Source organism: Klebsiella sp. 64 (assembly GCF_018223915.1).
Lineage (GTDB): Bacteria > Pseudomonadota > Gammaproteobacteria > Enterobacterales > Enterobacteriaceae > Klebsiella > Klebsiella pneumoniae.
The window spans coordinates 1-114,000 of sequence record NZ_JAGRQZ010000040.1 but is presented as its reverse complement, the minus strand read 5'-3'; the positions used below and the strand labels follow the sequence as shown (position 1 = coordinate 114,000).

The 114,000-nt window shown below is 57.2% G+C and carries 112 protein-coding genes, 3 tRNA genes and 1 pseudogene (1 of these 116 only partly in view); 47 read left to right on the top strand and 69 right to left on the bottom strand.

Annotated elements, in window-relative coordinates; all coding sequences use genetic code 11:
- Both treB and treC read left to right on the top strand, forming a co-directional pair.
- Positions 1-564, top strand: the final stretch of a protein-coding gene (treB, locus tag KHQ23_RS24185) for a PTS trehalose transporter subunit IIBC (RefSeq protein WP_004186710.1). It extends 855 nt beyond the left edge of the window; the window shows 564 of its 1,419 coding nt (coding positions 856-1,419); the start codon falls outside the window, past its left edge; its stop codon occupies positions 562-564.
- Between the two features lie 51 nt (positions 565-615).
- A complete protein-coding gene (treC, locus tag KHQ23_RS24180) occupies positions 616-2,271 on the top strand; it encodes an alpha,alpha-phosphotrehalase (RefSeq protein ID WP_015959313.1) in 1,656 nt (551 codons plus the stop codon).
- A gap of 55 nt (positions 2,272-2,326) precedes the next feature.
- Here the strand turns inward: treC and celB are convergent, their stop codons facing one another.
- The 3 genes from celB to KHQ23_RS24165 form a co-directional block, all read right to left on the bottom strand.
- A complete protein-coding gene (celB, locus tag KHQ23_RS24175) occupies positions 2,327-3,679 on the bottom strand; it encodes a PTS cellobiose transporter subunit IIC (protein WP_004177661.1) in 1,353 nt (450 codons plus the stop codon).
- A gap of 26 nt (positions 3,680-3,705) precedes the next feature.
- Positions 3,706-5,013: a 6-phospho-beta-glucosidase gene (locus KHQ23_RS24170; protein WP_015959312.1), complete on the bottom strand. Its 1,308-nt coding sequence runs from the start codon at positions 5,011-5,013 to the stop codon at positions 3,706-3,708.
- A 90-nt stretch (positions 5,014-5,103) separates the two neighbouring features.
- The gene (locus KHQ23_RS24165) at positions 5,104-5,412 is read right to left on the bottom strand and encodes a PTS sugar transporter subunit IIB (RefSeq protein WP_012737232.1); all 309 of its coding nucleotides are present in this window, start codon (positions 5,410-5,412) and stop codon (positions 5,104-5,106) included.
- 84 nt (positions 5,413-5,496) lie between these two features.
- Here KHQ23_RS24165 and KHQ23_RS24160 point away from each other — a divergent pair, with 84 nt between their 5' ends.
- From KHQ23_RS24160 to nrdG, 4 genes are all read left to right on the top strand, one after another.
- Positions 5,497-5,670 carry a hypothetical protein gene (locus KHQ23_RS24160; RefSeq protein WP_032103426.1) on the top strand — a complete coding sequence of 58 codons (174 nt, stop codon included), beginning with the start codon at positions 5,497-5,499 and terminating at the stop codon, positions 5,668-5,670.
- Between the two features lie 2 nt (positions 5,671-5,672).
- The gene (locus tag KHQ23_RS24155) at positions 5,673-6,416 is read left to right on the top strand and encodes a MurR/RpiR family transcriptional regulator (protein WP_002886905.1); all 744 of its coding nucleotides are present in this window, start codon (positions 5,673-5,675) and stop codon (positions 6,414-6,416) included.
- A gap of 356 nt (positions 6,417-6,772) precedes the next feature.
- Positions 6,773-8,911, top strand: a complete 2,139-nt coding sequence (nrdD, locus tag KHQ23_RS24150) for an anaerobic ribonucleoside-triphosphate reductase (protein ID WP_004186701.1) — start codon at positions 6,773-6,775, stop codon at positions 8,909-8,911.
- Between the two features lie 328 nt (positions 8,912-9,239).
- Positions 9,240-9,704, top strand: coding sequence for an anaerobic ribonucleoside-triphosphate reductase-activating protein (gene nrdG / locus KHQ23_RS24145; RefSeq protein WP_004222151.1), 465 nt, complete (start codon positions 9,240-9,242; stop codon positions 9,702-9,704).
- A gap of 3 nt (positions 9,705-9,707) precedes the next feature.
- Here the strand turns inward: nrdG and KHQ23_RS24140 are convergent, their stop codons facing one another.
- The 12 genes from KHQ23_RS24140 to KHQ23_RS24085 form a co-directional block, all read right to left on the bottom strand.
- A complete protein-coding gene (locus KHQ23_RS24140) occupies positions 9,708-9,992 on the bottom strand; it encodes a type II toxin-antitoxin system RelE/ParE family toxin (protein WP_004178374.1) in 285 nt (94 codons plus the stop codon).
- A complete protein-coding gene (locus KHQ23_RS24135; RefSeq protein WP_002886901.1) occupies positions 9,982-10,224 on the bottom strand; it encodes a type II toxin-antitoxin system RelB/DinJ family antitoxin in 243 nt (80 codons plus the stop codon). Before KHQ23_RS24135 ends, KHQ23_RS24140 begins: the two co-directional genes overlap by 11 nt.
- A 77-nt stretch (positions 10,225-10,301) precedes the next feature.
- Entirely contained in the window at positions 10,302-12,212 is a 1,911-nt protein-coding gene (locus tag KHQ23_RS24130) for a transcription antiterminator (RefSeq protein ID WP_015959311.1), read from the bottom strand.
- Between the two features lie 22 nt (positions 12,213-12,234).
- Positions 12,235-13,389 (bottom strand): lactonase family protein, encoded by a 1,155-nt coding sequence (locus tag KHQ23_RS24125; protein ID WP_211776887.1) that lies wholly within the window; start codon positions 13,387-13,389, stop codon positions 12,235-12,237.
- Between the two features lie 66 nt (positions 13,390-13,455).
- Positions 13,456-14,196 carry a KDGP aldolase family protein gene (locus KHQ23_RS24120; protein ID WP_015959310.1) on the bottom strand — a complete coding sequence of 247 codons (741 nt, stop codon included), beginning with the start codon at positions 14,194-14,196 and terminating at the stop codon, positions 13,456-13,458.
- Positions 14,193-15,311 carry a DgaE family pyridoxal phosphate-dependent ammonia lyase gene (locus KHQ23_RS24115; RefSeq protein ID WP_015959309.1) on the bottom strand — a complete coding sequence of 373 codons (1,119 nt, stop codon included), beginning with the start codon at positions 15,309-15,311 and terminating at the stop codon, positions 14,193-14,195. Before KHQ23_RS24115 ends, KHQ23_RS24120 begins: the two co-directional genes overlap by 4 nt.
- Positions 15,295-16,428 (bottom strand): amidohydrolase/deacetylase family metallohydrolase, encoded by a 1,134-nt coding sequence (locus KHQ23_RS24110; RefSeq protein ID WP_015959308.1) that lies wholly within the window; start codon positions 16,426-16,428, stop codon positions 15,295-15,297. The genes KHQ23_RS24115 and KHQ23_RS24110 overlap by 17 nt, the downstream gene beginning before the upstream one ends.
- A 105-nt stretch (positions 16,429-16,533) precedes the next feature.
- Positions 16,534-17,178, bottom strand: a complete 645-nt coding sequence (locus tag KHQ23_RS24105) for a DUF4310 family protein (protein ID WP_004152267.1) — start codon at positions 17,176-17,178, stop codon at positions 16,534-16,536.
- Positions 17,179-17,191: 13 nt separating this feature from the next.
- A complete protein-coding gene (locus KHQ23_RS24100; RefSeq protein ID WP_002886897.1) occupies positions 17,192-17,968 on the bottom strand; it encodes a DUF4311 domain-containing protein in 777 nt (258 codons plus the stop codon).
- A gap of 21 nt (positions 17,969-17,989) precedes the next feature.
- Positions 17,990-18,289 carry a DUF4312 family protein gene (locus tag KHQ23_RS24095; protein ID WP_002886896.1) on the bottom strand — a complete coding sequence of 100 codons (300 nt, stop codon included), beginning with the start codon at positions 18,287-18,289 and terminating at the stop codon, positions 17,990-17,992.
- Positions 18,290-18,291: 2 nt separating this feature from the next.
- A complete protein-coding gene (locus KHQ23_RS24090) occupies positions 18,292-18,654 on the bottom strand; it encodes an SFCGS family glycine-rich protein (protein WP_015959307.1) in 363 nt (120 codons plus the stop codon).
- A 10-nt stretch (positions 18,655-18,664) separates the two neighbouring features.
- The gene (locus KHQ23_RS24085; protein ID WP_002886894.1) at positions 18,665-19,003 is read right to left on the bottom strand and encodes a PRD domain-containing protein; all 339 of its coding nucleotides are present in this window, start codon (positions 19,001-19,003) and stop codon (positions 18,665-18,667) included.
- 103 nt (positions 19,004-19,106) lie between these two features.
- Between KHQ23_RS24085 and KHQ23_RS24080 the strand changes: the two genes are divergently transcribed.
- Positions 19,107-19,238 (top strand): hypothetical protein, encoded by a 132-nt coding sequence (locus KHQ23_RS24080; RefSeq protein ID WP_032435474.1) that lies wholly within the window; start codon positions 19,107-19,109, stop codon positions 19,236-19,238.
- Positions 19,239-19,292: 54 nt separating this feature from the next.
- Here the strand turns inward: KHQ23_RS24080 and cybC are convergent, their stop codons facing one another.
- Together cybC and pmbA are read right to left on the bottom strand one after the other, a co-directional pair.
- Positions 19,293-19,679, bottom strand: coding sequence for a cytochrome b562 (gene cybC / locus KHQ23_RS24075; protein WP_002886893.1), 387 nt, complete (start codon positions 19,677-19,679; stop codon positions 19,293-19,295).
- A gap of 36 nt (positions 19,680-19,715) precedes the next feature.
- On the bottom strand, positions 19,716-21,068 hold the full coding sequence (pmbA, locus tag KHQ23_RS24070; RefSeq protein ID WP_004152265.1) for a metalloprotease PmbA: 1,353 nt from the start codon (positions 21,066-21,068) through the stop codon (positions 19,716-19,718).
- A gap of 95 nt (positions 21,069-21,163) precedes the next feature.
- Here pmbA and yjgA point away from each other — a divergent pair, with 95 nt between their 5' ends.
- A complete protein-coding gene (yjgA, locus tag KHQ23_RS24065; RefSeq protein WP_004177664.1) occupies positions 21,164-21,715 on the top strand; it encodes a ribosome biogenesis factor YjgA in 552 nt (183 codons plus the stop codon).
- A gap of 329 nt (positions 21,716-22,044) precedes the next feature.
- Here the strand turns inward: yjgA and KHQ23_RS24060 are convergent.
- Positions 22,045-22,160: pseudogene (locus KHQ23_RS24060) on the bottom strand (hypothetical protein).
- Between the two features lie 184 nt (positions 22,161-22,344).
- Here KHQ23_RS24060 and KHQ23_RS24055 point away from each other — a divergent pair.
- The gene (locus tag KHQ23_RS24055) at positions 22,345-23,553 is read left to right on the top strand and encodes an aldose 1-epimerase family protein (RefSeq protein WP_032435472.1); all 1,209 of its coding nucleotides are present in this window, start codon (positions 22,345-22,347) and stop codon (positions 23,551-23,553) included.
- A gap of 43 nt (positions 23,554-23,596) precedes the next feature.
- Here KHQ23_RS24055 and KHQ23_RS24050 read toward each other — a convergent pair whose 3' ends face one another.
- Complete coding sequence (locus tag KHQ23_RS24050; RefSeq protein WP_015959305.1) at positions 23,597-24,124, bottom strand: GNAT family N-acetyltransferase; 528 nt, start codon at positions 24,122-24,124, stop codon at positions 23,597-23,599.
- A gap of 68 nt (positions 24,125-24,192) precedes the next feature.
- Positions 24,193-25,566 carry a UDP-N-acetylmuramate:L-alanyl-gamma-D-glutamyl-meso-diaminopimelate ligase gene (mpl, locus tag KHQ23_RS24045; RefSeq protein ID WP_002886886.1) on the bottom strand — a complete coding sequence of 458 codons (1,374 nt, stop codon included), beginning with the start codon at positions 25,564-25,566 and terminating at the stop codon, positions 24,193-24,195.
- Between the two features lie 175 nt (positions 25,567-25,741).
- Between mpl and fbp the strand changes: the two genes are divergently transcribed.
- Entirely contained in the window at positions 25,742-26,740 is a 999-nt protein-coding gene (gene fbp / locus KHQ23_RS24040) for a class 1 fructose-bisphosphatase (protein ID WP_002886827.1), read from the top strand.
- A 42-nt stretch (positions 26,741-26,782) separates the two neighbouring features.
- On the opposite strand, the gene yjfF is transcribed toward fbp, so the two are convergent.
- From yjfF to ytfQ, 4 genes are all read right to left on the bottom strand, one after another.
- On the bottom strand, positions 26,783-27,781 hold the full coding sequence (gene yjfF, locus KHQ23_RS24035) for a galactofuranose ABC transporter, permease protein YjfF (RefSeq protein ID WP_004178367.1): 999 nt from the start codon (positions 27,779-27,781) through the stop codon (positions 26,783-26,785).
- A complete protein-coding gene (ytfT, locus tag KHQ23_RS24030) occupies positions 27,768-28,793 on the bottom strand; it encodes a galactofuranose ABC transporter, ATP-binding protein YtfT (protein ID WP_004152011.1) in 1,026 nt (341 codons plus the stop codon). Before ytfT ends, yjfF begins: the two co-directional genes overlap by 14 nt.
- Positions 28,794-28,803: 10 nt before the next feature.
- Complete coding sequence (ytfR, locus tag KHQ23_RS24025; RefSeq protein ID WP_002886772.1) at positions 28,804-30,306, bottom strand: galactofuranose ABC transporter, ATP-binding protein YtfR; 1,503 nt, start codon at positions 30,304-30,306, stop codon at positions 28,804-28,806.
- Positions 30,307-30,429: 123 nt separating this feature from the next.
- Positions 30,430-31,386, bottom strand: coding sequence for a galactofuranose ABC transporter, galactofuranose-binding protein YtfQ (ytfQ, locus tag KHQ23_RS24020; RefSeq protein WP_002886769.1), 957 nt, complete (start codon positions 31,384-31,386; stop codon positions 30,430-30,432).
- Positions 31,387-31,789: 403 nt separating this feature from the next.
- Between ytfQ and ppa the strand changes: the two genes are divergently transcribed.
- The 3 genes from ppa to KHQ23_RS24005 all read left to right on the top strand — a co-directional run bounded on the left by ppa (position 31,790) and on the right by KHQ23_RS24005 (position 34,904).
- Positions 31,790-32,320 carry an inorganic diphosphatase gene (ppa, locus tag KHQ23_RS24015; protein ID WP_002886766.1) on the top strand — a complete coding sequence of 177 codons (531 nt, stop codon included), beginning with the start codon at positions 31,790-31,792 and terminating at the stop codon, positions 32,318-32,320.
- Between the two features lie 74 nt (positions 32,321-32,394).
- On the top strand, positions 32,395-33,582 hold the full coding sequence (locus tag KHQ23_RS24010; protein WP_023343017.1) for a hypothetical protein: 1,188 nt from the start codon (positions 32,395-32,397) through the stop codon (positions 33,580-33,582).
- A 155-nt stretch (positions 33,583-33,737) separates the two neighbouring features.
- A complete protein-coding gene (locus KHQ23_RS24005) occupies positions 33,738-34,904 on the top strand; it encodes a hypothetical protein (RefSeq protein ID WP_015959299.1) in 1,167 nt (388 codons plus the stop codon).
- A 37-nt stretch (positions 34,905-34,941) separates the two neighbouring features.
- On the opposite strand, the gene KHQ23_RS24000 is transcribed toward KHQ23_RS24005, so the two are convergent.
- The 3 genes from KHQ23_RS24000 to tamA are packed head-to-tail and all read right to left on the bottom strand — an operon-like array spanning position 34,942 to position 40,795.
- On the bottom strand, positions 34,942-35,286 hold the full coding sequence (locus KHQ23_RS24000; RefSeq protein ID WP_002886724.1) for a gamma-glutamylcyclotransferase: 345 nt from the start codon (positions 35,284-35,286) through the stop codon (positions 34,942-34,944).
- 2 nt (positions 35,287-35,288) lie between these two features.
- A complete protein-coding gene (tamB, locus tag KHQ23_RS23995) occupies positions 35,289-39,065 on the bottom strand; it encodes an autotransporter assembly complex protein TamB (RefSeq protein ID WP_032435471.1) in 3,777 nt (1,258 codons plus the stop codon).
- The gene (gene tamA, locus KHQ23_RS23990) at positions 39,062-40,795 is read right to left on the bottom strand and encodes an autotransporter assembly complex protein TamA (RefSeq protein ID WP_002886722.1); all 1,734 of its coding nucleotides are present in this window, start codon (positions 40,793-40,795) and stop codon (positions 39,062-39,064) included. The genes tamB and tamA overlap by 4 nt, the downstream gene beginning before the upstream one ends.
- A gap of 208 nt (positions 40,796-41,003) precedes the next feature.
- Between tamA and msrA the strand changes: the two genes are divergently transcribed.
- From msrA to araC, 5 genes are all read left to right on the top strand, one after another.
- The gene (gene msrA, locus KHQ23_RS23985; protein ID WP_002886721.1) at positions 41,004-41,642 is read left to right on the top strand and encodes a peptide-methionine (S)-S-oxide reductase MsrA; all 639 of its coding nucleotides are present in this window, start codon (positions 41,004-41,006) and stop codon (positions 41,640-41,642) included.
- A 180-nt stretch (positions 41,643-41,822) separates the two neighbouring features.
- Complete coding sequence (locus tag KHQ23_RS23980; protein ID WP_002886718.1) at positions 41,823-43,160, top strand: hemolysin family protein; 1,338 nt, start codon at positions 41,823-41,825, stop codon at positions 43,158-43,160.
- A 201-nt stretch (positions 43,161-43,361) separates the two neighbouring features.
- A complete protein-coding gene (locus tag KHQ23_RS23975; protein ID WP_004210660.1) occupies positions 43,362-44,594 on the top strand; it encodes an oligosaccharide MFS transporter in 1,233 nt (410 codons plus the stop codon).
- 17 nt (positions 44,595-44,611) lie between these two features.
- Positions 44,612-46,621 (top strand): beta-galactosidase, encoded by a 2,010-nt coding sequence (locus KHQ23_RS23970; protein ID WP_004210661.1) that lies wholly within the window; start codon positions 44,612-44,614, stop codon positions 46,619-46,621.
- A 30-nt stretch (positions 46,622-46,651) separates the two neighbouring features.
- Entirely contained in the window at positions 46,652-47,524 is an 873-nt protein-coding gene (gene araC, locus KHQ23_RS23965; protein WP_004178353.1) for an arabinose operon transcriptional regulator AraC, read from the top strand.
- Between the two features lie 61 nt (positions 47,525-47,585).
- Here the strand turns inward: araC and KHQ23_RS23960 are convergent, their stop codons facing one another.
- Positions 47,586-47,792 carry a DUF1107 domain-containing protein gene (locus tag KHQ23_RS23960; protein WP_002886707.1) on the bottom strand — a complete coding sequence of 69 codons (207 nt, stop codon included), beginning with the start codon at positions 47,790-47,792 and terminating at the stop codon, positions 47,586-47,588.
- A 323-nt stretch (positions 47,793-48,115) separates the two neighbouring features.
- Between KHQ23_RS23960 and KHQ23_RS23955 the strand changes: the two genes are divergently transcribed.
- The gene (locus KHQ23_RS23955) at positions 48,116-48,673 is read left to right on the top strand and encodes a YtfJ family protein (RefSeq protein ID WP_002886706.1); all 558 of its coding nucleotides are present in this window, start codon (positions 48,116-48,118) and stop codon (positions 48,671-48,673) included.
- Here the strand turns inward: KHQ23_RS23955 and cysQ are convergent.
- Positions 48,663-49,406 carry a 3'(2'),5'-bisphosphate nucleotidase CysQ gene (cysQ, locus tag KHQ23_RS23950; RefSeq protein ID WP_004177677.1) on the bottom strand — a complete coding sequence of 248 codons (744 nt, stop codon included), beginning with the start codon at positions 49,404-49,406 and terminating at the stop codon, positions 48,663-48,665. The two genes, KHQ23_RS23955 and cysQ, sit on opposite strands and share 11 nt — an antisense overlap.
- 191 nt (positions 49,407-49,597) lie before the next feature.
- Here cysQ and cpdB point away from each other — a divergent pair, with 191 nt between their 5' ends.
- Complete coding sequence (cpdB, locus tag KHQ23_RS23945; protein WP_073553725.1) at positions 49,598-51,541, top strand: 2',3'-cyclic-nucleotide 2'-phosphodiesterase; 1,944 nt, start codon at positions 49,598-49,600, stop codon at positions 51,539-51,541.
- A 54-nt stretch (positions 51,542-51,595) separates the two neighbouring features.
- On the opposite strand, the gene KHQ23_RS23940 is transcribed toward cpdB, so the two are convergent.
- Positions 51,596-51,967 carry a helix-turn-helix domain-containing protein gene (locus KHQ23_RS23940; protein ID WP_004152015.1) on the bottom strand — a complete coding sequence of 124 codons (372 nt, stop codon included), beginning with the start codon at positions 51,965-51,967 and terminating at the stop codon, positions 51,596-51,598.
- Positions 51,968-52,056: 89 nt separating this feature from the next.
- Between KHQ23_RS23940 and KHQ23_RS23935 the strand changes: the two genes are divergently transcribed.
- From KHQ23_RS23935 to ytfE, 4 genes are all read left to right on the top strand, one after another.
- Positions 52,057-52,905, top strand: coding sequence for an SDR family oxidoreductase (locus tag KHQ23_RS23935; RefSeq protein ID WP_002886702.1), 849 nt, complete (start codon positions 52,057-52,059; stop codon positions 52,903-52,905).
- 77 nt (positions 52,906-52,982) lie between these two features.
- Entirely contained in the window at positions 52,983-53,807 is an 825-nt protein-coding gene (locus tag KHQ23_RS23930) for an AraC family transcriptional regulator (RefSeq protein ID WP_002886699.1), read from the top strand.
- Between the two features lie 75 nt (positions 53,808-53,882).
- Positions 53,883-54,854: a DMT family transporter gene (locus KHQ23_RS23925; RefSeq protein ID WP_002886691.1), complete on the top strand. Its 972-nt coding sequence runs from the start codon at positions 53,883-53,885 to the stop codon at positions 54,852-54,854.
- A gap of 82 nt (positions 54,855-54,936) precedes the next feature.
- Positions 54,937-55,599, top strand: coding sequence for an iron-sulfur cluster repair protein YtfE (gene ytfE / locus KHQ23_RS23920; protein WP_004152016.1), 663 nt, complete (start codon positions 54,937-54,939; stop codon positions 55,597-55,599).
- Between the two features lie 104 nt (positions 55,600-55,703).
- On the opposite strand, the gene cycA is transcribed toward ytfE, so the two are convergent.
- Both cycA and fklB read right to left on the bottom strand, forming a co-directional pair.
- On the bottom strand, positions 55,704-57,107 hold the full coding sequence (cycA, locus tag KHQ23_RS23915; RefSeq protein ID WP_002886688.1) for a D-serine/D-alanine/glycine transporter: 1,404 nt from the start codon (positions 57,105-57,107) through the stop codon (positions 55,704-55,706).
- Between the two features lie 304 nt (positions 57,108-57,411).
- On the bottom strand, positions 57,412-58,032 hold the full coding sequence (gene fklB, locus KHQ23_RS23910; RefSeq protein WP_002886687.1) for an FKBP-type peptidyl-prolyl cis-trans isomerase: 621 nt from the start codon (positions 58,030-58,032) through the stop codon (positions 57,412-57,414).
- 218 nt (positions 58,033-58,250) lie between these two features.
- Here fklB and KHQ23_RS23905 point away from each other — a divergent pair, with 218 nt between their 5' ends.
- Positions 58,251-58,925, top strand: coding sequence for a LysM-like peptidoglycan-binding domain-containing protein (locus KHQ23_RS23905; protein WP_004177687.1), 675 nt, complete (start codon positions 58,251-58,253; stop codon positions 58,923-58,925).
- 108 nt (positions 58,926-59,033) lie between these two features.
- Here the strand turns inward: KHQ23_RS23905 and rplI are convergent, their stop codons facing one another.
- Genes rplI through rpsF form a run of 4 tightly spaced genes read right to left on the bottom strand, consistent with a single transcriptional unit; the run spans position 59,034 to position 60,472 of the window.
- The gene (gene rplI, locus KHQ23_RS23900) at positions 59,034-59,483 is read right to left on the bottom strand and encodes a 50S ribosomal protein L9 (protein WP_002886682.1); all 450 of its coding nucleotides are present in this window, start codon (positions 59,481-59,483) and stop codon (positions 59,034-59,036) included.
- A 41-nt stretch (positions 59,484-59,524) separates the two neighbouring features.
- Positions 59,525-59,752: a 30S ribosomal protein S18 gene (gene rpsR / locus KHQ23_RS23895; protein WP_000135199.1), complete on the bottom strand. Its 228-nt coding sequence runs from the start codon at positions 59,750-59,752 to the stop codon at positions 59,525-59,527.
- A 4-nt stretch (positions 59,753-59,756) separates the two neighbouring features.
- Positions 59,757-60,071: a primosomal replication protein N gene (gene priB, locus KHQ23_RS23890; protein ID WP_002885722.1), complete on the bottom strand. Its 315-nt coding sequence runs from the start codon at positions 60,069-60,071 to the stop codon at positions 59,757-59,759.
- A 5-nt stretch (positions 60,072-60,076) separates the two neighbouring features.
- On the bottom strand, positions 60,077-60,472 hold the full coding sequence (gene rpsF, locus KHQ23_RS23885; protein WP_002885691.1) for a 30S ribosomal protein S6: 396 nt from the start codon (positions 60,470-60,472) through the stop codon (positions 60,077-60,079).
- Between the two features lie 340 nt (positions 60,473-60,812).
- Between rpsF and KHQ23_RS23880 the strand changes: the two genes are divergently transcribed.
- Both KHQ23_RS23880 and KHQ23_RS23875 read left to right on the top strand, forming a co-directional pair.
- Positions 60,813-61,088: a DUF1471 domain-containing protein gene (locus tag KHQ23_RS23880; protein WP_002885689.1), complete on the top strand. Its 276-nt coding sequence runs from the start codon at positions 60,813-60,815 to the stop codon at positions 61,086-61,088.
- 149 nt (positions 61,089-61,237) lie between these two features.
- Positions 61,238-62,431, top strand: coding sequence for an MFS transporter (locus tag KHQ23_RS23875; RefSeq protein ID WP_004177693.1), 1,194 nt, complete (start codon positions 61,238-61,240; stop codon positions 62,429-62,431).
- Between the two features lie 63 nt (positions 62,432-62,494).
- Here KHQ23_RS23875 and KHQ23_RS23870 read toward each other — a convergent pair whose 3' ends face one another.
- The 6 genes from KHQ23_RS23870 to ulaA are packed head-to-tail and all read right to left on the bottom strand — an operon-like array spanning position 62,495 to position 66,904.
- Positions 62,495-63,181 (bottom strand): L-ribulose-5-phosphate 4-epimerase, encoded by a 687-nt coding sequence (locus KHQ23_RS23870; protein ID WP_015959293.1) that lies wholly within the window; start codon positions 63,179-63,181, stop codon positions 62,495-62,497.
- On the bottom strand, positions 63,181-64,035 hold the full coding sequence (locus KHQ23_RS23865) for an L-ribulose-5-phosphate 3-epimerase (protein WP_004210671.1): 855 nt from the start codon (positions 64,033-64,035) through the stop codon (positions 63,181-63,183). Before KHQ23_RS23865 ends, KHQ23_RS23870 begins: the two co-directional genes overlap by 1 nt.
- Positions 64,036-64,044: 9 nt before the next feature.
- Complete coding sequence (gene ulaD, locus KHQ23_RS23860) at positions 64,045-64,695, bottom strand: 3-keto-L-gulonate-6-phosphate decarboxylase UlaD (protein WP_002885684.1); 651 nt, start codon at positions 64,693-64,695, stop codon at positions 64,045-64,047.
- Between the two features lie 13 nt (positions 64,696-64,708).
- Complete coding sequence (gene ulaC, locus KHQ23_RS23855; protein ID WP_002885683.1) at positions 64,709-65,176, bottom strand: PTS ascorbate transporter subunit IIA; 468 nt, start codon at positions 65,174-65,176, stop codon at positions 64,709-64,711.
- Between the two features lie 9 nt (positions 65,177-65,185).
- A complete protein-coding gene (gene ulaB / locus KHQ23_RS23850; protein ID WP_002885682.1) occupies positions 65,186-65,491 on the bottom strand; it encodes a PTS ascorbate transporter subunit IIB in 306 nt (101 codons plus the stop codon).
- 12 nt (positions 65,492-65,503) lie between these two features.
- On the bottom strand, positions 65,504-66,904 hold the full coding sequence (gene ulaA / locus KHQ23_RS23845) for a PTS ascorbate transporter subunit IIC (RefSeq protein ID WP_002885681.1): 1,401 nt from the start codon (positions 66,902-66,904) through the stop codon (positions 65,504-65,506).
- Positions 66,905-67,266: 362 nt separating this feature from the next.
- Between ulaA and ulaG the strand changes: the two genes are divergently transcribed.
- Both ulaG and ulaR read left to right on the top strand, forming a co-directional pair.
- Positions 67,267-68,331 (top strand): L-ascorbate 6-phosphate lactonase, encoded by a 1,065-nt coding sequence (gene ulaG, locus KHQ23_RS23840; protein ID WP_004222078.1) that lies wholly within the window; start codon positions 67,267-67,269, stop codon positions 68,329-68,331.
- A gap of 107 nt (positions 68,332-68,438) precedes the next feature.
- Positions 68,439-69,194 carry an HTH-type transcriptional regulator UlaR gene (gene ulaR, locus KHQ23_RS23835; RefSeq protein WP_004177697.1) on the top strand — a complete coding sequence of 252 codons (756 nt, stop codon included), beginning with the start codon at positions 68,439-68,441 and terminating at the stop codon, positions 69,192-69,194.
- On the opposite strand, the gene yjfP is transcribed toward ulaR, so the two are convergent.
- Positions 69,191-69,907, bottom strand: coding sequence for an esterase (gene yjfP / locus KHQ23_RS23830; RefSeq protein ID WP_004178343.1), 717 nt, complete (start codon positions 69,905-69,907; stop codon positions 69,191-69,193). The two genes, ulaR and yjfP, sit on opposite strands and share 4 nt — an antisense overlap.
- A gap of 209 nt (positions 69,908-70,116) precedes the next feature.
- Here yjfP and bsmA point away from each other — a divergent pair, with 209 nt between their 5' ends.
- Positions 70,117-70,425 (top strand): biofilm peroxide resistance protein BsmA, encoded by a 309-nt coding sequence (bsmA, locus tag KHQ23_RS23825; protein WP_002885674.1) that lies wholly within the window; start codon positions 70,117-70,119, stop codon positions 70,423-70,425.
- 137 nt (positions 70,426-70,562) lie between these two features.
- Positions 70,563-70,838 (top strand): DUF1471 family protease activator YjfN, encoded by a 276-nt coding sequence (gene yjfN / locus KHQ23_RS23820; protein WP_002885673.1) that lies wholly within the window; start codon positions 70,563-70,565, stop codon positions 70,836-70,838.
- Here yjfN and KHQ23_RS23815 read toward each other — a convergent pair.
- The 6 genes from KHQ23_RS23815 to KHQ23_RS23790 all read right to left on the bottom strand — a co-directional run bounded on the left by KHQ23_RS23815 (position 70,829) and on the right by KHQ23_RS23790 (position 78,047).
- The gene (locus KHQ23_RS23815) at positions 70,829-72,466 is read right to left on the bottom strand and encodes an isovaleryl-CoA dehydrogenase (RefSeq protein WP_032435467.1); all 1,638 of its coding nucleotides are present in this window, start codon (positions 72,464-72,466) and stop codon (positions 70,829-70,831) included. The genes yjfN and KHQ23_RS23815 overlap by 10 nt on opposite strands.
- Before the next feature lie 124 nt (positions 72,467-72,590).
- The gene (gene rlmB / locus KHQ23_RS23810) at positions 72,591-73,322 is read right to left on the bottom strand and encodes a 23S rRNA (guanosine(2251)-2'-O)-methyltransferase RlmB (RefSeq protein ID WP_002885669.1); all 732 of its coding nucleotides are present in this window, start codon (positions 73,320-73,322) and stop codon (positions 72,591-72,593) included.
- Between the two features lie 81 nt (positions 73,323-73,403).
- Positions 73,404-75,836: a ribonuclease R gene (rnr, locus tag KHQ23_RS23805; protein ID WP_002885668.1), complete on the bottom strand. Its 2,433-nt coding sequence runs from the start codon at positions 75,834-75,836 to the stop codon at positions 73,404-73,406.
- A gap of 36 nt (positions 75,837-75,872) precedes the next feature.
- Complete coding sequence (gene nsrR / locus KHQ23_RS23800; RefSeq protein ID WP_002885667.1) at positions 75,873-76,298, bottom strand: nitric oxide-sensing transcriptional repressor NsrR; 426 nt, start codon at positions 76,296-76,298, stop codon at positions 75,873-75,875.
- Positions 76,299-76,448: 150 nt separating this feature from the next.
- Positions 76,449-77,747, bottom strand: coding sequence for an adenylosuccinate synthase (locus tag KHQ23_RS23795; protein ID WP_002885665.1), 1,299 nt, complete (start codon positions 77,745-77,747; stop codon positions 76,449-76,451).
- Between the two features lie 102 nt (positions 77,748-77,849).
- Complete coding sequence (locus KHQ23_RS23790) at positions 77,850-78,047, bottom strand: DUF2065 domain-containing protein (RefSeq protein ID WP_002885664.1); 198 nt, start codon at positions 78,045-78,047, stop codon at positions 77,850-77,852.
- Positions 78,048-78,269: 222 nt separating this feature from the next.
- Here KHQ23_RS23790 and KHQ23_RS23785 point away from each other — a divergent pair, with 222 nt between their 5' ends.
- Positions 78,270-78,560, top strand: coding sequence for a hypothetical protein (locus KHQ23_RS23785; RefSeq protein WP_002885663.1), 291 nt, complete (start codon positions 78,270-78,272; stop codon positions 78,558-78,560).
- 82 nt (positions 78,561-78,642) lie between these two features.
- Here KHQ23_RS23785 and hflC read toward each other — a convergent pair whose 3' ends face one another.
- From hflC to nnr, 9 genes are all read right to left on the bottom strand, one after another.
- The gene (hflC, locus tag KHQ23_RS23780; RefSeq protein ID WP_002885662.1) at positions 78,643-79,647 is read right to left on the bottom strand and encodes a protease modulator HflC; all 1,005 of its coding nucleotides are present in this window, start codon (positions 79,645-79,647) and stop codon (positions 78,643-78,645) included.
- A 2-nt stretch (positions 79,648-79,649) separates the two neighbouring features.
- Entirely contained in the window at positions 79,650-80,912 is a 1,263-nt protein-coding gene (gene hflK / locus KHQ23_RS23775) for an FtsH protease activity modulator HflK (RefSeq protein WP_004146726.1), read from the bottom strand.
- 65 nt (positions 80,913-80,977) lie between these two features.
- Positions 80,978-82,258: a ribosome rescue GTPase HflX gene (hflX, locus tag KHQ23_RS23770; RefSeq protein WP_004146725.1), complete on the bottom strand. Its 1,281-nt coding sequence runs from the start codon at positions 82,256-82,258 to the stop codon at positions 80,978-80,980.
- Positions 82,259-82,333: 75 nt separating this feature from the next.
- The gene (gene hfq, locus KHQ23_RS23765; RefSeq protein WP_002885659.1) at positions 82,334-82,642 is read right to left on the bottom strand and encodes an RNA chaperone Hfq; all 309 of its coding nucleotides are present in this window, start codon (positions 82,640-82,642) and stop codon (positions 82,334-82,336) included.
- 92 nt (positions 82,643-82,734) lie between these two features.
- Entirely contained in the window at positions 82,735-83,685 is a 951-nt protein-coding gene (gene miaA, locus KHQ23_RS23760) for a tRNA (adenosine(37)-N6)-dimethylallyltransferase MiaA (protein WP_002885652.1), read from the bottom strand.
- The gene (gene mutL, locus KHQ23_RS23755; RefSeq protein ID WP_004222064.1) at positions 83,678-85,537 is read right to left on the bottom strand and encodes a DNA mismatch repair endonuclease MutL; all 1,860 of its coding nucleotides are present in this window, start codon (positions 85,535-85,537) and stop codon (positions 83,678-83,680) included. Before mutL ends, miaA begins: the two co-directional genes overlap by 8 nt.
- Before the next feature lie 10 nt (positions 85,538-85,547).
- On the bottom strand, positions 85,548-86,900 hold the full coding sequence (gene amiB, locus KHQ23_RS23750; protein ID WP_004178335.1) for an N-acetylmuramoyl-L-alanine amidase AmiB: 1,353 nt from the start codon (positions 86,898-86,900) through the stop codon (positions 85,548-85,550).
- A 16-nt stretch (positions 86,901-86,916) separates the two neighbouring features.
- On the bottom strand, positions 86,917-87,378 hold the full coding sequence (gene tsaE / locus KHQ23_RS23745; protein ID WP_002885589.1) for a tRNA (adenosine(37)-N6)-threonylcarbamoyltransferase complex ATPase subunit type 1 TsaE: 462 nt from the start codon (positions 87,376-87,378) through the stop codon (positions 86,917-86,919).
- A complete protein-coding gene (gene nnr / locus KHQ23_RS23740) occupies positions 87,371-88,882 on the bottom strand; it encodes a bifunctional ADP-dependent NAD(P)H-hydrate dehydratase/NAD(P)H-hydrate epimerase (protein ID WP_073553726.1) in 1,512 nt (503 codons plus the stop codon). Before nnr ends, tsaE begins: the two co-directional genes overlap by 8 nt.
- Positions 88,883-88,895: 13 nt before the next feature.
- Here nnr and queG point away from each other — a divergent pair, with 13 nt between their 5' ends.
- Entirely contained in the window at positions 88,896-90,035 is a 1,140-nt protein-coding gene (gene queG / locus KHQ23_RS23735) for a tRNA epoxyqueuosine(34) reductase QueG (RefSeq protein ID WP_032435463.1), read from the top strand.
- Positions 90,036-90,305: 270 nt separating this feature from the next.
- Here queG and KHQ23_RS23730 read toward each other — a convergent pair.
- The 3 genes from KHQ23_RS23730 to KHQ23_RS23720 all read right to left on the bottom strand — a co-directional run bounded on the left by KHQ23_RS23730 (position 90,306) and on the right by KHQ23_RS23720 (position 90,673).
- Positions 90,306-90,381 (bottom strand) — tRNA-Gly (locus KHQ23_RS23730).
- 72 nt (positions 90,382-90,453) lie between these two features.
- Positions 90,454-90,529: transfer RNA gene (locus KHQ23_RS23725), tRNA-Gly, on the bottom strand.
- 68 nt (positions 90,530-90,597) lie between these two features.
- A tRNA-Gly gene (locus KHQ23_RS23720) sits at positions 90,598-90,673 on the bottom strand.
- Positions 90,674-90,967: 294 nt separating this feature from the next.
- Between KHQ23_RS23720 and KHQ23_RS23715 the strand changes: the two genes are divergently transcribed.
- On the top strand, positions 90,968-91,699 hold the full coding sequence (locus tag KHQ23_RS23715) for a transporter substrate-binding domain-containing protein (protein ID WP_004177719.1): 732 nt from the start codon (positions 90,968-90,970) through the stop codon (positions 91,697-91,699).
- Positions 91,700-91,742: 43 nt separating this feature from the next.
- On the opposite strand, the gene orn is transcribed toward KHQ23_RS23715, so the two are convergent.
- The gene (orn, locus tag KHQ23_RS23710) at positions 91,743-92,288 is read right to left on the bottom strand and encodes an oligoribonuclease (protein ID WP_002885538.1); all 546 of its coding nucleotides are present in this window, start codon (positions 92,286-92,288) and stop codon (positions 91,743-91,745) included.
- A gap of 94 nt (positions 92,289-92,382) precedes the next feature.
- On the opposite strand from orn, the gene rsgA reads away from it, so the two are divergent.
- From rsgA to mscM, 3 genes are all read left to right on the top strand, one after another.
- Positions 92,383-93,444: a small ribosomal subunit biogenesis GTPase RsgA gene (rsgA, locus tag KHQ23_RS23705; protein ID WP_002885537.1), complete on the top strand. Its 1,062-nt coding sequence runs from the start codon at positions 92,383-92,385 to the stop codon at positions 93,442-93,444.
- A 160-nt stretch (positions 93,445-93,604) separates the two neighbouring features.
- Entirely contained in the window at positions 93,605-94,567 is a 963-nt protein-coding gene (gene asd, locus KHQ23_RS23700) for an archaetidylserine decarboxylase (protein ID WP_002885536.1), read from the top strand.
- A gap of 23 nt (positions 94,568-94,590) precedes the next feature.
- Positions 94,591-97,920 carry a miniconductance mechanosensitive channel MscM gene (gene mscM, locus KHQ23_RS23695; RefSeq protein ID WP_211776888.1) on the top strand — a complete coding sequence of 1,110 codons (3,330 nt, stop codon included), beginning with the start codon at positions 94,591-94,593 and terminating at the stop codon, positions 97,918-97,920.
- 37 nt (positions 97,921-97,957) lie between these two features.
- Here mscM and yjeM read toward each other — a convergent pair whose 3' ends face one another.
- Positions 97,958-99,460, bottom strand: a complete 1,503-nt coding sequence (yjeM, locus tag KHQ23_RS23690; protein ID WP_073553700.1) for a glutamate/gamma-aminobutyrate family transporter YjeM — start codon at positions 99,458-99,460, stop codon at positions 97,958-97,960.
- 182 nt (positions 99,461-99,642) lie between these two features.
- Complete coding sequence (gene epmA / locus KHQ23_RS23685; RefSeq protein ID WP_004146714.1) at positions 99,643-100,620, bottom strand: elongation factor P--(R)-beta-lysine ligase; 978 nt, start codon at positions 100,618-100,620, stop codon at positions 99,643-99,645.
- A 275-nt stretch (positions 100,621-100,895) separates the two neighbouring features.
- Between epmA and frdA the strand changes: the two genes are divergently transcribed.
- The 5 genes from frdA (at position 100,896) to KHQ23_RS23660 (ending at position 104,836) form a co-directional block, all read left to right on the top strand.
- Positions 100,896-102,686: a fumarate reductase (quinol) flavoprotein subunit gene (gene frdA / locus KHQ23_RS23680; protein WP_004177727.1), complete on the top strand. Its 1,791-nt coding sequence runs from the start codon at positions 100,896-100,898 to the stop codon at positions 102,684-102,686.
- On the top strand, positions 102,679-103,413 hold the full coding sequence (gene frdB / locus KHQ23_RS23675) for a fumarate reductase iron-sulfur protein (protein WP_004177729.1): 735 nt from the start codon (positions 102,679-102,681) through the stop codon (positions 103,411-103,413). The genes frdA and frdB overlap by 8 nt, the downstream gene beginning before the upstream one ends.
- A gap of 10 nt (positions 103,414-103,423) precedes the next feature.
- Positions 103,424-103,819, top strand: a complete 396-nt coding sequence (frdC, locus tag KHQ23_RS23670; protein WP_002885530.1) for a fumarate reductase subunit FrdC — start codon at positions 103,424-103,426, stop codon at positions 103,817-103,819.
- A 10-nt stretch (positions 103,820-103,829) separates the two neighbouring features.
- Positions 103,830-104,189: a fumarate reductase subunit FrdD gene (gene frdD, locus KHQ23_RS23665; protein ID WP_032435457.1), complete on the top strand. Its 360-nt coding sequence runs from the start codon at positions 103,830-103,832 to the stop codon at positions 104,187-104,189.
- A 113-nt stretch (positions 104,190-104,302) separates the two neighbouring features.
- Positions 104,303-104,836, top strand: a complete 534-nt coding sequence (locus KHQ23_RS23660; protein WP_032435456.1) for a lipocalin family protein — start codon at positions 104,303-104,305, stop codon at positions 104,834-104,836.
- On the opposite strand, the gene sugE is transcribed toward KHQ23_RS23660, so the two are convergent.
- From sugE to efp, 4 genes are all read right to left on the bottom strand, one after another.
- Positions 104,833-105,150, bottom strand: a complete 318-nt coding sequence (sugE, locus tag KHQ23_RS23655) for a quaternary ammonium compound efflux SMR transporter SugE (RefSeq protein ID WP_002885521.1) — start codon at positions 105,148-105,150, stop codon at positions 104,833-104,835. The two genes, KHQ23_RS23660 and sugE, sit on opposite strands and share 4 nt — an antisense overlap.
- Positions 105,151-105,293: 143 nt before the next feature.
- Positions 105,294-105,440: a lipoprotein toxin entericidin B gene (gene ecnB, locus KHQ23_RS23650; protein WP_002885518.1), complete on the bottom strand. Its 147-nt coding sequence runs from the start codon at positions 105,438-105,440 to the stop codon at positions 105,294-105,296.
- 159 nt (positions 105,441-105,599) lie between these two features.
- Positions 105,600-105,731: an entericidin A/B family lipoprotein gene (locus KHQ23_RS23645; protein WP_002885511.1), complete on the bottom strand. Its 132-nt coding sequence runs from the start codon at positions 105,729-105,731 to the stop codon at positions 105,600-105,602.
- A 73-nt stretch (positions 105,732-105,804) separates the two neighbouring features.
- On the bottom strand, positions 105,805-106,371 hold the full coding sequence (efp, locus tag KHQ23_RS23640) for an elongation factor P (RefSeq protein ID WP_002885506.1): 567 nt from the start codon (positions 106,369-106,371) through the stop codon (positions 105,805-105,807).
- A 41-nt stretch (positions 106,372-106,412) separates the two neighbouring features.
- On the opposite strand from efp, the gene epmB reads away from it, so the two are divergent.
- Positions 106,413-107,441 (top strand): EF-P beta-lysylation protein EpmB, encoded by a 1,029-nt coding sequence (gene epmB, locus KHQ23_RS23635; protein ID WP_032434373.1) that lies wholly within the window; start codon positions 106,413-106,415, stop codon positions 107,439-107,441.
- A gap of 121 nt (positions 107,442-107,562) precedes the next feature.
- Here epmB and KHQ23_RS23630 read toward each other — a convergent pair whose 3' ends face one another.
- Complete coding sequence (locus KHQ23_RS23630; RefSeq protein ID WP_032434375.1) at positions 107,563-108,207, bottom strand: winged helix-turn-helix domain-containing protein; 645 nt, start codon at positions 108,205-108,207, stop codon at positions 107,563-107,565.
- A gap of 480 nt (positions 108,208-108,687) precedes the next feature.
- Here KHQ23_RS23630 and KHQ23_RS23625 point away from each other — a divergent pair, with 480 nt between their 5' ends.
- Genes KHQ23_RS23625 through KHQ23_RS23610 form a run of 4 tightly spaced genes read left to right on the top strand, consistent with a single transcriptional unit; the run spans position 108,688 to position 113,615 of the window.
- A complete protein-coding gene (locus KHQ23_RS23625) occupies positions 108,688-109,251 on the top strand; it encodes a fimbrial protein (protein ID WP_004177738.1) in 564 nt (187 codons plus the stop codon).
- Between the two features lie 58 nt (positions 109,252-109,309).
- Positions 109,310-109,996, top strand: a complete 687-nt coding sequence (locus KHQ23_RS23620) for a molecular chaperone (protein WP_211776889.1) — start codon at positions 109,310-109,312, stop codon at positions 109,994-109,996.
- Between the two features lie 35 nt (positions 109,997-110,031).
- On the top strand, positions 110,032-112,575 hold the full coding sequence (locus tag KHQ23_RS23615; RefSeq protein ID WP_077273830.1) for a fimbria/pilus outer membrane usher protein: 2,544 nt from the start codon (positions 110,032-110,034) through the stop codon (positions 112,573-112,575).
- A gap of 23 nt (positions 112,576-112,598) precedes the next feature.
- Positions 112,599-113,615: a fimbrial protein gene (locus KHQ23_RS23610; protein ID WP_004177744.1), complete on the top strand. Its 1,017-nt coding sequence runs from the start codon at positions 112,599-112,601 to the stop codon at positions 113,613-113,615.
- Positions 113,616-114,000: the final 385 nt, after the last annotated feature.

Genomic DNA, 114,000 nt, shown 5'->3' with positions numbered 1-114,000 from the left:
GACGGCGTGGCCTTCGCGGTACGCCATCTGTTAACCGGCAGCTTCGCGCCGATCGGCGCCGCGCTGTTCGGCTTCCTCTACGCGCCGCTGGTGATTACCGGTGTCCACCAGACCACCCTCGCTATCGATATGCAGATGATCCAGAGCATGGGCGGTACCCCGGTGTGGCCGCTGATTGCGCTGTCGAATATTGCCCAGGCGTCGGCGGTGGTCGGCATCATCATCGCCAGCCGCAAGCAGAATGAACGTGAAATCTCGGTACCGGCGGCGATCTCCGCCTATCTCGGGGTCACCGAGCCAGCGATGTACGGTATCAACCTGAAATACCGCTTCCCGATGCTGTGCGCAATGATTGGCTCTGGCCTCGCCGGCCTGCTGTGCGGCCTGAACGGCGTGCTGGCGAACGGCATCGGCGTCGGCGGCCTGCCGGGGATCCTCTCCATCCAGCCTACCTACTGGCAGGTGTACGCCATGGCGATGGCTATCGCGGTGGTGGTGCCGATTATCCTCACCAGCGTGGTGTATCAGCGCAAGTACCGTCAGGGCACCTTGCAGATTGTCTAACTTCTTCTTTCGGGGCGCCTTTGGCGCCCCTCGTTGCAGCAGGAAAGTACTATGAATCATCTCCCCCACTGGTGGCAAAACGGCGTTATTTATCAAATCTATCCGAAGAGTTTTCAGGATACCACCGGCAGCGGTACCGGCGACCTGCGCGGCGTCACCGCCCGCCTCGACTATCTGCAAAAGCTTGGGGTCGACGCCATCTGGCTGACGCCGTTCTACGTCTCACCGCAGATAGATAACGGCTACGACGTGGCGAACTACACCGCCATCGACCCCTCCTACGGCACGATGGCCGACTTTGACGCCCTGGTGACGGAGGCGAAGGCCCGCGGCATCCGCATCGTGCTGGATATGGTGCTGAACCACACGTCGACCGAACATGAATGGTTCCGTCAGTCGCTGAATAAGGAGAGTCCCTACCGCCAGTTCTATATCTGGCGCGATGGCGAACCGGACGCCCTGCCGAACAACTGGCGCTCCAAATTTGGCGGTAACGCCTGGCAGTGGCACGCCGACAGCGGGCAGTATTATCTGCACCTGTTCGCCATTGAGCAGGCGGATCTCAACTGGGAGAATCCGGCGGTGCGCGCCGAGCTGAAAAAGGTCTGCGAATTCTGGGCTGACCGCGGCGTCGACGGTCTGCGCCTCGACGTGGTCAACCTGATCTCAAAAGACCAGACCTTTCCCTGCGATCTGGACGGAGATGGCCGCCGCTTCTATACCGACGGCCCGCGGGTGCATGAGTTCCTGCAGGAGATGAGCCGCGATGTCTTCACCCCGCGTAACCTGATGACCGTCGGCGAGATGTCCTCCACCTCGCTGGAGCACTGCCAGCAGTACGCCGCGCTGGACGGCCGCGAGCTGTCGATGACCTTTAACTTCCACCATTTAAAAGTCGATTATCCCGGCGGAGAGAAATGGACCCTCGCCCGCCCGGACTATGTGGCGCTGAAGGCGCTGTTCCGCCACTGGCAGCGGGGAATGCACAATCGGGCGTGGAACGCGCTGTTCTGGTGTAACCACGATCAGCCGCGCATCGTGTCGCGCTTTGGCGACGAAGGCGAGTACCGGGTGACGGCGGCGAAGATGCTGGCGATGGTGCTGCACGGCATGCAGGGCACGCCCTATATCTACCAGGGCGAAGAGATCGGCATGACCAATCCGCACTTCAGCAGCATCAGCGATTACCGTGACGTCGAAAGCCATAATATGTTTATCGAACGTGCGGCGCAGGGGCAAAGCCCGGACGAACTGCTGGCGATCCTCGCCAGCAAGTCGCGCGACAACAGCCGCACGCCGATGCCGTGGCACGCCGGCGAGAACGGTGGCTTCAGCGACGGTGAGCCGTGGATCGGCCTTGGCGATAATTACCAGGAGATCAACGTCGAGGCGGCGCTGGCGGACCCCGATTCGGTGTTTTATGCCTATCAGCAGCTGATTACGCTGCGTAAAACCCTGCCGCTACTGACCTGGGGCGATTACGAGGATCTGCTGCCGGAGCATCCGTCGCTGTGGTGCTATCGTCGTCAGTGGCAGGGGCAAACGCTGGTAGTCGCCGCTAACCTGAGCCGCGAGCTGCAGGCCTGGCAGCCCGCTGAGGCCCCGGGCGAGTGGAAGATGATCATCAGCAACTATGCCGAGACCACCCCGCGCCCGACCGGGCTGACGCTGCGGCCGTTCGAAGCGATATGGTGGCTGCAGGGATAACGCTTTTCCCCGGTGGCGCAACGCTCACCGGGGCTACGATTCGTCAGGCTGGAAGTTATGCGCGGTCGGCATCAGCAATCGCAGCGCTCGCTTGTGGTTGCGCCGAGGCGTGCTCTTCTTTTGCCTTTAGCCGATCCCAGGCGCGGAAGAACGGATAGTAGACCACCAGCGAAATCGCTAAATTCACCACCTGCAGCACCGTGCCGGAGATATGCCCTCCGGTCGCCAGATAGCCGCTGATGAAGATCGGCGTGGTGAACGGCAGCGCGATTCCGGCGGGCGGCGCCACCAGCCCGGTCGCCATCGCGGTATAGGACACGATCACCAGCAGCACCGGCGTTAAAATAAACGGCAGGAAAAAGTACGGGTTCATCACCAGCGGGATGCCAAACACCATCGGCTCGCTGATGTTAAACAATGCCCCGGGCGCGGCAATTTTCCCCAGCTGCTTCATCTGCTGGCTACGGCTACGCAGCAACATAAAAATCACCAGCCCCAGCAGCGCGCCGGTACCCCCGGGGGCAATCCACAGATCGTAAAACTGCTGAGTAATGATATGCGGGATCGGCTGACCGTTCTGGAAGGCCGTCAGGTTCTCGGACATATTCGACAGCCATACCGGCTGGATAAACACCAGTACGATCGCGTCGCCGTGCAGGCCCAGGGTCCACAAAATACCAATCAAAATGACTGAAATAATCATGCCCGGCAGCGTACCGCCGACGTGGTGCATCGGAATACCAATCAGGGTGGCGATCATACTGTTGATATCGCCGAACGGCGAGGCCTCGACCGCCAGGCGCAGCGCCAGCACCACCGCCAGCACGCAGAAGCCGGGGATCAGGGCAAGGAATGATTTCGCCACTGCCGGCGGCACGCCGTCCGGCATGCGGATAACGAGATTGCGGCTGGCGACCAAACGATAAATCTCCGTCGACAGCAGCGAAATGACAATGGCGACAAACAGCCCCTGGCTGCCGACCATGCTCACCGGGATCACCCCTTTAATCACCTCCGCCGCGCCGTGTACCGGCGTAAACAGCGTGTTCTGCGGGATCGTCATCATGAAGGCCACCAGCGACATCGCCCCAGCGCTCAGCGGATCGAGAGTGCGATACTTCTCCGCCAGCCGGTAGGCGATGCCGAAGCTGGAAATCAGCGCCATAATGTCGTAGGTCGCTTTCACCGGGTACAGCATTTTATCGCGCCAGACCTCGCCAAACAGGCCGCTCATCATGTCGGCATAGCCGGGGATCGGCAGGTAGGCGAAAATCAGGAAGAATGAGCCAATCAACATAAACGGCATATTGAGAATGATGCCGTCGCGCACCGACAGGACGTGCTTTTGCCCGGCGATTCTCAGCGCCGCCGGCATGACGTAACGTTCAATCCAGCTTGTATTCGACATGGTGTGCTCCCGAGGGGAAATAGCGGTCAGTTAAATTGCGTCAGCCATTGACGGTTGATGGTTAATACTTCATCCAGCAGCGCCTGGGTATCGGTGACGTTACCGACCAGCGGGTTGGTCACCAGCGCCAGCAGTGCGCTTTCGCGACAGCCGTGTACCGCGGCTTCAATCGTCAACCGCTCGAAGGCTTTCACCTGCTGGGTCAGGCCGTTCATCGCCGGCGGCAGCGGGCCGAACGCCAGCGGCCGCGCCCCTTGCGCATCAATAATGCTGTTGGTTTCCACCACCGCATCATCATCCAGGCCATGAATCGCGCCGTTGTTGCGGGTATTCACCACCATCTCCGCGCCCAGGTTGTTGTAGATCGCGTTGATAAGCTCGACGGCCACCTCCGAGTAGTAGGCGCCGCCGCGAAAGCTCAGTTGCTCCGGTTTTTCTTCCAGCTGCGGGTCGGCGTACAGCGCAAACAGCTCCTGCTCGACTTTCATCACCTGTTCGGCGCGGGTGCCCTTGGTTTTCGCCGCGGCGATCTCTTCCGCCAGCATCGCCGGCGTCAGCCAAAAATAGCGATGATAGGGGCACGGAATCGCCTTCAGCGCGCGCAGGAATTCCGCCGGCCACGGCAGCTCTTTAATGTTGTTCATCGACAGCGCCTTACCGTCGCACAGCATGTCGATCACCTTGCCGGTGACATCCTCGCGCCCCTGTAGCACCTTATGCACCCAAACCATATGGTTGAGCCCGGCAAAGCGCAGTTTTACTTCGGACTCCTGGGCGCCCAGCATCCCGACGATCATGTGCTGCATGTTGATCGGCACGTTGCACAGGCCGATGATCTTCGCCTTGCTGTAGCGGCTGACCGCCTCGGTGACGATCCCCGCCGGATTAGTAAAGTTGAGAATGAACGCTTCCGGCGCCAGCTGTTCCACTTTGCGCGCCACCTCAAGGATCACCGGGATCGTCCGCAGCGCCTTGGCAAAACCGCCGACGCCGGTGGTCTCCTGGCCCAGCAGGTGGTACTTGAGACCCAGCCGCTCATCGGCGGCGCGCGCCGCCAGCTGTCCGACCCGCAGTTGGGTCAGCACAAAGCTGGCGCCGCGGATGGCCTCATCGAGCGTAAAGTGGACGCTGACCGCCACCTGCTCCAGCCCTTTATGTTTCAGCATCCGCCGGGTCAGCGCGGCGATGATCTCCACCTTTTCCCGGCCGGATTCGACATCTACCAGCGCCAGCTCTGTAACCGGAAGCTGCTCGTAACGAACGATAATCCCTTCAATAAGCTCCGGCGTGTAGCTGCTGCCGCCGCCGATAACGGCAATTTTCAGTGCTTGCATAGTGTCCTCTTTTCGGATTTTCGGCATACAGAGCGCCGCGCGCGATCGCCAGGACCGCACGTGATGATGATGAAAAACGGGATGAGAAAATTAGTGTTCGAGCAGGGCTAGCGCTTTATCCAACACCGCAGCGCCGCGCATCATGCCGTAGTCAGCCATATCGATCACCGCCACCGCCTTGCCCTGGGGCGCGGCCAGCGCGGTTAGCCGTCCGGCTTCATATTTAACCTGCGGCCCGAGCAGGATGACGTCGGCGTTCGGCAGTTCGCGTTCAAATTCCGCCACCGCCACCGCATAGATTTCCAGCGCCAGCGCACGCTGCTGGGCTTCTGCTTTCATTTTGTTCACCAGCATGCTGGTCGACATGCCTGCGGCACAACAGAGTACGATTCGTGGCATTGCGCTTCCCCTTTACGTGTTATCGCTTCAGCCCTCAGGGCCTGGACGACTATATTGTTAATATTGTGTGATAGTGAAGGCTATATGAAAATAATTTTCACCGATGTGATCGAGGCTCAATTTTTGCGCATTTTTATCGCCAGGGTGTCACCCTTTACTGCTCTGACCATAGGAAATATGCGGCGTGAGTGCTATAAAGAGAGACAGTCGATAATTGAAAAATATTTTCAAATACGGGTTTTGCCAAAGGGAACATGAGGATGGATATCGTAGGTCAGCTGCAGGAAGGAATGCGCCGCTTTAGTGCCCAGGAGTCGCGCGTCGCCACCTTTATTCTACAAAATCTAAGCTTTACCGCCAGCGCCTCTATTGACGAGCTGGCAGCCAGCGCGGGGGTCAGCCCTGCCACCATTACCCGCTTCGCCCGCTCGGTGGGCTGCGATGATATTCGTGATCTGCGTAAACAGCTGGCGCAGGCCAGCGAACGGCGCGCCAGCTGGCTTACGCCGGACAGCGCCGCCCTGCCCGTCGCCTGGCGCGACAAACTTAGCAGCCTTGGCGTTACCCTAACTCGTCAGCTCGGCCATACCGCGGAAGCGGCGGTGGAAAAGTGTAAATCGCGCCTGCTGAGCGCCCGTGCGGTACACTGCTTCGCCCTTGGCGCCCAGGACGTGACGCTGGCCGCGCTGCTCCAGCATCAGCTACTGCCCTCCGGCATCGCGATTAATCTCTGCCAGGATGCGGCGCTGATGCGGCTGACCGCCAGCACCCTCAATGACGATCATCTGCTGCTGGTGCTGGCCACTGCCGAGGCCAACCCTGTGTTGCAAAGCGCCACTTTGCAGGCGCGTACGCAGGGAGTGACCATTATTGCTCTGACGCCGGAACAGCACGCCCTTGGCGATATGGCCAGCGCCATCCTGCCGCTGCCCGCTGACCCGCAGCAGGCTCGCTATGCCCTGCTACTGCTGGTCGATCTGCTTAACGATACGTTGATTGCCTGAATATTTGCCCGTTTCATGCCTGAACGGGCTCGATTTTTGATTATATTTTAAGCGCCTAAATTTACATTTATCGCCAGCGCCCATCATCCGTACTCTCACCTTTTTACCTTGTTCTGGGTCAATAAAATCGCAAACATCTTTGATGCAAATCACTACATATAGAACTTAAAATGCGCCTCGGCCCAACATATTGTATTAATCGTCTATTATGTCACCATATCTTGTCGATGTCTGGCGGTGATGAGATGTGGATAAAACGGGCCGGATCCGAAGGTAAACAGCACGAGCCGTAGCGTGCAGCGCCTTCGGGATAACCTCCGCCTCTGTGGATAACCTGTTCTATATATGGAGTGATCATGACACCGCATGTGATGAAACGTGATGGCTGTAAAGTGCCGTTCAACTCAGAGCGCATTCAGGAAGCAATTCTGCGTGCAGCTAAAGCAGCGGGAGTCGATGACGCAGACTATTGCGCCACCGTCGCAGAAGTCGTTAGCCAACAAATGCAGGGCCGCGCCCAGGTCGACATCAACGAGATCCAGACCGCGGTGGAAAACCAGCTGATGTCCGGCCCCTATAAGCAGCTGGCGCGCGCCTACATTGAGTATCGCCATGACCGCGATAGCCAGCGTGAGAAGCGCGGCCGTCTCAATCAGGAGATCCGCGGCCTCGTCGAGCAGACCAACTCCGCGCTGCTCAACGAAAACGCCAACAAGGACAGTAAAGTCATCCCGACCCAGCGCGACCTGCTGGCCGGGATCGTCGCCAAGCACTACGCCCGGCAGCACCTGCTGCCCCACGATGTGGTGATGGCTCACGAACGCGGCATGATCCACTATCATGACCTCGATTACTCGCCCTTCTTCCCGATGTTCAACTGCATGCTGATCGACCTGAAAGGCATGCTGACCCAGGGCTTTAAGATGGGCAACGCGGAGATCGAGCCGCCGAAGTCTATCTCTACCGCCACCGCGGTGACGGCGCAGATCATCGCCCAGGTCGCCAGCCATATTTACGGCGGCACCACCATCAACCGCATCGATGAAGTGCTGGCGCCGTTCGTCAGCGAAAGCTTCAAAAAGCATCGCAAAATCGCCGAAGAGTGGCAGATCCCGGATGCCGAAGGCTATGCCCGCGCCCGTACCGAAAAAGAGTGCTACGACGCCTTCCAGTCGCTGGAGTATGAGGTCAACACACTGCATACCGCCAACGGCCAGACGCCGTTCGTCACCTTCGGGTTCGGCCTTGGCACCAGCTGGGAATCGCGGCTGATCCAGCAGTCGATTCTGCGCAACCGCATTGCCGGCCTCGGTAAAAATCGCAAAACCGCGGTGTTCCCGAAACTGGTGTTCGCGATCCGCGACGGCCTGAACCATAAGTTCGGCGACCCGAACTACGACATCAAACAGCTGGCGCTGGAGTGCGCCAGCAAGCGCATGTACCCGGATATCCTCAACTACGATCAGGTGGTGAAAGTCACCGGGTCGTTTAAAACGCCGATGGGCTGCCGCAGCTTCCTCGGGGTATGGGAAAACGAGAACGGCGAGCAGGTGCATGATGGACGCAATAACCTCGGCGTGATCAGTCTCAACCTGCCGCGCATCGCCCTGGAAGCGAAAGGCGATGAAGCCGCCTTCTGGGCGCTGCTGGACGAGCGCCTGCAGCTGGCGCGCAAAGCGCTGATGACCCGTATCGCCCGCCTGGAAGGAGTGAAGGCTCGCGTGGCGCCGATCCTGTATATGGAAGGCGCCTGCGGCGTGCGGCTGAAAGCCGACGACGACGTCTCCGAGATCTTCAAAAACGGCCGAGCATCCATTTCTCTGGGCTATATCGGTATCCATGAAACCATCAATGCGCTGTACGGCAACCAGCATATGTACGACAGCGAGGCGCTGCGTGAGAAAGGCGTAGCCATCGTCCAGCGCCTGCGCGACGCCGTCGATTTGTGGAAGGAAGAAACCGGCTACGGCTTTAGCCTGTACAGCACGCCGAGCGAAAACCTGTGCGATCGCTTCTGCCGTCTCGACACCGCCGAGTTTGGCGTGGTGGAAGGGGTAACCGACAAAGGTTACTACACCAACAGCTTCCACCTCGACGTGGAGAAGAAGGTCAACCCGTACGATAAGATCGATTTCGAAGCGCCGTACCCGCCGCTGGCCAATGGGGGGTTCATTTGCTACGGCGAGTACCCGAATATCCAGCATAACCTCAAGGCGCTGGAAGACGTGTGGGATTACAGCTATCAGCACGTGCCGTACTACGGGACCAATACGCCGATCGATGAGTGCTACGAGTGCGGTTTTACCGGCGAGTTCGAGTGCACCAGCAAGGGCTTTACCTGCCCGAAATGCGGTAACCACGACGCCGCCCGCGTTTCCGTTACCCGCCGGGTGTGCGGTTATCTCGGCAGCCCGGACGCGCGGCCGTTCAACGCCGGCAAGCAGGAAGAAGTGAAGCGCCGCGTGAAGCACCTGGGCAATGGGCAGATTGGTTAATTCCAGCTGGTTTAGCCCCTCACCCTCTCCCCAACGGGGAGAAGGGACCGGCCCCGTAGCCGTTTGGCCACTAAGGAGCCGTTCCCGGATCGCGGCGCAAAGCGCCTTATCCGGGCTACAACCGCGTATGCGGCTTTTCGTAGCCCGGGCGAGCGCAGCGACGCCGGGAGCCGTTCCCTTTACATATGCACAGCACCTCCGTTTTCGCAAAGCAATTAGCGTCAGAGCAAGGCGGCAAACGAGGGAATCCCCGGGAGCGTACATTCAGTACGTGACCGGGGTGAGCGAGCGCAGCCAACGCGGCTATGGCGTTAATTGAGAAGCGAAAATGAATTATCACCAGTACTACCCCGTCGACATCGTCAACGGCCCCGGCACCCGCTGCACCCTGTTTGTCTCCGGCTGCGTCCACGAGTGCCCCGGCTGCTACAACAAAAGCACCTGGCGGGTGAACTCCGGTATGCCGTTTACCGCTGAGATGGCCGACCGTATCATCGCCGACCTCAACGACACCCGCATCAAACGCCAGGGGCTTTCGCTCTCCGGCGGCGATCCGCTGCATCCGCAGAACATCGCGGATATTTTAAAGCTGGTTCAGCGCGTACGCGCCGAATGCCCCGGCAAAGATATCTGGGTCTGGACGGGCTATAAGATTGACGAACTGAACGCCGAGCAGATGGAAGTCGTGAACCTGATTAACGTGCTGGTTGACGGTAAGTTTGTGCAGGATTTGAAAGATCCGGCGCTTATCTGGCGCGGCAGCAGCAACCAGGTCGTACATCATTTGCGATAGCGTTTAGAGCCGTTTATTCGCCTGATGATAAACGGCCGCTTTCTCTCTTTTGCCAATGGCAATAACGTAAACCACCACCACACTATCTCGTACTTGATACACCAACCGATAACCTGACGCCTTAAGCTTGATTTTGTAGCAATCCGGTAAATCGCTCAGCCTGGTCGACTCAATTCGCGGATTCTGCACAATCTGCTGGAGCTTATTTTTGAACTGTTTTTTGACCGTCTCGCCAGGCTTCTGCCATTCGCGCCAGGCTCGTGGATCAAACTCCAGTTCATAGGTCATCCAGACTCACCTTAACCCCCGGCCGTGGGTTTTCCAGCCGTTCGCGAACGGTGCGTAATAACGCCGCTTCGCCATCACTGATGGTCATACTTTTCACCGGCATGCGGCCATTTTCCGCAATGTATTGAAACAGCAGGCGTACCGCCTCCGTTGGTGTCATATCGAGTTTCTCCAGCACGGCATAAGCCTCTTTTTTGAGTTTATCGTCCAGTCGAACATTGAGCGTGGCCATTATGCCTCCAGAAAAGGGAATTTTGTAATGCAGTATAGCATTACATTTGAATTACACTCGAATCTGGAAAACGCCTCTCAAAACCGGCTGACGCACTCCATCGCCACCGTTTTAAACTCATCGAAGCTGCGGGTCGCGGCGAGGCGACTCATGGCGCGCTCGCGCAGGAAAGTCACGAAAATATCGTAGATCGCCATCGCCTCTTCATACTCGCGTTTGCTGATAGCGAGCAGGAAAATGAGATGGGCGGTTTCGTCGCCCCAGGCGATGCCCTGCGGGACGATAACGGTATAAACCACCGTCTTTTTCGCCAGCAGCCCCAGGGAGTGCGGCAGCGCAATGCCATCCCCCAGCATGGTGCTGACGATCGCTTCACGTTCCACCACCGAAGCATGAAACTCCGCATCGACAAAGCCTTCCTCCAGCAGCTGCTGGCACAGCTCGGCGAACAGCGTTTGCTGATCCATCGGCTTATCGACCACCCGGAAGTGGGCGGCATCGAAGTACTTATTCAGCATCCACGGACGGGTACGGTCCACCAGCACCAGCTTGCCGATTTGATCCAGCTGATAGTCGGTGGGGAACGGCGCGATGGTCACCACCGGCTTGTCTTTTTCGCCGATCCGCACCGTTGAGATAACGAAATCCGCCTCGATCGCGTCCCGCTGTTCGTACTCGCGCTGGGAGATGGTAGCGGCGATCTCCAGCTGCGGATATTTGCGCTGCAGGATCGCCTCGATCATCCGTACCATCGCATTGCTGGTATCGCACACCAGCAGCACCTGCGGCTGACGCTGGTAGCCGATGTTGTAGTGGCGCTCCAGCCCAACGCCGATATGCAGTACCAGAAAGCCGATTTCGTTTTCGCTGATGGTGTACGGAGTATATTTCCCCCAGCTGGAGACCGCGGCCAGGGTCATATCCCAGGCCATCGGGTAGTGCTGTTTGATGTTATCCAGCAGCGGATTGGGGATCATGATCTGGTAGCGCACCCGGGTGATCATGGTTTTAATGTGGGTCAGCAGATCGGCATGCAGCTGGGCGTCGTCCAGCAGGTTGTAATTATACTGGCTGTTGATGTAGCGCAGGATGTAATTGACCTGCGCTTCATCATCGTCGGCGCTGATAGTTTCCGGATCGACATCCTGCACCTGACGGGCCGCGATATGCACGCATAGCCACTCTTCTTCGGCGGGCGATAAAGGTTTCCCGGCCAGCCGCTGCAGCTCGCCCGTCAGCTCGCGCGCGGCGTCGCGGACGTTCTGCGCCACATCTTCAGCGCTGAAATCGGCCAGCGGGTAGCCTTCGCTGACGCGGCGCACCACCACCGCGCCATACAGGCAGACAAAGCGCTCGCCGGCGTCGGTGAGGCGAATATGATGCCGCGTGAGCGTCTCCTGCAGCACCGGCTCCAGCAGCGCTGGCACCTCCGCCGCAAAGGCCTCGGCGCCGATCGGCGGCGCGATATCGCCTTGCTGGGTCAGCTCCCACAGCAGGTCGGTCAGGCAGGCGCGAATTGACACCTCGCTGCCGAACAGCTTCATACCGTGGCGCGGGCGGGTTTCAAGAGTCAGCTGATAGCGCTGGAAGCGCTCGCGCACCTCAACCATGTCATTTTGCAGCGTGGCGCGGCTGACGAACCACTCATCCGCCAGATCTTCCAGCTTGATAGAGAACGCCGAGGTCAGGAAACGCACCAGCAGAAACGTGATGCGATCCTGGGCGGTACGCGGCACGTGCTGCGCCTTCGGCGCGGTCTCCTCCAGCGCCTGGAAACTCGTCGGATTATCTATCTTCAGCTGATAACCGCTGCCGCGGTTAAGGATAAACTGCGCGCCATATTGCGCCAGCAGCGTATTCAGGGCGGTAATATCGGCGCGCACGGTACGGGTGGAAACCGACAGGCGTTGCGCCAGCTCATCCTGCGGCAGCGTTTCATTTCGCAGCAGGGTGAAGAGTTGCGCTAAGCGTTGGTTGGGAAATCGCATGTCAGTTCCTTGTAATTACGGCTCAGGGTTGGGCGGATATCACCATCTGCGATGGGCTACCGACCGGCGTATAGTCGGAGGCAAAGGTTAATTTGCCATCCTTCGGCGCCACGCTGAAGCGGGTAATATTATCGCTACGCTGGTTCATGACGTACAGCCACTGCCCCTGATTATCCAGCGTCAGGGTGCGGGGATAATCGCCACGCGTCCAGATATCTTCCTGGTGACTCAGGCTGCCGTCGGCCAGCACCGTGAAGTGGGCAATGCTGTTATGCAGGCGGTTGGCGACGTATAGCTGTTTGCCATCGTTGCTCAACACAAGTCCGGCGGCAAAGCTGGTGCCTTTATACCCTTCCGGCAGCGCGGAGACAGTTTTGCCTTCACGCAGCAGGCCGCTTTGCTTATCCAGATGATAGAAGGTCAGCGTCGAGGCTTCCTCATTAATCAGCCACAGGCCGTCGCCCTGTGGCGTAAAGACGAAGTGGCGCGGGCCGGCTCCCGGCGACGAGGCGGCGATAAACGGCGGATCGTTCGGCGTTAGCTTGCCGCTGGCGCTATCCAGCCGATACTGATAGATCCGATCCAGCCCCAGATCGGTAGAGTAAACGTATTTCCCGCTGGGATCGGCGGCGATCATATGGGCATGCGGGCCGTTGTGATCGCTGATGGCGAAGCTGCCCTCGACGGCCGCCGCCGGGCGTTCGGCGCCTGCCGGGCCTTCATCCTGATGCCTGTCCACCGCCTCAGCCAGGCTACCATCTTCTTGCACCGGTAGCACGGCGATACTGCCGCTGACATAGTTAGCCACCAGCAGATGCTTACCGTCCGGCGTCAGGGAGAGATACACCGGCCCGGCGCCGCCGGAGGCGACCTGGTTGAGCGCGGTCAGCTCGCCGTTCTTTTCAATGCGCCACGCCTGCACCACGCCTTTTTCGACTTCACTGGCGGCATACAGCGTTTTGCCATCGCGCGACACGGTTAACTGCGCGACGTTCGGCAACGAGCTCACCAGCGTCTTCTCGCGCAGGGCGCCGGTTTTGGCATCGACGGTAAAGCGATACAGACCTTCGCCATTGGGGTTATAGGTGCCTACCCAGGCATAGTGGGTTTGCGCGGCGCCCGCGGCGGCGGCAAACAGGGACAGTGAAGCGACAAGCAGATGACGAGCGACAGGCATAGCAACTCCTTGATGGTTCAGTGGGATAAGCTGCCCCTCACCCTTTGAGGGTGAGGGACAAGGGCACTACTTCACTAACTGTTTGGTCATCTCCAGCAGCTGGCGCACATCGGCCGGGCGGGTGTTACCGCTGGCTTTATCGATAATCGAGCTGTAAATATGCGGGATGATTTTGCTTACCCCGGCATCGAGGGCGATTTTCAGGATCTCGCTGTAGTTTTCCAGATCGATACCGCCGGTCGGCTCGAGCCAGAAATCGTGCGCGGCGCAGGCTTTGGCGACGGCTTCAAACTCGGCGCGGTGCTTCAGGCCGCCCATCGGGAAGTATTTGATGGAGCTGCCGCCCATGTCTTTCAGCAGCGCGATGGCGGTTTCCAGCGGCACAATGCCATCCGCCGCGCCGCTGCTCAGCGGGCCGGTGGAGATCTTAACCATTCCCGGCGTACCGGTGGGAGAGACCAGGCCGTTGACCACCGTCTCGTTCTGCCCGAGCAGCGCGCGGCTGGTAGCCACGCCGGTGAAGACCTGGTTGACGTGCTGCGGCTGCACCTGACGAGAAATCTCGCTCACCATCGCCGACTGGTTTGGATCGCCTGCCCCCAGCCCGACGGAGAGCGCATTATCGATCAGCTTCGCGTAGTCGCGCATATCGACCACCGCGCTGGCGACGTCCGGATAGTTTTTGGAGAGCACGCCGACCAGGACGTGACCTTCCGCCGCGTCGTAAATTTCACGGGCGTTGTCTTTGCTGCCCGCCAGGACGTTCAGGCACACGCGGTCACGGTAAAAGTTTGGGGTCAGTTTCATGCTTGTTTCTCCTTATTCAGAACTTCTGCGATGCGGCGAGCGACCACCTCCAGCTGCTGGGCGTTTACGCTGCGGACATCGGCTTCGATAATGCCTTCATTCGCTTTATAGCCGCGGAAGTAGATGGCGTATTCGCCCTGCTTCAGCGCGTTAACCAGATCGCCGGTCTTCACACCGGTGGTCGCTTCATCAAATTTGATTTCGGCGCGGGCGATATCGCGACCCGCGCTATCCCACACCACCCGGGCGGTCACGCCGTTAAGCGTGTTGAGCTGTTCGATAAACGGCGTCATCTTCGCCACCATCTGCTGACCGCTCTCTTTGCTCGCCGTCAGGTAGTGTTCAATGGCGCAGGTCAGGCCGAGAATGCCCTCTTTACCCACTTTCATCGCCCGGCCAATCCCCATCGACTGGCGTTTAACCCACTCGACGTACTGCGTTTTGCCGATCACCAGCCCGCTGGTCGGCCCTTCAATCGCTTTCGCGCCGCTGTAGATAACCAGGTCGGCGCCCATGCGGTAGTAGCACTGCAGATCTTCTTCCGCCGCCGCATCGACGATCAGCGGTACGTTATGCTGGCGCGCCACTTCCGCGGCCTGCGCCACGTTGAGCATGCTTTTCTGCACGCAGTGGTGGGATTTGATGTACAGAATCGCCGCGGTGCGCGGAGTGATCGCCGCCGCCAGCTGTTGGGCAGAACATTCGTTGGCGTAGCCCGCTTCCACCAGCTTACCGCCGCCCAGCGCCACCATGGTGCCAACCGGCGCGCCGAAGTTGACGTTGTGGCCCTTCGGCAACACGATTTCGTTATTTTCAATCGGCGTAACGTGCAGGTTCTCCAGCAGCCAGTCGCTGTCTTTCACCAGCACCGCCGCTACCGACTGGGCAATCCCCGCCGATGCGCAGGAGACCACGGTCGCCCCTTCCACATCCAACAGTTTGGCGATGTACTCGCCGGTTTTATTCACCAGGTCTTTCATTTCAAAGTACTGGTTCATACCGGCCATCGCGGCTTCAACCACTTCCGGGCGCGGTGTGGAAACGCCCAGCGCCGTCATGCGGCCAGAAGTATTAATCACCTGTTTTAAATGGTATTTCTCAAAAATCGAAGGCATGTTCCGCGCTCCCTTGTTCGGTCAGATAGCCTTTGCCCGCGCGGATCGCGGCCAGCGGCACCAGAATGTTGTCAGCCTGCAGGCTCTCTTTTTCGGCATCCACCAGCAGCGTGGGCCGGTGCTCCAGGCGAAATAGCGTTAAATCGGCGTCGAAGCCCACTTCCAGCCGCCCTTTACGCGACAGGCGCAGCCCTTCGGCGGCGCTGACGGTCACGCAGTCAATCACCTGCGGCAGCGTCATGCCGATGGCGAGGAATTTCGACATCACCAGCGCCAGCGAGCGCACCGGGCCGTCGATCCGGTTGCGGCAGTAAATATCGGAGCTAATGGTGTGCGGCAGAATGCCCAGCGCAATCGCCCGCCGCGCCACCTCAAAGCTGAAGCTGGCGGTGCCATGGCCGACATCGAGACGCACGCCGCGCTGCAGAGCGCGAGTAATAGAGCTACGCAGCTCGCCGGCAGGATTCAGAATGCGGTTCGGCTTGCCGTTATAGCAGTGGGTAATGATGTCGCCGCTGCTCAGCAGATCGGCGATTTCATCGAGGTTCGGCGGGTTATTGCCGATGTGCACCATCAGCGGCAGATCGTCGTTTTCCTGCTGAATGGCCTTGGCGCGCGCCAGCGGCGTAATGCCGTTTTCGCCAACGACGCTGCTGCTCATCCGCGCCTTCAGGCCGACGATAAAGTCGGGATGACGCTGCACCGCCTGCTTCACCGCGGCGGCGTCGATATTGGCCATATTGGCCAGCTCATTCTGCGCAATCAGCCCGACGCGGGAGATGTTGAGCAGCGCATAAACTTCCGTCGCCGCTTTACGGGTCAGTTGATAGAAGTCATCGACGTCGTCGGCGCCGGTGCTGCCGGCATCGATCACGGTGGTGACGCCGGTGGCGATGCCGACGCTATCCGGCTCATCGTGATAAATCGGTGAATTCGGGTAGCAGTGAACGTGAGAGTCAATCCAGCCAGCGCTGACGTAAGCCTTGCCGTTCATCTCAATGGTTTTACGGGAGGGCGCGCTAATCTCGCCCAGCGCCGCGATTTTCCCGTCCTGAATGGCGATATCAGTCAGGGTATCGTCGACGAGGCGCGCGCGGCGCAGGAGTAAATCAAACATAGCTATCTCCTGATGAAAAGAGTGTACGGATGGCGGCGTACCGCCTTATCCGGCCTACAAACCGCGCTGGCTTGTAGGCCCGATAAGCGCAGCGCCATCGGGCGCTTAGCTAATCGCCACCGGGAAGATGGAACCGAGGATCATCGCCCCGAGGATGGCGCCGCCGGTGATCGGTTTCTGCCAGATGTAGAACAGCAGTGCGCCAACCAGCGAGCCAATCCCGATAGGAATCGAGGCGGTCATTGCGCTGAGGATGATCAAGGGACCGAGGAAGCGGCCGGAGGCGTTACCGGCCCCCATCATCACGTCGGCGCCGTAGGTGGAATCGCTCTGGTTGATGGTGAACTTACGCGCCAGAATGATGATGTAGCCCACCGCCAGGCCGAGGACCAGGCCGGTGACCAGCGACGCGGCGAAGTTCGCCACCGGGAAGACAAAGCCCGCGCCGAGCAGCAGCGCCGGCACGCCAAGACCGATACCGGTCTGTATCGCGCCGCCGATATCGAGGATCCCTACCAGCGACCCTTCGATGATGCGGGCGAACAGGAAGCTGGCGCCAAACGCCGCCACCGCGCCGTAAACGCCGGTATCAATCCCCGACTTCAGCATCGCCACGAAGGCCACTTCGTTAAAGGCGCCGATGCCGTACAGGTAGTACATGTGGGTCCCGGCGAAGACGCCGGAGGAGAGCAGGCCAACAAAGATCGGGAACGACCAGTCGGCATACCAAAAACCTTTATTCTGTTCCATTATCCGGCTCCCGTTACTTGCCGCTGAGTGAGTTGTGGATCATGTCCAGCCAGTTCGGCACGGTCAGATGGAAGGATTCGATCATCTTCATGTCGAAGCCGCGGAAGAAGCCGCTGAGGACAAACAGCGCGACGATGGCCACCATCATCACTTTAGTCACCCGGTTCCAGCCGCTCTCTTCGACGCCTTTACCGATCAGGATCCCCAGCACCAGACCCGGTACGGCGTTACCCATTATCAGCTGCGCGGCGCCGCCGAAAATCGTCGCCCAGAAGCCTGATTTTTTACCGGCATCGATCGCCGCCAGCCAGAAGATCACCGGCATCACGGTGTTCACCAGCAGGTTTGCCGCCGGCACCAGTACCTTAACGGCGGTCACCTGCAGCGCTTCCGGTACGGACGAGGCGGTCAGGTTGAGGAAGGCGACGACGATCATGCCGATGATGCCGCAGGAGATGGCCATTTTTTTCGGATCGTGCAGCGTTTCGCCGACGTTACGATTTTTCAGCATCAGCGCCGCCGCGCCCCAGTTGGGGATAATGCGGTGGTCAACATCCTGGGTGAAGGAGCCTGCTGCAACGGAAGAGGCCCAGGCGTTAAAGAAGAAGCCAAGGCCAAAGGAGAAGTGGGAGGCCGGATCGCCCTCACAGGAATTCAGCTCGCCCAGGGTTCGAAACGCCCCCATCCCCTGCGTGGTGGGGGCATGAAACATGCGTGCCGCTCCGGCGCCCACGCCGACGCCGACCAGGCCGCCGATGATAAGCGATTTTATTAAAATTATCAGGAACATAGTCAGACCTTTTGCTAACAATCAGGTTTGCGTGACGAAATCCACTTTATCGAGATCGATGGCGGTCACGTTGACGGTGACGTCCAGCTCCACGCTGTAGGTCCGTCGTTCACGGCGCAAAAAGAAGAACAGAAACGCCTCTTTTCGTACCGCTTCGCGCGCATGAACAACCGTCACGTCCTGTGGCTCAATACGCAGTAGGATGCGCGAGGATGATTTCATCACCGCAGCCTGCACATGGTTCAGGGCATCGGCGAAGGCCCGTGATTTGCTTTCGCCTTTGCCGGCAACCCTCACCGTGGTGGTGAATTGCTCTTTCATACTTATGCGCCGTATTTCTTTTTCCAGGCTTCTACCAGCCGCTCGCCCAGCTCTTCTTTATCCATAAAGCCGAAGCCCAGCACGTTGCAGCCTTCGTTGATAGCGGTGACGCCCTCATCAATAGAGCGCATGCCATATTTTGCTTTGTAGCCGTATTTGGTCTGGGCGGTGATGGCGCCAGCGCCGCCGCTGCCGCAGAAGGAGATGCCGAAGGTGGCGTTTTCCGCTTTCATTATGTCGCCAAGCTTCATGTCGGCCGCAACGCCAGGGACGACCACAGCACGTGCGCCCGCTTTTTCAGCGCCTGCGGCGACTTTTTGGCCTTTACCCAGACGGTCGCCAATGATTACAGTGATTTGTTCCATGTTTTGCTCCTTACAGGTTATCTTTCGCGACTTCGAAGTGGACGGAGAGCAGCCAGGCCTCTTCATCAGGCAGGTTGCCGAACTGTGCGACCACTTCGCGGGCCAGCATCATTGAATCTTCAGAAATTTCTTCGAACAGACTGGCATCCACTTCCGGTAGCGGTTCGCCGCTGATTGACCGGTGGGCCATGGCCCGCACGTGGGAAGTCAGCATTTGCTCCTGAACGTCGTTAGGGACGATGTCGTGACGGCTTAACAGGGCGAAAACCTGCTGTAACATCTTGTCAGCCAGGCGTTCGGTCTGCGCCGCCTGCTCCCCTACGTCGTTTATTACCGCTCCGTTATTCACTTGTGTTACCCCGCTGATGTCTCTGGAAATCAAGGTAGCGCCGGGGGTCAGGAGTTTGTAGCGAGTTGTTTTCCACTTCGAAGTGGAAAGGGAGAAGGCTTAGGTGATCGACTCCACATATTCACAGGGAAAAGGTAAAAACGACGGCTATGGCGTGAGATGTATCACAACAATGAGCATGGACAAGGCGCCCGCGGCAGCGGAAAGGCCGGAAAAAGAGAGTGGAAAAATGTGATATCGGTAGGCTTTCAGGTGGGAGGCATCGGCTGATGCCTCCCGAAAAGAACGGTTAGCGGTACTTCTTATGATAGGTGTTGCGGGTGGTTTTAAACTCCTCCGCGGCGGCCTGCGCCTCTTTCACCTTGCCTTCGTTCGCCAGCTTCAGCGCACCGTCGATCTGGCCGATCAGAATATCCAGACCGTGACGGTAATCTTTCATCTCAGCGCTGTCGGCCGCTTTGCCTTCCAGCTTCGGCGGGGTCTCTTTCTGAGCATCGACCGCGGCGGTACGCATCTTATTCAGCGCCGCTTTCAGCTCGCCGGCGTCGGAGGTCTTCTGTACCACTTGCAGGTTTTCTGCCAGAGTGTCCATGTCTTCGCCCAGGTCGGCGAAGGCCGACGCTGAACCGAGCGCAAAAGCAGAGACAGCCAGCATCGCTAACAGTTTTTTACGCATTGCTCACTTCCTTTTTATTATTTAAGCAAACAGGTGTTATTGCCCGGCGATTTTCATCTCCGGCAGCAGCACAGAACCGCACTGAATGTTGCTGCGCGTTTCAATATCATCGCCAATGGTCACGATATTACGCCACATTTCTTTCAGATTTCCTGCAATGGTGATCTCACTGACAGGATATTGAATTTCGCCGTTTTCTACCCAGAAGCCGGATGCGCCGCGTGAGTAGTCGCCGGTGACGCCACTGACACCCTGCCCCATCAGTTCGGTAACCACAAGACCGGTGCCCATCTCTTTAAGCATCTTTGCAAAACTCAGGCCGCGGCCGTTAATGCGCCAGTTGTGGATGCCCCCGGCGTGGCCGGTGCTTTTCATCCCCAGCTTGCGCGCTGAGTAATTGGTCAGCAGCCACTGGGTCAGCACGCCATCTTTGACGATATCGCGACGTTCGGTGCGCACGCCTTCGCTGTCGAACGGCGTGGAGGCCAGCCCTTTCAGCAGGTGCGGATGCTCTTCAATGGTCAGCCACTCCGGCAAAATTTGTTTGCCCAGCGAATCGAGCAGGAAGGTCGATTTACGGTAGACCGCGCCGCCGGCAATCGCTCCGACCAGGTGGCCAAACAACCCGGTCGCCACTTCGTTGGCGAAAATGACCGGCGCCTTCATGGTCGACAGCTTACGCGGCGCCAGGCGCGACAGGGTGCGGCGGGCGCACTCTTCCCCGACCCATTCCGGGGACTGCAGATCCTCGATTGCCCGGCCAATGGTGTAGGCGTAGTCGCGCTCCATATCGCCGTCATCTTCCGCAATGACGCAGCTGGAGAGGGAGTGGCGAGTCGAGCAGTAACTTTGCAGCATGCCGTGACTGTTACCGAACACTTTGATGCCGTAGTGGCTGTTAAAGCTGCCGCCTTCGGTGTTGGTGATGCGTTTATCGGCCTTCAGGGCCGCTTGCTCCGCGCGGGCGGCCAGTTCGATGGCGTCGTCCGGGGAGACCTCCGCCGGGTGGAACAGGTCCAGATCCGGGGCGTCAAAGGCCAGCAGATCTTTATCGGCTACGCCGGCAAACGGGTCCGGGGAGGTATAGCGAGCGATATCCAGCGCCGCCTGCACGGTGCGGGCGATAGCGTCCGGGCTAAGATCGGTGGAGGAGGCACTGCCCTTGCGGTTCTGATGGTAAACCGTGATGCCTAATGCCCCATCGCTGTTGAATTCTACATTCTCCACTTCGCCATAGCGGGTGCTGACGCCGATGCCCGTGGTTTTGCTGACGGAAACTTCCGCACCATCAGATTTACCTGCCGCCAGTTCCAGTGCCGTGGTAACGGCTTCTTCCAGCGTCTTACGCTGCTGTGCAACTTGAGAGATGACTTTCATTGCTAATGCCATAATGTAAGAAGGAGTTAACTGAAGTCTAACAGAGAACCGTTTTTCAGTGCGCGCCTTAACTGGTAACATTAGCCTCTTTTTTTAAGGAGCCTGAGATGACAAAGCAGCCCGAAGACTGGCTCGACGACGTGCCCGGTGATGACGTTGAAGATGAAGATGATGAAATCATCTGGGTCAGTAAGAGTGAAATTAAGCGCGACGCGGAAGAACTGAAGCGTCTTGGCGCGGAACTCGTTGACCTGGGGAAAAACGCGCTGGATAAAATTCCGCTGGATACCGACCTGCGCGACGCCATCGAACTCGCCCAGCGAATCAAAAAAGAGGGTCGCCGCCGCCAGCTGCAGCTTATCGGCAAGATGCTGCGCAACCGCGATGTCGATCCGATTCGTCAGGCGCTGGACAAGCTGAAAAACCGTCACAACCAGCAGGTTGCGCTGTTCCACAAGCTGGAGCAGATCCGCGATCGACTGATTGACGACGGGGATGACGCCGTCGCTGAAGTGCTGAACCTGTGGCCAGATGCTGACCGTCAGCAGCTGCGTTCGCTGATCCGCAATGCGAAGAAAGAGAAAGAAGGCAACAAGCCGCCGAAATCGGCGCGCCTGATCTTCCAGTATCTGCGTGAACTGGCGGAAAACGAAGGCTAAGTCCCCCTGTTTTTGCCCGCAATAGTCTCCCGGATGGCGGCGCGCTGCGCCTTATCCGGGCTACGGTTCCCTATATCAAACGGTTACTCAACACCGTAGGCCCGCGCAAGCGCAGCGCCGCCGGGCAAGCTGTACCAGACTCCGTTCCCGTCATTGTGCCGGATGGCGGCTACGCCTTATCCGGCCTACGGAGCCCGGTATATCAAACGGTTATCCAACACCGTAGGCCCGCGCAAGCGCAGCGCCGCCGGGCAAGCTGTACCAGCCTCCGTTCCCGTCGTTATGCCGGATGGCGGCTACGCCTTATCCGGCCTACCTTCACCCCAGCTCTAAGGCTTGCGCCAGCAGGGGGATTCCCGTCGCATCACCTGAGTCCCCTCATCCACACGACGATACGTTTGTTTATTGCCTTACTGCCAAGCTGAATCGTTAAAGCTGAAAACAATATAGATCACATATCCTGGTAATAAATACGTATTACTTAGCAAAATAATACGACTTTCATCTCATTTAACATCATAAAAACGGCCACTTTCTCACCAGGTGAGGCGCTTCACATTTTACTCACCCCCATGCCGGTAGATTTCACACGTCAATGACACAATCGATTCAGCAAAAAGGGAATAAAAATGAAAAAGACATTGGTTCTGACGACGATCGCCCTGCTGGTTTCCGGCTCGGCCGCGGCAAAAACATGGGTGCTGACGAACGCTGAAGAGGGTATGGATAAAGGAAACTGGCAGATCAACAGCGATCAGCTGAAGGTGAAAGATCATGCGTTCAGCATTGAGCAAAAAGTCCTGCACGGCGGTAAGCAGGAAGGCAGCAAAATCCTCACCATTCATAGTAAAGACGGCCTGACCATCACCCTGAGCCCGACACGCGGCATGAACTTGCTGCGTATTGAGGGTTTCGGCAGCCGGATGGGCTGGGATTCGCCGGTTAAAGAGGTCGTCAACCCGGCGTTTATCAATCTGGAAAGCCGCAATGGCCTCGGCTGGCTGGAAGGATTCAACGAGATGATGGTCCGCTGCGGCTATGAATGGACCGGCCATCCGGTGACCGCGGACGGGCAAATTTATACCCTACACGGCAAGGCGGGCAACACGCCGGCCTCTCTGGTGGAGGTGGAGGTGGCCGACAGCGCGCCGTATGAAATCCGCATCCGCGGGCTGGTGAAAGAGAGCACCTTTAAAAAAGCCGATCTGCAGACCCTGACCGAACTGCGCTACGTGCCGGGTAGCAACAGCTTCAGCTTACATGACGTCTTAACCAACCATGCCGACTATCCGCATGATTATCAGATCATCTACCACAGCAACTTCGGCACCCCGATCCTCGAAGAAGGCGCGCGTTTCCTCGCCCCGATCTCCAGCATCAGCCCGTTCAATGATTACGCGAAGAGCGGGTTAAAAACCTGGCAAACCTATCAGGGACCGACTAAAGATTTTGACGAGATGGTATTTAATATTCAGCCCCTGGCCGATGAAAATCACCAGACCCTGGCCGCCGTGGTCAACAAAGCGGGCGATAAAGGGGCCTCTATTCAGTTTGATACCCGTCAGCTGCCGGTCCTGACGCTGTGGAAAAACACCGATACCGTCAAGCAGGGCTACGTCACCGGTATCGAACCGGGGACCAGCTACGCCTATCCGGTCACCATTGAACGCAAACAAAAACGCGTGAAGCAGCTGCAGCCGGGCGCCAGCGCGCAGTTTGATCTAACCTACACCCTGCTGCACGACAGCGCCCAGGTAGCCGCCGTTGAGCAGAAAATCGCTAAGATTCAGGGCGATAACAAAGTCGCGGAGAACGAGACGCCGATCGCCAAAGAGTAACAGCGCCGCCAGTCGAATGCCCGGAGCGGTACGCCGAGCCGGGCTACTCCCGCCCCATCACCTCGTGCCCGAGATCCCGGGCAAACTGCTGATACTGCCGCTCACCGAGCGGCTGCGGGTAGCTCAGCACCAGCAGCTCATGATCCGCAATGCCCTGATGATAGCTCGGGTGATGATGCGCCCAGGGATTAGCATGGAACCCCATCGACTGATAAAAGCGCAGCCGTTTATGGGCGATGGCCGTGGTTAGCGGATCGATTTCCAGAATGGTCAGCGGGGCGCGCGTCAGGATCTGCGCCAGCAGCTGTTTACCATAGCCGCGGGAGCGCAGCGTGTCGTCGATCGCCAGATGTTCGATATAACCGTAGCCGGCAAACTGCCAGCAGCCGCTGAGGCCGACAAAGACGCCTTCATCGAACCATGCTTCCAGCGCGTAGCGCGGGTGGCTCAGCGCCTGACGTTTGGCCTCGCTTTCGCGCTGCTCGTGACACGGAAAGGCGCGCGCGTAAAGCGCGTCCAGCATGGCGAAATGGGGCGAGTCGGTAGAACGTACGCTTTCGCAGGTCAGCATCACACAATTCCTGGTAGCTAAAATAAAACTGCCCTCACGCGGAGGGCAGTTACCGGAGGCGTACGCGCTTATTCAGCCGCGGCCGCTTTTTGCGCCAGCTTATCCAGCAGCTTCTGATGAATACCGCCGAAGCCGCCGTTGCTCATCACCAGGATATGGTCGCCCGGGTGGGCGGTTTTGACCACCATCTCCGCCAGGGTATCGACGTCGGCGCTCCAGTGGGCCGGCTGGACGCAGGCTTCCGCCACTTCCGCCACCTGCCACGGAATATGCTGCGGCTGCAGGAGGAACACTTCATCGGCGCGGCCGAGAGACGGCGCCAGATCGTCCTTGCAGACGCCCATTTTCATGGTGTTAGAGCGCGGCTCCAGCACGGCGAGAATGCGCGCGGTACCGCCTACTTTACCGCGCAGCGCCTGCAGCGTGGCGAGGATTGCCGTCGGATGATGGGCGAAATCGTCATACACGGTGACGCCGTTGGCTTCGCCCCGCAGCTCCAGGCGACGGCGGGCGTTGATAAAGCTGCCCAGCGCGTTCGCGGCATCCGCCGGCAGCACGCCGACGTGACGCGCCGCGGCAATCGCCATCAGGCCGTTATGCATATTATGCTCGCCGACCAGCGCCCACTTCACTTCGCCGACCTTTTCGCCGTCGAGTAAGACTTCCCACTGCGAGGCGTCGGCGTTCAGTTTTTTCGCCTGCCAGTGGCCCTGCTCGCCCACCAGCTCCTGCTCGCTCCAGCAGCCCATCGCCATCACCTGCTTCAGGTTGATGTCGTTCTCCGGCAGGATAATTTTGCCTTTGCCCGGCACGATGCGCACCAGATGGTGGAACTGTTTCTGAATCGCCTTCAGGTCATCAAAGATGTCCGCGTGGTCGAACTCAAGGTTGTTGAGGATCAGCGTCCGCGGGCAGTAGTGAACAAACTTGGAGCGCTTGTCGAAGAAGGCGCAGTCATATTCGTCGGCTTCAATGACGAAGAACGGGCTGTCGCCCAGGCGCGCGGAGACGTCGAAATTGCCCGGAACGCCGCCAATCACGAACCCCGGTTTATAGCCGCAGGCTTCAAGGATCCAGGTCGCCATGCCGGCAGTGGTGGTTTTGCCGTGGGTCCCGGCGACGGCCAGCACCCAGCGATCGCGCAGCACGAAGTCGTGCAGCCACTGCGGGCCGGACATATAGGGAATATTATTTTCCAGCACCGCTTCAACGCACGGGTTGCCGCGAGTCATGGCGTTACCGATGATCACCAGGTCCGGCCGGGGCTCCAGCTGGCTGGGGTCATAGCCCTGAATTAAATCAATCCCCTGGTTTTCCAGCAGGGTGCTCATCGGCGGATAGACGTTAGCATCCGACCCCGTTACCTCATGACCGAGGGAGCGCGCCAGCATGGCCAGCCCCCCCATAAACGTGCCACAGATTCCTAAAATATGAATGCGCATTCGTCATTTCCTTTTCTTATCCGGGGCACATTTTACCCATATCCCGGGCCCTGGCGAAATGCATTTCAGGCGAATCTGTATTTTGCTGGCGCGATTCACCTGTGCGCACTTTTTTGATTCTTTGTTAAGATTGTTGCGTTCGTTTTACTCAACATAAAAATGCAGGGAACGAGTTATGAAAACGTTAGGTGAGTTTATTGTTGAAAAGCAGCACGAGTTCTCCCACGCCACCGGTGAGCTGACTGCTTTGTTGTCAGCAATAAAGTTGGGCGCCAAGATCATCCACCGCGATATCAACAAGGCCGGTCTGGTCGATATCCTGGGTGCCAGCGGTGCTGAAAACGTTCAGGGCGAGGTTCAGCAAAAACTCGATCTGTTCGCTAATGAAAAATTAAAAGCCGCACTGCGAGCACGCGATATTGTTGCCGGGATCGCCTCTGAAGAAGAAGATGAGATTGTCGTCTTCGAAGGGTGTGAACACGCCAAATACGTGGTGCTGATGGACCCTCTGGATGGCTCCTCTAACATCGACGTTAACGTCTCTGTCGGTACGATCTTCTCTATCTACCGTCGCGTGACGCCTGTCGGCACGCCGGTGACAGAAGAAGACTTCCTGCAGCCGGGCAACAAGCAGGTGGCCGCGGGCTATGTGGTCTACGGATCGTCGACGATGCTGGTGTATACCACCGGCTGCGGCGTTCACGCCTTCACCTACGACCCGTCCCTTGGCGTCTTCTGTCTATGCCAGGAGCGCATGCGCTTCCCGGAGAAGGGCAATACCTACTCCATCAACGAAGGCAACTACATCAAATTCCCGCAGGGCGTGAAGAAGTACATTAAGTACTGTCAGGAAGAGGACAAAGCGACTCAGCGTCCTTATACCTCACGCTATATCGGCTCGCTGGTGGCGGACTTCCACCGCAACCTGCTGAAAGGCGGCATCTATCTCTATCCGAGCACCGCCAGCCACCCGGAAGGCAAGCTGCGCCTGCTGTATGAATGCAACCCGATGGCCTTCCTCGCCGAACAGGCGGGCGGTAAGGCCAGCGACGGTAAAGAGCGTATTCTGGATATTATCCCGGAAAGCCTGCATCAGCGTCGCTCCTTCTTCGTCGGCAACAACCACATGGTAGAAGACGTCGAGAACTTTATTAAAGCGTTCCCGGACGCCTAAGCGCCCTGCCCGCTCCTCCCGCGCCTGCGGGAGGAGCATTTCTTAGCGACTCCCCGCCCCGCTCACCCGCGTCACCGCCGCATTTTGCCGATTTTCCCACAGCACGGTCAGACCACGCTGCAGCGCGATAAAGATAAACAGCAAAATGCCGATGGCGATTTTCGTCCACCATGAGCTGAGGGTGCCGTCGAAGTTGATGTAGGTCTGAATCAGCCCCTGGATCGCCACCCCGAACAGCGTTCCCAGCACGGTACCGACGCCACCGCTGAGCAGCGTACCGCCGATCACCACCGAGGCAATCGCATCCAGCTCGACGCCGACGCCCGCCAGCGCATAGCCCGCCTGGGTATAAATGGAAAAGACAATCCCGGCCAGCGTCGCCAGTCCGGTGGAGAGCATATAGATACGGATCGTGGCGCTGCGAGTCGAGATCCCCATCAGATTCGCCGACATGGCGTTGCCGCCGATGGCATACACCTGGTTGCCAAAGCGGGTGCGATGGGCGACAAAAATACCGGCCACCACCACCAGCAGCATCAGCAGTCCCATGGCGCTGAGACGACCGCCGCCGGGAATGGTCCATGCCAGCCCGGACAGGGTGTCGTACACTGGGTGGTTAATCGGAATCGACTCCTCTGACACCAGATAGCTCACGCCGCGCAGGAAGAACATGCCGGCGAGGGTGATGATAAAGGCCGGGATCTTCAGGGCGTCAATCAGCAGCCCCATAAACGCGCCGAAGGCGCAGCCCATCACCAGCACCAGCGGAAAGGCCACCAGCGGCGAGATTCCCCAAAAGCCAATTGCTTTGGCGAGGAAGACGCCGGTAAAGGCGATCACCGACCCCACCGACAGATCGATCCCGCCGGAGAGGATCACAAAGGTCATGCCCACGGCGATGATCCCGAGGAAGGCGTTATCCGTCAGGATATTGCAGATCACCCGCGTTGAGGCAAAACCGGGGAACTGGGTCAGGCAGTAGAGGTAGCCCAGCACAAACACCGCAAGGGTGATCATCAATGGTAAATTACGTTTTATCATGGCCGCGTACCCCTTTCAGTAAACCGATAAAGCGCGGCGACTGGACAATCAGTACGCACAGCACCACCACCGCTTTCACCACCTGGTTGAGCTCCGGCGGGAAGCCGGAGAGCAAAATCCCGGTGTTCATTCCCTGGATAATCAGCGCCCCCACCACCGAGAGCAGCAGGTTAAAGCGCCCGCCCATCAGCGAGGCGCCGCCGATGACCACCGCCAGAATGGCGTCCAGCTCAAGCCATAGCCCGGCGTTATTGGCATCCGCGCCGCGAATGTCCGCCGCCACGATGATCCCGGCGATCGCCGCGCAGACGCCGCTCAGGACATAGGCCAGCATCACCACGATGCGGGTATTGACGCCGGCGTTTTTCGCCGCGCGGATGTTGATCCCTACCGCCTCAATAAACATGCCCAGCGCCGTTTTACGGGTAAACAGCCAGAACAGCAGCAGCGTAGCGGCGGCGACGATCACCGGCGTCGGAAACAGCAGAAACGATCCGCTGCCGAGCCACGCCAGGGCCGGGGAATCAAAGGTGACGATCTGCCCGGCGGTGATCAACTGCGCCACTCCGCGCCCGGCCACCATCAGGATCAGCGTCGCCACAAAGGGCTGGATCTTAAGGACCGCCACGAGGATGCCGTTCCACAATCCGGCCAGCGCGCCCGCGGCCAGCGCGGCCAACAGCACCACCGGCAGGCTGTGCCCGGCGACGGTCATCGAGGCGGCCGTCGCGCCGGCAATCGCCATCACCGCCCCTACCGACAGGTCGATGCCGCCGGTGGCGATCACCAGCGTCATGCCAATCGCCAGCAGCGCCACCGGCGCGGCGCGGTTGAGAATATCGATCGGGCTGCCAAACAGGCGGCCATCCTGGAGCACCACCTGATAAAAATGGGGCGCCACCAGGCTGTCTACCAGCAGAACCAGCAGCAGGGCAATAATCTGCGGGGTGCCCTTCGGCCAGGTGAAGCGTCGCTTCTCCGGGCCGGTTTGCGAAAGAGATCGAGGCATCATGGGTTACTCCTTATGCCGCAATAGCGTTCATGATCGCCGGAACAGAGAGCTCGGCGAGCGGGATCTCCGCCACCTGTCGGCGATCGCGCAGGATAATGACCCGATCGGCGTAACCCACCAGCTCCTCCAGTTCAGAAGAGATAACCAGCAGCGCCAGGCCATCGGCGCAGAGGGTTTCAATCAGGCGAATAATTTCCGCATGGGCGCCGACGTCGATGCCGCGGGTCGGCTCATCGAGGATCAGGAACTGCGGTTTGGTCAGCAGCCAGCGGGAGAGCAGCACCTTCTGCTGGTTGCCGCCGGAGAGAAACTCGATCGGCTGCTCGGCGCTCGGAGTACGGATCCCCAACTGGCGAATAAAGCGCTCGGCGATCTCATTCTGCTCCCGGCGGGGGATCGGCCGCAGCCAGCCGCGCTGCGCCTGCAGGGCGAGAACGATATTTTCCCGCACCGAGGCAGCGGCGATAATGCCGTCGGTTTTGCGATCCTCCGGACAGAAGCCGATCCCGAGGCAGGACGCCTGATGCGGGGAGCGCAAGGTCTGCGGTTTGCCTTTGATCCACGCCTTCCCGCTGTCCGCCGTTTTAATGCCGAAGATCACCTCGGCGGTTTCCGTGCGTCCGGAACCCAGCAGGCCGGCGAGGCCTACAATTTCTCCCGGGCGGACCTGCAGGTCGAACGGGGCGATGGTTCCTTTTTTACCGTAGCCTTCAAACGCCGCTACCGGTTTATCGCTCAGCAGGGTACGGCCCGCCCGCTGCAGGGCATTGTGGTCCAGTTCGCGACCCAGCATCATTTTCACCAGCTCAATCTGCGGCAGCTCGCGGGTCTCGCGGCAGCCGACGAAGCTGCCGTTACGCAGCACGGTGATGCGGTCGCTGACCGCATAGACCTGGTCGAGAAAATGGGTGACGAAGATCAGGCTGACGCCGTTATCCCTGAGCTGGCGCATCAGGGTGAACAGCATCTCCACCTCCTGGGTATCGAGGCTGGCGGTGGGCTCGTCGAGGATCAGCACTTTGGCCGACAGGTCGATGGCCCGACAGATAGCGACGATCTGCTGCATCGCCACCGAAAAGCGGTTCAGCGGCTCGCGCACGTCGAGGGAAAAGCCGTAGGAGGCCATCAGCGCCGTCGCCCTGGCCTCCATCTCTTTACGTCGCAGCAGACCAAACCGCCGCGGTTCACGGCCGATGAACAGGTTATCCGCCACCGACATATTAGGCAGCAGGTTCACTTCCTGGTAGACGGTGCCGATCCCCAGCTGCTGGGCATGGGCGGTATTTTTGGGCGAAATAGCCTGGCCTTCCAGCCAGATAGTGCCGCGATCGGCATGGTAAACGCCGGTCAGCGCTTTGATCAGCGTCGATTTTCCGGCGCCGTTTTCGCCCAACAGGGCCATGATTTCGCCGCGCCGCAGGCTAAAGTTGACGTTATCCAGCGCCTTAACGCCGGGGAAGAATTTACTAAGTCCTTCGGTGCGAAGGATCTCCTGGTGTGCCTCGGCGCTCATAATCGATGTCACCTTCAAATGATGTCAGGTTACCCCGGGTCGCGCTGGGCTTCCCGGGGTTTCTGGAACGCTGCTTTTTACCCTCTCCCACCGGGGAGAGGGATGGAATGAGGGGCTCCCCACTCAGTAGCCCATATTTTTCTTCTTCTCTAACTCTTCTTTCGCCGTATCCGGCAGATACAGCGTCGATTTGGTAATGGTCAGCTTCTCCGGCAGGGTGCCGTCTTTTTTGTATTTCTCCAGCGCATCAAACGCCGGGCCGGCCATATTTGGCGTCAGTTCGACGCTGGCGTTGGCTTCACCAGCGATCATCGCTTTATAGATATCCGGCACGCCGTCGATGGAGCCGGTCAGAATATCTTTGCCCGGCTTCAGGCCAGCTTCTTTAATGGCCTGGATGGCGCCGATGGCCATATCGTCGTTATGAGCGAACACCATGCAGATGTTTTTGCCGTTATTCTCAGCTTTGATAAAGCTCTCCATGACCTCTTTCCCTTTACTGCGGGTGAAATCGCCGGACTGGGAGCGGATAATTTTGATATTCGACGCTTTGGCAATCGCGTCGGCGAAGCCTTTCTTACGATCGATGGCCACGCTGGCCCCAACGGTGCCCTGCAGTTCAACGACGTTACACGGCTTACCGTCGACGGTTTTCACCAGCCAGTCGCCAATCAGCTGGCCTTCCAGCACGTTGTTGGCGGTCACGGTGGTCATGTAGAGATCTTTATCTTTAACATCAATGGAACGGTCGAGGAGGAAAACCGGGATCTTGGCCTCTTTCGCCTCTTTCAGCACCGGTTCCCAGCCGGTGGCCACCACCGGCGCAATGAAGATCGCGTCGACCCCTTGAGCGATAAAGGAACGCACTGCTTTGATCTGGTTTTCCTGTTTTTGCTGACCATCAGCGATCTTCAGGGTGATACCGCGCTTGGCGGCCTCCTCTTTCGCGACGCTGGTTTCCGCCGCACGCCAGCCGGATTCAGAACCGACCTGCGAAAAACCTACGGTTAGCGGGGCAGCTATCGCCATAGACGACATAGCTGCGGAAACTGCTGTGACAAGAAGTAAGCGCTTCCACATAAGGGTATCCTCGTAGGGTTATTGTTGGTTAAAGTCTCACCTGCGGACAAACTATAGACAATCGGTGATGTAACTGAATGCGTTACATCACACTTCAAAAAAGTAAATGAGATGTTAATGTCGGCCCTACTGCCCAGCGGAGAGCCGATAAGGCTTCGCAGGGAGCGCGGCTGTTGCGGTTTATGACGTTTTTTTAAGCAGTATGATAAATCAATCACATGCAATGAAAACGGTTACATAAATTTATTCATGATGTGGCTATGTTTATGGATTTTCATGTCATTATTACGCGAAAAATTCGGAGCACTCTGCGGCGATATCGGGAAAAAGAAGCGAAGACTTTCGATGTGAGTTGGCTATAATACCGAGCACTTGTTTGCCATACATTTTAAAGGAAACAGACATGAGCTTACTCAACGTACCTGCGGGCAAAGATCTGCCGGAAGACATCTACGTCGTGATCGAAATCCCGGCGAACGCAGATCCTATCAAATACGAAGTCGACAAAGAGAGCGGTGCACTGTTCGTTGACCGTTTCATGTCCACGGCAATGTTCTATCCGTGCAACTACGGCTACATCAACCACACCCTGTCCCTGGACGGCGACCCGGTTGACGTGCTGGTCCCGACTCCGTACCCGCTGCAGCCGGGCTCCGTGATCCGCTGCCGTCCGGTTGGCGTTCTGAAGATGACCGACGAATCTGGTGAAGATGCGAAACTGGTTGCCGTACCGCACACCAAGCTGAGCAAAGAATACGATCACATCAACGATGTGAACGACCTGCCGGAACTGCTGAAAGCCCAGATCACTCATTTCTTTGAGCACTACAAAGATCTGGAAAAAGGCAAGTGGGTTAAAGTCGACGGTTGGGACAACGCGGAAGCGGCGAAAGCCGAAATCGTTGCCTCTTTCGAGCGCGCTAAGCAGAAGTAATTCTGTCTCAGGCAGGGTCATCCCCTGCCTGATTGCGGCACGGATAGCCGCGATAACACCATGGAGGGTGTCCCGTGAAAAGCGTTCGCTATTTCACCCTTAACTTTTCTGGCTTCACGACCGCCGCCTGTGAAAAACAGGGGTATCTGCGCCTTATCGCCGGCGACCATGTCTTTTATACCGATAAACGCTATTTTAACGACCCCTCGCTTTTTGACCGCCTGACGATCAATCAGCCTCTGCACCTTGGCGTCCGCCGCCTGGACAACGGCAGTTACTGGATCCACTGGCTCAGCGATGGCGAAACGCTCCTTGAGCCCAGTCAACGGGTAAAGCGCTGGGCCCGGCCGCTGCTGAGTATCAGCCTGCTGACGCTCATCGTCGCTCTTATCCCGCTCATGATGAGCACCTCAGAATGGGGAAGGTTCGGCTTCGGCATTATCGCGATACTGGCCTTCATCGCGTTGTTAACCGGCCTCTGCGAGCTACTGTTCCACCGGGCGCTAAAAATGCACCCCGCCATGCGCGATCTGTTGGCGAAGATGGCGCAGGCCCGCCGCCGCGACTTTTCCTTTTGCCAGCCGCTACCGACTACGGCGCAAACCCTCCGCCAGTCGGCGAAGCCTTTTACGCAAGCCCTGCCGGAACGCTATGCCGTCCGGACGGGAAAAATTAGCAATATCATTTTTAAGAAATGGTTCGCGGGGAACCCAACGCGGGAATACCATGGCGTTGGGATACAATGCGACACGGCGCCGCTGGCCTTCTTCTGGCAGAACGGCTTCGCCAACTTCGGCCTGCATCCCTTTTTTTACCGCCGTCAACCGCCCTTTCTCGCTATCGGCGATCGGATAGTCGTCGTCTACCAACGGAAAGATAACGACGTCCAGGCGTTATACAACGTCAGCGACGGGGGCGCTTTTCTGAAAAATCATCCCTGTTATCCCGGTGACCGGCAAATGTCGCTAGTCTATAACCTGTTTTATGGCATGGTGCTGGTGATGTACCTCCTCATACTCGGCATGTCGCTAAATAACCCATACAAACCAGCCAGGGGATTTGGGTGGTTAATTCAGGATTCACTGGACATGCTGTCCCTATTATTACTCAGTTTCGGCGGGATCCTGGCGGTACTGGAGCTGATTGGCCCGACGGCCTGGTTATTGTCACACCGGGTGGCTGACTGGATGAAGATGCGCTCGGCGATGCGGCACTACCTGCAGGGAGCGGCCCGCCATACCGCGCTCGAGGAGATCATGTAATGTTCAGCACCCCAACACGACGATTATTATTCCTCGCGCTGACGACGTTGGCTTCCGCGATGTGGCTGGCGAAGGATCATCTCCCGCTCTGGTAAGGAGTGGGTCGGCAACGCGTGATACGTAAAACACCATCATTTCATCAAGGAAGGAACCTTGTGAAACAGACCCATTATTTCACCGTGAATTTTACCGGCTTCACCACTGCCGCCTCGGAAGAGCAAAGCTATTTACGCCTCATTGCAGGCGAGCATGCCTTTTATACTGATAAACGCCATTTTAAAGACCCCTCGCTTTTTGACCGTCTGAGGCTCGGCCAGCCGCTACATATCGGCACTTGCCGCCTAAAGGATGGCAGTTACTGGATCCACTGGTTAAGCGATGGCCATATTTTGCTCGAACCTTCCCGGCAGCCGCTGAGTATTAAAAAGCTTCTTCGACCTGTCGGCTTGGTCTTTTTTGTTTGCTTGATCATTCTCGCTTGTGCTCCATGGTTGGATATTTTTTTATTATTATGTTTTATCACAATGTTGGTGAATCCCTTCGGCATCTTCTCTTTTTGCTCTTGCAATTTCTCACTCAGGTTACGTGTTCTCAATGCGAAAATGCAGCGAACGAAGCAAGGCGATATTTCATTCTGTCAGCGTCTGGAAATTCTACCCGCTACTTCTGAAAGGCATCCACCATCGGCCAACAACGAGATAGCGCTGCCAAAAGAATTTGCGCTTGAAGAAGGCGTGATTCTGAATAGTTATTATCAAATATGGTTCGCTACGAGGGTAAGGCCTTATTTTATCAAAGAAGGCGCCTGTTTTCAGCTGGCGACTCGTCACTCGTTTTTTTCAGCGCACTTGACCTGGCTGAGCGATGCCCTGAATAATCGTTGTCGCCCGCCATTTCTTGCCGATGGGGACTGGGTTATCGCCGCACGCCGGCATGGATACGATGATCTTCAGGCGTTATACAATGTCAGTGATGGCAGTGTTTATTTAAAAAATAGCCCCTTTCATCCCGGCAATCAGCAGATGGCATCAATTTATAAAATCGCGTACGGCCTCGTACTCATAGTGATGTTTTTTACGCTCACCATCAAACTGCACGACCCCATGCTTAATCTGGGCAGTTGGCCATTTTATCGTGAAATGCTTACCAGGCTGACAGGCACCCTGCTCCCGATTAACCTGCTGTTAATAGTGATGGAGTTTGTCCGTATGATTGCCCATCCCCTGTCACGTCGGGTGGCCGGTAGAGTGAAGGTACATCAGGCCATATTACGTTATGCCAGACGTCAGGGCGCCAGAATGACGCCATGGGAACTGAAGTAATAAAAAACAACGCCACCCGAAGGTGGCGCTGTCGTGGTTAATACTGGTCGCGATCCAACCAGTTGCCGTTCGCTATCAACGTACAACCCTCAACGGAACGTTGATAGACATACATCCATGCGCTGCCGTAAGGCGTCTGAATCAGGTGGCGCGCATACTCGCCCCCCTTGGTGCGCAGCGCATCCAGTTCGGCCAGCGTCGATGCATCAATACGATAAACTTCACCATGTACTGTGCCTTCGCCGGGCACCGCGCCTGGATAGTGGCCCAGGCTGTACAGCTGATAATCGTCGACACTATGAGCGCCCAGCCACTGGGCGTTGGTCATCCAGTGGCTGTTGCCTTGTTTGCGTCGTAAACTGCCGTAAACAAATATTCGCATTGCTAAAACTCAAACTGATAGAGCAAATCGAGCGCCTGGTCGATGCCAGACACCGCTTCCACATATAGCTTAGGCATCAGGCGATAACGTAAAGTCAGCGTCGCCAGGGAATCGAAGATACCGACCCCGTATTTTACCTGCAGACCCGGCAGTACATAGCCGCTGACCACCACCTGGGAAGAATCGCCTACCCCTTCGGTGTCCAACGCCAAGTTGCTTACGCCAAACGTCTCGCCGATTTTACCCACAACCTGACCACTTTGTGCAACCCCCATACCAATAAGCATTGAGGTCATCGCGGCGCTATCGCTCTGACCACTACTCAAACCCTGGCCGCGCAGCAGATAAGACAGCGCTTCCTGCTGGGACATAACCGGATCAGAGAAGATCTCCGCTTTCGGCTGATCGGCGGAGCCGGTGACGCGAACGCCGGCGATCACATCGTCTTCGGTGGCATCCGGGTTACGAATCGCTTCGATATTCAGCAACGGCTGATCCGGCGGACCGGAGAACAGCAGCTCCCCTTTGCGGACAATCAAGTCCTGACCATAGGCGTGGAAACGGCCGTCCGGAATATTAATCTGCCCGTTGAGGCCCAGCCCCTGCTTGTCCTGCGCCACTTTCAAATCACCGGTCAGACGCGCTTTCAGGCCGAAGGCTTCCAGACGAACGTTGTTGCCGACGTGAATGGTCAGGTTGCTGTTGATCGGGATGCTGGCGCTCTGCTGCTTAATCGGCTTGAGGTTTTTATCCAGCATCACTTCATCAGAGGAGACGCCGACCGCGCTCTCCGGCACCTCGTTGACCACGATCCGCGCCCAGGGCACATCCACTTTGCCGTCGAGATTGAACAGGCTTGGCGTGGCGGTAAACACCACATCCGGCGATACATCGAGACGCACCATCGGCGGCACCGTGATCCGCACCCGGCTGCCTTTCGCCGCAATTTGCGCCCGCCAGTTATCGATCTGCGTCCAGTCGGCATTACCGCTGAGGGCGATTTGCCCCTGGCGGGTGTTCACCGTCCCCTGCAGGGTCGAGCGCGTGCCGTTGAAGTTCATCGCCAGCTGGCTCGGCTGCATATCAAACGGCATAAAGTTGCCGTCGATATCCACCCCGCTCAGCTGCATCTGGCCGAACAGCTGCGGACTTTTCACATTACCGCCCAGACGCAGACGGGCGTTGAGCCTTCCCTCTGCCTTTTCACCACGAGCGAAAATCGGGTTGATCATCGCCAGCGAGAAGTTGCTGATATTGACGTTGCCGCCGAGATTACGCCGCCCCTGCGGGTCGGTAACCTGCACTTGCCCATCCAGTTGACCATTGTTGGTCAGGCGGATAAGCCAGCCCAGCTCGGCGCGATTGTTGTGCAGGTCGGCGCTGAGGTTCAGCGTATCGAACGCCACCGGCAACGGCGCGTCGTTGACGACCTGGGTCACCTTGACGTTGCGCCCGCTGAGGGTCACTTTGCCCTGCGGCAGTCCCTCTTTGGTGGTGTCCCAGCTCACATCGGCATTACCAGTAAACACGCCGCTGGCCTGGGTCGCCTCCGGCATAAACGGCTTGAGCATCGCCAGATCGAAGCGGTTGAGATTCACCCGCGCCCGTCCGCTGGCGCCCGCGTCAATGGTTTCAGGCACGCAGAGCTCGGCGTTCGGGTTGGTCCAGCAGTGTGGCCCGATGCTGATTTTCTGCTCCAGATTGCGATAGTCCAGCGCAATGCTGCGCGTCAGCGCTACCGGCCCCACCGGCGTCTGGAAGCGGGTATCGCTCAGCGAGCCCTTCCAGCGTTCGGCCTGACGATCGAAGCTGCCTGCCAGCGTCAGCTGGCCGGAAACCGGATCGCCCTGCACGCGCAGCCGCAGCTCATGCTGTTTCTCTGTACCTTTGGCATTGAGCTGCACCAGGCTGATATTGACCCCCGGCTGGCTGATGCGATCCACCCGCACGTCCAGGTTACCGCCAATCTGATCGGTGGATTTCACATCCCCTTTGACGTTGACCTGGGCGATGGTCAGCTCCTGCCAGCGCAGCGCCCGGGCGGTGATATCGGCCAGCAGCTGCGGCGCATCGACTGTGCCGCGCACTTTTACCAAGCCCTTCGCCGTCCCGCCGAGCCCCGGCAGCGCATTATCCAGGTGCGGCGCATCGATGGTGGCGTCGAGATTAAGATCCTTCACCCCCAGCTCGCCTTTAATATCAGCGCTGTTCGGGCCTAACGCCAGATGCAGTCCCGGGATTTTCCACTGCAGATAGCTGTTACCCTGCAGCGAGCCCGCCACATCCACTTTGTTCTGCTTCACGTTGCCGGTAATTTTCAGCTCCGGCACCGACATCTGCCAGCTGCCGCCGTACAGGCTGCCCTGGGTCTTGATCCGGCCGTTAAGCTTCGACGGCCAGTCCGGCACCTCTTTGGCGGTGTTGATGCCGTCGAGGGTCAGCTCGCCGCGCCAGCTGATCGCCTGCTGCCAGTCGAGCAGCGCCTTCAGCTCGGTTTTCCCTTCCAGGGCGTTGACCGTCAGCTTGTCGAGACTGATCTGCCGTTCATTGCCTTTGGCGTTGAGGGCGATTTTCGCCGGCGGCAGCGATTGACCTTTCACCGCGGTGGAGAAGGCCAGCGCATAGTCGGTCATTTTGCCGCTGAACTTCAGCTGGACATCGTCGGCCTGGAACTGCTTCTCGCCGCTGAACGGCCAGGCGAGCTGCTTACTCTTCAGCTCCATATTGAGCGGCAGCCCGGCCTCCGCCAGCTGCGCATCCGCGCGCAGCGTGGCCGCGACCGGCCCGCTTAAGTCCACTCCGACTTTGAGCGTTTTACGCACTTCGCCGCCCACCTTCAGCTGCACCTTCTCCCCTTTCATCGGGTCGACGTTCAGGGTTCCGGCGAGGGTAATGTTCACCGGCCAGTTATCCTGCAGCTGCGCGCTGCCCGAGGCGCTGACCTTGCCCTGATCGGAGTCGATATCAAGGGCGTCGAGCTTCATCTGGCCGTCAATACTGCTGACTTTCAGCAGCAGGTTATACACGGTGATATCGGTATCGCCGGTCAGGCGCAGCTGCTCGCCGCGGAACGCCTGAATATTGAGGTTCAGCGGCAGATGGACATCGGTCATCGCCGGCAGCACCGGCTGCGAGAAGAGGTCGGTCATCGTCTCGCCGAGCGGTTTTTCCTGCGGCTGCGGGTTGTCAATTTTCGGCTCAACCACCTGCTCCTGCGCCACTTTCGCCACCTTAGGCAGGGCGATCAGCAGCCCCTGCAGCGAGGTCGGCGTCAGGGTCAGATTTTTCTCCTGCCAGTTCAGGCCGGTGGAAAAATCGCGTACGGAGACCGCGGTATCATCGATTTTAACGTTGACGTTATGCAGCGCGACGCGGCTGAGGGTGATCGGATAAGGAGTGGAGAGATTCAGCGGCCCGCTGTCCTCTTCCTCGACCGGCGCTGAGGGCGGCATCTTCTTGGTATCGACGGCGACGTAAATATCGCGCAGCGCGATGTCGTTAACGCACAGGCTGCTGTCCCACAGGCAGCGCAACCTGACGCTGAGGTGAAACTGACCGGCGGTCACCGCCACGCCGGGCTGTTCGTAGCGAACATTATCGAGGGTTAAATCACGCCAGCCACCGGTCACTTTGCCGATTTCCAGCCCCGGTACCCAGCGATCCGCCGCCTTGAACACCAGATGCAAGCCGGTGGTGGTCCCCACCAGGAACCCGACGGTTCCCAGCAGGAGCACTAACACGATTAAGACGCCGAGGCTTATCTTCTTCCATAAACTCATAATTCAGGCCCCAGACCGATGTAAAACTGTAACCCATGCTCTTCTTTGTCGCCGATCGGTCGGGCGATATCCAGCTTGATCGGCCCCACCGGCGACTGCCAGCGCACGCCCACCCCGGCGCCGGTTTTGAAATCGCTCTCGCGAATATCGCTGACCGCTTCGCCGCTATCGACAAACACGGCGCCCCACCATTTACCACTGACGTTGTACTGATACTCCAGCGAGCCGGTGGCCAGCTTCGAGGCCCCGATCAGCTTGCCGTCATCGTCCTTCGGCGAGATAGATTTGTATTTATAGCCGCGAATACTGCGATCGCCCCCGGCGAAAAAGCGCAGATCCGGCGGCACCTTGTCAAAGTTGTCCGCTTCGATCCAGCCAAGGTTGCCGCGCACCACAAAGCGGTGGCGGTCATAGAGGGTACGGATCCAGACGTCCTGGGCCTGCATCACGATGAAGTTGATGTCCGAGCCCCACATGGTGTTGGAGTAATCCACCGAGTAGCGCTGGGAATCGCCCCAGGTAGGCATCAGGCCGCCGCGGGAGCGAGTGCGGTTCACCGAGACCCCAGGATAAATCAGCATGGTGGTGTTGGTGACGTTCGCCTGGGTAAAGTGATCCAAGCTCCAGCGCAGGTTAATCGCTCGCTGCCAGCCGCTCGACATCTCCCAGAAACGCGAGACACCCAGGGTGGTAGAGTCGGCCTGGGTATCATTGAGGTCGGTACGCTTAAAACCGCCCTGCATCAGATAATACTGTTCAAGGGGGCTCTTCAGCAGTGGGACTTTATAGGTAAAGTCGAACTGCTGCTCCGGGGCGGAGAGGCTGACGCTGGAGGTCAGGCTGTGGCCATACGAGTTGACCCATGGTTTTTTCCACGTGGCTTTCACCCGCGGACCGACGTCTGTGGAATAGCCGACCCCAGTTTCCACGGTGTTCTCTTTGCGAGGCGAGACAACGCCCTGCAGAGGCAGCACCTTGGTTTTCCGCGACTTAGCAAAATCAGGCGCCACCACCACCGAACTGAACCAGCCGGTCGCCGCCAGGCGGCGGTTTAGCTCGGCCAGATCCTGCGAGGTGTAGTAGTCGCCCTCTTTAAACGGCACGAGGTTTTGCAGGTATTCATCGCGGATTTGCGAGCCAGAGAAAGTGACGTGGCCAAAGCGATAGCGTTCGCCGCTGTCGTAATCGATATCCCAGAACGCCTGATGACGGTCGAGGGAGACCCCGAGCTGGCTCTTAAGAAACTCGCTGTCAAAGTAGCCTTTGCGCAGGGCGACGCGGGTCAGCGAGCTCTTGAAGCCGTCGTAATCCCCGTGGTTGAGCACCGTCCCGATGGCCGGGCGCGTTTTCAGCAGCGCCAGGTAGTCGCTATCGGTGCGGGCGCCGCCGCGCAGAATCACCTCGGTTCCGCCAATGCGCACCGGTTCTCCCGGGGTCACTTTGGCGATCAGCACCTGACGTCCCCTTTTCGGCGGCGGACGCAAATCAAATTCAATCGTCGGCTCGTAATAACCCAGCGCTTTCAGACCTTCGCGAATGGCGTCATCGACGCGCGCGCGAAAGCGACGATCCGGCGTGACTTCATCGCTCTGGATGGTGGAAAGCTGGGCGCGAACGTTTTTCTCCAGCTCCCCGGATAATCCCTCAACCTGCAAACGCACATTCGCTGCGCTGGCGACCCCGCTGACCAGCAAAAGGCTGGTGACACATAACTGGCGGATTTTTAGCACATTTTCTCCTGAATATCCCTGTTTCCTCTACAGGAAACACTGGCGCCGCTCCACGGCTTAACAAAACCCTAACAACATAGGGTTGAAAAAGTGGCAATAACCCAAATAATTCTTATGTATTAATCTAGACGTATTACGCGTATTTATTGTGTTAAAAGACACGCTTCGTTACAACCTTAACGACGATTTCTGTATTGAGAGGCCAACCGTGAGTCTATTTGATAAAACGCATCTTGTCGCCCAGGCGGATGCGCTGCCTGGACGCAATACCCCCATGCCAGTGGCGACGCTCCACGCAGTTAACGGCCACTCGATGACCAACGTCCCGGCGGGGATGGAAGTGGCGCTGTTCGCCATGGGCTGCTTCTGGGGAGTTGAGCGCCTGTTCTGGCAATTGCCGGGGGTTTACAGCACCGCCGCAGGTTACACTGGCGGCTATACGCCCAATCCGACCTATCGCGAAGTATGCAGCGGCCAGACCGGTCACGCGGAAGCGGTACGCGTGGTTTATGATCCGCAGGTGATTAGCTATGAGCAGTTATTGCAGGTGTTCTGGGAAAATCACGACCCGGCGCAGGGTATGCGGCAGGGTAACGACCACGGCACCCAGTACCGCTCGGCGATTTACCCGCTGACCCCGGAACAGACGGAGGCGGCAAAGGCCAGCCTCGCGCGCTTCCAGGCGGCGATGAACGACGCGCACGATACCCGTCACATCACCACCGAGATCGCCACCGCCAAACCGTTCTACTATGCCGAGGACGATCACCAGCAGTATCTGTATAAAAACCCGCACGGCTATTGCGGCATCGGCGGCATTGGCGTCTGCCTGCCGCCTCAAGCGTAATTCTGATTTCCGCCTCAACAGCGAGGCGGTCAATGAACGCTCTGGCGGCTTTACATTCCCTTACGCTATACTAGCCAGTGTGACAGCCGGTCCAGCGCCTTCGGACCGGTTTTTTATGTATTCCACATTTGAGTTATCAACTTCCCTTCCGAGGATCTGGCCTCAACGGTCAGAAAAGATATGTTAAACAGTATTTTAGTAATACTCTGTCTGATAGCCGTCAGTGCGTTTTTTTCGATATCGGAAATTTCACTGGCAGCCTCACGTAAAATCAAACTGAAACTGCTGGCCGATGAAGGCAACGTCAACGCACAGCGGGTGCTGAAGATGCAGGAGAACCCGGGCACCTTCTTTACCGTCGTGCAGATTGGCCTCAACGCCGTCGCCATTCTTGGCGGTATTGTGGGCGACGCGGCTTTCTCACCGGCGTTTCATAGCCTGCTCAGCGGGTATTTGTCGCCGGAGCTCTCCGAGCAGCTGAGCTTCATCATCTCTTTTACCCTGGTCACCAGCTTGTTCATCCTGTTTGCTGACCTGACTCCGAAACGCATCGGTATGATTGCGCCCGAAACAGTGGCCCTGCGCATCATCAACCCGATGCGCTTCTGCCTGTTAGTCTTCCGCCCGCTGGTGTGGTTGTTTAACGGCATGGCCAACATGATCTTCCGCATCTTCAAACTGCCGATGGTGCGGAAAGACGATATCACTTCCGATGATATCTATGCCGTGGTCGAGGCCGGCGCGCTGGCCGGGGTGCTGCGCAAGCAGGAGCATGAGCTAATTGAGAACGTGTTCGAGCTGGAGTCCCGCACCGTTCCTTCCTCCATGACCCCGCGTGAAAGCGTCATTTGGTTTGATTTGCACGAAGACGAGCAGAGCCTGAAGAATAAAGTGGCCGAACATCCGCACTCGAAGTTCCTCGTCTGTAATGAAGATATCGACCACATTATCGGTTACGTCGATTCAAAAGATCTGCTGAACCGCGTGCTGGCGAACCAGAGCCTGGTGCTGACCGGCGGCGTACAGATCCGCAACACGTTGATCGTGCCGGACACCCTGACCCTGTCGGAAGCGCTGGAAAGCTTCAAAACCGCCGGGGAAGACTTCGCGGTGATCATGAATGAATACGCGCTGGTGGTCGGGATCATCACTCTCAACGACGTGATGACCACCCTGATGGGCGACCTCGTCGGCCAGGGGCTGGAAGAGCAGATCGTCGCCCGCGATGAAAACTCGTGGCTGATCGATGGCGGTACGCCGATTGATGACGTGATGCGCGTGCTGGATATCGACGAGTTCCCGCAGTCCGGGAATTACGAGACCATCGGCGGCTTTATGATGTTTATGCTGCGTAAAATCCCCAAACGCACCGACGCAGTGAAGTTCTCCGGCTATAAGTTTGAGGTCGTGGATATCGATAACTACCGTATCGACCAGCTGCTGGTGACCCGCATCGATAACAAGCCAACGGTGCTGGTGCCGAAGCAGGCGGAAACGGCGGAAAGCCAGAACGCCTGAGCGTAATCTTTTCTCTCTCCTAAGGGCGGATGACCATCCGCCCTTTTTTATGGCTCGAATGTGAAGCGGCTCACGCCCCTCTGCCGATAGCAGATTACTCCTGCTCGATAGCGAAACGTTCATGACTCCCCGACGCGCAAAAAGGTAACGTTGCTCGCATCAACACGATCATATTCCTGAATAAAGGAAGCGAGGGTTACCATGATAACGTCAAATAAAAATTACTTTATCAGCTGTCTGTTTTTCCTGTTCTTCTTTATAGGTTGGGGATGCTGCTACCCTTATTTATCCCTGTGGTTGACGGAAACCATCGGTATTAACTACACAGACGTCGGCCTGGTTTATTCTTTCACCGCCATTGTCGCCGTCTGCGTTCAGCCATTATTCGGCTTCATCTCCGATAAACTGGTGTATCGTAAGAATCTGATGTGGATGCTGGCGATTATTATCACGTTATTCGCCCCTTACTGGATTTATGTCTTTGCTCCCCTGTTAAAAATAAATGTGTTCTTCGGCGCGCTGGCTGGCGGCCTTTATATTGGCATGGCCTACGGCGCCGGCTGCGGGATTTGCGAAGCCTACATTGATAAAGTCAGCCGCGCCTCCGGCTTCGAATTTGGTCGGGCGCGGATGTTCGGTGGCATCGGCGCTGCGATCGGTACCTTTGCGGCAGGAAAACTCTACGGCATTGATCAGAATATGATTTTCTGGTTGGCCAGCGGCGCAGGCGTCTGTCTTATGGCGATTGTCTGGAAAATGCAGATCAGCGCCCACCCTCAGCAGGGGCGGCTGTCCGGCAAAGCATCGCCGGTTACCCTCCGCGATGCCGTCTCGCTGTTAAAAATTAAAAAATTCTGGTTCTTCGCCCTCTATGTCATTGGCGTCGGGGCGGTCTATGAAACCTATGACCAGCAGTTCGCTATCTATTACAGCCATTTCTTTGAGAGTAAAGCCCGGGGTGCAGAAGTCTTCGGTTATTTAACCACGGGTCAGATTTTCCTTGATGCCATCGTGATGTTCTTTGCGCCATGGTTTGTGAATAAAATCGGCCCGAAAAATGCGCTGTTATACTGCGGGCTGATTATGAGCTTGCGTATTATCGGCTCCGCGTGGGCTATTGGCCCTGTCTCCATCAGTCTGATTAAACTCCTCCACGGTTTTGAAAGCTCGGTACTACTTGTCGCGGCATTAAAATATATTACGGCTAACTTTAATCCTCTGCTGTCAGCGACCGTTTACTTAATTGGCTTCCAATTTTCGAAAAGCTTTAGCTCTATTTTTCTCTCGACCGGTATCGGCCATATGTACCAGAGCATGGGCTTTACCAGTAGCTATATCGTACTCGGCGGTATCGCTCTGTGCTTCACGCTTATTTCTTTTATTACGCTGGATAAAGCGCGTGTCTTCTCTTCACAACCGGTGCCCGCGAATTAATGTAGGAGGTAGTGTGTATGTCTCATTTATTTTATGGCGTGGCGTATTACGATGAATATATGCCGGAAGATCGGCTGGCTAAGGATATCGCCTTAATGCGCGAAACCGGCATTAACGTGGTGCGTATTGCCGAGTCCACCTGGAGTACGCTGGAGCCTGAAGAGGGCCAGTATAATTTCTACCATATCGACCGGGTGCTGGAGGCGATGCATGAGGCCGGCATTGCGGTCATCGTCGGGACGCCCACCTACGCGGTCCCGGCCTGGCTGGCGGCGAAACATCCCGATATTCTGGTCACCACCGTCGCGGGGCAGCAAAAATATGGTCCGCGGCAGATCATGGATATCGTCAACCCGACCTTTCGCCGCTATGCCGAAAAAATTATCCGCACGCTGATGGCCCATGTGCAACACCATCCGGCGATTATCGGCTGGCAACTGGATAACGAAACCAAGCATTACGACAATATTGGCCGCTATATGCAGGAGGGCTTCGTGCGCAGCCTGCAGGAGAAATATCCTGACCTCAGGCAGCTGAATCACGATTTCGGCCTGGATTACTGGAGCAACCGCATTGACCGCTGGCAGGATTTTCCGCCGGTGGAAAACACCATCAACGCCAGCCTCGCCTGCGCCTTCTCCCGCTATCAGCGTCAGCAGGTCACCGAGTATCTGGCCTGGCAGGCGGCCATCGTTCGGGAATACGCCCAGCCGCACCAGTTCGTCACCCACAACTTCGATTTCGAATGGCGCGGTTACTCTTACGGCGTGCAGCCGCGGGTCGACCATTTTGCGGCGGCGCAGGCGCTGGATATCGCCGGCGTCGATATCTATCACCCGAGTCAGGCACACCTGACCGGACGGGAAATCGCCTTTGGCGGCGCCATCACCCGCTCGCTTAAGCCGGGCCAGAACTACTTCGTGCTGGAAACCCAGGCTCAGGGCTTCGCCCAGTGGACCCCCTTCCCGGGCCAGCTACGCCTGCAGGCATTCAGCCATATCGCCTCCGGCGCCGCCATGGTCTCCTACTGGCACTGGCATTCGATTCATAACGCCTTTGAAACCTACTGGAAGGGGCTGCTCAGCCACGACTTCTCGCGCAACCCAACCTGGCAGGAAGCTACCACCATCGGCGCCGATTTCGCCCGCCTGTCCCCGCAGCTGGCGGAGCTGAAGGCCGAAAATGACGTCGCGTTGCTAATAAGTAATGAGGCGATGGACGCTCTCAATCACTTCCTTCCCGGCGACGCCAGGGGCAACATTTATAACGATATCTTCCGCCGCTTCCACGATGCGCTGTATGACCACAATATCAGCCTCGACATCATCCACGATGTGAACGAGGAAACCTCGCGCTACCGGGTGCTGATCGTTCCTGGTCTGTACGCCGCCGATGAGGGCCTGCTAACGCGGATTAACGACTATATCGCCCGGGGCGGCAGAGCGCTGATCGGCTTTAAATCAGGCTTTAGCGATGAAAACGTCAAGGTGCGCAGCAGCGCGCAGCCGGGGGTTTTGCGCCAGAGCTGCGGCGTCAGCTACAGCCAGTTCACCCTGCCGGAAGAGACGACGGTAAGCTCTTGCTGCGCAGAGATTGATTGCCGCAATGACAATCAGGCTGAGCTGTGGATGGAATTGCTGACGCCCGATGACGGGACCCGCACCCTGCTGCGCTACCAGCACCCGGCATGGGGCGAATACGCCGCCGCAACGGAGGCGGATTACGGTCAGGGTCGCGCCCTGTACGTTGGATTTCTGCCGCAGAAGGGCCTGATTAGCCAGCTGTTTGATGTCCTGACGGCGGATCTCACGCTGAACTCGCGAACTTCCGCCTATCGCTATCCGTTAGTGGTTAAAAAGATGCGTAACCGCGCCGGAAATAATATCCACTTCCTGTTCAATTACTCCGGCGAGGCGATGGATGTTGTCAGCGAGACCCTGGGTACCGCGCTGCTGAGCGGGGAGACAGTATACGTCGGCCAGCCGTTGCGCCTCAGGGCCTGGGAATTTACTATCATCGAAAGCTAACGACGCGGCGGCGCTCAGGTGGAAGAGAGAATGGAACTGGATATCAATGAGCTACTCAATTTCTCGCCATTGATGAAGACCTTTACCTTCAATGCCTGGGTCGTCGCAGGCTTCACGCCGATTACCCGCGGCTCCACGCTGGACTACTACATTAATCGCCCGCAGGGGATGAAAGGTTACATCATTAATCTGACCCTGCGCGGCCAGGCGCGGGCGAAAGCGGGCGATGGCTTCCTGCTGTGCCGGGAAAACGATCTGTTGCTGTTTCCTCCCGGCGTGCCCCATCATTACGGCAGGGACGAACACAGCGAGTACTGGGACCATCTGTGGATCTACTTTATCCCCCGCCCCTACTGGATAGACTGGCTGAAGTGGGACCAAACCACCCACGGTATCGGCAAAACAACCATTAACGATCCCGACCAGCTCCAGCAACTGCGCGATCTGTTCTACGAAGTGATACGCCACCACTCTGCGTCCGTACCGCTGTCAGAAGCGCTGGCAATGAACGCGCTGGAGAGATTAATTCTCCGCTGTTTTCAACAGCAACCCATTAGCAACCGCCATGCCCACGACCCTCGGATTAACGCCATCTGTGACTATCTTAACGCCCATATTGCGCAGGAGGTAAAAATCGAGACTCTGGCGGCGATGGTGTTTATCTCCCCTTCACGTCTGGCGCACCTTTTCAAAAATGAACTGGGGCAAACGGTCTATGCGTGGCGGGAAACGCAGCGCATCAACCGCGCCAGGTGGCTTATTCAGAGCACTTCGCTCCCACTTAACAAAATTGCTTTATCGGTGGGCTACAGCGATCCGGTCTATTTCACCCGCTTGTTTCGTAAACATAACGGCATCCCACCGGGCGAATATCGCAAACGCTATGCGGAAATGAAGGGCTAAAAACATCAACGGCTCCCATCGGGAGCCGTCTTTTACCTACTACGTACTGCTACGTGCCAGGTTATGCCATCTCAGTTTGCAGACGCAACACCTGACGATTGACTTCGGACATCACTGACAGATGCAGCTTGTCCTTGACCTTCGGGATAAGGATTTTGCCCTTATCAAATTCAAATGCGCCAACGTCCTTGATGTACAACCGTCCACGAAACAGGATCTTCACGTACTTCGCCACTTGCAGCGGATTGTAGCGTTGGAAAATTTTCATTCTTCTCTCCTGCCAGGGTTACGCTCTTGTGGTGCCACAGTTAGCCCACGTCTTGGGAGCGCAAATTTTAATGCCCTAAAACTATAGTCCAGAATCTCAGAGGGACCCAGTATGTATAAGTTTATTTACCCTTTGATGACAATAATTCAGAATTTTCGTTTCAGACATACGATGAAGTAAGTATAAGTCGCCGTTTTACGACTAATTTGTGCGTCAACACGCAAACTGGCATCCTCATTGCGGGTAATCACCGCCAATCGCACTTATGATTAAACGAGACCAAGTGGTCGGATCACCTGCATAAAAATGATTAAGGATTGCGCATGACCCTACGTAGCATACTGGCCGCCTCGTTACTGCTTCTCCCGCTGCTGGCCACAGCGCATAACTTCGTCGACGGCCAGCGCGTGGCGCCCGTTGGCGTCGCGGATCGGGGAGAGCTTATTCTGGATAAGGATAAGTTTAGCTATAAAAACTGGAATAGCGCCCAGCTGGCGGGAAAAGTGCGCGTGGTCCAGCACATCGCCGGACGCTCGTCAGCAAAAGAGAAGAATGCCAACCTGATCGAGGCGATTAAAGCGGCGGGCTTCCCGCACGATCGCTATCAGACCACCACCATTGTAAACACTGACGACGCCATCCCGGGCACCGGGATGTTTGTACGCAACAGCATTGAAAGTAATAAAAAGCTCTTCCCATGGTCGCAATTTATCGTCGACAGCAACGGCCTGGTGCGGAAGGCCTGGCAGCTGGACGAGAAGAGCTCAGCGATCGTGGTGCTGGATAAGAACGGGCGTGTGCAGTGGGCTAAAGACGGCGCCCTCACCCAACAAGAGGTGCAGCAGGTGATCGACCTGCTGCATAAATTGCTTAATAAATAGAGACCCGGAAGCCGGGGTTGAGGAAGGATTCACGCGGCGTGTAGTCGAGGGTTTTCCCCTGCCAGTCGTGAACATGCGCCCCGGCGGCCACCGCGACCGCATGGCCGGCGGCAGTGTCCCAGGTGCTGGTCGGCCCGAAGCGCGGATAGAGCTGGGCCTGACCTTCCGCCACCAGGCAGAATTTCAGCGACGAACCGATTGAGGTGGTCTGGTGTTCGCCAAGTTGCTCAAGGTACTCCTGCAGCTCCGGATCGTTGCTGTGGGAGCGGCTAATCACCACCAGCGGCGGACGGGCATCGCGGACCTGGATCTGCTTGCGTACGCCGCACTCTTCTTTCCAGGCTTTGCCATTTTGCGCGCTGTACATCACCTTCATCACCGGCGCATAGACAACGCCCAGCGTCGGCTTGCCGTTTTCAATCAGCGCGATATTGACGGTGAATTCGCCGTTACGCTTAATAAACTCTTTGGTGCCGTCCAGCGGGTCGACCAGCCAGTAGCGCTGCCAGTGCTGGCGCACTTCCCACGCCGGCGGGTCCTCCTCGGAGAGGATCGGGGTATCCGGATCCAGCGCCTGCAGGCCGCTGACAATGACTTTATGCGCTGCGATATCCGCCGCCGTGACCGGAGAATCATCTTTCTTGCTGGCGACGTTGATCGGCTGGTTTCCATCGTAGACTTCCATGATGGCATCGCCCGCATTCCGTGCAAGCTGACATACTTGTTCTAACATTCTCCACCTCGTCTGGTTACAGTGGCGTTAACTCGTTGTTTTATTTATATCGCATCACCGCGAGTTCCGCTATCTGTGATAACGATGGCGGTTTCTCTGCCCGCTTTTCTGGCAAGATTCACATTTCTGTAAGCAACAGAATATAAATACATTTTCTTCTGTGCTATCGCTCATAAAAAAGGACGCCTCTGATGATTAAGTTTAGCGCAACGCTCCTGGCCACGCTGATCGCCGCCAGCGTCAACGCCGCGACGGTCGACCTGCGGATCATGGAAACCACCGATCTGCACAGCAATATGATGGACTTCGACTATTACAAAGATGCCGCCACGGAGAAATTCGGCCTGGTGCGTACCGCCAGCCTGATCGAACAGGCGCGGGCAGAAGTTAAAAACAGCGTGCTGGTGGATAACGGGGATGTGATCCAGGGGAGCCCGTTAGGCGACTATATGGCGGCAAAAGGGCTCAAAGAGGGCGATGTACATCCGGTGTATAAGGCGATGAACACCCTGAATTACGCCGTCGGCAATCTGGGCAACCATGAGTTCAATTACGGTCTCGACTTCCTGCACAAGGCGCTGGCCGGGGCGAAGTTCCCCTACGTGAACGCCAATATCATCGATGCCAAAACCGGAAAACCGATGTTTACGCCGTACCTGATCCAGGATACCCTGGTCGTGGACAGCGACGGTCAAATCCACACCCTGCGCATCGGCTATATCGGCTTTGTGCCGCCGCAGATCATGACCTGGGATAAAGCTAATCTTAACGGCAAGGTGACGGTCAATGACATTACCGAAACCGCGCGCAAATATATCCCGGAGATGCGGGCGAAAGGGGCTGATGTGGTGGTAGTGGTCGCTCACTCCGGCCTCTCCGCCGACCCGTATCAGGCGATGGCCGAGAATTCGGTTTACTACTTAAGCCAGGTGCCCGGCGTGGACGCCATTATGTTCGGCCATGCCCACGCGGTGTTCCCGGGTAAAGACTTCGCCAACATCAAAGGCGCGGATATCGCCAAAGGGACGCTAAACGGCGTACCGGCGGTGATGCCGGGAATGTGGGGCGATCATCTCGGGGTGGTCGATCTGGTGCTAAATAACGACAGCGGTAAATGGCAGGTAACTCAGAGTAAAGCGGAAGCGCGGCCAATCTATGACGCGGTGGCGAAGAAATCACTGGCGGCCGAAGATGGCAAGCTGGTGTCGGTGCTGAAAGCCGATCATGACGCCACTCGCGAATTCGTCAGCAAGCCGATCGGCAAGTCCGCCGACAACATGTACAGCTATCTGGCGCTGGTGCAGGACGACCCGACGGTGCAGGTGGTCAACATGGCGCAGAAAGCCTACGTAGAACACTATATTCAGGGCGACCCGGATCTGGCGAAGCTGCCGGTGCTCTCCGCCGCCGCGCCGTTTAAAGTCGGCGGGCGTAAAAACGATCCGGCGAGCTTTGTCGAAGTGGAGAAAGGCCAGCTCACCTTCCGCAATGCCGCCGACCTCTATCTCTACCCCAACACCCTGGTGGTGATGAAGGTCAGCGGGAAAGAGGTTAAGGAGTGGCTGGAATGCTCTGCCGGACAGTTTAACCAGATCGATCCCGCCAGCAGCAAGCCGCAGTCGCTGATCAACTGGGACGGCTTCCGCACCTACAACTTCGACGTCATTGACGGGGTGAACTACCAGATCGACGTCACTCAGCCGGCCCGCTACGACGGCGAATGTCAGATGATCCATCCGCAGGCAGAGCGTATTAAGCACCTGACCTTCAATGGAAAACCGGTTGATCCGCAGGCTACTTTCCTGGTCGCGACCAATAACTATCGCGCTTACGGCGGCAAATTCGCCGGCACCGGTGAGAGCCATATCGCCTTCGCCTCACCGGATGAAAACCGTTCGGTGCTGGCGGCGTGGATTGGCGCGCAATCGAAGAAGGAAGGCGCGATCCATCCGGCGGCGGATAACAACTGGCGTCTGGCGCCGATCCACAGCAACACGCCGTTGGATATTCGTTTTGAGACCTCGCCTGGCGACAAAGCCGCGGCGTTTATCAAAGAGAAAGCGCAGTATCCAATGCGCCAGGTGGCCACCGATGATATCGGCTTCGCCATTTATCAGCTGGATTTGAGCAAGTAATGCCTGTTCCCCGGCGGCGCTGCGCTTACCGGGGCTACAGGGAGTGATACATTTTCACTCCCCGTGGTTAGCCAGCACCGAGGGCAGATTAACCTCGATCCAGTCCGCCAGGGCGGCCACCTTCTCGCTCACCTGCAGGCCGAGCGGCGTGAGGCTATATTCAACGTGCGGGGGCACCACCGGATAAGAGACGCGGTCGATAAAACCATCCTGCTCCAGCGCCTGCAGCGACTGCGCCAGCATCTTTTCGCTGACCCCGCCCATCTTACGGCGCAGATCGCTGAAACGGTGGGTTCCCTCGCGCAGCGCCACCAGAATCAACACGCCCCAGCGGCTGGTGACATGTTTAAGCACATCGCGCGACGGGCACTGTTCCGCAAACAAATTGCCGGTGCGCAATTTCTCGCTCAGCGTCGGTTCGGCCATTTCACACTTACCTTTTTGTACGTACTTACTAAAAGTTAGTTAAGGTGGTAGCTTACCACAACTGCCAATAAACACGAAGGAGAAGACCCATGATCGCTCTTACCGGTGCCACCGGCCAGCTTGGCCACTACGTTCTGCAAGACCTGCTTAACACCGTCCCTGCCAGCCAGATTGTGGCGATTGTCCGCAACCCGGCCAAAGCCCAGGCGCTCAGCCAGCAGGGCGTGGTTGTCCGCCAGGCCGACTACAGCGACGAAGCGGCGCTGACCGCCGCGCTGCAGGGCGTGGATAAACTGCTGTTAATCTCCTCCAGCGAAGTCGGCCAGCGTGCTGTACAGCACCGCAACGTCATTAACGCCGCCAAAGCCGCCGGAGTGAAATTCATCGCGTATACCAGCCTGCTGCATGCCGACACTTCGCCGCTGGGTCTGGCCGCAGAGCATATCGAAACCGAGCAGATGCTGGCCGACTCTGGTATCGCTTACGCCCTGCTGCGTAACGGCTGGTATACCGAAAACTATCTGGCCAGCGCGCCGCCGGCGCTGGAGCATGGCGTGTTTATCGGCGCCGCCGGCGAGGGTAAAATCGCCTCCGCCACCCGCGCGGATTATGCCGCCGCTGCCGCCCGCGTTATCGCCAGTGAGGGTCATGAAGGCAAAATTTACGAACTGGCGGGTGATAACGCCTGGACGCTGAGCGACCTGGCTGCCGAGCTGAGCAAGCAAAGCGGGAAAAACGTGGTCTACCAGAACCTCAGCGAAGCCGATTTCGCCGCCGCGCTGAAAAGCGTCGGCCTGCCGGCCGGGCTTGCCGATATGCTGGCGGATTCCGATGTCGGCGCGTCGAAAGGCGGACTGTTTGACGACAGCCGCACCCTGAGTACGCTGATCGGCCGCCCGACCACCTCCCTTGCTGAAAGCGTGAAAGGCATTCTGTAACCGCCCCTCTCAGCTTTTGCGGTTGCGTCCCGGCGGTTCCTCTCCCATATTGAAGGGATAACCGTCGGGAGGCAGGCATGCAGGGCGTACCACTCCAATTTAGTGATGAAAAAGACCGCGCGCGCTTTCGCCATCTCGAACAGTTGCCCGGGGTGGAGCTTTACCACGCCCATATATCCCGCTACGCCTTTGAACCCCATACCCACGAAGCCTTCGGCATCGGCGTGATTGAGCAAGGCGCGGAGCGCTTTCGCTACCGCGGCAGTCAGCATATTGCCGCCGCAAACTCCATTGTCACCATGAATCCCGACGAGCTGCACACCGGCGAAGCGGAAACCGCCGACGGCTGGCGCTACCGGATGATTTATCTGGAGCCGGACCGTCTTGAAGCCATCACCGGGGTGCGAGACTGGTGGTTCAGCGAGGTGGTCCGCGAGGATCCCCTGCGTTCCCGACAAATTGGCCAGCTGATTTATGGCCTGTGGCATAGCGACGATCCGCTGGCCCAGCAGGGACTGCTGCTCGACCTCATCGACGCCTTCCGCCCTCTGGCCCACCATGCCTCTGCGCAAGGTGAGGCCGGGCATCGCTTTGACCGCGTGCGCGACTACCTGCACGATAACTATATGCGTCCCATCACCCTCGACGAGCTGGCGCAGGTGGCGGCGCTGAGCCCGTACCACTTTCAGCGCCAGTTTAAAGCCCACTATCACGTAACGCCCCATCAGATGCTGATGGCCATCCGTCTGTGGCGCGCCAAAGCGTTCCTCACCCACGGCATGCCCGCCGCCGAAGTGGCGATAGCCGTCGGCCTCACCGACCAGTCCCACCTGACCCGCGCCTTCACCCAGCGTTACGGCATTACGCCGGTGCGCTATCAGAAGCAGGTCGCCAGGCGCTAATGCGCAATCTCATACAATATTCCTGCCCGACCCCCTTCTACACTGCAGACAACGGTAATGACAACGGATGCAATGATGATTAGTGGTGTGTTATACGCCCTGCTGGCGGGGCTGATGTGGGGTTTAATTTTCGTCGGGCCTTTGCTGGTGCCAGAGTATCCGGCGATGCTGCAGTCGATGGGACGCTATCTGGCGCTGGGCCTGATCGCCCTGCCGCTGGCGTGGCTCGGGCGCGCGCGACTGCGCCAGTTGAGCCGGCACGACTGGTGGACCGCGCTGGGCCTGACAATGATGGGGAACCTTATCTATTACGTCTGCCTGGCCAGCGCCATTCAGCGCACCGGGGCGCCGGTTTCCACCATGATTATCGGCACGCTGCCGGTGGTACTGCCGGTGTTCGCCAATCTGCTCTACAGCCAGCGCGACGGGAAGCTGCCGTGGCGGCGCCTGTTTCCGGCGCTGATCTGCATCGCTGTGGGCCTGATCTGCGTTAACGTCGCGGAGCTGCGTCAGGGGCTGCCGAATTTTAGCCCGTGGCGCTACGGCTCCGGCATTGCGCTGGCGCTGGGATCGGTGGTCTGCTGGGCCTGGTATGCTCTGCGCAACGCCCGCTGGCTGCGGGAGAACCCGCATCAACCGCCAATGATGTGGGCTACCGCTCAGGCGCTGGTGACGCTTCCGGTTTCGCTGGCCGGCTATCTCGCCGCCTGCGCCTGGCTGCACGGTCAGCAGGCCGGGTTTCCCCTGCCCTTCGGCCCGCGTCCGGCGGTGTTTATTACGCTGATGCTGGCCATCGCGGTGCTCTGCTCATGGGTCGGCGCGCTATGCTGGAATATTGCCAGCCAGCGGCTGCCGACGGTGATCCTCGGCCCGCTTATCGTCTTCGAAACCCTGGCCGGACTGCTGTATACCTTCCTGCTGCGGCAAAGCTTACCGCCGCTGCTGACCCTGAGCGGCATCCTGCTGCTGGTGCTCGGCGTGGTCTCCGCCGTACGCGCCAGACCGGAAAAACCGATGCTGCAGCCGCTGGCGGACGAAAAAAAGTAGCCTCGCCTCCTTAAGGGGTATTCCCTCGCCAAAAAGATGCATTTAAAATACATCTTATATTCCTGATGACGAGGTAACTGCTATGGCTTTCCGTGACCAACCTTTAGGCGAGCTGGCGCTGACCATCCCGCGCGCCTCCGCCCTGTTCCGTCAATACGATATGGATTACTGCTGCGGCGGCAAACAGACCCTGGCGCGCGCCGCGTCGCGCAAAGCGCTGGATGTCGCGGTGATTGAAGCCGAGCTGGCGAAACTGGCCGAACAGCCTCTCTCCCGCGACTGGCGCGCGGCGCCCCTCGCGGAGATTATCGACCATATCATCGTTCGCTATCACGACCGGCACCGTGAACAGCTGCCGGAGCTGATCCTGCAGGCCACCAAGGTTGAACGCGTCCATGCCGATAAACCGAACGTGCCGAAAGGACTGACTAAGTACCTGACCATGCTGCATCAGGAGCTTTCCAGCCACATGATGAAAGAGGAACAGATCCTGTTCCCGATGATCAAACAGGGAATGGGCGCCCAGGCCGGGGGGCCGATCAGCGTGATGGAAAGCGAGCATGATGAAGCGGGTGAACTGCTGGAAGTCATTAAGCACATCACCCACAACGTGACGCCGCCGCCGGAAGCCTGTACCACCTGGAAGGCGATGTATAACGGTATCAACGAGATGATCGACGATCTGATGGAACACATCAGCCTGGAAAATAATGTGCTGTTCCCGCGCGCCCTCGGCGGAAAGTAAAGAAAAAGGCGCCCGCGGGCGCCCTCGACATTGTCCGTCTTATTTGGCCACTCCGGGTGGCCTTTTTTATGACGGGCCGTTGCAAGCAACGTTAAAATTTTCGTTTATTTCGCCAGCCGTTTTTTGCCGGCAAACAGCCAGCCCGCGCCCAGCAGCACAAACCACAGCGGGGTGACCATCAGCGCTTCACGGGTATCGTCTTCCAGGGTCAACAGCACCAGCACAAAGACGAAGAAGGCCATGCACACCCAGCACATGACTTTACCCAGCGGCATCTTGTAGCTTGACTTCTCATGCAGCTGAGGGCGGTTTTTGCGATACGCCAGGTAAGAGCAAAGGATGATGGTCCAGACGAACATAAACAGGATCGCCGACACCGTGGTGATCATGGTGAAGGCGGCAATCACGCTCGGGTTGACCATCAGCATCACCACCCCGCCCAGCAGACACATGCAGGAGAAGGTTAAGCCCTTCGCCGGCACCGCACGCTTCGACAGCTTGGCGAACATCTTCGGCGCCTGACCATCCTGCGCCAGACCGAACAGCATACGGCTGGTAGAGAACACGCCGCTGTTGGCCGAGGAGGCCGCGGAGGTCAGCACCACGAAGTTGATCAGGCTCGCCGCCGCCGGCAGACCAACCAGCACGAACAGCTCAACGAACGGGCTCTTGCTCGGCACCACGGAGCTCCACGGCGTCACCGACATAATCACAATCAGCGCGAAGACGTAGAACATAATGATACGCAGCGGGATGGAGTTAATCGCTCGCGGCAGGGACTTTTCCGGGTCTTTGGTTTCGGCGGCGGTGGTACCCACCAGCTCAATCCCCACGAAGGCAAACACCGCAATCTGGAAGCCGGCGAAGAAGCCGCTCAGCCCTTTCGGGAACCAGCCGCCGTCATTCCACAGGTGGGCGAAAGAGGCTTCGACCCCGGTCGGCGATTTGAAATGCATCATCACCATTACCAGGCCGACCACGATCAGCGCCACGATGGCGACAATTTTGATCATCGCGAACCAGAACTCCATTTCGCCAAACATCTTGACGGTGGCCAGGTTCAGGCCCAGCAGCAGCAGGATCACCGCCAGCGAGGCGACCCAGTCGGAGAGTCCGGGAAACCAGAACTGCGCGTAGGCGGTGATGGCGACAACGTCCGCCATCCCGGTCACTACCCAGCAGAACCAGTAGGTCCAGCCGGTAAAGTAGCCCGCCCACGGCCCCAGCAGATCGGCCGCGAAGTCGCTAAAGGATTTATATTCGAGGTTCGACAGCAGTAATTCGCCCATGGCACGCATCACGAAAAACAGCATAAAACCGATAATCATATAAACAAAGATAATGGATGGTCCGGCAAGGCTGATGGTTTTGCCAGAACCCATAAATAACCCGGTGCCGATCGCTCCGCCAATCGCGATCAGCTGAATATGTCGGTTTGTGAGATTTCGCCGTAGCGATTGTTCAGTCGGCTCCTGCTCGACAGCAGCGACTTTAACCTGATCTACCATGTGATTTCTTCCTGTTGTACCTGTCTGTGTTGTTCAGGCTCTGATGGCCCGTCGTCTGTCATTAACCCCAGCAAGGGCTAGTCGATATTAGGTAAGAATCGGAGGGATGAATACTATGATTTAGATATAATGTTAATTTTATGTTTAAAGTGAGTGTTATATCACTCATCTAACGCGAAATAGCTCACAAAAATACACCCATACGTGATGAATGCAAAACATAATTCCAATTAATTTTTAACTTAAGGATTTTACGCTATTTTTATGGCTTCCCCTGCCGCGGGGAAGAGGAAGCCGCTGCTGTTTAGATAATGTCCAGCAGTTCAACTTCGAAGATCAGGGTGCTGAACGGAGGAATCGATGCGCCAGCGCCGCGCTCACCGTAGGCGAGGTTGTGCGGGATCGTCAGTTCCCATTTGGAACCTACCGGCATCAGAGTCAGCGCTTCAATCCAGCCGCCGATCACGCCGGTCACCGGGAATTCAGCCGGTTCACCGCGAGCGACGGAGCTGTCGAAGACGGTGCCGTCGATCAGTTTGCCAGTGTAGTGCACGCGAACGCGGTCAGTACGCGCCGGGATCGGGCCTTCGCCCTGGGTCAGTACGCGGAACTGCAGACCAGACTCGGTGCTGTTCACACCTTCTTTCTCGCGGTTTTCATCAAGGTATTTTTGGCCGTCAGCGGCCATGGCCTGAAAACGCTCGCGACGCACAGCGTCAGCACGCTCGTGGATTTCACGCAGCGCGCGGTGAACGGCTTCCACCGGCACCTGCGGCTGGTTACCTTCCAGCGCATCGGCGATACCCGCCACCAGCGCTTCCGGCAGCAGCCCCTGCAGGCCGGATTCGCTCAGCTGTTGTCCAACCTGCAAGCCGATACCGTAACTTGCCTGCGCTTCGATAGTGTCAAAAGTTGGGGTTGCCATCGTTGTTCCTTTTTGGGTGATAAACATCAAGATAAAAGCGTGCGAAAGCATAACAGCCATAGCGAAATGGGTAAAACTTTGTCGGCGGATGATGACAAATCTCAGCGAAAAAGAAACAATAGGCGGCAGCAGGTTAACTTCACTTTGTTCCGGTCATCAGGACGTTAGCCATCTATACTCATGAGCAGGATATAAATATGCGGAGCAGGAGGAAAGCCATGCCCGGGCGCTTTGAACTGACATCTACCCTGGCGAAAATCTGGCACGCCCCGGATCATTTTCGCCTCCTGGACCCGCTGCCTCCGATGCACCGCCGGGGAATTATCGCTGGCTTCCTGTTGGTTATTATTGGTATTCTGCTTCCCTCCGATGATAGCCAAAGCCCGGCGTCGACCAGCCGTGAAGCGAACCTGAATCTACAGTCGCAGTCCCAGCCGCAAGCTGGCGGCAATCAGGCCGTTCCGCTGCCGCCGATCACTAATACGCCTACCGTGAGCGACGCCGATCAGATGGCGCCGGTCGCCCCGGAGCCGATTCAGGATGAGCAGCCGGATCAAGCGCAGACGCAGCAGCCCGCCGCCACCCAGCCTTATCAATCCTCATCACAGCAGTCCGCGCCGGGTATTGAGCAGCAATGGCGGACCTATCGCATCGAGTCAGGCAAAACCCTGGCGCAGCTGTTCCGCGATCATGGGCTGCCGGCCACTGACGTCTACGCCATGGCGCAGGTTGAAGGCGCTGGCAAGCCGCTAAGTACTTTGCAGAGCGGACAGACGGTGCAGATTCGGCAGAACGCCAACGGCGTGGTCACCGGGCTCACTATCGATACCGGCAACGGCCAGCAGGTGCTGTTTACCCGCCAGTCGAACGGCAGCTTTGTGCGTGCGCGATAGCAGAGAAGACGACAGCAAGCGTTACGCCGCCGCAAAATGAAAGGCGCTAAAAAGCAAAACGCCGGCACAAGGCCGGCGGTTTGTTGTTACCAGAACGTCAGAGGCCGATTACTCAGCAACCACGTTGATGATAACTTTAGCGAATACTTCGCTGTGAACCTGGAAGTTCACTTCGTGCTCGCCAACGTTACGCAGAACGCCGTTCGGCAGGCGAACTTCGCTCTTAGCAACTTTAACGCCTGCTGCAGTAACAGCGTCAGCGATGTCGCGAGTACCGATGGAACCGAACAGTTTACCTTCGTCGCCAGCTTTAGACGCGATGGTTACGGATTCCAGGGCGTTGATCTGCTCAGCACGAGCTTCAGCTGCTGCCAGAACGTCAGCCAGTTTGGCTTCCAGTTCAGCACGACGTGCTTCGAAGAATTCAACGTTTTTCTTGGTAGCAGGAACAGCTTTACCCTGCGGGACCAGGAAGTTACGAGCATAGCCCGCTTTAACGTTAACCTGATCACCCAGGCTACCCAGGTTTGCTACTTTATCAAGCAGAATAACTTGCATTACCTTATCCTCTCAAAGTCGTATTAATGGACCGTGACCGATTACTGATGACGATCAGTGTACGGCAGCAGGGACAGGTAGCGAGCGCGTTTGATAGCGCGAGCCAGCTGACGCTGGTATTTTGCACGGGTACCGGTGATACGGCTCGGGACAATCTTACCGCTTTCGGTGATGTAGTTTTTCAGCGTAGCGATATCTTTATAGTCGATCTCTTGAACGCCTTCCGCGGTGAAACGGCAGAACTTGCGACGACGGAAATAACGTGCCATATGGCTAGTCTCCAGAATCTATCAATTCAATCTGCTCGGCATGCAGAACCATTTTGCTCAAGCCGTTCTTTGCCTTATGGCAAGAGATGAACCCTCGAACGGTTACTGCGCTACCGACCGTTATACTGTGAGTAATGGCCTGGTTCTCATGACCGCTAATAATAACGGGCATCTGACACCATGCCTGCCGGTGAAAACCGGCTTCCTCCTGCACTGAACGATGCTCAAGCACGAACTGGCAGTGAGGAATTCCTGACGGGCTGACCTTACGAAGTGGAGTCCTGCAAATAATGCCGGACAGCTCCAGACGGTTGGTCATCAGGATTACTCTTCAGAATCCCCAGCTTCAGAATCATCTGCGGTTTCGTTGGCGAAATCTTCGCGACGCTCACGGCGCTCGTCTTTCGCTTTAACCATCGGAGATGCTTCGGTAACAGCGTGCTTAGTACGCATTACCATGCTGCGGATAACGGCGTCGTTGAAGCGGAAGTTAGTTTCCAGCTCATCGATCGCTTCCTGCGGCGCTTCAACGTTCATCAGAACGTAGTGAGCTTTGTGCAGTTTGTTGATCGGATAAGCCAGCTGACGGCGGCCCCAGTCTTCCAGACGGTGGATCGTACCTGCTGCTGCAGTAATTGCACCAGTGTAACGTTCGATCATGCCCGGAACCTGTTCGCTCTGGTCAGGATGGACCATAAAAACGATTTCGTAATGACGCATCGAATTGCTCCTTACGGATTATTCAGCCTCCTGTCTGGGTCAGCCGCGGCCCATGGAGGCAAGGAACGTGTTAAAGGGCGGCTGAAAAATTGACGCGTCATTCTAATGGCGGCCCCTCAGGAACACAAGCGCATTTGCACAAATAATTCGCACTAAGCGCCAAGCTGGGCTAAGTGGGTGATTTAAAATTAACCAATAAAGGAAGCGGCATTTTTTTGAACAACTGCATCAGAAAAGGTCGCCATGCGATGAACGCGCAGCGATTACACTTCTATCAAAGCCCAACGATCACAGGAGAGCCCCGAGTCAGCGTCAGGACTGTCAGTCAGGAGCGTAGTATATGAAACTGAAAATCATCGCCATGATGGCTGCGCTTTTCTTCAGCGCCAACGCGCTGGCAGCTATCCAAATCACCGAACGTCAGGCCCGCAACATGGACGACGTGCAGAGCCTCGGCGTTATCTATATCAATCACAATATGGCCACTGAGCACGAGGCCGAACAGGCCCTTAGCCAGATGAGCGATGCGCAGGGGGCGAAATACTTTCAGCCTATCCTGATGCACGAACCAGAAACCAACGGCCCGCTTCGCGCCAGCGCGGTGATATACCGCTAACGCCTGCCCGATTCTTCGCCTCTCCTCGCGAGGGGCGAAGCGAGGTCTGCGCCCAAACGCAATTGAGAATTATTTTACAAACCGACTTACCAGCGTCATCGCAACCTGATTTAATCAGCCACTCGCCATTTGATAATCAGGAGTGATTGATGGTTCCGCGTTTCGCCACCTTAGGCCGTATCCCCAAAGGCGTTTGGGTACTCGGCGGCGTCAGCCTGCTGATGGATGTCTCCTCCGAGATGATCCACAGCCTCTTACCGCTGTTTATGGCCACTACCCTCGGCGCCAGCGTGATAATTATCGGTCTTATCGAGGGACTGGCGGAAGCCACCGCCCTGATCCTGAAGGTCTTCTCCGGCGCGATCAGCGACTATGTCGGCAAGCGTAAAGGACTGGCGCTGCTGGGCTACGGCCTGGGCGCGCTCAGTAAGCCGCTGTTTGCCATCGCCCCTACCGCCGGGGTGGTGTTTAGCGCCCGCATGATTGACCGCGTAGGCAAAGGTATTCGCGGCGCGCCGCGCGATGCGCTGGTCGCCGACGTCACCCCGCCGGAGATCCGCGGCGCCGCCTACGGACTACGCCAGGCGCTGGATACCGTCGGCGCCTTTCTCGGCCCGCTGCTGGCGGTGCTGCTGATGTTTATCTGGGCCAACGATTTTCACGCTATTTTCTGGGTGGCGGTCATTCCCGCCGTGCTCTCCATTCTCCTGCTCGGATTCGGCCTACAGGAGCCAAAATCCGCCATCGCGCACAAACGCAGCAATCCGCTGAAGCGCGAAAACCTGAAAAAGCTCTCCGCCGCCTACTGGTGGGTGGTCGCGATCGGCAGCATTTTCACCCTCGCCCGCTTCAGCGAAGCCTTTCTGGTGCTGCGCGCCCAGCAGATGGAGATCCCGCTCTATACCATCCCGCTGGTGATGGTGGCGATGAACCTGGTCTACAGCCTCACGGCTTACCCGTTCGGTAAACTCTCAGACAGCATGAGCCACAGCAAACTGCTGCAGTGGGGGCTGCTGGTGCTGATCCTCGCCGATATCGTGCTGGCGCTCAGCGGCCACTGGAGCACGCTGCTGATCGGCGTCGCGCTGTGGGGGATTCATATGGGAATGACCCAGGGCCTGCTGGCGGCGATGGTCGCCCATACGGCGCCACCGGAGCTACGCGGCACGGCGTTCGGTATGTTTAATCTGATGAGTGGCCTGGCTCTGCTGCTGGCCAGCACCGGCGCGGGGGTACTGTGGGAAACCTTCGGCGCCGCCTCGACGTTTTACGCCGGGGCGATAATTTGCGTGGTCACGCTCATCGGCATGCGCGTGATGCCGTCGGCCTATCGTCAGGATTAAAAACGGCCCCGGGGCCAGACCAGTTGCTTCACCGTGAGGGGTGAAAGCCCCGGAGCGCGCTATCTACTTTTGCCCATAGTAGGCGTTTGGCCCATGCTTACGCTGAAAATGCTTATTCATCAGCCAGCTATCGATGGGCTGCAACTGCGGATTAATGCCGCGGGCAATCCACGCCATGCGCGCCACCTCTTCCATCACCACCGCGTTGTGTACCGCCTCGTGGGCGTCTTTGCCCCAGGCAAATGGCCCGTGCTGATAGACGACGATCCCCGGCGTATGCAGCGGATTGGCCTCACCCAGCGCTTCGATAATCACCTGCCCGGTGTTCAGCTCGTAGGCCTCGTCCACCTCCTGTGCGCTAAGCGCCCGGGTGCAGGGAATATCGCCGAAGAAGTAGTCCGCATGGGTGGTGCCGAGCGCCGGGATCGCCAGCCCCGCCTGCGCCCAGGCGGTGGCGTGCGTCGAATGGGTATGCACCACCCCACCAAGGTCGGGATAACGGCGATAGAGCGCCAGATGGGTGGCGGTATCAGAGGAGGGACGCCAGCGCCCTTCCACCACGTGCCCCTGCAGATCAACCACCGACATGTCATCGACGGTCATTGACTCGTAGGCGATGCCGCTGGGCTTAATCACCACCAGCCCACGCTGCCGATCAATGGCGCTAACGTTACCCCAGGTAAAGGTCACCAGGCCGTAGCGCGGCAGATCCATATTGGCCTCGAACACCTGCTGTTTCAGCTGTTGCATTATGCCGCCTCCATCAGGCCCGCGCGGGCCATCCGCGCCTTCACCCAGTCACGCGCCTTCGCCACCTCCGCCAGCGGGTCAGCGCTGGTTTCGCTCCACATCTCAATCAGGTACGGTCCGCAGTAGCCGGTCTGCTTGAGCGTTTCGAAGCAGCGTTCAAAATCGACCACCCCTTCGCCGAACGGCACGTTTTTAAAGACGCCGGGCTTCGTGTCTTTGACGTGTACCGCCACGATATGCCCGCTCCCCGCCTTCAGCTCCATCTGGACGTCGTTATCCCACGCCGACAGATTGCCGATATCCGGGTAAAGCTGGAACCACGGATTATTCAGGTAATGGGCATAGCCCAGCGCTTTACTGATCGAGTTCATCAGCGGGTAGTCCATGATCTCCATCGCCAGGGTTACCTGGGCTCGGCTGGCCATCTCGACGCTCTGTTTCAGGCCGTCGCGAAAGCGGCGGCGCGTCTCATCGTTCGCCTGCTGGTAATAGACGTCGTAGCCTGCCAGCTGGATCACCCGAATCCCCACATCCTGCGCCAGCTGAATAGCTTTACGCATAATTTCCAGCCCCTGATGCCGCACCGCGTCGTCTTCACTACCCAGCGGAAAACGGCGATGGGCGCTAAGGCACATCGACGGCACCCGGACGCCGGTTTCAGCCACCGCCTTGACCAGCGCCAGACGCTGCTCCGGGCTCCAGTCCAGCCGCGCAAGGCGGGCGTCCGTTTCATCGAGAGACATCTCAACGAAATCAAAGCCCAGCGCTTTTGCAAGCTTTAGCCGCTCCAGCCAGCACTCCCCGGCGGGGAGCGCTTTTTCATAGATGCCGAGCGGAATGGATTTCGCCAACATAGTCGCTCCTTAACCCCACAGCTGGGCGATAGAGCGTTTAAACTGGCGCGCCGCTTCCACCGGCGAGGCAGCATCGCGGATGCTGCGTCCGGCAATAAAGACGTGAACAGGGATCCCGGCAAACAGCGGCAGGTCTTCCAGCGCCAGCCCGCCGGTGACGGTCACTTTGAAGCCCATATCAGACAGACGCTTAATCGCGCTGATATCCGCCTCACTCCACGCCACGCCTGCCGCCTGCGCGTCGCGGCTGCGGTGATAGACCACCTGCTGAATACCCGCCTCGCGCCACGCCTGCGCCTGCTCCCAGGTCCAGAAGCCGGTCAGCTCTATTTGCACATCGCCGTTGAACTCTTTGGCGACATCCAGCGCCCCTTTGGCGGTGTTGATATCGGCGCAGCAGATCACCGTGACCCAGTCGGCGTTGGCTTCGAAGCACATCCGCGACAGGATCTTGCCGGCATCGGCAATTTTGGCGTCCGCCAGCACGATTTTATGCGGATACAGCGCTTTCAGATCGCGCACCGCGCGTACACCTTCACCAACGCAGAGGATAGTGCCGACTTCAATGATATCTACCTCTTCGGCGATCAGACGGGTTGTTTCATAAGCGCTGGCCAGCGTTTGGTTGTCCAGGGCGACCTGTAACATAGGTAATGACATGATAGTGTTCCTTTTAAACAGCCGCCGCGGTGGCGTTTTTGATTAAATCCAGCACTTCCTGCTCGCTGCGGCAGGCGCGTAAACGGTCGAAATTGGCTTCGTCATCAAACAGGTTAACGATCTGCATGATGCCCACTTCCTGGTGGGTGGTGGCGTCAACCGCCGCCATGGTGATCAGGATGTCGACCGGGTCGTTATCTTCGTGGTTGAAAATCAGCGGTTTCTTTAGCGTGACCAGCGCAAAGCCGGTTTTTTTGACGCCCTCTTCCGGCCGCCCGTGCGGCATGGCTAATCCCGGAGCGATCACAAAATAGGGGCCGTGCTGCGCGACGCCGTCGAGAATTGCCTGGTAGTAGCGCGGTTCCACCACGTCGGCGGCCACCAGCAGATCGACGCCGATTTTCACCGCCTCCTGCCAGGTTTCCGCTTCCGCCTGCAGGCGAATGGAGTGATTCTGCGCCAGTGATTCATGGAGTTTCATGGCCGCTCCTTATTTCACGTCCTGCGGGAAATGAGCTTTAATCACCTCCAGCAGCTTTGGCCCGAAATCCGCGGGGGAAAGCATATTACGCACCCCCACCACGTGTTTATTGCCGGAGACGGTAATCTCCCCCGCGATATGGGTTGAAGCGATGATGATATCCGCGCCGTTTAGTTCGCTTTTGTATTCACCCACCGCGCAGCTGTTCACCGTGTGGTCGATATTGGATTGCGTCAGGAACTGATCCACTTTCATTTTCATGATCATGGAACTGCCTTGCCCGTTACCACACACAGCCAGAATACGTACGGTCATAATCAGAACTCCTTATTGGGCAGAGGCCTCTGCCAGTTGTTTTTCCGCGTCTTCTTCGGCGCGCAGCGCGCGGCCAGCGAAGAACATATAAGCGAGAGCAATCAGGATAATGACGGCCATAAACGCCAGCCCGATGGAGGCGAAGCCCTGCATCATCGGCGGCGCCAGAATCGACCAGTCCGCCATTCCCATCCAGGCGCTCATACCGGTGAGCTTCACCGCCCACACGCAACCGAAAATTTCAACCATGCCCATCACCAGGCAGATTTTGAGCGCCGCGCGCCAGCCGCCGAAGTGGTTGGCAAAGACGCCAATCGTCGCGTTGGAGAAGAACATCGGGATAAAGCCCGGAATAATCAGAATTGAAGAGCCAATGCCAACCAGAATGCCGACGGCAATCAGCTGGCCGATGGTGCCCCACATAAAGCCCCACACCACCGCATTCGGCGCAAAGCTATAGATCGCGGCGCAGTCAATCGCCAGCACCGCGCCGGGGATCAGGCGTTGCGAGATACCGTTGAAGGCTTCGGACAGTTCGGCGACGAACATCCGCACGCCCTGGGTAATGATGAAAATGGCCACCGCGAAGGAGAAACCGGTCTGCAGGATATAGACCGTCCAGTGGGTTTTCCCCGCCATCGCCTGCACGACGTCAATACCAAAGGAAAGCAGGATCGCGCCAAAGAAAATGGTCATGACAATCGCGGTGGAAACGATGTTGTCGTGGAAGATATTGAGCCAGCCTGGCAGCTTGAGGTCTTCCACACTCTCCTCTTTTTTCCCCAGATACGGCGCCACTTTGTAGGCAATCCATGAGGCAAACTGCTGCTGGTGACCGATGGAGAAGCCGCAGCCGTCGGTGACCAGCTGAGTCGGCTTGAACATCATGTTGGAGGTGATACCCCAGTACAGGGAGACCAGCACGGCGGTACAGATGATGGTCGTCCACATTCCGTAACCAAAGATAAAGAACGAGACGGCGATCAGCCCCGCCTGCTGAAACATGATATGGCCAGTCAGCATGATGGTGCGGATGCCGGTTATCCGGCGCAGCAGGACGTAACAGATGTTGAGCGCCAGCGCCAGCAGCACCGCATAGCCCACCCAGCTATAGGCCTCGCCCATCCGGTCGATGGTCGCCATCATCGAGGCATAGGTGTCAGAGATCGCGCCGTTGATGCCGTACACCTCTGACATTTTCGCCACCACCGGTTTAAAAGTGCTGGTGAGGATGCCGGAGCCGGCCTGTAACAGCATGAAGCCGATAATGGTTTTGATCGTGCCTTTAATAATCACGCTGACGCTTTTGCGCAGCAGGATATAGCCCAGACAGGTGACGATACCCAGCAGCAGCGGGGCATTGGTCATCACCTGATTAAAGAAAACGGTAAAGATGTTGTAGAGGATTGCCATAACACACTCCCGATGGTGAAGGCGCTGAACGCGCCTTACGCTCAGCATTTCTCGCTGCCCACTCTAATAATCAAAAATAATCACAACAAGATTGAATTTGATTAAATGTGACGCGCGCCGCAATAATCCTCTATTTCATTGTGACTATTGCCGATCAGTAGCGCCGAAACATAATTAAACACTTTCAAATCATATAGATAAAACAAAGCACAACCTTTATGGATGCTGGACCCCCTGAGAGATGATGCGCATCTCTTCGTAAAATTGAGGGAAAACAAGATTGCAATCTTGAAAATCCAGTGACAACATAAATCAAAACCAATCAAAATTTGATTAATATTGAAAATACGAGGAAGAGCACGATGAGTAAAGTACAGACCATCACCCGTGAATCATGGATCCTGAACACCTTTCCGGAATGGGGCAGCTGGCTGAATGAAGAGATTGAGCAGGAGCAGGTTGCGCCCGGCACCTTCGCCATGTGGTGGCTCGGCTGTACCGGTATCTGGTTAAAATCCGAAGGCGGGGCTAACGTCTGCGTCGATTTCTGGTGCGGCACTGGCAAACAGAGCCACGGCAATCCGCTGATGAAAACCGGCCACCAGATGCAGCGGATGGCAGGCGTGAAAAAATTACAGCCTAACCTGCGCACCACGCCGTTCGTGCTGGATCCGTTCGCCATTCGCCAGATTGACGCGGTCCTCGCGACCCACGATCACAACGATCATATTGACGTCAACGTCGCCGCCGCCGTCATGCAGAACTGCCCGGCCGATGTGCCGTTTATCGGCCCGAAAACCTGCGTCGACCTGTGGATCGGTTGGGGCGTGCCGAAAGCGCGCTGTATCGTCATGAAACCTGGCGATGTCGTGAAGATCAAAGACATTGAGATCCATGCGCTCGATGCGTTCGATCGCACCGCGCTGATCACCCTCCCGGCGGACCAAAAAGCCGCTGGCGTACTGCCGGACGGCATGGACCAGCGCGCAGTCAACTACCTGTTTAAAACACCGGGCGGCAACCTGTACCACAGCGGCGATTCCCACTACTCCAACTACTACGCGAAGCATGGCAACGAGCATCAGATTGACGTCGCCCTCGGCTCGTATGGCGAGAACCCGCGCGGGATCACCGACAAAATGACCAGCGCCGATATCCTGCGCATGGCAGAGTCGCTCAACGCCAAAGTTGTGATCCCGTTCCACCATGATATCTGGTCAAACTTTCAGGCCGATCCGCAGGAGATCCGCGTTCTGTGGGAGATGAAAAAGGATCGTCTGAAGTACGGCTTCAAGCCGTTTATCTGGCAGGTCGGCGGCAAATTTACCTGGCCGCTGGATAAAGACAATTTCGAATATCACTACCCGCGCGGTTTCAACGATTGCTTCACCATTGAGCCGGATCTGCCTTTCAAATCCTTCCTGTAAGTCGCCGCCGGCAGGCCCTGCCTGCCGGAAATACCCCGCCGCAGGGTTAGTATTTTCACATGATTTCAAATATCATCTTTGCCGTTCACTTTTAATCGGATTCGCTCATGACGGAAGCGCAAAGGCACCAAATTCTGCTGGATCTGCTCGCCCAAACGGGGTTTGTTACCGTGGAGCAGGTGATGTCGCGGCTCGGGATCTCACCCGCTACCGCCCGACGTGATATCAACAAGCTGGATGAAAGCGGCAAACTGAAAAAGGTTCGTAATGGCGCGGAAGCCATTAGCGAACAGCGCCCCCGCTGGACGCCGATGAACATCCACCAGGCGCAAAATCTGGATGAAAAAGTGCGTATTGCACGCGCCGCTTCGCAACTGATCGCGCCGGGTGAGAGCATCGTCATTAACTGCGGCTCCACCGCCTTTCTGTTGGGTCGGGAACTGTGCGGCAAACCGGTGCAGATCATCACCAACTATCTGCCGCTGGCTAACTACCTGATCGACCAGGAGCATGACAGCGTGATTATCATGGGCGGCCAGTACAACCGCAGCCACGCCATCACCCTCAGCCCCCACGGTAGCGAGAACAGCCTCTATGCCGGACACTGGATGTTTACCAGCGGCAAAGGGCTCACCGCCGAAGGCCTCTACAAAACGGATATGTTGACCGCCATGGCCGAGCAAAAAATGCTTAACGTGGTCGGCAAACTGGCGGTGCTGGTCGACAGCAGCAAGATCGGCGAGCGCGCCGGGATGCTATTCAGCCAGGCCGGACAAATAGACGTGGTGATCACCGGCAAACAGGCCGATGCCGCGATCCTCAAACAGCTTGAGGATCAGGGCGTCAGCGTAATCCGCGTTTAAAGGTGCTGCTGAAAAAAGGCGACCGTGGTAGCCAGCGCCTCTGGCGTAATGCGATGGCGGACGCCTTTCTGCCAGACACAGGTCAGCCTGGCGGCAAGATCCGCCTGCCGGAGCGCCTGTTCTAGTCGAAAGGTTTCTTCCGGCGGCACCACGTCATCGGCATCGCCATGCCAGAGCAATAGCGGCCGCCGGGCAAGGGACGCCAGCTGATGGCTGACATCCCATTCGTTGAGGCTATCGACATCAAAATCAGGCGAGGGGAACAGGGTTTGCGATAGGGAACGAAAATAGCCCGACCCCATCAGACAGGCGACGCTGTTCAGCTCGGGGTGATGCGTCATGATGCCCAGCGCCGTCATTCCACCCATCGAAGCGCCCGCCACCGCCAGCCGCTCCCCTTCCAGCCATCCTTCAGCGATTATCGCCTCGCGCAGCGCAGGAAACTCCCTGAAATTCTGCTGCAGAATCGGCCAGAAGCGCTGCATCCGCCCGGCCTCATCGCCCTGATAGCGCGCCCCATGCTCCGGCGCGTCCGGCATGATCACCCGGAATCCGGCCTCGGCCAGCGCCACCGCAAAGTAGCTGTAGACCAGCTTCGACGAGGTAAAGCCATGATAAAAGACGATACAGGGCAAGGGCTTATCCAGACTCTCCTGCGGACAGGCATGTAAAATTTCACCACCGCCGAGGTTGCGCATTTCTAGTGCAATCATTTATCGTCTTCCTTCTCTATCGTGGTTAGGCGTCATGGGAAAATTCATTCACCAGGCAACCCAGTTTGCTACGATTCATAATGTTGAGAACCCGGTTACGCTTTCACAACATTTTCATTCGAAAATCGCGTCAGAGATAACAGTTCGGGAACATTCCCCGGCAATCCTGTTAAGGCTACCACTACACTATCACTATCAGGAAACGAGATATGGTTATGCGCAGGTTTTCACCGTGGTTACTGGCTATCGTCCTCAGCGGGTGTAGCGCCCTGCAGGGAACGCCAGAAGCCCCGCCGCCCGCCACCGACCATCCGCAGGAGATCCAGCGCTACCAGACGGCTGGCCTGCAGAAAATGGCCACGGTGAGCGTACTGATGTACGGTTCGCCGATGGATGTCGAAGCGGCGCTGAAGGCCAAAGCAGAAGCAGCCAAAGCCGATTACTACGTCATCATCATGATCGATGACACCATGGTACCCGGCCAGTGGTATTCGCAGGCGATCCTCTATCGTCGATAACGAGGCGGCGTCTTTAAATCTGCTTTACACAGCTTTGCGTCCATTCACGTTCTCCTGTGCATAATAACGTTCGGCCAGCCACCTGGCAGGACGTTAGCAACGGACTGCCCTTGGGACTACGTGAAATGGAGCTGACGATGAAACGATCTTTTACCCTATCCAGCCTGCTGTTAACCGCTGCGACGGCCAATACGTCCGCGCAGTCAGCCGAATTCGCCAGCGCGGATTGCGTCACTGGCCTGAATGAAATCGGTCTGATCTCCGTCACTAATCTTTCCGGTAGCCAACAGGATGTAGAGCACGCCATTGCCCGCAAAGCAGACGAGCAAGGCGCCTCCTGGTATCGCATTATTCAGATGTACGAGGAACAACAGCCGGACAGCTGGCGCGTGCAGGCCATTCTCTACGCCTGAGGCGCCTGGCGCCCGCGCCCCATAGCCCGCAGCAGCAGGTCGTCGAGGGTCGGCGCGTCAAGACGTATGCCGCCGCGGGTGTCGAGCATCATCCGGCACCAGGCTTCGGCCAGCGGCGGCGAAGCATGGCGCAGCATCTGCGCCCCCGCGCCAAGACGATAGACCAGCCGGGCAATCTCTCTCCCCTGCTCTTCGGCGGGTCGTTTCAGCAGTTGCTGCAGCTGACGCCATGCGCGGTCGAGATGGCGGTTCTGTCCTTTCACCTCCGCACACTCCGCGGCCAGCAGCTCCATCGCCGCCGGCTGCTTGCTCAGCACCCGCATCACATCGAGGCACATAATATTGCCGGAGCCTTCCCAGATGCTGTTGACCGGCATCTCGCGATACAACCGCGGTAGTTCGCTCTCCTCGCAATAGCCGATGCCGCCCAGCACTTCCATCGCCTCGGCGACAAACGGGATACCGGCCTTACAGATGGCAAACTTGGCCGCAGGCGTAAACAGGCGCGCCCAGGCGCTTTCCCGGGCATCATCCCGACGGTCCCAGGCCCGCGACAGGCGAAACAGAAACGCGGTCTGCCCCTCCAGACGGAGCGCCATTTGCCCCAGCAGCTGGCGCATCATTGGCTGTTCGACCAGGTTTTTGCCAAACGCCTGACGCTGTAGCGCGTGATACAGCGCTACCGAGAAGGCGCGACGCATCAGGGCATGGCTGCCCAGCGCGCAGTCAAAGCGGGTCAGGCCGCCCATCCTGAGGATCTGCCGCACGCCGTCGCCTTCGTCGCCCACCAGCCAGCCGCAGGCCTCATAAAACTCCACTTCGCTACTGGCGTTGGAGCGGTTGCCGAGCTTCTCTTTTAAGCGTTCAAGACGCACGCCGTTACGCTGCCCGTCGGGCAGCAGACGCGGCACAAAGAAGCATGAGAGCCCCGCCGGAGCCTGAGCCAGCACCAGGTGAGCATCGCTCTGCGGCACCGAGAAGAACCACTTGTGTCCCACCAGTCGGTAAAACCCTTCCGCCGTTTTCTCCGCGCGAGTGGTATTGCTCAGCACATCAGACCCCCCTTGCTTCTCGGTCATTCCCATGCCGATCAGCAGGCCGCGCTTCTGGCCGCCAGGCGCAAGGTGCGGATCGTAACGGTCGCTCAGCAGTGGCGACAGCCAGTCGCGAAAGGGCGCGGGCAGGGCGTGCTGCAGCAGGGGCGTTGCGGCGAAGGTCATGGTAATCGGGCACAACGTCCCGGCCTCCACCTGGGCATGGAGCAGAAAGCGGGCGGCGCGGGCGACAAACGCGCCTTCGCGGGCATCCTCCTGCCAGGCGAGATTATGTACCCGGTTCGCGCACAGCCCCTGCATCAGCAGGTGCCAGGCGGGATGGAAGCGCACGTCGTCCAGCCGGGCGCCGGTGGCGTCATAGCGCAGCAGCTCCGGCGGATTGCTGTTGGCCAGGCGTCCCAGCTCCAGCGATTCGGCTGTCCCCAGCTGCTGGCCAATGCTGGCGAGCAGATCGCCATCCCAGCCGGCGCCTTCGCGGACCACTGCTTCACGCAGAGCGGTATCGGACAGAAACAGATTGCTGTTATTCAGCGGGGTGGGTTGATTAAAAACGGTGTGCGTTTGCCAGTGCATCGTGTCTCCCTCCATCAATGGCGATAGCCATAAGTATGGTTATCCGGAGGGATACTCGCCCGCGAGAGCGGTCACAAAAAAGCCATCCCGGAGGATGGCTTTTTTGATTCGTCGATGGTTCAGCTTAGCTGCGCTGGCGTACTGCTTCAAACAGACAGATGCCGGTAGCCACCGAGACGTTCAGCGAGGAGACGCTGCCCGCCATCGGGATGCTGATCAATTCATCACAGTGTTCGCGGGTCAGACGACGCATGCCTTCGCCTTCCGCGCCCATCACCAGCGCCATCGGGCCGGTCATTTTGCTCTGGAACAGCGTATGGTCGGCTTCCCCTGCAGTTCCGACGATCCAGACGTTCTCTTCCTGCAGCAGACGCATGGTGCGCGCCAGGTTGGTGACGCGGATCAGCGGGACGTTCTCCGCCGCGCCGCAGGCCACTTTCTTCGCCGTCGCATTCAACTGAGCGGAACGATCTTTTGGCACGATCACCGCATGCACGCCGGCGGCGTCGGCGCTACGCAGGCAGGCGCCGAGGTTGTGCGGATCGGTTACGCCGTCGAGGATCAGCAGGAACGGTTGATCGAGCTGCGCCAGCAGATCCGGCAGATCGTTCTCCTGATACTGACGCCCCGGCTTCACGCGGGCAATGATCCCCTGGTGCACAGCGCCTTCGCTCTTCTCATCAAGAAACTGACGGTTGGCCAGCTGAATCACCACGCCCTGCGCTTCCAGGGCATGGATCAGCGGCAGCAAGCGCTTATCCTCACGGCCTTTCAGAATATAAACTTCCTGAAAACGCTCAGGTGCGCGCTCCAGCAGTGCCTGCACCGCATGGATGCCGTAAATCATTTCACTCATTGATGTACTCGTTTTAGGTTCTGTTATCTGCCCCCTTCACCCCATCCTGCGTCAGCAGACTTCAGGGTGAAGGGAGGTCAATCACTCGGCGATCTTCTTCTTTGCCGCGCGCTTGGCTTTCGTCGCGGCGGCGATTTTCTGTGTTTTCGCCGACGGTTTTTTCGCTTTTTTCTCTTTCTTCGGTCGGGCGGTCTCTTTCTCTTTACGGAAAGCGCTGTCCGGCTCGAAGTTTACCTGCTTACCCACCTGGCGGCGACGGCCGCCCGGCTTGCCAGAGGTACTCTTTTTCGCTTTCTCACGGGCGGTCTTGCCGACATTACGCGGCGCACGCTCGCTGGAGATCAGGGTAAAGTCGATTTTCCGCTCGTCCATGTTGACCGCTTCCACACGGACTTCCACGCGGTCGCCCAGGCGATAGGTCTGGCCGCCGGACTCACCAATGAGACGCTGCCCCACCTGGTCGAAACGATAATAGTCGTTATCCAGGCTGGAAACATGCACCAGACCGTCGATAAACAGATCGTTCAGGCGGACGAAGAAGCCAAAGCCGGTCACGCTGGCGATCACGCCGGAGAAGATGTTGCCCACCTGATCCTGCATGAAGTCGCACTTCAGCCAGTCAGACACTTCGCGCGTCGCTTCGTCGGCGCGGCGCTCGGTCATCGAACAGTGCTGACCCAGCTGGAGCATCTCTTCCATACTGTAGTGCCAGCCGCCGGTCTCGGTGCTGTTGCCTTTATGTCCCTGCTCTTTGGCCAGCAGATACTTGATAGCGCGGTGCAGCGACAGGTCCGGGTAACGACGAATCGGCGAGGTGAAGTGGGCGTATGACTGCAGCGCCAGGCCAAAGTGACCGCGGTTTTCCGGATCGTAGACCGCCTGCTTCATGGAGCGCAGGAGCATCGTCTGCAGCATTTCGGCATCCGGGCGATCGGCGATGGAGGTTAGCAGTTCGGCGTAATCACGCGGCTCCGGCTTGTTGCCGCCAGGCAGCTCCAGTCCCAGCTCAGCCAGCACGGTACGGAAGGAGGTAATCGCTTCGGTGGTTGGCTTATCATGGATACGGAACAGCGCCGGCTCCTGCGCCTTCTCAACGAAGCGCGCGGCGGAGATGTTCGCCAGGATCATGCACTCTTCAATCAGCTTATGCGCATCGTTACGCTGAGTCTGTTCGATACGCTCAATACGGCGTTCGGCATTGAAGATGAATTTAGCTTCTTCACTTTCAAATGAGATACCACCGCGCTCTTCGCGGGCGCTCTCCAGCACTTTGTAGAGGTTATGCAGCTCTTCAATGTGCTTCACCAGCGGCGCGTAGTGTTCGCGCAGTTCCTGGTCACCCTGCAGCATATGCCACACTTTGGTGTAGGTCAGGCGAGCATGTGAACTCATCACCGCTTCATAGAATTTATAACCGGTCAGACGGCCTTTTGACGAAATCGTCATCTCGCACACCATACACAGGCGATCGACCTGCGGGTTCAGCGAGCATAGACCGTTAGACAGCACTTCCGGCAGCATCGGCACTACCTGCGACGGGAAGTAGACCGAGGTGCCACGACTGCGCGCTTCCGCATCCAGCGGCGTCCCCGGGCGCACGTAGTAGCTGACGTCGGCAATGGCGACCCACAGGCGCCAGCCGCCGCCGCGTTTCTTCTCGCAGTACACCGCGTCATCGAAGTCGCGGGCATCTTCGCCGTCAATGGTAACCAGCGGCAGCGAGCGTAAATCGACGCGTCCGGCCTTCGCCTCTTCCGGCACCTGTTCTTTGAGACCGGAAACCTGTTTTTCCACCGCCGGCGGCCAGACATAAGGAATTTCATGGGTACGCAGCGCCATATCGACGGCCATGCCGGTGCCCATGTTGTCGCCCAGCACTTCGACGATTTTACCCACCGCTTTGGTGCGGCGGGTTGGTCGCTGGGTCAGCTCGACCACGACCACGTAGCCCATCCGCGCGCCCATTATCTCTTCCGGCGGGATCAGGATATCGAAGCTCAGGCGGCTGTCGTCCGGGACGACAAAGCCGACGCCAGCGTCGGTGAAGTAACGGCCAACTATCTGGCTGGTTTTCGGCACGAGGACGCGGACGATGCGCGCTTCGCGGCGGCCCTTACGGTCCGCGCCCAGCGGCTGAGCCAGCACCTGGTCGCCGTGAATACAGGTTTTCATCTGTTCTGACGACAGGTACAGATCGTCTTTGCGCCCTTCAACGCGCAGGAAACCATAGCCATCGCGGTGGCCAATAACGGTTCCTTTGAGGAGATCGAGGCGTTCCGGCAGGGCATAGCACTGGCGGCGGGTGAAGACCAGCTGACCGTCGCGCTCCATCGCGCGCAGGCGGCGGCGCAGCGCTTCGGTTTGCTCTTCGCCCTCGATATTTAACTCGATGGCCAGCTCATCGCGGCTGGCAGGCTTTTCCCGTTTAGTTAAATGTTCGAGGATAAATTCCCGGCTCGGGATAGGGTTCGCGTACTTCTCAGCTTCGCGTTCCTGGAATGGATCTTGTGACATATCGGTTCCTCCGTTGTCATCTCCGGCAGAGTGGCGTCACTCCACCAGCAATAATTTATAAAGCGGTTGATTCTTCTCAACCAAATCAGCCAGCGTATAGTTATCCAGTTCCTTGAGAAAACTCTGCGCGGCTTCAGCTAGTGCCTGTTTCAGACGACAGGCTGGTGTAATGTGGCAAAACTCGCTGCTGCAGTTGACCAGCGATAAGGGTTCAAGGTCACGCACCACGTCACCGACGCGGATCTGTCCTGCTGGTTTGCCGAGGCGAATGCCCCCGTTCTTCCCCCGCACGGCAGTCACGTAGCCCATGCGACTTAACTGATTGATTATTTTAACCATATGATTACGGGAGACACCATAGACCTCGGTCACTTCCGAGATACTGGTCATTCGTCCTTCCGGCAGCGACGCCATATAAATCAGCGCGCGTAGTCCGTAATCGGTGAAACTCGTTAACTGCACATAAACCTCAGGGAAAAGAAAACAGGGTATGTCGAGCGACATCATTATTATTGATGATAAACCAGCCAGCGCTCAGGCCGCTAATTTATTTGAAATGGGGCGGGCGAACAGCAAAAACAAGGGCGCCCGAACGGCGCCCCTTGAGAGTGATTACGCGTCGAACGGATCGCGCAGAATCATAGTCTCGGTACGGTCTGGACCGGTAGAGATGATATCCACCGGCACGCCGGTCAGCTCTTCAATACGCTGGATGTAGTTCAGGGCTGCCTGCGGCAGGCCGCTGCGCTCTTTCACGCCGAAGGTGGTTTCGGACCAGCCCGGCATGGTTTCGTAGATAGGCTCGATACCTTCCCAGTTATCGGCAGCCAGCGGAGTGGTGGTCACTTCGCGGCCATCCGGCATACGGTAGCCAACGCAGATTTTCACTTCTTTCAGGCCGTCGAGGACGTCCAGTTTAGTCAGGCAGAAGCCGGACAGGGAGTTAATCTGCACCGCGCGACGGACTGCGACCGCGTCCAGCCAGCCGGTACGACGACGACGGCCGGTGGTGGCGCCGAATTCGTTACCCTGCTTGCAGAGGAACTCGCCAGTTTCATCAAACAGCTCGGTCGGGAACGGACCTGCACCGACGCGAGTCGAGTACGCTTTAATGATACCGAGAACGTAATCCACATAACGCGGGCCCAGGCCGGAGCCGGTCGCCACGCCACCTGCGGTGGTGTTAGAGGACGTAACGTACGGGTAGGTACCGTGGTCGATATCCAGCAGCGTACCCTGCGCGCCTTCGAACATCACGAAGTCGCCGCGCTGACGCGCCTGATCCAGCAGGTCGGATACATCCACCACCATGCTGGTCAGGATGTCGGCAATCGCCATCACATCGTCCAGCACTTTCTGGTAGTCAACCGCTTCTGCTTTGTAGAAGTTCACCAGCTGGAAGTTGTGATATTCCATCACTTCTTTCAGTTTATCGGCGAAAGTTGCTTTATCGAACAGATCGCCAACGCGCAGACCGCGACGAGCGACTTTATCTTCGTAAGCCGGGCCAATGCCGCGACCGGTAGTGCCGATCGCTTTCGCGCCACGCGCTTTTTCACGCGCCACGTCCAGCGCCACGTGATAGTCAAGGATAAGCGGGCAGGCTTCAGAGAGCAGCAGACGCTCGCGAACCGGGATACCACGGTCTTCCAGGCCCTTCATCTCTTTCATCAGTGCGGCCGGAGACAGCACGACGCCGTTACCGATGATGCTGGTGACGTTTTCACGCAGAATGCCTGATGGAATAAGATGGAGAACGGTTTTTTCACCGTTGATTACGAGAGTATGGCCGGCGTTGTGACCACCCTGGTAGCGCACAACATATTTAGCCCGTTCAGTCAGGAGATCGACGATCTTCCCTTTACCTTCGTCACCCCATTGGGTGCCCAGTACGACGACGTTGTTACCCATTTTTCAAAATCACCGTTTGCTTAAAAATGGATTCTACCATCGCTTTTTCAGAGTTACAGCACTTTTTGCATCCAAAATAAGGCAAATCCGACCACTTTTTGATCAGCCAATCGATTTCCTCAACATGTAGTAGATCACAATCCCGGCAACCACAAGTCCGCCGCCAAAACGACGCAATAAATTATCCGGTAGCTGGCTCAGGCTGGCTACCATCTTGCGCCAGGCGCGCGGATAAAGCAGCGGGCCAAGCCCTTCAAGTACTAAAACCAGCGCCAGCGCCAGCCAAATGGTGGAGTTCATCGTCAACCCTAATTGAAAAGTATCATTGCCGCCCTCGCGGGCGTCTCGGCCAGCATGGTGAATTCATTCCCTCATTTCACATTGTCCCGTATTTCAGCTTCATTATGAACCGGAAAGGTGAAACAAAATTCACAACTAATTGTATTGCTGGATATTTTTTAAATTGTAACTATGCCATCGCGTACTACAACCCGGTACGTCTACTTAATCAGGAAGATTATGATGAGAGAATTAACCGCATTTGAAATCGAAAATGTGAGCGGCGCAGGCTGGTTACAGGATGGTCTGGCGGCCTTAGGCAGCAAGGTCGGCGCAGCCGCATGGACGATGGGCACTGATGCCCTGAGCATTAACCTGCCACTGCTTGGCACCCTCAATCTGGCCGACCTGGCGCCGGACCTGGGCAAAACCCTGGGCGAAAGCGTTGGGTCGACTATCGGGGGCACCATCGAAAGTGCGCTGGCAGGCCTGCCGGTGATCGGCGGCCTGCTGAACAAGCTACTCGGCAACTAATTCCCGCCCTCGCAGCATGAAAAAAGGCGCCTGTTTCAGGCGCCTTTTCGCATTATTACTTCAGGTTTACACCTTCTCCGGCTTATTTACGCGCCGAATCCGGTGAACGCATATAGCGGAAGAAATCGCTGTCCGGACTCAGGACCATCACATCCTGATTGCTCTGGAAGCTCTTCTCATAGGCACGCAGGCTACGGATAAAGGAGTAGAAGCCTGGATCCTGGCTGAACGCGTCGGCAAACAGTTTCGCTGATTCCGCATCACCTTCACCACGCAGGATACGGCCCTGGCGCTCGGCTTCCGCCAGCGTCTTGGTGACTTCATAGTCCGCAGTCGCGCGCAGTTTTTCCGCCTCTTCCTGACCCTGTGAACGATGGCGACGAGCAACCGCTTCACGCTCCGCGCGCATACGGTTATAAATCGCTTCCGACACTTCTGCCGGCAGGTTGATCTGTTTGATACGTACGTCGACAACTTCGATACCCAGCGCCGCCATACTGTTCGGGTTGATCACCTGCACTTTACCGTTGGTTTCGGCTTCCACACGCTCTGCCGCTTTAGCAATCGCGTCGTCAGCCGCCGGGGTGCTAACCTCATCTTCCGTACCGGCCGAACCCGAGTTCAGCGCATCGCGCACTTCCAGGGTCAGGCGACCACGGGAGTCGGTGACGATATCTTTCACATCCAGACGACCAATTTCAGAACGCAGACGGTCAGAGAATTTACGCTTCAGCAGCACCTCGGCCTGGGAGACGTCGCCGCCGCCGGTTGCCAGGTAGTAACGGCTGAAGTCGCTGATGCGCCACTTGATATAGGAGTCGACGATCAGGTCTTTCTTCTCTTTAGTAACGAAACGGTCAGCCTGGTTGTCCATGGTCTGAATACGCGCATCCAGCATCTTCACCGATTCGATAAACGGGATCTTGAAGTGCAGGCCTGGCGCATACACCAGCGGCTTGTTTTCGTCGTCGCGCAGAACTTTACCGAAACGCAGCGTGATACCGCGCTCGCCTTCCTTTACGACAAAGACAGACATGTAGAGCACTACCAGCACGATGACAATGATCGCGATAACAGATTTACGCATCGTTATTCCCCCTGACGCTGGTAGTCGTTACGCTGCGCGTTAGCGCGGCGTTGGTCCATAATGCTACCCCCGGTTGAGCTCGAGGTTGATGAGGTGCTGGCGCTGCTTGAGCTGGATGCTGGCGGCAGGCGCAGCAGATCGCTGGCGTCACTGCTATCGCTCTTTGCTGCCGGCGCAGCGGCGCCTTTCAGCATCTGATCCAGCGGCAGAACCATCAGATTGCCGTTTTTGCTGTCATTGACCAGCACTTTACGGGTGTGGCTCAGCACTTTTTCCATGGTTTCGATATACAGACGCTCGCGGGTAATTTCCGGCGCGGCTTTGTATTCCGGCAGGATCTTCGCAAAGCGAGCCACTTCACCCTGGGCTTCCAGAACGGTCTGGGTCTTATAGGCGCGTGCCTCTTCGAGGATACGCTGCGCCTGACCATTCGCCCGCGGCTGGACTTCGTTGGTATACGCTTCCGCTTCACGAATGTACTGCTGCTCGTTCTCACGCGCGGCAATGGCATCGTCAAACGCGGCCTTCACCTCTTCCGGCGGACGCGCCGTCTGGAAGTTGACGTCCAGCAGAGTGATACCCATGTTGTACGGGCGAATCGTCTCTTCCAGCTCACGCTGGGTATCGCTACGGATCACGGTACGACCTTCGGTCAGAATGCGATCCATGGTGTATTTGCCGATCACGCCGCGCAGCGCGCTGTCGGTGGCCTGACGCAGACTGTCGTCCGCGCTGGTCACGCTAAACAGATAGCGCTCCGGATCGGTGACGCGGTACTGCACGTTCATCTCAACGCGCACCACGTTTTCGTCAGAGGTCAGCATGACGCCGGAAGCCGCAAGTTCGCGCACCGACTCCACGTTCACTGCCTGAACGTTATCGATAAAGGTCGGTTTCCAGTTCAGGCCAGGCTCAACCAGATGGCTGAACTTGCCAAAACGGGTGACCACGCCGCGCTCGGCCTCTTTAATGGTATAGAAACCGCTGGCCGCCCAGATAATCACTGCCGCCGCAGCAACGATGCCGACAATACGCCCGCCCATCGGTCCGCGAGGCCCCTGCGCGCTATTGCCGCCGCCCAGTCCGCCCTTGCCGCCGCCGAGCCCGCCAAGTTTTTTACTTAACTTGCGGAAGATATCATCCAGATCCGGCGGCCCCTGCTCGCGACCGCCTTTATTGCCATTTCCCTCAGAGTTGCCGCCAGGTTTGCTGCTCCCCCACGGGTCGCGGTCCTGTCCGTTATTACCGGGCTGATTCCACGCCATGTATATGCTCCATATTTGTTTTTGATATCCCCACAGGGGTCAATATCTTCAGGCAAGCTGCAAGGTTAAACCACATAGTCAACAAGCGTTGGCTCTTGCTTACAGAGGCGCCGCCAGTCAACGATCGGCATGCGCACCTGCAGACTCACGCTGCCGTCATCCTCCATCCACTCTTTTTCTATCGCCTGAAGCTGATAGAAACGGCTTCTCAGTCGCCCTTCTTTCGGCGGTAAGCGCAGCGTATGCTGGGCCACTTCACCGGAAAGACGCTCCGTTAATGCCTGAAAAAGCAGTGGTACGCCAACCCCGGTCTGGGCTGAAAGCCAGACCCGAATCGGTTTATTTTCATCGTCGCGATCGATGCGCGGTTCAAAATCGTCAAGCATGTCGATTTTGTTCATCACCAGCAGCGCCGGGATCTCATCGGCCTCAATTTCAGCGAGAACCGTATTTACCGCATCAATGTTTTCCTGCACGCGGACATCCGCCGCGTCAATCACATGCAGCAGCAGCGTCGCCTGACGCGTCTCCTGCAACGTCGCTTTAAACGCTGCTACCAGATCGTGCGGCAGGTGGCGAATAAAGCCGACGGTATCGGCCAGCACCGTTTCGCCGACGTCAGGGACGTCAATGCGGCGCAGCGTCGGGTCCAGGGTGGCGAACAGCTGGTTCGCGGCATAGACCTCGGCGGCAGTGATCTGGTTAAAGAGCGTTGATTTTCCGGCGTTGGTATAGCCCACCAGCGACACGGTAGGAATATCGGCTTTCGCACGCGACCGCCGCCCCTGCTCGCGCTGTTTCTCGACTTTTTCCAGCCGCGACAGGATCTGCATGATACGGTTACGCAATAAACGGCGGTCGGTTTCGAGCTGGGTTTCACCCGGGCCACGCAAACCAATCCCGCCCTTCTGTCTTTCAAGGTGGGTCCAACCGCGGACAAGGCGAGTCGCCATATGGCGCAGCTGCGCCAGCTCGACCTGCAATTTCCCTTCATGGGTGCGCGCGCGCTGGGCGAAAATATCTAAAATAAGACCGGTGCGATCGATAACCCGGCATTCGCACAGGCGTTCCAGGTTACGTTCTTGCGCCGGACTCAGGGCATGATCGAAGAGCACGACCGAAGCGCCGGTCGCTTTAACGGCTTCCGCAATTTCGACTGCCTTACCTTCACCAACAAAATACTTCGGGTGCGGTGCTTTACGGCTACCGGTAATCACCTGCATTGCTTCGACACCGGCGGAAGAGGCCAGAGTTTCAAACTCCTGGAGATCTTCCATATCTTTGTCTTGCGAAAAATAGATGTGTACCAGTACCGCCTGCTCACCGGCGTCATAACGGTCAAACAAGCGTAAACCCCTTATAAAATACCAGCGGGGAACGCAGAAAACCTGGCTCCCCGGCGTGGAAAAACAGCACTGGCCTTATTCGGCGTCGTCGCTGTCTTGTTGCGGCGCAGAAGAACCCTGCGCGCTACCACCGTGGTGATAGTTACTGGAACCGCCGCCAGCATTGTTGCTGTGGTGAGACACCGGGCGAGACGGGACAACAGTAGAAATTGCGTGCTTATAGACCATCTGGCTGACCGTGTTCTTCAACAGGATCACGAACTGATCGAAAGACTCAATTTGCCCTTGCAGCTTGATACCATTCACCAAATAAATAGAAACCGGAACGCGTTCCCGACGCAAAGCGTTCAGGAACGGATCTTGTAAAGATTGCCCCTTAGCCATTCTCTCTTTTCCTTATATGTATGCTTGTTTTGTACTCAGAACCTTACGATTCTCAAAAAAAATTACGCACGATACCGTTTAATTGTACACGTTCAGTTCTGGCTCGCACCAACAACCTGTAATACTTTGTTGAGCGCTTGTTCAGGTTGTTCACTGTCTAACCAGTGCACACCTTCCCAACCGCGCAGCCAGGTGACCTGACGTTTGGCTAACTGTCTCGTGGCGCAAACACCTCGATAAACCATCTCATCATACGGGATCTCGCCATTGAGATATGACCACATCTGGCGGTATCCAACACAACGGATGGAAGGCATGTCCGTATGCAAATCTCCGCGGGCAAAAAGCGCCCGTACTTCTGCTTCAAAACCTGAAGCTAACATCTGATGAAAACGCTGTTCTATGCGTTGATGGAGCAGTTCACGGCTCGCCGGGGCGATGGCGAACTGATGCACCTGATATGGCAGAGCGTCTCCTGACGTTTGCGTCAGTTCCGTTAAAGTTTTACCCGAAATGAAAAAAACTTCCAGTGCCCGGGAAAGCCTTTGCGGATCATTTGGATGAATACGCGCAGCAGCCACGGGATCGATCTCCTGTAATTGCTGATGTAACGCATTCCACCCCTGCTCTGCGGCCTGCTGCTCAATCCGCGCTCTGACCTCTGGGTCAGCCGACGGTAAGGGCGACAATCCTTCCAGCAACGCTTTGAAATACAACATCGTTCCGCCGACTAACAGCGGAATTCGCCCGGCGGCGACTATATCCGCCATCGCCGCCAGCGCATCGCGGCGAAAATCCGCCGCGGAATAGGCCTCCGCAGGATCCAAAATATCCAGCAGCCGATGCGGCGCAGCGCTAAGCTCCGCAGCATCCGGTTTGGCGGTGCCAATATCCATTCCCCGATAAATGAGGGCGGAATCAACGCTAATCAACTCTACTGGCAAAACTTTACGTAAGGCTATCGCCAGCGCGGTTTTGCCGGAGGCCGTCGGGCCCATTAAAAAAATTGCCTTGGGCAGGCTCGCCTCGGTTACATCATTCATCTTTCAGGGCATTCATCGCCGAATGGAGATCTACAGGTTGTAACAGGCCACCCGGCGGCGTTCTCACCAGCTGCGGGCAAAGACGCTCAACGTCCGCCAGCAGCGCAATCGCCTGCGCCATATTCCATGACGTCTGTTCGCTCGTCAGATTACGCGCCATCCATTGGGCGATATTGCCGACGTCGAATGCGTTTTGCTGCGCCAGGTAGCCTATCAGTTCAGGAATCAAGATTTGTAAATTTTGTTGTCTTAAGGGTAAAGGGACCGCGCGCACCGTCACGTGCAGGGCATCGGTATGCACATCGATCCCTAGCTGCGCCAGCGCCGGCTGAGCGGCGGCCAGCGCCTGTTTTTCCCCTTCCGTAACTTTTAACCGCAGCGGGATCAGCAGCGGCTGAGCACATACCGCCTCCGCTCCCGGGGTCAACTGCGCCTGGCGCAGCCAGCGCTCGGCAACGGTCAACGACAGCAGCGCCAGACCGCCCTCGCGCTCCAGCAGCGCGCAGTCGCCGCCAACAATCGTCAACACTCTGCCAAAGCTCTGACTGTGACCGGCCAACTCTGCCGCCGCCGGAGGCTGCAACGCTGGCTTTGGCGACGTTGGCGTGTCGAGCAGTTGACGATAAAGCGCTCCCTGCTGCTTCTGGTAACCCGGCTGCGCATGCGGCCAGCTCGCGCCGCCCGGTTTGCCGCTGGAGGCCGCAGGCTCACGCGATGGCGTGATGCTGAAGCGGGTCGCAGGCTCCCGCGCTTCCGCTGGCCGCGCAAACTGGTTGCCTCCCGCGGCGATGCGGTTCTCCGGCATCGGGCGCGGCGCCGGCGGGTCGTCTTTTTCCGCCAGCGGCGCGTCAAGCTGCTGCTGCAGTACGCTCAGTACGCCCTGGTAGATAAAGTCGTGCACCAGGCGCGACTGATGGAAACGCACCTCATGCTTGGCCGGGTGGACGTTTACATCCACCTGATGGGGATCGATCTCCAGATACAGCACAAACGCCGGTTGCTGATCGGCCCCTAGCTTGTCTTCACAGGCCTGGCGGATAGCATGGTTGATCAGCCGATCGCGCATCATCCGCCCGTTAACGTAGCAATACTGAATTTCCGCCAGCGCTGGGGTGGTATGCAGCGGATCGGCGACCCAGCCGCGCAGGGTCAGATCGCCATGCTGCCACTCGATCGCCAGCGCATGTTCGAGAAAAGCGGCGCCGCAAATTGTCCCCAGCCGGCGCTCGCGCTGGCCATCCTGAGCGACTGCCCGATACTGGCGCATCACCTTGCCGTTATGGCTGAGGTTGATAGTGACGTCGAAACGCGCCAGCGCAATGCGGCGCACCACCTCGTCAATGTGGCCGAACTCGGTCTTTTCGGTGCGCATAAATTTGCGCCGCGCCGGGGTGTTATAGAACAGATCGAGGACTTCCAGAGTGGTACCGACCGGGTGCGCCGCCGGCTTCACCGTCACCGCCTGATCGCGGCCTTCAGCATACGCCTGCCAGGCTTCCTGCTGCTCCGCCGTGCGCGAAGTCAGCGTTAAGCGCGCCACCGAACTGATACTGGCCAGAGCTTCGCCACGAAAGCCGAGGCTGATAATGGCCTCCAGATCGTCAAGCGAGGCGATCTTGCTGGTCGCATGACGAGCCAGGGCCAGCGCCAGCTCGTCTTTTTTGATGCCGCTGCCGTTATCGCGGATGCGAATAAGCTTCGCGCCGCCGCGTTCGATATCAATGTCAATCCGCGTGGCGCCCGCATCAAGACTGTTCTCAACCAGCTCTTTCACCACCGACGCGGGCCGCTCCACCACCTCGCCGGCGGCAATCTGGTTGGCGAGCTGCGGCGGCAGAACCTGAATCGGCATCCCCTGCTCCTTAGTTAATCAACATCCCGCCCGGCGCCGCGGCGCTGGCGGTCTGCGCCGCCTCGCCGCGAGGCGCCGACTGCAGCGGATGCTGCATAAAGTAGTTGCGTAAGCCGTTATAAATCGCCTCCGCAATCTGCTCCTGGTAATCATCGCTACCCAGCAGCCGCTCTTCGCCGTTGTTACTGATAAAGCCCGTTTCCACGAGGATCGACGGGATGTCCGGCGAGCGCAGCACTCCAAGGCTAGCATGCTCCGGGCGGCGTTTGTGCAGGTTGCCAATACGCTGCAGCTGGCTCAGCACGTTGGTCGCCACATCGTAGCCGACGCGCTGGGAATGACCAAACTGCAGATCCAGCACCGCCTGGCTCAGGTAGGGGTCGGCCTGGCTGTTTGCCAGCACATCGCCCGCACCGCCGAGCAGTTCAGACTGCTTCTCATGCTGCTCGAGCCAACCGGCCATTTCGCTGTTGGCGCGACGGTTCGAGAGCACCCACACCGAGGCGCCAGTGGCATCGCGGTTTGGCGCGGCGTCAGCATGGATAGAGACGAGGAAATTGGCGTTTTGCTTACGCGCCACGTCAGAGCGGCCCATCACCGAAATAAAGTAATCCCCGTCGCGGGTCAGCACCGGCTTAAACTGCGGATCGGCGTTCAGTAACGCCCGCAGCTTGCGCGCGATAGCGATAGTCACGTTTTTCTCTTTGGTGCCGTTCGGGCCAATCGCGCCAGGATCCTGGCCGCCGTGCCCGGCATCAATGGCGATAATGACTTTATCATCCGCCGACACCGTGCGGGCCGCCGGGCGAGTCACGGTCTGATTGTTGGTCATCGCCGGCTGAGAGGAGGTCATCACCGTCTGCCGTTCATGACCCGACGAGCTGAACGGGTTACGCCCTGACGTCGTCGTCCGGGAAGGCATCACCGGCGGCGGGTCGGCCCGTTTCACCACCACGGGCGGCGGAGGCGGCGGCGGCGCGTCGGCGTTGATGGTAAAGACCACCGTGTAATTCGCCCCGTTCTGTTGCTTCACCGCCCGGGTTTTGCCATCTTCCGTCAGATCCACCAGCAGACGCAGCGTCTGCGTATCCTGCGGCGTGCCGGCGCGAATACTCTTCACCAGGTTGCTGCCGCTAAACTGCAGCGGTAGTCCCTGCAATACGCCGGTCTGCTTGATATCCAGCGCCACCAGACGTTTACCCTGTGGGGTAAAGGAGTACTCCGGCTCACCGACAAAGCTTAGGGTAATACGGGCCTGCTGGTCTCCGTTAGAGACCTGGATATCGGATAAACTCGCCGCAGTGGCGTGAAGACTCGACAGCATCAGCGCAGCGGCAAGCCAGGTGGTTATGCGATACTTCATCCCGTCATCCTTCAGGCTAAAAGGCTAAACGCGCCAGTAAAGATTCACCCCGTGAGGAGATCGCGGTAATACGCGCCTCACGCCCTTGTGCCTGGTAATCAAGGTGAATTTCAACATCCGGGTCAGGCAGGACACCTGCGCCTTGCTGCGGCCATTCCACCAGGCAGATGGCATCGTCGGCAAAATAATCACGGATCCCCATAAATTCGAGTTCCTCAGGATCCGCCAGACGGTAGAGATCGAAGTGATACACCATCAGGTTCTCGAGGGTATAGGGCTCCACCAGGGTATAAGTTGGGCTTTTGACATTGCCGCGGTGACCGAGCGCCTGCAAAAAGCCGCGGCTGAAGGTCGTTTTCCCCGCGCCTAAATCACCATACAGATAAATCACGGTGGCGCCGGTACAGGCCTGCGCGATGCGGTCGCCAAGGGCCAGCGTGGCCTGCTCATCGGGTAAAGGAATCACTCGGTTAATCATGGTCTACGTCAATCACATCCGGGTTAACAACACGCCTGAGCGTGGAAAAGAGATCGGTCGCCAGCATGCCGCGGGTGCCCTCGCGGGCGGCCAGTCGGTCGGCGGCATCGCCATGAGCGACGCACCCGGCACAGGCAGCATCATACGGCGTCAGGTGCTGTCCTAACAACGCGGCGATGATGCCGGTGAGCACATCGCCCATCCCGCCGCTGGCCATCCCGGCATTGCCGGCATCGATAATGCCCATCGCCCCGCTTTCACTGGCCACCACCGTGCCCGCGCCTTTCAGCACAACCACGCCACCATACCGTTTTACCAGACGCTGCGCAGAAAGTAAGCGATCGCTTTCAATTTCTGCCACGCTGACGTTCAGCAGACGGGCCGCTTCGCCGGGGTGCGGCGTTAGCACGCGATTGTGACGTTTATCGGGATTGAATGCCAGCAGGTTCAGCGCGTCGGCGTCCCAGACCATCGGTTTGTTAAAACTTTCCACCGTGCGCAGGGCGCTGCGTCCCCATTCGCGCTGCCCCAGGCCAGGGCCAATCGCCACCACATCAGCCCACTGCAGCGCGGCTTTCAGAGTCTGCGACGTCAGCTCATCTACCATTAATTCCGGCCGCACGGTGACAATGGGCGCCACGTTCTCCGGGTGAGTAAGTACTCGCACCAGTCCCGCGCCGCTACGTAGGGCCGCTTCACCGCACATACGGATAGCGCCTGCCGTGCCGCGATCGCCGCCGACAATCACCAGTTTACCGTGATCGCCTTTATGGGAGGTGGCCCGCCGCGGCGGCAGCCAGTCGGCGAGGTGGGCGGCGCAAAACCGCGTCAGAGGAGTGCTTTGTCCGGCGAGCCAGCGTTCGAGCCCCAGCGCATGATGGTGGAGTTGCCCGACGACATCCCGCGCCTTGCCGGTCAGCAGCCCCGGCTTGAGGGCGATAAAGGTCAGCGTATGGTCGGCCTGTACCACTGCACCTGGCGTCGCGCCCGTCTGCGCATTCAGGCCGGAAGGGATATCCAGCGCCACCACCGGCGCCGGGTGGTGGTTCGCCTGGTGGATGAGCGCCGCAACGGGATCGCGCGGCGCACTGCGCAGACCGGTGCCGAGCAGGCCATCAATAATCAGTGAGATATCGTCGGGCCATGGGATGGTCGCCGCATGGATCACGCCGCCGGCGTTAAGCCACGCCTCCCGCGCCGCCTGCGCCTCTTCCGGCAGCGGGCTGTCACTCTCCACCGCCAGCAGCGTCACCCGCCGCCCCGCGGCCTGTGCCAGACGCGCAACGACATATCCGTCGCCGCCGTTGTTGCCATGTCCGCAGAGGATCAGCCAGTGCGCGCTGGCAGGATAAGCACAGCTGGCCAGCTGGAACGCCGCCTCGCCCGCGCGCTGCATGAGTTCGAACAGCGTCAGCCCCAGGCTGTCCGCCGCCTCTCGTTCGGCCAGGCGCAGCGCCTCCGCAGGCCAAATGTTGTATGGTATACTGTCAGGGTTTTTCGTCATTGTATGGTCCATCATGTCACAGCCCCTCGATCTCGTTCAGTTAGCGCAACAAATCAAACAATGGGGCACAGAGCTTGGGTTCCAGCAGGTGGGGATCGCCGATATCGACCTCAGCGCCAGTGAACCCAAACTGCAGGCATGGCTGGATAAACAATACCACGGCGAAATGGAATGGATGGCCCGTCACGGTATGATGCGCGCCCGTCCCCACGAACTGCTGCCCGGTACGTTACGCGTCATCAGCGTGCGGATGAACTATCTGCCCGCTAACGCCGCCTTTGCCCGCACCCTGAAAGATCCCACGCTGGGTTACGTCAGCCGTTATGCCCTCGGGCGCGATTATCATAAGCTGCTACGTAATCGCCTGAAAAAGCTGGGGGAGAAGATTCAGGAACAGTGTGCTTCGCTCAATTTTAGACCTTTTGTCGATTCCGCGCCTATCCTGGAACGGCCAATCGCAGAAAAAGCGGGCCTAGGCTGGACAGGTAAGCACTCACTTATCTTAAGCCGCGACGCCGGATCGTTCTTTTTCCTCGGCGAACTGCTGATTGATCTGCCCCTGCCGGTCGACAGCCCGATCGCGGAGGAGTGTGGGCGCTGCGTCGCCTGCATGACCATCTGTCCCACCGGGGCCATCGTTGAGCCCTATACCGTCGACGCCCGGCGCTGCATCTCCTATCTCACCATTGAACTGGAAGGTGCAATCCCCGAGGAGTTCCGTCCACTTATCGGCAACCGTATTTACGGTTGTGATGATTGTCAGCTGATCTGCCCGTGGAACCGTTTCTCACAGCTCACCGATGAAGAGGATTTCAGCCCACGCAAAGCGCTGCATGCCCCGCCGCTGGTGGAGCTGTTCGCCTGGAGCGAAGCGTGGTTTCTGAAGGTGACCGAAGGGTCGGCGATTCGTCGCATTGGCCACCTGCGCTGGCTGCGCAATATCGCCGTCGCGTTGGGCAATGCGCCCTGGGATGAAGCCCATCTTCGCGCCCTGGAGAGCCGCCGGGGCGAGCACCCGCTTCTCGACGAACACATTGAGTGGGCGATTGCCCAGCAACTGAAAAAGCGGAACGCCGACGCCGTTGAAGTACAGCTGCCGAAAAAATTACGTCTGGTCAGAGTGGTAGAGAAAGGCTTGCCGCGCGACGCCTGATTCATTCACAGGCTGTGAATAAAATCTAAAACACATTGCGTTTCAAGGCGCAGACCAAGGTCAAGTGATCGGATTAACATTTTGAAATGAAATTTATTTCTTAAATTTCAATTACATACAAAGATACTATTTACAAAGCGAAGCATTTGCGCCGCCAGTGACGGAACGACAACCTGTGGATAACTCTGTTCACAGTATTTCTGCAGACCAAACGAAAATCATCCCCGGCGCTGGATTGCACTGTGGATAAATAAGAGATGGAAGAAAATTTGGAGCGGGAAACGAGACTCGAACTCGCGACCCCGACCTTGGCAAGGTCGTGCTCTACCAACTGAGCTATTCCCGCTTAATCATCGTCATTCAAGCTACCGTCTAGCAACCTGAAAACTGCGACTGGTGTGGTGTGTCTTTCAAATTTTGGAGCGGGAAACGAGACTCGAACTCGCGACCCCGACCTTGGCAAGGTCGTGCTCTACCAACTGAGCTATTCCCGCTTAATCTTCGGCTTTCGCCCCGCATCTGCGAGATGAAATCCTTTGATCAGGATGGTGCTTTCAAATTTTGGAGCGGGAAACGAGACTCGAACTCGCGACCCCGACCTTGGCAAGGTCGTGCTCTACCAACTGAGCTATTCCCGCGTTACTGCATTTTTTGCCATATTTCGATGGCGTCGTAATTTGCATTTCTGCGTCGTTACGGGAGGCGCATTATACGAGAATTCGATGCCCCTGCAACCCCCTGACGATCACTTTTTTGCGTTTTTTGTTTAAATGGACATTTTCTCGCCATCTACGCCGCTGAATTGTATAAATAAGCGTCATAACGGGCAAAATCGCTTTTTCCGCCCGGCTGAATGACGCAAAATCGCTCGCATCATACAGCGGTGGCGCGACGTATAACGAGGCCACCCCGACGCCAAACAGGGAATTAGCATGAGAAAAGTCCTCACCGTCCTGCTGCTGAGCACGCTGGCCATCGGAACCGCGTCAGCCGAGACGCTCCATTTTGGCACCACCACGGCCAATCCACCGTTTGTCACCGCCAACGGCAAAAATCAGCCCGTTGGCTTCGATATCGATCTCGCGCACGCCCTGTGCCAGCAGATGCAGGCGCAGTGCCAGTTCACGGCGCAGCGTTTCGATACCCTGATCCCGGCTTTACGCTTTAAGAAATTTGACGCGGTGATTGCCGGCATGGAAGTGATCCCGATGCGTGAGAAGCAGGTCGCCTTCAGCCGACCCTATCGCCAGGCGCTCTCCGGGGTAGTGATCGTCAACAAAGATGTCGCCCATACCTTTGCCGATCTGAAGGCTAAAAAAGTCGGCGTGGTGAAAGGCACGCTGCATCAGCGCTACCTGCGTGATAAACAGAAAGCCGTACAGGCTGTCCCTTACGACGATGTCGCCAGCGCCCTGGCCGCGCTGAAAGCCGGGCAAATAACCGGCGTCATGGGCGACTTCGCCACCCTCGACGCCTGGCAGCAGGAGAACCCTGACTACGCCATCATGGATGAACGGGCCACCGACCCGGCTTATTACGGTAAGCAGTATGCGATTGCGGTGCGCAAAGACGATCCGGAGCTGCTGAACGCCATCAACGATGCCCTGGCCGCGGTCATGGCGACACCTGACTTCCAGCAGATGCAGCAGAAGTGGTTTAAATAACGCAGAAAAGTGTACCGGGCCGCGCACAGGGCCCGGTCGCGGTTTACAGCTTAATGAAGTGTTCGCGGTAGTAAGCCAGCTCGGCGACCGACTCGCGGATATCGTCCATCGCCTGATGAGTGCCCTGCTTTTTAAAACCGTCGAGAATTTCCGGCTTCCAGCGGCGCGCCAGCTCTTTCAGCGTGCTAACGTCCAGGTAGCGATAGTGGAAATAGGCTTCCAGTTGCGGCATGTACTTAAACAGGAAGCGACGATCCTGGCCGATACTGTTGCCGCAGATCGGCGACTTGCCCGCCGGCACCCACTGCTTAAGAAACTCAATGGTCGCCAGTTCGGCATCGTGCTCGCTGACGGTGCTGGCCTTTACGCGATCCACCAGACCGCTGCCGGTATGCGTCCGCACATTCCACTCGTCCATTAATGCCAGCTGAGCGTCCGACTGATGCACCGCGATGGTCGGGCCCTCAGCCAGAATGTTCAGGTTGGCATCGGTCACCAGGGTGGCGATTTCGATAATGCGATCGCGCTCCGGATCCAGCCCTGTCATCTCAAGATCGATCCAAATGAGGTTGTTTTCATTTGCACTCATGCTATTTTCCACCCTTCTCGCGTGACTATATTCATCTAAAATAGCGTGTATCATAGAGGTTTTGCCCCATCAGGGCGACCAGGAGCCAGTTCGATTGAGTAAAAATAAACTCTCCAAAGGCCAGCAGCGCCGCGTCAAAGCCAACCACCAGCGCCGTCTGAAAACCACTGCGGAGAAGGCCGACTACGATGACAACCTGTTTGGCGAAACGTCGGAAGGCATTGTCATCAGTCGCTTTGGTATGCATGCCGACGTCGAATCCGCTGACGGCAGCGTGCATCGCTGCAATATCCGCCGGACGATCCGCTCGCTGGTCACCGGCGACCGCGTGGTCTGGCGGCCGGGTAAAGACGCCGCCGACGGCGTAAGCGTCAAAGGGATCGTCGAGGCGGTGCACGATCGCGCCTCCGTCCTGACGCGTCCGGATTTTTACGACGGCGTGAAGCCTATCGCCGCCAATATCGACCAGATCGTGGTGGTTTCCGCGATCCTGCCTGAGCTGTCGCTGAATATTATCGATCGCTATCTGGTGGCCTGCGAAGCGCAGGATATCGAGCCGCTCATTGTGCTGAATAAAATCGATCTGCTGGATGATGATGGTCTGCGCTTCGTCAATGAGCAAATGGATATCTACCGCAACATCGGTTACCGCGTGCTGCTGGTTTCCAGTCGGACTCAGGACGGCCTTAAGCCGCTGGAAGCGGCCCTGACCGACCGCATCAGTATCTTCGCCGGGCAGTCCGGGGTCGGTAAATCGAGCCTGCTGAACGCCCTGCTCGGGTTGAGCGAGGATCAGATCCTCACCAATGATGTCTCGGACGTTTCCGGCTTAGGTCAACACACCACCACCGCTGCACGCCTCTACCACTTCCCGCACGGCGGCGATGTGATTGATTCACCGGGGGTACGTGAGTTCGGCCTGTGGCATCTGGAAGCGGAACAAATCACCAACGGCTTTGTCGAATTCCATGATTATTTAGGCCGTTGCAAATATCGCGACTGTAAACACGATACCGATCCTGGCTGTGCGCTTCGCGAAGCGGTAGAGAACGGCAAGATCGCCGAAAGCCGTTTTGAGAACTACCACCGCATCCTGGAAAGCATGGCGCAGGTACAGGTAAAAACGCGTAAAAACTTTTCCTCGTCCGATGACTGATCATTAAGCTGAGCATCACGTCAGGCGCTGCCGGGCAGCGATGATGACGCAGCTTACGCGGATGCCATTTGGCGAGTTTTACGTATAGAATCGTCCCCTTTTTTCAGGTCCCCGCCCGCAGGCGGGGTCAGGAACGACATATCATGGCCTGGAGGCTACTTTGTTAAACGATCTTAAACTTTCACTGCAATACATTCTGCCTAAACTGTGGCTCACCCGCCTCGCAGGCTGGGGTGCGAGCAAACGCGCAGGTTGGCTGACGAAGCTGGTCATCGATCTGTTCGTGAAATACTACAAGGTCGATATGAAAGAGGCGCAGAAGCCGGATACCGCGGCTTATCGCACCTTCAACGATTTCTTCGTGCGCCCGCTGCGCGACGACGTTCGCCCGCTGAATACCGATCCAAACGTGCTGGTGATGCCGGCCGATGGCGTGATCAGCCAGCTTGGCGCCATTGAGAACGATAAAATCCTGCAGGCTAAAGGTCATGACTACAGTCTGGAAGCCTTGCTGGCCGGCAACTATCAGATGGCCGACCTGTTCCGTAACGGCAGCTTCGCCACCACCTACCTGTCGCCGCGCGACTATCACCGCGTACACATGCCGTGCAACGGCATCCTGCGCGAAATGATCTACGTTCCTGGCGACCTGTTCTCTGTTAACCACTTGACGGCGCAGAACGTCCCGAACCTGTTCGCCCGTAACGAGCGCGTCATCTGCCTGTTTGATACTGAGTTTGGCCCGATGGCGCAAATTCTGGTGGGCGCAACTATCGTCGGCAGCATCGAGACCGTGTGGTCCGGCACCGTGACCCCGCCGCGCGAAGGCATTATTAAACGCTGGACCTGGCCCGCTGGCGACAACGAAGGCTCCATCGCCTTGCTGAAAGGCCAGGAGATGGGCCGCTTCAAACTGGGTTCCACCGTGATCAACCTGTTTGCTCCGGGCCAGGTGAAGCTGGTCGACACGCTGCAAAGCCTGTCCGTGACCAAGATCGGCCAACCGCTGGCGACAGCAGTGGAAGCGACCGCCGCCGCTGAACCCGCGCCGTTACCGGAAGAAGAGATCCGCGCCGAACACCGCGCCAGCCCGCTGGTTGACGATAAACAAGACCAAGGTTAATTCTTCAGCAAAAGGGTTATGCCGTGCGCCTGATATACACTTTCCTGTTGGCCTTGAGCCTCAGTTTCGGGGCGTACGCTGCGACAGCCCCGGATGCTAAACAGATAACCCAGGAACTGGAACAGGCGAAGGCGGCAAAGCCCGCCCAGCCTGAAACCGTTGAAGTTCTGCAGTCCGCGCTGAACGCGCTTGAGGAGCGAAAATCATCCCTCGAGCGCGCCCGTCAGTATCAGGACGTTATCGACAATTTCCCCAAACTGTTTCAAAGCCTGCGTGCCCAGCTCAATAATCTGAGCGAAGAGCCGCGCCAGGTGCCAACCGGCCTGACCGCCGATGCGCTGAACCAGGAGATCCTGCAGGTCAGCAGCCAACTGCTGGAATCGAGCCGCCAGGCGCAGCAGGAGCAGGATCGCGCGCGTGAAATCGCCGACTCCCTGAACCAGCTGCCGCAGCAGCAAACCGATGCCCGTCGTCAGCTCAATGAGGTTGAGCGCCGCATCGGCACGCAAACCGGCAACAATGCTCTCGCCCAGGCGCAAAATCTTGCCCTGCAGGCGGAATCAGCGCGTCTGAAGGCGCTGGTGGATGAACTCGACCTCGCCCAGCTCTCCGCCAACAACCGCCAGGAGCTGTCGCGCGCCCGTTCCGAGCTGGCGCAAAAACAGAGCGAGCAGCTGGATGCCTATCTGCAGGCGCTGCGCAATCTGCAAAACAGCCAGCGCCAGCGGGAGGCGGAAAAGGCGCTGGAGAGTACCGAACTGCTGGCGGAGAACAGTGAAAACCTGCCGCCGGACATCACCGCCCAGTTTAAGGTCAACCGTGAGCTCTCCCAGGCGCTGAACCAGCAGGCGCAGCGCATGGATCTGGTGGCGTCCCAGCAGCGGCAGGCGACGAATCAAACGCTGCAGGTGCGCCAGGCGTTAAACACCCTGCGCGAGCAGTCGCAGTGGCTGGGCTCCTCCAATCTGCTGGGCGAAGCCCTGCGCGCCCAGGTGGCGCGGCTGCCGGAGCGCCCTCGCCCGCAGCAGCTGGATACGGAAATGGCGCAGCTGCGCGTGCAGCGTCTGCGCTTTGAAGATTTGCTGAGTAAGCAGCCGCAGCTGCGGCAGATCCGCCAGGCCGACGGCGAACCGCTGACCAGCGAGCAGAACAAGATCCTGCAGGCGCAGCTGCGCACGCAGAACGAGCTGCTGAACTCGCTGCTGCGCGGCGGCGATACCCTGATGCTGGAGCTCACCAAGCTGAAGGTCGCCAACGGCCAGCTGGAAGACGCGCTGAAAGAGATCAACGAAGCCGCCCACCGCTATCTGTTCTGGACTTCGGACGTCAGCCCCATCGGCTTCTCCTGGCCGCTGGAGATCGTCCAGGATCTGCGGCGCCTGATCTCCCTGGATACCATCAGCGAACTGGGTAAAGCCAGCGCGATGATGCTTACCAGCAAAGAGACCCTGCTGCCGCTGTTTGCCGCCCTGCTGCTGGTTGGCTTTAGCATCAGCTCGCGGCGCCATTTCACCCGCTTTCTCGAGCGCTCCAGCGCCCGGGTGGGGAAAGTCACTCAGGATCACTTCTGGCTGACGCTGCGCACGGTCTTCTGGTCGATACTGGTGGCCTCGCCGCTGCCGGTGCTGTGGATGACGCTCGGCTATGGTCTGCAGTCCGCCTGGCCGTTCCCGCTGGCGGTGGCGATTGGCGATGGAGTCACCGCGACGGTGCCTCTGCTGTGGGTGGTGATGATCTGCGCCACCTTCGCCCGGCCAAACGGGCTGTTTATCGCCCACTTCGGCTGGCCGCGTAGCCGCGTGGCGAAGGCGATGCGCTACTACCTGATGAGCATCGGGCTGATTGTGCCGCTGATTATGGCGCTGATCATGTTCGATAATCTTAACGACCGCGAATTCTCCGCTTCGCTGGGCCGCCTGTGCTTCCTGCTGATCTGCGGCGCGCTGGCGGTGGTCACCCTGAGCCTTAAGCACGCCGGTATTCCGCTCTATCTGGATAAAGAGGGGAATGGCGACAATATGGTGAACCGCCTGCTGTGGAACCTGATGCTTGGCGCCCCGCTGGTGGCCATGCTGGCGGCCGCCGTCGGCTACCTCGCCACCGCCCAGGCGCTGCTTGCGCGTCTGGAAACCTCGGTCGCCATCTGGTTCCTGCTGCTGGTGGTCTATCACATCATCCGCCGCTGGATGCTGATCCAGCGCCGCCGGCTGGCCTTCGACCGGGCCCGCCATCGTCGCGCGGAAATTCTCGCTCAGCGCGCCCGCGGCGAAGATGAGCCCGTTCACGTCAGCAGCCCGGAAGGGTCGGTGGAGACGGAGGTCAGCGAGGTCGACCTCGATGCCATCAGTACCCAGTCGCTGCGGCTTGTGCGCTCCCTGCTGATGCTGATCGCGCTGCTATCGGTCATCGTGCTGTGGTCGGAGATTCACTCGGCGTTTGGCTTCCTTGAGAATATCTCGCTGTGGGACGTGACCTCGACGGTACAAGGGGTGGAAAGCCTTGAGCCTATTACGCTTGGCGCGGTGTTGATTGCCATTCTGGTGCTGATCATCACCACTCAGCTGGTACGCAACCTGCCCGCGCTGCTGGAACTGGCGATCCTCCAGCATCTCGATTTAACCCCCGGCACCGGCTACGCCATCACCACCATCACTAAGTATCTGCTGATGCTGGTCGGCGGGCTGGTGGGCTTCTCAATGATCGGTATTGAGTGGTCGAAGCTGCAGTGGCTGGTCGCCGCGCTGGGTGTGGGTCTCGGGTTTGGCCTGCAGGAGATCTTCGCCAACTTTATCTCCGGCCTGATTATCCTGTTTGAGAAGCCGATCCGCATCGGCGATACGGTCACCATTCGCGACCTGACGGGCAGCGTCACCCGCATTAATACCCGTGCGACCACCATCAGCGACTGGGACCGAAAAGAGATTATCGTGCCGAACAAGGCGTTCATTACCGAACAGTTTATCAACTGGTCGCTGTCGGACTCGGTTACCCGCGTGGTGCTGACGGTGCCGGCGCCTGTGGACGCCGATACCGAAGAGGTGACGAAAATTCTCATCGCCGCGGCGCATCGCTGCTCGCTGGTCATCGATACCCCGGCGCCGGAGGCGTTTCTCGTCGACCTGCAGCAGGGGATCCAGATTTTCGAGCTACGTATTTTTGCCGCGGAGATGGGGCACCGCATGCCGCTGCGCCATGAGATGCATCAGCTGATCCTGGCGGGCTTCCGCGAGCATGGCATTGATATGCCGTTCCCTCCGTTCCAGATGCGTCTGGAAAGTATTGACGGCAGGCAAAGCAGTAAAACCATGACCTCGGCCGGAAAAACCAGCCGCCGTACGGCTGGTAGCCTGTAAACCATCCCCTGCCCGGCGGCACCGCCGGGCAGGCTCTTTAACTCTCCATCACCAGCGCGCCGGACGCCATGCGCCGACGGTAGCTTTCGTAGATCCCCAGCGCCAGCAGTGAGAAGAAGATCGGTCCACCCACCATCCACAGGGTACTGTTCCAGTCCCCGCTGTCGATGACGGGTTGGATAATGGTGAAGATATTGGCGAAGGTCACCACCAGCAGCACCACGCCGGTCGCCAGCAGCGTCGACGGACGGTTTTTGAAGATCACGAACGGCCGGTCAAGATGGGTTTTCGCCTTGAAGAACGGGAAGGCGATGGTCAGGAACAGATAAGGCAAGGTCATAGAGACATTGGCCATCAGCGTCAGCTTGTTATAAAACGCGGAAGCGCTATCCCCACCGAACGATACCAGTACGATAAACACCCTGACCAGCAGACACTGCAGCCACATCGCCGCGGCGGGCATTCCGTTGACGTTGAGACGGGTCATCACCGACGGCCAGAGCGCTTTTGGCGTGCCCTGGATAATCGCTTTCAGGGGAGAATAGCTGAGGGTGAAGAACGCGCCGGTGTAGGCGAGAAACATCGACAGGCCGGTAATACGGGCGAACCAGACCCCGGTCAGGGCTGACGCCGCAGGGGTCAGGTGCAGGGCCTGGCCCAGCGTCGCCCCGAGGCTGGTCATCAGCACATAGGTGATGTTGCCGAGGTTGGTCGAACGCGCGCCAAGCACCTGCTGCCAGTTGGCGCTCACGCCCCACAGCACAATCGCCAGCGAGTAACCGATCGAGATAACGATCGCCGCGATGATAATACCTTTGGCAAAGTTCTTTTCCGGCTTATCGGTCTTATCCACTAAGCCGCCAACCGCCTCAATTCCGCCATAGGCAAAGATGGCAAATACCACAAACGACAGCATCGCCATGCCCGACTGATACCCGGGATTAGGCGAAAGGGTGAAGTTTAACGGCTGGGCGAAATGACCGCCGTAAAGCAGAAGGATCGCCCCGCTCACCAGCAGCAGCACCAGGTTAAGCCCCATCACCGCGATACCGCCGACGGCGGTAATTTTAGCGATTTTATTGATCCCTTTGACGGCAATAAAGGTCACCACGACCATCCAGCAGGCCGCCAGAATACCGACCGTCTGCGTCGGCGTCAGGCTACCCAGCGCCCAGGTCTGGGTTTTGTCCGTGCCAAACAAAAAAGTAGAGAGCGGGACCCAGATCTTAGCGGCGGTACTCACCATCCACACTACGTACGAGGCAAACCACATAAAGGTACCAATGAAGGCAAAGCGCGGCCCGACGCTGTGGTTCATCCAGGAATAGATCCCGCCCTCTTCGCGACGATAAGCTGAGCCCATCTCCGCCATCATCAGCGCGAACGGGATAAAGAAAAAGAGGGCGGAAAAAAGGTAAAACGGCATCGCGCTATAGCCCATCAGATAAAACGCCGATGGGCTGTTGGCAAAGCCAAACACCGAGGTGAAGATCATCAGAATCAGCCCGATCAGGCTCATCTTCTTGAGTTGTTGATGCATAAATCTATCCAAACGTGGGCATCGCCCGACGAGCGACGCCTGGCCTCATAAAAAGAGCGCGGATAGTAGCAAAATCACGGAGGGAAATTGTGGGTATTCGGGCTAAAGCCGGGGCGAGGGTGTCAGGTTCAGAGTCGTCTTTCACCTCCCCCACCCGCCGGCGGAGGGAGGTGAAAAAGCGATCAGGCGCGGTCTACCGTAAAGGCGATCACTTCGCCGATGCTTTCAGCGCCCAGCGCCAGCATGACCACGCGGTCAACGCCCAGCGCCACGCCGGAGCAGTCCGGCAGACCCGCCTCCAGCGCCGCCAGCAGGTTGTTATCGATGGGCTGCTGCGGAAGGCCGCGCGCGGCGCGTTTGCGGTTATCCTGCTCAAACCGCAGGCGCTGTTCATGGGCGTCGGTCAGCTCGTGGAAACCGTTCGCCAGCTCAATACCTTTGTAATAGACCTCAAAGCGCTCAGCGACCCGATGATCTTCCGGGCTGATCTGCGCTAAAGAGGCCTGAGTCGCCGGGAAATGATAAATGAACGTTGGTCGATCTTTGCCGATGTGCGGCTCCACGCCCATGGTGAACAGCAGCTGCAGCAGGGTATCGCGATCTTCTTCAGTATCGGCGATATTGCTCAGATCCAGCTTCGCTGCGACTTCACGCAGCTGTGCTTTATCGGCAGAGAGCGGGTCAATTTCCAGATGGCGCTGAAACGCCTGCTGATAGGAGAGACTTTCCGCCGGTTGGCACTCCAGCACCTGCTGCAGCAGATCGTCCACCTCATTGATCAGGCGATACATGTCATAGCATGGACGATACCACTCCAGCATGGTGAATTCCGGATTGTGATGACGCCCCATCTCTTCATTACGGAAGCTGCGGCACAGCTGGAAGACCGGGCCGCAACCCGCCGCCAGCAGGCGCTTCATGTGGTATTCCGGACTGGTCATCAGGTACAGGTTAAGCCCCTGAGAATGGCCCGGGCCGACGAAACGGGTTTCGAACGGGAACAAATGAATATCCGTTACCGTCGCCTGACTCATGCAAGGCGTCTCCACCTCCAGCACGCCGCGATCGGTAAAGAAACGGCGGATTTCCGCCATCACCGCCGCGCGCTTCAACAGATTGGGAATGGGTGCGCTCGGCTGCCAGGTTGCCGTCTCGCTCATGGTACTTTCTCCGATTGCAAATTAAGGGCACGAAGTCTACTCGCAACCGGCGAGTGAAACAAATTTTGTGCAATCTCCGGCAGACTACATGCCATTAATCTATCGTTAACCCTGACGCATAAATACCACTGATAAATAACCGCACATATCGATAAAAAAATCGAACACGTCAATTTTCCATACTGACCCTAAGGCTATACTCCTGTACCTATAAAGGAGCAGTGATACTTTTTCGCCAGCCCGGCGGCGAAATACACTAAAACTGGAGGAATGTCGTGCAAACTTTTCAAGCCGATCTCGCCGTAATTGGCGCCGGCGGGGCAGGCCTTCGTGCCGCTATCGCCGCCGCTCAGGCCAACCCCAACGCTAAAATCGCCCTGATTTCTAAAGTCTATCCGATGCGCAGCCATACGGTCGCTGCAGAAGGGGGGTCCGCAGCCGTTGCCCAGGATCACGATAGCTTTGAGTACCATTTTCACGACACCGTCGCGGGAGGCGACTGGCTGTGCGAGCAGGATGTCGTCGACTATTTTGTTCATCACTGCCCGACGGAAATGACCCAACTGGAGCAGTGGGGATGCCCATGGAGCCGCCGCCCCGACGGCAGCGTCAACGTCCGGCGCTTCGGTGGCATGAAAATCGAACGCACCTGGTTTGCCGCCGACAAAACCGGCTTCCACATGCTGCATACCCTCTTCCAGACCTCCCTTCAGTTTCCCCAAATTCAGCGCTTTGACGAACATTTCGTCCTTGACCTGCTGGTCGATGACGGGCAGGCCCGCGGCCTGGTGGCGATGAATATGATGGAAGGCACCCTGGTGCAGATCCGCGCTAACGCCGTGGTGCTGGCTACCGGCGGCGCCGGGCGCGTCTACCGCTACAACACCAACGGCGGCATCGTCACCGGTGACGGGATGGGGATGGCCCTGGGCCATGGCGTGCCGCTGCGCGACATGGAATTCGTTCAGTATCACCCGACCGGCCTGCCGGGCTCCGGGATCCTGATGACCGAAGGCTGCCGCGGCGAAGGCGGGATTCTGGTCAACAAAAACGGCTACCGCTATCTGCAGGATTACGGCATGGGCCCGGAAACCCCGCTCGGCGAACCGAAGAATAAATATATGGAGCTGGGCCCACGCGACAAAGTGTCCCAGGCCTTCTGGCACGAGTGGCGGAAAGGGAACACCATCCCGACGCCGCGCGGCGACGTGGTCTACCTCGATCTCCGCCACCTCGGCGAGAAAAAACTGCTGGAGCGTCTGCCGTTTATCTGTGAACTGGCGAAAGCCTACGTCGGCGTCGATCCGGTGAAAGAGCCGATCCCGGTGCGCCCGACCGCGCACTACACCATGGGCGGTATTGAAACCGATCAGCAGTGCGAAACCCGAATCAAAGGGCTGTTTGCCGTGGGCGAATGCTCGTCCGTTGGCTTACATGGCGCCAACCGTCTGGGCTCCAACTCGCTGGCCGAGCTGGTGGTCTTCGGCCGCCTTGCCGGGGAGCAGGCCATGCAGCGCGCCGCTCAGGCGGGCGAGGCAAACGGCGCCGCCCTCGATGCGCAGGCTGCCGATGTGGAGCAGCGCCTGAAAGATCTCGTCAACCAGGAAGGTAACGAAAACTGGGCGAAAATTCGCGATGAAATGGGGCTGTCGATGGAGGAAGGCTGCGGCATCTACCGCACGCCGGAGCTGATGCAGAAAACGATCGACAAGCTGGCTGAACTGCAGGAGCGCTTTAAGCGCGTGCGCATTACCGATAATTCCAGCGTGTTCAATACCGATCTGCTTTACACCATTGAGCTGGGGCACGGTTTAAACGTTGCCGAATGTATGGCGCACTCGGCCATCGCCCGTAAAGAATCGCGCGGGGCGCACCAGCGTCTGGATGAAGGCTGTACCGAACGCGACGACGTCAACTTCCTCAAGCACACTCTCGCCTTCCGCGAGGCCGATGGCACTACCCGTCTGGAATATGGCGATGTGAAGATCACCACGCTGCCGCCGGCAAAACGTGTCTATGGCGCAGAAGCGGACGCGGCTGAGAAGAAGGAGACCACCCATGGCTGAGATGAAAAACCTGAAAGTCGAAGTGGTGCGCTACAATCCGGAGGTCGACACCGCACCGCACAGCGCGTTCTATGACGTGCCTTACGATGAACAGACCTCGCTGCTGGACGCGCTGGGCTACATCAAAGACAACCTGGCGCCAGACCTGAGCTACCGCTGGTCCTGCCGAATGGCAATCTGCGGTTCCTGCGGCATGATGGTCAACAAGGTGCCGAAGCTGGCCTGCAAAACCTTCCTGCGCGATTACACCAAAGGCATCAAGGTGGAGGCATTGGCCAACTTCCCGATCGAGCGCGATCTGGTGGTGGACATGACCCACTTTATCGAAAGCCTGGAAGCCATTAAGCCGTATATCATCGGCAATAACCGCACGCCTGACCAGGGGCCAAACAAGCAGACCCCGGCCCAGATGGCGAAATACCATCAGTTTTCCGGCTGCATCAACTGCGGGCTGTGCTATGCCGCCTGTCCACAGTTCGGCCTGAACCCGGAATTTATCGGCCCGGCGGCGATCACCCTCGCCCACCGCTATAACGAAGACAGCCGCGACCACGGTAAAAAGGAACGCATGGCGCAGCTTAACGGCCAGAATGGCGTCTGGACCTGTACTTTCGTTGGCTACTGCTCGGAAGTGTGTCCGAAGCACGTCGACCCGGCGGCCGCGATCCAGCAGGGCAAGGTGGAAAGCTCGAAAGACTTTCTTATCGCCACCCTGAAACCACGCTAAGGAGTGCATTATGACGACGAAACGCAAACCCTACGTGCGACCAATGACCTCCACCTGGTGGAAAAAGCTGCCGTTTTATCGCTTCTACATGGTACGGGAAGGCACGGCGGTACCGACGGTATGGTTTAGCATTGTGCTGATTTATGGGCTGTTTGCCCTCAAGCACGGCGCCGAGAGCTGGGCGGGATATATCGGATTCCTGCAAAACCCGGTGGTGGTAATCCTCAACCTGATTACTCTGGCGGCGGCGCTGCTGCACACCAAAACCTGGTTTGAGCTGGCGCCGAAAGCCGCCAACGTCATCATCAAAGGCGAAAAAATGGGGCCAGAGCCGGTCATTAAAGGGCTCTGGGTGGTGACGGCGGTGGTCACCGTGGTGATCCTGTTTGTCGCCCTGTTCTGGTAAGGAGGCTGAGATGATTAATCCCAATCCGAAACGTTCCGATGAACCCGTATTCTGGGGGCTGTTTGGCGCAGGCGGCATGTGGGGCGCGATCGTCGCGCCGGTGATAGTGCTGCTGGTCGGCATCCTGCTGCCGCTGGGGCTTGCCCCGGCCGACGCCTTCAGCTATGAGCGTGTGCTGGCTTTTGCCCAAAGCTTTATCGGCCGCGCGTTCATCTTTCTGATGATTGTCCTGCCGCTGTGGTGTGGGTTGCATCGTATTCACCACGCCATGCACGATCTGAAAATCCATGTGCCAAACGGTAAATGGGTCTTCTACGGCCTGGCGGCAATCCTCAGCGTCATCACCCTCGTTGGCGTACTGTTTATCTGATCCTGCAAGAGCCCGGTCGCATTTCTGCTACCGGGCTCGCTTCATAGAAAAATCTTGCCGCCTTTTCCCTGCTGGACTCTACACTTAGCTTAAAAGCCAGCAAGGAGCATGCCATGCGTATCCTGCCGATAATTACCGCGATTGCCGTCTCGTTCCTGTCTGTCGCCTGCAGCACGCCCACCCCGCCGCCGGGCGTCAACGTGGTCAGTCCCTTCGACGTTCAGCGCTATCTGGGTACCTGGTATGAAATCGCCCGCTTTGACCACCCTTTTGAAAGCGGGCTGGAAAAAGTCACGATCGCCTGGCACCCACGTGATGACGGCGGTCTGGATGTGGTGAATAAAGGTTATAACCCCGACCGCGGCATGTGGCAGAAAACGGACGGGGTAGCGTACTTTACCGGGGAGCCCAGCCGCGCCGCGCTGAAGATTTCCTTCTTCGGCCCTTTCTACGGCAGCTATAACGTCATTGCTCTGGATAAGGAGTATCGTTACGCGCTGGTCTGCGGCCCCGATCGCGACTATCTCTGGCTGCTGGCCCGGGCGCCGACCATCGCCCCGGAGGTCAGGCAGCAGATGCTGGACATTGCCACCCGACAGGGCTTTGATGTCGGCAAACTGGTCTGGGTCAATCAGCGCTATGATTAGTGCGCGCTGATCTTCAGGCCAATGATGCCGATCACGATACAGACAAGGCTGGCGATACGCATGGCGCTGGCGGATTCCCCTAACAGCACAATACCGGTCACGGCGGCCCCCACGGCGCCGATCCCGGTCCAGACGGCGTAGGCGGTACCTACCGGTAGGGTTTTCATCGCCCATGAGAGCAGCGCCATGCTGGCCACCATCGCCACGATGGTGATAACGCTGGGAACCAGGCGGCTAAAGCCATGGGTATATTTCAGGCCGACGGCCCACACCACTTCCAGCAGGCCAGCGATAAACAAGACTATCCAGGACATAAGGCTCCTTTGCTGGGGCCGTCCCCGGATGAGAAACGCTTACGGGTCGTCCCGTAAGGTGGATGAAAAGTCGTGGTGAGTATATCCAACGGAATGAGAGAAGTGAAGAACGGTACGGCGCTAAACCGTACCGTTGACGGCGTTTATTGCTGAGCTTTGGTTGCCGCGCCAGAGATTGCGTTGCCGCCGTCTGAAATATCCTCACCGACACCGCGCGTGGTGTTACAAGCGGTCAGTGCTGAAGAGAGGACCAAAACCGTAAAGAACGCTGCAATCGTTTTTTTCACCATAATGTCATCCTTAGTGTCAGTTTTGTTTTCATGCCCTATAAGCATAGACAAACCGTCCAAAGATGAAGGGATCTTTGCGATTTTTAAGAGAAAAGGAGTATGCGTGGAGGAGGCTGACATACCGGGAGGCAAGCGCCATTAACGAAACGGCAGGGAAATTCAGCTCACAGCGTGAGAGATAGCGTGGCCCAGGCCCTGAATATCTTCACCCACACCGCGGGCGGTATTGCAGCCAGCCAACAGCGCGCTGCTCAGAAAGAGTAACACCAGGAGTTTTACGCTGCGCTTCATGTATCGTGCTCGTTGTGCCTGTACGAAAAGAGCGGCGCAGCACGGAGGCTACGCCGGTCATCATGACGCGAAATTACTTCACGCGGGATACATATTCGCCAGAGCGAGTATCCACTTTGATCACTTCGCCAATCTGAACGAACAGCGGAACTTTAACCACCGCGCCAGTAGACAGGGTCGCCGGTTTACCGCCGGTACCCGCGGTGTCGCCTTTCAGGCCTGGATCGGTTTCAATGATTTCCAGCTCAACGAAGTTCGGCGGGGTGACCGCGATCGGCTGGCCGTTCCACAGGGTCACGATGCACTCAGCCTGATCCAGCAGCCATTTAGCGTTGTCACCGATCGCTTTCGCGTCAGCAGACAGCTGCTCGAAGGTTTCGTTGTTCATGAAGTGCCAGAACTCACCATCGTTGTACAGGTAAGTCAGGTTCATATCGACAACGTCCGCGCCTTCTGCGGAATCGGTAGATTTGAAGGTTTTCTCAACGCGGGTACCGGTCAGCAGACGGCGCAGCTTAACGCGCGCAAACGCCTGGCCTTTACCTGGTTTAACGAATTCGCTGGCTTCTACCGCATAAGGTTCGCCATCTAACATGATTTTAAGACCAGCACGAAAATCGTTGCTATAGTAAGTCGCCATAAGGCCCTCTGAAATTGTTTAACTGGTAGCTAAGCCACAAAATGGCGCATATTGTAACCCTAAATACCCCATCCAGAGAAGATTGGATAACGCAACTTGCCAATGTTGTGACCAGTCCTGATGAACTGCTGCGTCTTTTAAATGTAGACGCTGATGAAAAACTGCTGGCCGGACGCGAGGCCAGACGCCTGTTCCCGCTGCGCGTCCCGCGCGCGTTTATCGCCCGCATGGAGAAAGGCAACCCTAACGATCCGCTGCTTCGTCAGGTACTTACCGCCGAGGAGGAATTTATCGTCGCCCCCGGCTACTCCACCGATCCGCTGGAAGAACAGCACAGCGTGGTGCCCGGTCTGTTGCACAAATATCGCAACCGGGCCCTGCTGCTGGTGAAAGGCGGTTGTGCAGTCAATTGCCGTTATTGTTTCCGCCGCCACTTCCCATACGCCGAAAATCAGGGCACCAGGCGCAACTGGCAGACGGCGATGGACTACATCGCGGCGCATCCACAACTCGATGAAATCATCTTCTCTGGCGGTGATCCGCTGATGGCGAAGGATCATGAACTCGACTGGCTAATGACCCAGCTGGAAGCCATTCCGCACGTTAAGCGCCTGCGTATTCACAGCCGCTTGCCGATTGTGATCCCGGCACGCATCACCGAGACGCTGACCAGCCGCTTCCAGCGTTCGTCGCTGCAGGTAATTCTGGTTAACCACGTCAATCACGCGAATGAAATTGACGATGAGTTCCGCGCGGCGATGGCCATGCTGCGCCAGGCGGGCGTCACGTTGCTCAACCAGAGCGTGCTACTGCGCGGGGTGAACGACAACGCGCAAACCCTGGCCGACCTCAGTAATGCGCTGTTCGACGCCGGGGTAATGCCCTACTACCTGCACGTGCTGGATCGGGTGCAGGGAGCGGCGCACTTCATGGTCAGCGATGATGAAGCCCGTGAAATCATGCGCGAACTATTGACCCTCATCTCTGGCTATATGGTGCCGAAGCTGGCGCGCGAGATTGGCGGGGAACCCAGCAAGACGCCGCTGGATTTAGGGCTGAAGCAGCGTTAATAAACTGAAGGTCTGCCAGGACGTTCTGGCAGACCTTCGGATAGGAAGATTTCGACAGACGGGTGTTAAGGTGACCAGCAAATGACTATCGCACCGCGCTATAACCCCTGGCTGTGACGAGCTACCGGTTTAGCACGACCAACACAATAATATTAATTACAATCATCACGACAATTAGCGCGATTAACCATACGGGTATTTTAAAAGTAACATGCAACCGCTCAGATGCTTTTTCACCTTCTTCCGGTTTATTTGCCATCAAATCACTGCCATGCTTTGATGAGTTTTCTATTAGTGGAAGATTTAAATGAGTGTCAGACTTTTCCTTTTCTTCAGAAATAAAGTCGACAACTTTATTATTCTGATAATGCGTTAATGTCACCCGATTCATATTCTTGCACTCTTCATCAGAGAGAGGAATGACCAATGTATTCGGAGCGACGCTAAAGCCTTTTTGCCGGACGGTGATAATGATATCCTCAGATAGCCCAGCTTTTACCAGCGATTTTCGCAGCAAAGAGATATTTTGATAGAACGTATTTTGCGAAACGACCACCCCCCGTGTTTCCCATACAGCCGCCAGGAACTCATCCCGTGAAATGACTTTGCCGCAATTCTGCAAAAGCAGCAGCAAGCATCTGGCGGTTGGCGCATTGAGGCTGATGCACTCCCCGTCCCCGGCAAGCGGCCGCAGCTCATTCATATTGGCATTAAATATAATCTCCTGATTAATTATACACCCATTAAATAATACTGCGTCATCCATATCCTTGCCCCACGTAACCCTATTATCCATAATAAAATCAAATGATTTCAACCAAACGATTATGTGAACATTCTTGTTTCAGATGGAAACAGGTACATTTCACATTGAAGTTCAGCCCACAGGATACCGCAGATAAAAAAACAAGCGATAGCTAACTTGCTTAATGGTCACATTTTCAGATTAAATTAATCTCAACTGGAATCCACATCTCATCAGAGAGGGGGGCAGCATTAAATTCACGGGTGCTTCATCAATAATTCACAAGCATTTTTTGCACCAGACTTTTAAATTACTCCCGCTTCTCCATGGTTCGCTATGGCAAGCGATATGGTAGCGTTGTTCAACAGGATGATTTGTCTCAGCACTATATAAAGGAATGCTGGCGCTTATTTTCAATATCAATGCGAATGCATACTCCATTCCCTTGATAACTGTTATCAACTCTACACAGGACTAAGTATCTATATATGGATTAATTAAATGAAAAAGACAATCGTAGCTGTAATGGTCGCTGCATCTGCAGTGCTGAGTGCTCAGGCAATGGCAACCAACACCGCTCAGGTAACTGTACTGGGTGAAGTCTCTGATGCAGCTAACTCTTGCGTCGTGACTCCGACTGGTACCCTGAACAACGGTATCGTTCAGCTGATCACTGTGACCACTGCGGAAGCAAATGCTGAAGCTGCAGGTACTCTGTTCAAAACTCAGGACTTCGGTTTTAAAGTTACTGACTGCGCACAGGGCAGCGCTAACCCGGTTACCGGCCTGACTGTAAACGTTGCCGGTGTCACCTCCAGCGATAAAACCATCCTGGACAACACCGCAGCTGGCGGCGCTACCGGTATCGGTATCGGTATCCAGCGTCTCAGCGATTCACATCGCGTAGCCTTCGACGGTTCTGACACCATGACCGAAAGCTACTCTGCTACTACCGGTACTCAGCTGAAGTACACCACTGGTTATGTAAAAGTGAACTCTGCTACTCCGGTCACCGAAGGCCCGGTTAAAGGTGTTGCGACCTTTACTATCGATTACACCATCTAATTTTTCCCCAAAGGGCCCCGCTTCACGGCGGGCCCTTTTTTGCATTCAGAGAAAAAACATGTTCAGGACTTTATTAACTTTCACCGCTTCCTGTGCATTACTCCTCAGCAGTATTGCCCATGCCGGTATTGTAGTGGGATCCACCCGCTATCTGTATAAAGAAGGCGCACGTGAAATCACCGCGCAAATAGAAAATAAAGATGATATTCCCTATCTGATTAAATCCTGGGTTGAAACGCCGGCAGGAAAAGCGCCCTCTTTTATGGCCACGCCGCCGCTGTTCCGCCTTGAAGGGAAACAACAGAATACGGTTCGTCTGTTTTCTAACGGAAACGTTAATGCGCCGACCGACCGGGAATCCATGTACTATTTTAACGTGATGGCGATTCCTCCGGCAGATGATGCCAAAGCGAATAACAACACCATTCAACTAGCAGTCCGTCACCGTATGCGTCTGGTCTATCGTCCTAAAGCACTTTTCGACCTCTCCCCTAATACGGAAGCGAAAAAGCTCGAATGGCGAAAGTCTGGCACTAAGCTGACGATCAAAAATCCAACGCCCTTTTTCTTCTATTTCCATAGCATCCAGATTGGCAGCAAAGAAGTGAAGCCGGAAGTCAACTCGGTCGCCCCGATGACGACTAAAGAAGTGACGTTAAAAGAAAATATTAATGCCTCCAGCATTACCTGGAAAGTTGTCAATGATTATGGCGGAGCTGGGTCGCTCTACTCCTCATCGCTGTAATAAGAAATTTATTTTATCATTATAGGGATGTGTCTATGCCAAATAAGAATAATGGATTATTCAAACTATCCACCATCTTCTTTGCAATGCTTCCGGCATTGCTTTCTGGTTTGAATAATAAAGCGCAAGCACGTGACTTTTTCGATCCCTCATTCATTAGCTCATTGAATGGTAGCGATCCATCAACCACTCCTGACTTATCCGTATTTCAGACCCAGAACGCGCAGGCGCCGGGGGATTATCGGGTCGATATCATGTTTAATGGCCGCTACCTGGATACCAGGACGATAAAGTTTGTCGCCAACAATCGCGCCAGCAGCGATAACCGCGAACCCGCTCTGGTTCCCTGCCTGAGTCTAAAAGCTCTCGCGGAATATGGCGTAAGGATAAAATCCTTTCCAGAGTTAGCCGAGGATCAAAACGGCTGTGCAAACTTTTCTGTCATTCCGGACACCAAAGCGGATTTTGACTTTACCGCCCAGCGCTTAAATATTTCTATTCCGCAGGCGGCCTTATCCACCACCGCGCAGGGATATATCCCACCGGATCAGTTTGATGATGGCATCAACGCCCTGCTGGTGAACTACCAGTTCAGCGGCTCGAACGACATGCAGGCCAATGATGAATACTACAGCTTGAACCTGCAGTCTGGCCTCAACGTTGGCCCATGGCGTATCCGCAACCTCAGCACATGGAATAAAAACAATAGCGATGCCGGGGACTGGGACTCCGCCTATCTCTATATGCAGCGAAGTATTCGCTCGATCAACAGTAACCTGGTGATGGTCGAAAGTTCATCGCTCTCAACCATCTTCGACAGCGTGCCGTTTACCGGTATTCAGCTGGCCACCGATACCACGATGTTGCCGGAAAGTATGCGCGGCTATGCGCCGATTATTCGCGGTATCGCCAAAACCAACGCCCGCGTCGTCATTAAACAGAACGGCTACCAGGTTTACCAGACCTACGTGGCACCCGGGGCATTTGAAATCACCGATATGTACCCGAGCGGCGGTAGCGGCGACCTTTACGTCAGCGTGGAAGAGTCCGACGGATCCAAGCAAGAATTTGTTGTGCCGTTCGCCACCCTACCGGTCATGGTGCGTGAAAATCAACTGGAGTATGAGATTACTTCCGGTAAATATCGTCCTTACGATGGTGGAGTCGATGAAACGCCATTTACTCAGGCCACCGCGACCTATGGCGTCTCCAGCAGCCTGACGCTTTATGGCGGTATGCAGGCGGCCTCGCGCTACCAGGCGCTGTCGACGGGCCTCGGCTATAACCTGGGCGAGCTTGGCGCCGCCTCGGCAGACGTCACCCAGGCATGGTCGAAAAAGAAAGACGATGAAAAGACCTCAGGACAGTCCTGGCGGGTCCGTTATGGTAAAAACATTGTCGAAACTGGCACCAATGTCACCATCGCGGGCTACCGCTATTCCACCCGCGGCTTTAATACCCTCTCGGAGGTGCTGGATAGCTACTCTAATGACGGTAATTATACCTCTCGCTCACTGCGCAATCGCACCAACCTGACGGTTAACCAAAGCCTGGGTAAAGGCCTCGGTAGCCTGTCGATAAGCGGGTTGATTGAAGATTACTGGGACGATAAGCGAACCAACAAGTCAATTAGCGTAGGTTACAACGGCGGTTTCCGTAATGTGAACTACTATCTGGGCTACAGCTATAACCGCTACACCTGGAGCGGAAATAACTCAGGTAAGGATGCCCAGGACGATCAGCGCATCACCCTGACGGTGACGCTACCGCTGAGCAACTGGCTGCCGGGTACCTATACCAGCTATCAATTAACCAACAGCAATCCGGGATCTACCGATCAGTCGGTCTCCATTGGTGGCGTCGGGCTAGATAACGACAGCCTGGAATGGAGCCTGCAGCAAGGGTACAGCAACCGGGAATATTACAGCGGCGATATGCGTGGGACCTATAACGGTGCCCGCGGCAGCCTTAATGCCGGCTATAGCTATGACAATAACAGCCAACGTATTGACTACGGCGCCAACGGCAGCATCGTCGCTCATGCCGATGGCATTACACTTGGCCAGGACATCACTGACGCCGCCGTGCTGGTTAAAGCGCCGGGCCTGGATAACGTCAAGTTGACCAACGATAACACCATCTCCACCGACTATCGCGGTTACGCTATCGTCCCGTACGTTACACCTTACCGTCGTACCGACATCACCCTTGACAGCACTTCACTGGGTGAAGATATGGAGCTTCCAGAAACTACGCAAAGCGTCGTGCCGACCCGTGGTGCCATCGTGCGTGCTAATTATGACGGCAATATCGGCCAGCGGGCCTTTGTGCATCTGAAAACCGCCAGCGGCCAGGACGTGCCTTATGGCGCAATGGTTCTGCTCGCCGGCGACAGCAAATCGCAGCCAAGTATCGTCAGCGACGCCGGGATGGTCTATATGTCCGGCCTGCAAGAGACCGGGATCCTTAACGTCCAGTGGGGCAAAAGCGCAGCGCAGCAATGTAACGCTTCATTTACTTTACCAGCCAGGGAAGGCAAAGCGTCTGGCATCAGTCAAATCGAAACGGTTTGTCGCTAATATTGACCAAGGAACAATAAAGAATGAGAAAAATACTTCTTTTTTTATCCCTACTATGCTGTTGTAGCGAGGTAATTGCCAAATGCGATTATTCTGGTTCCGCTGGACAAGCAATGTTTAACATAAGTCCTAAAATCGCAACAGACCCAACAATTCCGGTGGGTACAGTCCTCTATACTAAAAAAGTCGGTACCGGACATTATAAAACATTTGAGTGCAGCAAAATAATGGGAGACCAGTATATTGTTGAATCAACAGCACCGGAAGTTACCGGCGTCACGGGTATAAGGGGCAAACCAGTCTATGAAACCGGCATAGATGGAATTGGCTTTCAGTTTTCAGATCTTCTGAGCAGCAAAAATGGTTCTATTAATCCTGCTGTTGCTCAATCTACAATCGTACCTATTTTAGAATCGAATGAAGATTATAAATTTATGACGGTATGGTTAATTAAAACAAAGCAGGTCATCGATACATCCGGCACCAGTACAAACCCGGTATTTAAATTCTCAGCAGGTAACTTAAGCACCAACCCAAGGGCAGCTGACCGCCTTTTGTTAACAGCAACCCTGAAGTTCAAGACTATTTCATATAAAGATACCTCTTGCGATATTTCAGTATCAGGGCCTAGCCAAATCACCCTGAATAAAATTGAAAAAAACACATTAATGTCCATTTCTCGAGGAGGTACAACTCCATCACAAAAAACTATCAAAATGGATGTGACTTGCCCACAAGGTTCAGTTGGCAACAAGCTTTACTACTGGTTTAACCCTGTTAATGGCACCAGTTCTGCCGGGGATGGGATCATCGATAACATGATAACTGGAACCGAAGCCGCAAATAACGTTGGCGTTATCTTCAAAATTGACAACAAGCCTATAATATTTTACGACGCCGAAACTTATAGCTTCGCCAAGGCACAGGCATCACAAAACTTTACCTTCACCGCCGACTATTATCGCATGAGTGACAATAGCGCTGAAGTCTCTTCCGGTCATGTAAAAGCTATGCTTGAAGTTGTCATACAGGAAGAGTAAAAGTATAACCTCCATACCCCTACAAAAGGTGGATAATGATATCCACCTTTTTTATTTTTATGTCAACAACCAAAAAAATGTCATATATGAATGCAAGAATAAATCAATATATCTGCAGCACATCGATAATAGCTGCGTGCCACCACCTGCTGAATTAGTTACTGTTTTATGAACCTATAAATAGTTTAGATTTGATTCACTATTAACCTCTAATTTCATCAACAATTCATATTTAGTTGAGTTGATTCATACTACAGCAACGACTATCTTTTCTGCGGACCAAATTCTGGTCTGGAATGAATATATAATTTTAATTTTAGTTAAAGGACTAATCATGCACCAATTAACTGTATTTGAAATGGGGTAATGACTCCAATTTACTGAT

Coding starts and splice junctions, on each gene's coding strand:
- KHQ23_RS23615 (WP_077273830.1), top strand. CDS start 110,032: ATGCCAAATAAGAATAATGGATTATTCAAACTATCCACCATCTTCTTT.
- KHQ23_RS24090 (WP_015959307.1), bottom strand. CDS start 18,654: ATGGAACAAATCACTGTAATCATTGGCGACCGTCTGGGTAAAGGCCAA.
- hflC (WP_002885662.1), bottom strand. CDS start 79,647: ATGCGTAAATCTGTTATCGCGATCATTGTCATCGTGCTGGTAGTGCTC.
- KHQ23_RS23940 (WP_004152015.1), bottom strand. CDS start 51,967: ATGGCCGAACCGACGCTGAGCGAGAAATTGCGCACCGGCAATTTGTTT.
- tsaE (WP_002885589.1), bottom strand. CDS start 87,378: ATGATTAACCGAGTGATTCCTTTACCCGATGAGCAGGCCACGCTGGCC.
- KHQ23_RS24100 (WP_002886897.1), bottom strand. CDS start 17,968: ATGTTCCTGATAATTTTAATAAAATCGCTTATCATCGGCGGCCTGGTC.
- ppa (WP_002886766.1), top strand. CDS start 31,790: ATGAGCTTACTCAACGTACCTGCGGGCAAAGATCTGCCGGAAGACATC.
- KHQ23_RS24170 (WP_015959312.1), bottom strand. CDS start 5,013: ATGCAAGCACTGAAAATTGCCGTTATCGGCGGCGGCAGCAGCTACACG.
- frdD (WP_032435457.1), top strand. CDS start 103,830: ATGATTAATCCCAATCCGAAACGTTCCGATGAACCCGTATTCTGGGGG.
- epmA (WP_004146714.1), bottom strand. CDS start 100,620: ATGAGCGAGACGGCAACCTGGCAGCCGAGCGCACCCATTCCCAATCTG.
- KHQ23_RS24135 (WP_002886901.1), bottom strand. CDS start 10,224: ATGGCCACGCTCAATGTTCGACTGGACGATAAACTCAAAAAAGAGGCT.
- frdB (WP_004177729.1), top strand. CDS start 102,679: ATGGCTGAGATGAAAAACCTGAAAGTCGAAGTGGTGCGCTACAATCCG.
- KHQ23_RS23785 (WP_002885663.1), top strand. CDS start 78,270: ATGAGAGAATTAACCGCATTTGAAATCGAAAATGTGAGCGGCGCAGGC.
- efp (WP_002885506.1), bottom strand. CDS start 106,371: ATGGCGACTTACTATAGCAACGATTTTCGTGCTGGTCTTAAAATCATG.
- KHQ23_RS23880 (WP_002885689.1), top strand. CDS start 60,813: ATGAAACTGAAAATCATCGCCATGATGGCTGCGCTTTTCTTCAGCGCC.
- KHQ23_RS24140 (WP_004178374.1), bottom strand. CDS start 9,992: ATGACCTATGAACTGGAGTTTGATCCACGAGCCTGGCGCGAATGGCAG.
- KHQ23_RS23620 (WP_211776889.1), top strand. CDS start 109,310: ATGTTCAGGACTTTATTAACTTTCACCGCTTCCTGTGCATTACTCCTC.
- KHQ23_RS23610 (WP_004177744.1), top strand. CDS start 112,599: ATGAGAAAAATACTTCTTTTTTTATCCCTACTATGCTGTTGTAGCGAG.
- rpsR (WP_000135199.1), bottom strand. CDS start 59,752: ATGGCACGTTATTTCCGTCGTCGCAAGTTCTGCCGTTTCACCGCGGAA.
- KHQ23_RS23930 (WP_002886699.1), top strand. CDS start 52,983: ATGCAGGGCGTACCACTCCAATTTAGTGATGAAAAAGACCGCGCGCGC.
- cysQ (WP_004177677.1), bottom strand. CDS start 49,406: ATGTTAGAACAAGTATGTCAGCTTGCACGGAATGCGGGCGATGCCATC.
- KHQ23_RS23875 (WP_004177693.1), top strand. CDS start 61,238: ATGGTTCCGCGTTTCGCCACCTTAGGCCGTATCCCCAAAGGCGTTTGG.
- ulaR (WP_004177697.1), top strand. CDS start 68,439: ATGACGGAAGCGCAAAGGCACCAAATTCTGCTGGATCTGCTCGCCCAA.
- yjeM (WP_073553700.1), bottom strand. CDS start 99,460: ATGCATCAACAACTCAAGAAGATGAGCCTGATCGGGCTGATTCTGATG.
- KHQ23_RS23960 (WP_002886707.1), bottom strand. CDS start 47,792: ATGAAAATTTTCCAACGCTACAATCCGCTGCAAGTGGCGAAGTACGTG.
- yjgA (WP_004177664.1), top strand. CDS start 21,164: ATGACAAAGCAGCCCGAAGACTGGCTCGACGACGTGCCCGGTGATGAC.
- ulaC (WP_002885683.1), bottom strand. CDS start 65,176: ATGAAACTCCATGAATCACTGGCGCAGAATCACTCCATTCGCCTGCAG.
- nnr (WP_073553726.1), bottom strand. CDS start 88,882: ATGACGAAAAACCCTGACAGTATACCATACAACATTTGGCCTGCGGAG.
- KHQ23_RS23715 (WP_004177719.1), top strand. CDS start 90,968: ATGAGAAAAGTCCTCACCGTCCTGCTGCTGAGCACGCTGGCCATCGGA.
- KHQ23_RS23865 (WP_004210671.1), bottom strand. CDS start 64,035: ATGTTGGCGAAATCCATTCCGCTCGGCATCTATGAAAAAGCGCTCCCC.
- fbp (WP_002886827.1), top strand. CDS start 25,742: ATGAAAACGTTAGGTGAGTTTATTGTTGAAAAGCAGCACGAGTTCTCC.
- KHQ23_RS24120 (WP_015959310.1), bottom strand. CDS start 14,196: ATGAAACTGACCCCAAACTTTTACCGTGACCGCGTGTGCCTGAACGTC.
- sugE (WP_002885521.1), bottom strand. CDS start 105,150: ATGTCCTGGATAGTCTTGTTTATCGCTGGCCTGCTGGAAGTGGTGTGG.
- fklB (WP_002886687.1), bottom strand. CDS start 58,032: ATGGCAACCCCAACTTTTGACACTATCGAAGCGCAGGCAAGTTACGGT.
- KHQ23_RS24165 (WP_012737232.1), bottom strand. CDS start 5,412: ATGCCACGAATCGTACTCTGTTGTGCCGCAGGCATGTCGACCAGCATG.
- KHQ23_RS23625 (WP_004177738.1), top strand. CDS start 108,688: ATGAAAAAGACAATCGTAGCTGTAATGGTCGCTGCATCTGCAGTGCTG.
- ulaA (WP_002885681.1), bottom strand. CDS start 66,904: ATGGCAATCCTCTACAACATCTTTACCGTTTTCTTTAATCAGGTGATG.
- orn (WP_002885538.1), bottom strand. CDS start 92,288: ATGAGTGCAAATGAAAACAACCTCATTTGGATCGATCTTGAGATGACA.
- KHQ23_RS23795 (WP_002885665.1), bottom strand. CDS start 77,747: ATGGGTAACAACGTCGTCGTACTGGGCACCCAATGGGGTGACGAAGGT.
- nrdG (WP_004222151.1), top strand. CDS start 9,240: ATGAATTATCACCAGTACTACCCCGTCGACATCGTCAACGGCCCCGGC.
- cycA (WP_002886688.1), bottom strand. CDS start 57,107: ATGGTAGATCAGGTTAAAGTCGCTGCTGTCGAGCAGGAGCCGACTGAA.
- nrdD (WP_004186701.1), top strand. CDS start 6,773: ATGACACCGCATGTGATGAAACGTGATGGCTGTAAAGTGCCGTTCAAC.
- yjfF (WP_004178367.1), bottom strand. CDS start 27,781: ATGATAAAACGTAATTTACCATTGATGATCACCCTTGCGGTGTTTGTG.
- KHQ23_RS24055 (WP_032435472.1), top strand. CDS start 22,345: ATGAAAAAGACATTGGTTCTGACGACGATCGCCCTGCTGGTTTCCGGC.
- rplI (WP_002886682.1), bottom strand. CDS start 59,483: ATGCAAGTTATTCTGCTTGATAAAGTAGCAAACCTGGGTAGCCTGGGT.
- tamB (WP_032435471.1), bottom strand. CDS start 39,065: ATGAGTTTATGGAAGAAGATAAGCCTCGGCGTCTTAATCGTGTTAGTG.
- yjfP (WP_004178343.1), bottom strand. CDS start 69,907: ATGATTGCACTAGAAATGCGCAACCTCGGCGGTGGTGAAATTTTACAT.
- cpdB (WP_073553725.1), top strand. CDS start 49,598: ATGATTAAGTTTAGCGCAACGCTCCTGGCCACGCTGATCGCCGCCAGC.
- bsmA (WP_002885674.1), top strand. CDS start 70,117: ATGGTTATGCGCAGGTTTTCACCGTGGTTACTGGCTATCGTCCTCAGC.
- KHQ23_RS24105 (WP_004152267.1), bottom strand. CDS start 17,178: ATGGAACAGAATAAAGGTTTTTGGTATGCCGACTGGTCGTTCCCGATC.
- queG (WP_032435463.1), top strand. CDS start 88,896: ATGTCACAGCCCCTCGATCTCGTTCAGTTAGCGCAACAAATCAAACAA.
- yjfN (WP_002885673.1), top strand. CDS start 70,563: ATGAAACGATCTTTTACCCTATCCAGCCTGCTGTTAACCGCTGCGACG.
- KHQ23_RS24115 (WP_015959309.1), bottom strand. CDS start 15,311: ATGCCTTCGATTTTTGAGAAATACCATTTAAAACAGGTGATTAATACT.
- rpsF (WP_002885691.1), bottom strand. CDS start 60,472: ATGCGTCATTACGAAATCGTTTTTATGGTCCATCCTGACCAGAGCGAA.
- mpl (WP_002886886.1), bottom strand. CDS start 25,566: ATGCGCATTCATATTTTAGGAATCTGTGGCACGTTTATGGGGGGGCTG.
- KHQ23_RS24050 (WP_015959305.1), bottom strand. CDS start 24,124: ATGCTGACCTGCGAAAGCGTACGTTCTACCGACTCGCCCCATTTCGCC.
- KHQ23_RS24110 (WP_015959308.1), bottom strand. CDS start 16,428: ATGTTTGATTTACTCCTGCGCCGCGCGCGCCTCGTCGACGATACCCTG.
- ulaD (WP_002885684.1), bottom strand. CDS start 64,695: ATGTCATTACCTATGTTACAGGTCGCCCTGGACAACCAAACGCTGGCC.
- hflK (WP_004146726.1), bottom strand. CDS start 80,912: ATGGCGTGGAATCAGCCCGGTAATAACGGACAGGACCGCGACCCGTGG.
- KHQ23_RS23905 (WP_004177687.1), top strand. CDS start 58,251: ATGCCCGGGCGCTTTGAACTGACATCTACCCTGGCGAAAATCTGGCAC.
- KHQ23_RS24160 (WP_032103426.1), top strand. CDS start 5,497: ATGAAAATAATTTTCACCGATGTGATCGAGGCTCAATTTTTGCGCATT.
- KHQ23_RS23645 (WP_002885511.1), bottom strand. CDS start 105,731: ATGAAGCGCAGCGTAAAACTCCTGGTGTTACTCTTTCTGAGCAGCGCG.
- celB (WP_004177661.1), bottom strand. CDS start 3,679: ATGTCGAATACAAGCTGGATTGAACGTTACGTCATGCCGGCGGCGCTG.
- KHQ23_RS23970 (WP_004210661.1), top strand. CDS start 44,612: ATGTCTCATTTATTTTATGGCGTGGCGTATTACGATGAATATATGCCG.
- pmbA (WP_004152265.1), bottom strand. CDS start 21,068: ATGGCATTAGCAATGAAAGTCATCTCTCAAGTTGCACAGCAGCGTAAG.
- miaA (WP_002885652.1), bottom strand. CDS start 83,685: ATGAATGATGTAACCGAGGCGAGCCTGCCCAAGGCAATTTTTTTAATG.
- cybC (WP_002886893.1), bottom strand. CDS start 19,679: ATGCGTAAAAAACTGTTAGCGATGCTGGCTGTCTCTGCTTTTGCGCTC.
- rlmB (WP_002885669.1), bottom strand. CDS start 73,322: ATGAGTGAAATGATTTACGGCATCCATGCGGTGCAGGCACTGCTGGAG.
- ecnB (WP_002885518.1), bottom strand. CDS start 105,440: ATGGTGAAAAAAACGATTGCAGCGTTCTTTACGGTTTTGGTCCTCTCT.
- mutL (WP_004222064.1), bottom strand. CDS start 85,537: ATGCCGATTCAGGTTCTGCCGCCGCAGCTCGCCAACCAGATTGCCGCC.
- KHQ23_RS23790 (WP_002885664.1), bottom strand. CDS start 78,047: ATGAACTCCACCATTTGGCTGGCGCTGGCGCTGGTTTTAGTACTTGAA.
- KHQ23_RS23975 (WP_004210660.1), top strand. CDS start 43,362: ATGATAACGTCAAATAAAAATTACTTTATCAGCTGTCTGTTTTTCCTG.
- KHQ23_RS23660 (WP_032435456.1), top strand. CDS start 104,303: ATGCGTATCCTGCCGATAATTACCGCGATTGCCGTCTCGTTCCTGTCT.
- ytfT (WP_004152011.1), bottom strand. CDS start 28,793: ATGATGCCTCGATCTCTTTCGCAAACCGGCCCGGAGAAGCGACGCTTC.
- amiB (WP_004178335.1), bottom strand. CDS start 86,900: ATGAAGTATCGCATAACCACCTGGCTTGCCGCTGCGCTGATGCTGTCG.
- KHQ23_RS23955 (WP_002886706.1), top strand. CDS start 48,116: ATGACCCTACGTAGCATACTGGCCGCCTCGTTACTGCTTCTCCCGCTG.
- frdC (WP_002885530.1), top strand. CDS start 103,424: ATGACGACGAAACGCAAACCCTACGTGCGACCAATGACCTCCACCTGG.
- ytfR (WP_002886772.1), bottom strand. CDS start 30,306: ATGAGCGCCGAGGCACACCAGGAGATCCTTCGCACCGAAGGACTTAGT.
- KHQ23_RS24125 (WP_211776887.1), bottom strand. CDS start 13,389: ATGCCTGTCGCTCGTCATCTGCTTGTCGCTTCACTGTCCCTGTTTGCC.
- KHQ23_RS23935 (WP_002886702.1), top strand. CDS start 52,057: ATGATCGCTCTTACCGGTGCCACCGGCCAGCTTGGCCACTACGTTCTG.
- KHQ23_RS24000 (WP_002886724.1), bottom strand. CDS start 35,286: ATGCGAATATTTGTTTACGGCAGTTTACGACGCAAACAAGGCAACAGC.
- KHQ23_RS23925 (WP_002886691.1), top strand. CDS start 53,883: ATGATTAGTGGTGTGTTATACGCCCTGCTGGCGGGGCTGATGTGGGGT.
- KHQ23_RS23980 (WP_002886718.1), top strand. CDS start 41,823: ATGTTAAACAGTATTTTAGTAATACTCTGTCTGATAGCCGTCAGTGCG.
- priB (WP_002885722.1), bottom strand. CDS start 60,071: ATGACCAACCGTCTGGAGCTGTCCGGCATTATTTGCAGGACTCCACTT.
- KHQ23_RS24155 (WP_002886905.1), top strand. CDS start 5,673: ATGGATATCGTAGGTCAGCTGCAGGAAGGAATGCGCCGCTTTAGTGCC.
- KHQ23_RS24095 (WP_002886896.1), bottom strand. CDS start 18,289: ATGAAAGAGCAATTCACCACCACGGTGAGGGTTGCCGGCAAAGGCGAA.
- ytfQ (WP_002886769.1), bottom strand. CDS start 31,386: ATGTGGAAGCGCTTACTTCTTGTCACAGCAGTTTCCGCAGCTATGTCG.
- ulaB (WP_002885682.1), bottom strand. CDS start 65,491: ATGACCGTACGTATTCTGGCTGTGTGTGGTAACGGGCAAGGCAGTTCC.
- hfq (WP_002885659.1), bottom strand. CDS start 82,642: ATGGCTAAGGGGCAATCTTTACAAGATCCGTTCCTGAACGCTTTGCGT.
- KHQ23_RS23630 (WP_032434375.1), bottom strand. CDS start 108,207: ATGGATGACGCAGTATTATTTAATGGGTGTATAATTAATCAGGAGATT.
- araC (WP_004178353.1), top strand. CDS start 46,652: ATGGAACTGGATATCAATGAGCTACTCAATTTCTCGCCATTGATGAAG.
- rnr (WP_002885668.1), bottom strand. CDS start 75,836: ATGTCACAAGATCCATTCCAGGAACGCGAAGCTGAGAAGTACGCGAAC.
- KHQ23_RS24130 (WP_015959311.1), bottom strand. CDS start 12,212: ATGCGATTTCCCAACCAACGCTTAGCGCAACTCTTCACCCTGCTGCGA.
- epmB (WP_032434373.1), top strand. CDS start 106,413: ATGGCGCATATTGTAACCCTAAATACCCCATCCAGAGAAGATTGGATA.
- ulaG (WP_004222078.1), top strand. CDS start 67,267: ATGAGTAAAGTACAGACCATCACCCGTGAATCATGGATCCTGAACACC.
- KHQ23_RS23870 (WP_015959293.1), bottom strand. CDS start 63,181: ATGCAACAGCTGAAACAGCAGGTGTTCGAGGCCAATATGGATCTGCCG.
- treC (WP_015959313.1), top strand. CDS start 616: ATGAATCATCTCCCCCACTGGTGGCAAAACGGCGTTATTTATCAAATC.
- ytfE (WP_004152016.1), top strand. CDS start 54,937: ATGGCTTTCCGTGACCAACCTTTAGGCGAGCTGGCGCTGACCATCCCG.
- KHQ23_RS23815 (WP_032435467.1), bottom strand. CDS start 72,466: ATGCACTGGCAAACGCACACCGTTTTTAATCAACCCACCCCGCTGAAT.